99 protein-coding genes, 2 tRNA genes and 1 pseudogene (2 of these 102 running past the window's edge) are annotated in these 115,343 nt (G+C 62.8%); 50 read left to right on the top strand and 52 right to left on the bottom strand.

The features are described 5' to 3' along the window. On the bottom strand, positions 1-175 hold the 5' portion of the coding sequence (locus tag DNK10_RS04765; protein WP_131190732.1) for a class I SAM-dependent methyltransferase. The gene continues 461 nt to the left of window position 1, outside the view; 175 of the gene's 636 nt are visible here — the first part of the coding sequence; its start codon is at positions 173-175; its stop codon lies off the left edge, out of view. Positions 176-573: 398 nt separating this feature from the next. Here DNK10_RS04765 and DNK10_RS04760 point away from each other — a divergent pair, with 398 nt between their 5' ends. The 10 genes from DNK10_RS04760 (at position 574) to DNK10_RS04715 (ending at position 11,291) form a co-directional block, all read left to right on the top strand. After that, positions 574-2,931 carry a DNA polymerase II gene (locus DNK10_RS04760; protein WP_131190731.1) on the top strand — a complete coding sequence of 786 codons (2,358 nt, stop codon included), beginning with the start codon at positions 574-576 and terminating at the stop codon, positions 2,929-2,931. Between the two features lie 481 nt (positions 2,932-3,412). Continuing rightward, the gene (locus DNK10_RS04755) at positions 3,413-4,732 is read left to right on the top strand and encodes an OprD family porin (protein ID WP_131190730.1); all 1,320 of its coding nucleotides are present in this window, start codon (positions 3,413-3,415) and stop codon (positions 4,730-4,732) included. A gap of 321 nt (positions 4,733-5,053) precedes the next feature. Continuing rightward, entirely contained in the window at positions 5,054-5,605 is a 552-nt protein-coding gene (locus tag DNK10_RS04750; protein ID WP_131178118.1) for a sugar O-acetyltransferase, read from the top strand. A 163-nt stretch (positions 5,606-5,768) separates the two neighbouring features. Then, positions 5,769-6,407, top strand: a complete 639-nt coding sequence (locus tag DNK10_RS04745) for a peroxiredoxin (RefSeq protein WP_131178117.1) — start codon at positions 5,769-5,771, stop codon at positions 6,405-6,407. Between the two features lie 9 nt (positions 6,408-6,416). Then, positions 6,417-7,004 carry an NADPH-dependent FMN reductase gene (gene ssuE, locus DNK10_RS04740; RefSeq protein ID WP_131178116.1) on the top strand — a complete coding sequence of 196 codons (588 nt, stop codon included), beginning with the start codon at positions 6,417-6,419 and terminating at the stop codon, positions 7,002-7,004. Between the two features lie 108 nt (positions 7,005-7,112). Then, a complete protein-coding gene (locus DNK10_RS04735; protein WP_131190729.1) occupies positions 7,113-8,102 on the top strand; it encodes a sulfonate ABC transporter substrate-binding protein in 990 nt (329 codons plus the stop codon). Positions 8,103-8,160: 58 nt separating this feature from the next. Beyond that, complete coding sequence (gene ssuD / locus DNK10_RS04730) at positions 8,161-9,309, top strand: FMNH2-dependent alkanesulfonate monooxygenase (protein WP_131190728.1); 1,149 nt, start codon at positions 8,161-8,163, stop codon at positions 9,307-9,309. A 51-nt stretch (positions 9,310-9,360) separates the two neighbouring features. Beyond that, a complete protein-coding gene (gene ssuC, locus DNK10_RS04725; protein ID WP_131178113.1) occupies positions 9,361-10,155 on the top strand; it encodes an aliphatic sulfonate ABC transporter permease SsuC in 795 nt (264 codons plus the stop codon). Further along, positions 10,152-10,952: an aliphatic sulfonates ABC transporter ATP-binding protein gene (gene ssuB / locus DNK10_RS04720; RefSeq protein WP_131190727.1), complete on the top strand. Its 801-nt coding sequence runs from the start codon at positions 10,152-10,154 to the stop codon at positions 10,950-10,952. The genes ssuC and ssuB overlap by 4 nt, the downstream gene beginning before the upstream one ends. A 123-nt stretch (positions 10,953-11,075) precedes the next feature. After that, positions 11,076-11,291, top strand: a complete 216-nt coding sequence (locus tag DNK10_RS04715) for a TOBE domain-containing protein (protein WP_013793202.1) — start codon at positions 11,076-11,078, stop codon at positions 11,289-11,291. Positions 11,292-11,334: 43 nt separating this feature from the next. On the opposite strand, the pseudogene DNK10_RS25980 reads toward DNK10_RS04715, so the two are convergent. From DNK10_RS25980 to DNK10_RS04705, 3 genes and pseudogenes are all read right to left on the bottom strand, one after another. After that, positions 11,335-11,973 (bottom strand): annotated as a pseudogene (locus DNK10_RS25980) (transposase); the annotation flags it as partial. Next, the gene (locus tag DNK10_RS25975; protein WP_208738778.1) at positions 11,961-12,650 is read right to left on the bottom strand and encodes a transposase domain-containing protein; all 690 of its coding nucleotides are present in this window, start codon (positions 12,648-12,650) and stop codon (positions 11,961-11,963) included. The pseudogene DNK10_RS25980 and the gene DNK10_RS25975, both read right to left, overlap by 13 nt. A 301-nt stretch (positions 12,651-12,951) precedes the next feature. Continuing rightward, positions 12,952-14,481 carry an AhpA/YtjB family protein gene (locus DNK10_RS04705; RefSeq protein ID WP_131190726.1) on the bottom strand — a complete coding sequence of 510 codons (1,530 nt, stop codon included), beginning with the start codon at positions 14,479-14,481 and terminating at the stop codon, positions 12,952-12,954. 179 nt (positions 14,482-14,660) lie between these two features. Here DNK10_RS04705 and serB point away from each other — a divergent pair, with 179 nt between their 5' ends. Then, the gene (serB, locus tag DNK10_RS04700; protein ID WP_131178110.1) at positions 14,661-15,875 is read left to right on the top strand and encodes a phosphoserine phosphatase SerB; all 1,215 of its coding nucleotides are present in this window, start codon (positions 14,661-14,663) and stop codon (positions 15,873-15,875) included. 75 nt (positions 15,876-15,950) lie between these two features. On the opposite strand, the gene DNK10_RS04695 is transcribed toward serB, so the two are convergent. The 5 genes from DNK10_RS04695 to DNK10_RS04675 all read right to left on the bottom strand — a co-directional run bounded on the left by DNK10_RS04695 (position 15,951) and on the right by DNK10_RS04675 (position 23,542). After that, the gene (locus DNK10_RS04695) at positions 15,951-18,014 is read right to left on the bottom strand and encodes an EAL domain-containing response regulator (RefSeq protein ID WP_131178109.1); all 2,064 of its coding nucleotides are present in this window, start codon (positions 18,012-18,014) and stop codon (positions 15,951-15,953) included. Positions 18,015-18,077: 63 nt separating this feature from the next. Beyond that, on the bottom strand, positions 18,078-19,880 hold the full coding sequence (locus tag DNK10_RS04690) for a molecular chaperone (RefSeq protein ID WP_131190725.1): 1,803 nt from the start codon (positions 19,878-19,880) through the stop codon (positions 18,078-18,080). A 356-nt stretch (positions 19,881-20,236) separates the two neighbouring features. Then, positions 20,237-21,088, bottom strand: coding sequence for an archaetidylserine decarboxylase (asd, locus tag DNK10_RS04685; protein ID WP_131190724.1), 852 nt, complete (start codon positions 21,086-21,088; stop codon positions 20,237-20,239). 64 nt (positions 21,089-21,152) lie between these two features. After that, positions 21,153-21,968 carry a rhodanese-like domain-containing protein gene (locus DNK10_RS04680; RefSeq protein ID WP_131190723.1) on the bottom strand — a complete coding sequence of 272 codons (816 nt, stop codon included), beginning with the start codon at positions 21,966-21,968 and terminating at the stop codon, positions 21,153-21,155. A gap of 68 nt (positions 21,969-22,036) precedes the next feature. Then, the gene (locus tag DNK10_RS04675) at positions 22,037-23,542 is read right to left on the bottom strand and encodes an HDOD domain-containing protein (RefSeq protein WP_131190722.1); all 1,506 of its coding nucleotides are present in this window, start codon (positions 23,540-23,542) and stop codon (positions 22,037-22,039) included. Positions 23,543-23,664: 122 nt separating this feature from the next. On the opposite strand from DNK10_RS04675, the gene motA reads away from it, so the two are divergent. Beyond that, positions 23,665-24,516, top strand: a complete 852-nt coding sequence (gene motA, locus DNK10_RS04670; RefSeq protein ID WP_131178104.1) for a flagellar motor stator protein MotA — start codon at positions 23,665-23,667, stop codon at positions 24,514-24,516. A gap of 5 nt (positions 24,517-24,521) precedes the next feature. Beyond that, positions 24,522-25,544 carry a flagellar motor protein MotB gene (motB, locus tag DNK10_RS04665; protein WP_131190721.1) on the top strand — a complete coding sequence of 341 codons (1,023 nt, stop codon included), beginning with the start codon at positions 24,522-24,524 and terminating at the stop codon, positions 25,542-25,544. Positions 25,545-25,598: 54 nt separating this feature from the next. Here the strand turns inward: motB and rsgA are convergent, their stop codons facing one another. Further along, the gene (rsgA, locus tag DNK10_RS04660; RefSeq protein ID WP_131190720.1) at positions 25,599-26,630 is read right to left on the bottom strand and encodes a small ribosomal subunit biogenesis GTPase RsgA; all 1,032 of its coding nucleotides are present in this window, start codon (positions 26,628-26,630) and stop codon (positions 25,599-25,601) included. Between the two features lie 119 nt (positions 26,631-26,749). Here rsgA and DNK10_RS04655 point away from each other — a divergent pair, with 119 nt between their 5' ends. Both DNK10_RS04655 and orn read left to right on the top strand, forming a co-directional pair. Continuing rightward, the gene (locus DNK10_RS04655; protein WP_131190719.1) at positions 26,750-27,541 is read left to right on the top strand and encodes a class I SAM-dependent methyltransferase; all 792 of its coding nucleotides are present in this window, start codon (positions 26,750-26,752) and stop codon (positions 27,539-27,541) included. Positions 27,542-27,568: 27 nt separating this feature from the next. After that, a complete protein-coding gene (orn, locus tag DNK10_RS04650; RefSeq protein WP_131190718.1) occupies positions 27,569-28,111 on the top strand; it encodes an oligoribonuclease in 543 nt (180 codons plus the stop codon). A gap of 154 nt (positions 28,112-28,265) precedes the next feature. On the opposite strand, the gene queG is transcribed toward orn, so the two are convergent. Beyond that, the gene (gene queG, locus DNK10_RS04645) at positions 28,266-29,333 is read right to left on the bottom strand and encodes a tRNA epoxyqueuosine(34) reductase QueG (RefSeq protein ID WP_131190717.1); all 1,068 of its coding nucleotides are present in this window, start codon (positions 29,331-29,333) and stop codon (positions 28,266-28,268) included. Between the two features lie 58 nt (positions 29,334-29,391). Between queG and DNK10_RS04640 the strand changes: the two genes are divergently transcribed. From DNK10_RS04640 to DNK10_RS04585, 12 genes are all read left to right on the top strand, one after another. Further along, positions 29,392-30,891: an NAD(P)H-hydrate dehydratase gene (locus tag DNK10_RS04640; RefSeq protein WP_131190716.1), complete on the top strand. Its 1,500-nt coding sequence runs from the start codon at positions 29,392-29,394 to the stop codon at positions 30,889-30,891. Beyond that, a complete protein-coding gene (gene tsaE, locus DNK10_RS04635) occupies positions 30,879-31,346 on the top strand; it encodes a tRNA (adenosine(37)-N6)-threonylcarbamoyltransferase complex ATPase subunit type 1 TsaE (protein WP_131190715.1) in 468 nt (155 codons plus the stop codon). Before DNK10_RS04640 ends, tsaE begins: the two co-directional genes overlap by 13 nt. 20 nt (positions 31,347-31,366) lie before the next feature. After that, positions 31,367-32,785, top strand: a complete 1,419-nt coding sequence (locus DNK10_RS04630; RefSeq protein WP_131178333.1) for an N-acetylmuramoyl-L-alanine amidase — start codon at positions 31,367-31,369, stop codon at positions 32,783-32,785. Further along, positions 32,782-34,656: a DNA mismatch repair endonuclease MutL gene (gene mutL, locus DNK10_RS04625; protein WP_165495941.1), complete on the top strand. Its 1,875-nt coding sequence runs from the start codon at positions 32,782-32,784 to the stop codon at positions 34,654-34,656. Before DNK10_RS04630 ends, mutL begins: the two co-directional genes overlap by 4 nt. A gap of 70 nt (positions 34,657-34,726) precedes the next feature. Further along, positions 34,727-35,683, top strand: a complete 957-nt coding sequence (gene miaA / locus DNK10_RS04620; RefSeq protein WP_131190714.1) for a tRNA (adenosine(37)-N6)-dimethylallyltransferase MiaA — start codon at positions 34,727-34,729, stop codon at positions 35,681-35,683. Positions 35,684-35,795: 112 nt separating this feature from the next. Then, positions 35,796-36,056 (top strand): RNA chaperone Hfq, encoded by a 261-nt coding sequence (hfq, locus tag DNK10_RS04615; protein ID WP_042554464.1) that lies wholly within the window; start codon positions 35,796-35,798, stop codon positions 36,054-36,056. A 20-nt stretch (positions 36,057-36,076) separates the two neighbouring features. Then, a complete protein-coding gene (gene hflX, locus DNK10_RS04610; protein WP_131190713.1) occupies positions 36,077-37,378 on the top strand; it encodes a ribosome rescue GTPase HflX in 1,302 nt (433 codons plus the stop codon). A 97-nt stretch (positions 37,379-37,475) separates the two neighbouring features. Continuing rightward, entirely contained in the window at positions 37,476-38,663 is a 1,188-nt protein-coding gene (gene hflK / locus DNK10_RS04605; protein WP_131190712.1) for an FtsH protease activity modulator HflK, read from the top strand. Next, positions 38,663-39,532, top strand: a complete 870-nt coding sequence (hflC, locus tag DNK10_RS04600) for a protease modulator HflC (RefSeq protein WP_131178094.1) — start codon at positions 38,663-38,665, stop codon at positions 39,530-39,532. Before hflK ends, hflC begins: the two co-directional genes overlap by 1 nt. Before the next feature lie 347 nt (positions 39,533-39,879). Beyond that, positions 39,880-41,064 carry an ATP phosphoribosyltransferase regulatory subunit gene (locus tag DNK10_RS04595; protein WP_131178093.1) on the top strand — a complete coding sequence of 395 codons (1,185 nt, stop codon included), beginning with the start codon at positions 39,880-39,882 and terminating at the stop codon, positions 41,062-41,064. A 79-nt stretch (positions 41,065-41,143) separates the two neighbouring features. Further along, positions 41,144-42,436 carry an adenylosuccinate synthase gene (locus DNK10_RS04590; RefSeq protein WP_131178092.1) on the top strand — a complete coding sequence of 431 codons (1,293 nt, stop codon included), beginning with the start codon at positions 41,144-41,146 and terminating at the stop codon, positions 42,434-42,436. A 189-nt stretch (positions 42,437-42,625) separates the two neighbouring features. Further along, a complete protein-coding gene (locus tag DNK10_RS04585) occupies positions 42,626-44,560 on the top strand; it encodes a methyl-accepting chemotaxis protein (RefSeq protein WP_131178091.1) in 1,935 nt (644 codons plus the stop codon). A 152-nt stretch (positions 44,561-44,712) separates the two neighbouring features. Here DNK10_RS04585 and DNK10_RS04580 read toward each other — a convergent pair. Further along, positions 44,713-44,799: transfer RNA gene (locus tag DNK10_RS04580), tRNA-Leu, on the bottom strand. A gap of 75 nt (positions 44,800-44,874) precedes the next feature. Further along, positions 44,875-44,961 (bottom strand) — tRNA-Leu (locus DNK10_RS04575). A gap of 201 nt (positions 44,962-45,162) precedes the next feature. Here DNK10_RS04575 and rnr point away from each other — a divergent pair. The 8 genes from rnr to DNK10_RS04535 all read left to right on the top strand — a co-directional run bounded on the left by rnr (position 45,163) and on the right by DNK10_RS04535 (position 55,036). After that, positions 45,163-47,655, top strand: a complete 2,493-nt coding sequence (gene rnr, locus DNK10_RS04570) for a ribonuclease R (RefSeq protein ID WP_131190711.1) — start codon at positions 45,163-45,165, stop codon at positions 47,653-47,655. After that, positions 47,652-48,419, top strand: coding sequence for a 23S rRNA (guanosine(2251)-2'-O)-methyltransferase RlmB (rlmB, locus tag DNK10_RS04565; RefSeq protein WP_131190710.1), 768 nt, complete (start codon positions 47,652-47,654; stop codon positions 48,417-48,419). The genes rnr and rlmB overlap by 4 nt, the downstream gene beginning before the upstream one ends. Before the next feature lie 323 nt (positions 48,420-48,742). Beyond that, complete coding sequence (rpsF, locus tag DNK10_RS04560; protein WP_070880841.1) at positions 48,743-49,165, top strand: 30S ribosomal protein S6; 423 nt, start codon at positions 48,743-48,745, stop codon at positions 49,163-49,165. A gap of 28 nt (positions 49,166-49,193) precedes the next feature. After that, complete coding sequence (rpsR, locus tag DNK10_RS04555) at positions 49,194-49,424, top strand: 30S ribosomal protein S18 (RefSeq protein WP_003246847.1); 231 nt, start codon at positions 49,194-49,196, stop codon at positions 49,422-49,424. A 36-nt stretch (positions 49,425-49,460) separates the two neighbouring features. Further along, positions 49,461-50,354: a YybS family protein gene (locus tag DNK10_RS04550; RefSeq protein WP_131178088.1), complete on the top strand. Its 894-nt coding sequence runs from the start codon at positions 49,461-49,463 to the stop codon at positions 50,352-50,354. Between the two features lie 21 nt (positions 50,355-50,375). After that, on the top strand, positions 50,376-50,822 hold the full coding sequence (gene rplI / locus DNK10_RS04545; RefSeq protein ID WP_131178087.1) for a 50S ribosomal protein L9: 447 nt from the start codon (positions 50,376-50,378) through the stop codon (positions 50,820-50,822). A 115-nt stretch (positions 50,823-50,937) separates the two neighbouring features. After that, positions 50,938-52,332, top strand: coding sequence for a replicative DNA helicase (gene dnaB, locus DNK10_RS04540; RefSeq protein ID WP_084308384.1), 1,395 nt, complete (start codon positions 50,938-50,940; stop codon positions 52,330-52,332). Between the two features lie 370 nt (positions 52,333-52,702). Continuing rightward, positions 52,703-55,036 carry a YgiQ family radical SAM protein gene (locus DNK10_RS04535; RefSeq protein ID WP_131190709.1) on the top strand — a complete coding sequence of 778 codons (2,334 nt, stop codon included), beginning with the start codon at positions 52,703-52,705 and terminating at the stop codon, positions 55,034-55,036. A gap of 203 nt (positions 55,037-55,239) precedes the next feature. Here the strand turns inward: DNK10_RS04535 and DNK10_RS04530 are convergent, their stop codons facing one another. From DNK10_RS04530 to DNK10_RS04510, 5 genes are all read right to left on the bottom strand, one after another. Further along, complete coding sequence (locus DNK10_RS04530) at positions 55,240-55,965, bottom strand: class I SAM-dependent methyltransferase (RefSeq protein WP_131190708.1); 726 nt, start codon at positions 55,963-55,965, stop codon at positions 55,240-55,242. 71 nt (positions 55,966-56,036) lie between these two features. Next, a complete protein-coding gene (locus DNK10_RS04525; protein ID WP_131190707.1) occupies positions 56,037-57,302 on the bottom strand; it encodes an Hsp70 family protein in 1,266 nt (421 codons plus the stop codon). Positions 57,303-57,372: 70 nt separating this feature from the next. Then, positions 57,373-58,326, bottom strand: coding sequence for a lysylphosphatidylglycerol synthase transmembrane domain-containing protein (locus DNK10_RS04520; RefSeq protein ID WP_131178083.1), 954 nt, complete (start codon positions 58,324-58,326; stop codon positions 57,373-57,375). A 211-nt stretch (positions 58,327-58,537) separates the two neighbouring features. Beyond that, complete coding sequence (locus tag DNK10_RS04515; protein ID WP_207389978.1) at positions 58,538-58,978, bottom strand: YqaA family protein; 441 nt, start codon at positions 58,976-58,978, stop codon at positions 58,538-58,540. A 12-nt stretch (positions 58,979-58,990) separates the two neighbouring features. Continuing rightward, entirely contained in the window at positions 58,991-59,719 is a 729-nt protein-coding gene (locus tag DNK10_RS04510) for a VC0807 family protein (protein WP_131190706.1), read from the bottom strand. Positions 59,720-60,014: 295 nt separating this feature from the next. Here DNK10_RS04510 and DNK10_RS04505 point away from each other — a divergent pair, with 295 nt between their 5' ends. From DNK10_RS04505 to DNK10_RS04495, 3 genes are all read left to right on the top strand, one after another. Next, on the top strand, positions 60,015-60,770 hold the full coding sequence (locus tag DNK10_RS04505; protein ID WP_131190705.1) for a substrate-binding periplasmic protein: 756 nt from the start codon (positions 60,015-60,017) through the stop codon (positions 60,768-60,770). Between the two features lie 207 nt (positions 60,771-60,977). Then, positions 60,978-61,841: an isocitrate lyase/PEP mutase family protein gene (locus DNK10_RS04500; protein WP_131178330.1), complete on the top strand. Its 864-nt coding sequence runs from the start codon at positions 60,978-60,980 to the stop codon at positions 61,839-61,841. Positions 61,842-61,972: 131 nt separating this feature from the next. Continuing rightward, on the top strand, positions 61,973-62,239 hold the full coding sequence (locus DNK10_RS04495; protein ID WP_131178080.1) for a DksA/TraR family C4-type zinc finger protein: 267 nt from the start codon (positions 61,973-61,975) through the stop codon (positions 62,237-62,239). Between the two features lie 12 nt (positions 62,240-62,251). Here the strand turns inward: DNK10_RS04495 and DNK10_RS04490 are convergent, their stop codons facing one another. Together DNK10_RS04490 and DNK10_RS04485 are read right to left on the bottom strand one after the other, a co-directional pair. Next, positions 62,252-62,782, bottom strand: a complete 531-nt coding sequence (locus DNK10_RS04490; protein ID WP_131178079.1) for a GNAT family N-acetyltransferase — start codon at positions 62,780-62,782, stop codon at positions 62,252-62,254. Next, positions 62,779-63,297 (bottom strand): GNAT family N-acetyltransferase, encoded by a 519-nt coding sequence (locus DNK10_RS04485; protein WP_131178078.1) that lies wholly within the window; start codon positions 63,295-63,297, stop codon positions 62,779-62,781. The genes DNK10_RS04490 and DNK10_RS04485 overlap by 4 nt, the downstream gene beginning before the upstream one ends. A 227-nt stretch (positions 63,298-63,524) precedes the next feature. On the opposite strand from DNK10_RS04485, the gene DNK10_RS04480 reads away from it, so the two are divergent. Then, a complete protein-coding gene (locus DNK10_RS04480; protein WP_131178077.1) occupies positions 63,525-65,519 on the top strand; it encodes a methyl-accepting chemotaxis protein in 1,995 nt (664 codons plus the stop codon). Between the two features lie 91 nt (positions 65,520-65,610). Next, a complete protein-coding gene (locus DNK10_RS04475; protein WP_131178076.1) occupies positions 65,611-66,336 on the top strand; it encodes a sulfite exporter TauE/SafE family protein in 726 nt (241 codons plus the stop codon). Between the two features lie 93 nt (positions 66,337-66,429). On the opposite strand, the gene DNK10_RS04470 is transcribed toward DNK10_RS04475, so the two are convergent. The 5 genes from DNK10_RS04470 to DNK10_RS04450 form a co-directional block, all read right to left on the bottom strand. Further along, positions 66,430-67,191 (bottom strand): SDR family NAD(P)-dependent oxidoreductase, encoded by a 762-nt coding sequence (locus DNK10_RS04470; RefSeq protein ID WP_131178075.1) that lies wholly within the window; start codon positions 67,189-67,191, stop codon positions 66,430-66,432. A 60-nt stretch (positions 67,192-67,251) separates the two neighbouring features. Then, positions 67,252-68,013: an amino acid ABC transporter ATP-binding protein gene (locus DNK10_RS04465; RefSeq protein ID WP_131178074.1), complete on the bottom strand. Its 762-nt coding sequence runs from the start codon at positions 68,011-68,013 to the stop codon at positions 67,252-67,254. Further along, entirely contained in the window at positions 68,006-68,668 is a 663-nt protein-coding gene (locus DNK10_RS04460; RefSeq protein WP_131178073.1) for an amino acid ABC transporter permease, read from the bottom strand. Before DNK10_RS04460 ends, DNK10_RS04465 begins: the two co-directional genes overlap by 8 nt. A gap of 12 nt (positions 68,669-68,680) precedes the next feature. Then, complete coding sequence (locus DNK10_RS04455) at positions 68,681-69,322, bottom strand: amino acid ABC transporter permease (RefSeq protein WP_131190704.1); 642 nt, start codon at positions 69,320-69,322, stop codon at positions 68,681-68,683. 94 nt (positions 69,323-69,416) lie between these two features. Continuing rightward, positions 69,417-70,316 (bottom strand): transporter substrate-binding domain-containing protein, encoded by a 900-nt coding sequence (locus DNK10_RS04450; protein WP_165493605.1) that lies wholly within the window; start codon positions 70,314-70,316, stop codon positions 69,417-69,419. A 191-nt stretch (positions 70,317-70,507) separates the two neighbouring features. Between DNK10_RS04450 and pdxR the strand changes: the two genes are divergently transcribed. After that, positions 70,508-71,995 (top strand): MocR-like pyridoxine biosynthesis transcription factor PdxR, encoded by a 1,488-nt coding sequence (pdxR, locus tag DNK10_RS04445; protein ID WP_131190798.1) that lies wholly within the window; start codon positions 70,508-70,510, stop codon positions 71,993-71,995. Positions 71,996-72,173: 178 nt separating this feature from the next. Here pdxR and DNK10_RS04440 read toward each other — a convergent pair whose 3' ends face one another. Continuing rightward, positions 72,174-73,499: an aspartate aminotransferase family protein gene (locus DNK10_RS04440; protein ID WP_131190703.1), complete on the bottom strand. Its 1,326-nt coding sequence runs from the start codon at positions 73,497-73,499 to the stop codon at positions 72,174-72,176. Between the two features lie 211 nt (positions 73,500-73,710). Between DNK10_RS04440 and DNK10_RS04435 the strand changes: the two genes are divergently transcribed. Then, the gene (locus DNK10_RS04435; protein WP_131190702.1) at positions 73,711-74,502 is read left to right on the top strand and encodes an aldolase; all 792 of its coding nucleotides are present in this window, start codon (positions 73,711-73,713) and stop codon (positions 74,500-74,502) included. Positions 74,503-74,761: 259 nt separating this feature from the next. Here the strand turns inward: DNK10_RS04435 and urtE are convergent, their stop codons facing one another. From urtE to yrfG, 9 genes are all read right to left on the bottom strand, one after another. Beyond that, on the bottom strand, positions 74,762-75,460 hold the full coding sequence (gene urtE, locus DNK10_RS04430) for an urea ABC transporter ATP-binding subunit UrtE (RefSeq protein ID WP_131190701.1): 699 nt from the start codon (positions 75,458-75,460) through the stop codon (positions 74,762-74,764). 109 nt (positions 75,461-75,569) lie between these two features. Then, complete coding sequence (gene urtD / locus DNK10_RS04425) at positions 75,570-76,409, bottom strand: urea ABC transporter ATP-binding protein UrtD (RefSeq protein WP_131178068.1); 840 nt, start codon at positions 76,407-76,409, stop codon at positions 75,570-75,572. Beyond that, complete coding sequence (gene urtC, locus DNK10_RS04420) at positions 76,406-77,494, bottom strand: urea ABC transporter permease subunit UrtC (RefSeq protein WP_131190700.1); 1,089 nt, start codon at positions 77,492-77,494, stop codon at positions 76,406-76,408. Before urtC ends, urtD begins: the two co-directional genes overlap by 4 nt. Positions 77,495-77,621: 127 nt before the next feature. Beyond that, positions 77,622-79,193, bottom strand: coding sequence for an urea ABC transporter permease subunit UrtB (gene urtB / locus DNK10_RS04415; protein ID WP_131190699.1), 1,572 nt, complete (start codon positions 79,191-79,193; stop codon positions 77,622-77,624). A gap of 134 nt (positions 79,194-79,327) precedes the next feature. Then, on the bottom strand, positions 79,328-80,593 hold the full coding sequence (urtA, locus tag DNK10_RS04410; protein WP_131190698.1) for an urea ABC transporter substrate-binding protein: 1,266 nt from the start codon (positions 80,591-80,593) through the stop codon (positions 79,328-79,330). A 72-nt stretch (positions 80,594-80,665) separates the two neighbouring features. Next, positions 80,666-81,388 (bottom strand): GntR family transcriptional regulator, encoded by a 723-nt coding sequence (locus DNK10_RS04405; protein WP_131178064.1) that lies wholly within the window; start codon positions 81,386-81,388, stop codon positions 80,666-80,668. A gap of 1 nt (position 81,389) precedes the next feature. Next, the gene (gene uca, locus DNK10_RS04400) at positions 81,390-85,016 is read right to left on the bottom strand and encodes an urea carboxylase (RefSeq protein WP_131190697.1); all 3,627 of its coding nucleotides are present in this window, start codon (positions 85,014-85,016) and stop codon (positions 81,390-81,392) included. A gap of 195 nt (positions 85,017-85,211) precedes the next feature. Beyond that, positions 85,212-87,008 carry an allophanate hydrolase gene (gene atzF / locus DNK10_RS04395; RefSeq protein ID WP_208738777.1) on the bottom strand — a complete coding sequence of 599 codons (1,797 nt, stop codon included), beginning with the start codon at positions 87,006-87,008 and terminating at the stop codon, positions 85,212-85,214. A gap of 403 nt (positions 87,009-87,411) precedes the next feature. Beyond that, positions 87,412-88,071, bottom strand: a complete 660-nt coding sequence (gene yrfG / locus DNK10_RS04390; RefSeq protein WP_131178061.1) for a GMP/IMP nucleotidase — start codon at positions 88,069-88,071, stop codon at positions 87,412-87,414. 405 nt (positions 88,072-88,476) lie between these two features. Here yrfG and nudE point away from each other — a divergent pair, with 405 nt between their 5' ends. Together nudE and cysQ are read left to right on the top strand one after the other, a co-directional pair. Further along, positions 88,477-89,043 (top strand): ADP compounds hydrolase NudE, encoded by a 567-nt coding sequence (gene nudE, locus DNK10_RS04385; RefSeq protein WP_131178060.1) that lies wholly within the window; start codon positions 88,477-88,479, stop codon positions 89,041-89,043. Then, entirely contained in the window at positions 89,040-89,861 is an 822-nt protein-coding gene (gene cysQ / locus DNK10_RS04380; protein ID WP_131190695.1) for a 3'(2'),5'-bisphosphate nucleotidase CysQ, read from the top strand. The genes nudE and cysQ overlap by 4 nt, the downstream gene beginning before the upstream one ends. A 24-nt stretch (positions 89,862-89,885) precedes the next feature. Here the strand turns inward: cysQ and DNK10_RS04375 are convergent, their stop codons facing one another. The 14 genes from DNK10_RS04375 to pobA form a co-directional block, all read right to left on the bottom strand. Further along, positions 89,886-91,802 carry a beta-ketoacyl synthase gene (locus DNK10_RS04375; RefSeq protein ID WP_131178058.1) on the bottom strand — a complete coding sequence of 639 codons (1,917 nt, stop codon included), beginning with the start codon at positions 91,800-91,802 and terminating at the stop codon, positions 89,886-89,888. Between the two features lie 288 nt (positions 91,803-92,090). Then, positions 92,091-93,371, bottom strand: coding sequence for a C4-dicarboxylate TRAP transporter large permease protein DctM (gene dctM / locus DNK10_RS04370; RefSeq protein ID WP_131178057.1), 1,281 nt, complete (start codon positions 93,369-93,371; stop codon positions 92,091-92,093). Further along, the gene (locus DNK10_RS04365; RefSeq protein ID WP_131178056.1) at positions 93,368-94,000 is read right to left on the bottom strand and encodes a TRAP transporter small permease; all 633 of its coding nucleotides are present in this window, start codon (positions 93,998-94,000) and stop codon (positions 93,368-93,370) included. The genes dctM and DNK10_RS04365 overlap by 4 nt, the downstream gene beginning before the upstream one ends. A 178-nt stretch (positions 94,001-94,178) precedes the next feature. Further along, positions 94,179-95,174, bottom strand: coding sequence for a C4-dicarboxylate TRAP substrate-binding protein DctP (gene dctP, locus DNK10_RS04360; protein WP_131178055.1), 996 nt, complete (start codon positions 95,172-95,174; stop codon positions 94,179-94,181). 347 nt (positions 95,175-95,521) lie between these two features. Continuing rightward, positions 95,522-96,907, bottom strand: a complete 1,386-nt coding sequence (locus DNK10_RS04355; protein ID WP_131190694.1) for a sigma-54-dependent transcriptional regulator — start codon at positions 96,905-96,907, stop codon at positions 95,522-95,524. Then, complete coding sequence (locus DNK10_RS04350) at positions 96,904-98,721, bottom strand: sensor histidine kinase (RefSeq protein WP_208738776.1); 1,818 nt, start codon at positions 98,719-98,721, stop codon at positions 96,904-96,906. The genes DNK10_RS04355 and DNK10_RS04350 overlap by 4 nt, the downstream gene beginning before the upstream one ends. Positions 98,722-98,896: 175 nt before the next feature. Then, on the bottom strand, positions 98,897-99,766 hold the full coding sequence (gene rfbD, locus DNK10_RS04345; RefSeq protein WP_131190693.1) for a dTDP-4-dehydrorhamnose reductase: 870 nt from the start codon (positions 99,764-99,766) through the stop codon (positions 98,897-98,899). Next, positions 99,763-100,308 (bottom strand): dTDP-4-dehydrorhamnose 3,5-epimerase, encoded by a 546-nt coding sequence (gene rfbC, locus DNK10_RS04340; protein ID WP_131190692.1) that lies wholly within the window; start codon positions 100,306-100,308, stop codon positions 99,763-99,765. Before rfbC ends, rfbD begins: the two co-directional genes overlap by 4 nt. Then, the gene (gene rfbA, locus DNK10_RS04335; protein ID WP_131178051.1) at positions 100,308-101,177 is read right to left on the bottom strand and encodes a glucose-1-phosphate thymidylyltransferase RfbA; all 870 of its coding nucleotides are present in this window, start codon (positions 101,175-101,177) and stop codon (positions 100,308-100,310) included. The genes rfbC and rfbA overlap by 1 nt, the downstream gene beginning before the upstream one ends. Further along, on the bottom strand, positions 101,174-102,241 hold the full coding sequence (rfbB, locus tag DNK10_RS04330; RefSeq protein WP_131190691.1) for a dTDP-glucose 4,6-dehydratase: 1,068 nt from the start codon (positions 102,239-102,241) through the stop codon (positions 101,174-101,176). Before rfbB ends, rfbA begins: the two co-directional genes overlap by 4 nt. A 71-nt stretch (positions 102,242-102,312) precedes the next feature. Beyond that, on the bottom strand, positions 102,313-102,870 hold the full coding sequence (locus tag DNK10_RS04325) for a hypothetical protein (RefSeq protein ID WP_131190690.1): 558 nt from the start codon (positions 102,868-102,870) through the stop codon (positions 102,313-102,315). Positions 102,871-102,965: 95 nt separating this feature from the next. Continuing rightward, positions 102,966-103,826, bottom strand: coding sequence for a KPN_02809 family neutral zinc metallopeptidase (gene ypfJ / locus DNK10_RS04320; RefSeq protein WP_131178048.1), 861 nt, complete (start codon positions 103,824-103,826; stop codon positions 102,966-102,968). Positions 103,827-103,842: 16 nt separating this feature from the next. Continuing rightward, positions 103,843-104,277 (bottom strand): DUF411 domain-containing protein, encoded by a 435-nt coding sequence (locus DNK10_RS04315; protein WP_131190689.1) that lies wholly within the window; start codon positions 104,275-104,277, stop codon positions 103,843-103,845. A 55-nt stretch (positions 104,278-104,332) separates the two neighbouring features. Then, positions 104,333-105,517: a 4-hydroxybenzoate 3-monooxygenase gene (gene pobA, locus DNK10_RS04310; RefSeq protein WP_131190688.1), complete on the bottom strand. Its 1,185-nt coding sequence runs from the start codon at positions 105,515-105,517 to the stop codon at positions 104,333-104,335. Positions 105,518-105,659: 142 nt separating this feature from the next. On the opposite strand from pobA, the gene DNK10_RS04305 reads away from it, so the two are divergent. From DNK10_RS04305 to DNK10_RS04285, 4 genes are all read left to right on the top strand, one after another. Next, positions 105,660-106,526, top strand: coding sequence for a helix-turn-helix domain-containing protein (locus DNK10_RS04305; RefSeq protein WP_131190687.1), 867 nt, complete (start codon positions 105,660-105,662; stop codon positions 106,524-106,526). A 36-nt stretch (positions 106,527-106,562) separates the two neighbouring features. Beyond that, the gene (locus DNK10_RS04300) at positions 106,563-106,949 is read left to right on the top strand and encodes a DUF4345 domain-containing protein (protein WP_131178044.1); all 387 of its coding nucleotides are present in this window, start codon (positions 106,563-106,565) and stop codon (positions 106,947-106,949) included. 31 nt (positions 106,950-106,980) lie between these two features. Beyond that, positions 106,981-107,694, top strand: a complete 714-nt coding sequence (locus DNK10_RS04295) for a GntR family transcriptional regulator (protein ID WP_131190686.1) — start codon at positions 106,981-106,983, stop codon at positions 107,692-107,694. 306 nt (positions 107,695-108,000) lie between these two features. Then, positions 108,001-108,423, top strand: a complete 423-nt coding sequence (locus DNK10_RS04285) for a GNAT family N-acetyltransferase (RefSeq protein WP_131190684.1) — start codon at positions 108,001-108,003, stop codon at positions 108,421-108,423. A 184-nt stretch (positions 108,424-108,607) separates the two neighbouring features. Here the strand turns inward: DNK10_RS04285 and DNK10_RS04280 are convergent, their stop codons facing one another. Both DNK10_RS04280 and DNK10_RS04275 read right to left on the bottom strand, forming a co-directional pair. Continuing rightward, positions 108,608-109,555 (bottom strand): PDR/VanB family oxidoreductase, encoded by a 948-nt coding sequence (locus DNK10_RS04280; protein ID WP_131190683.1) that lies wholly within the window; start codon positions 109,553-109,555, stop codon positions 108,608-108,610. Between the two features lie 64 nt (positions 109,556-109,619). Further along, on the bottom strand, positions 109,620-110,684 hold the full coding sequence (locus tag DNK10_RS04275; RefSeq protein WP_131190682.1) for an aromatic ring-hydroxylating dioxygenase subunit alpha: 1,065 nt from the start codon (positions 110,682-110,684) through the stop codon (positions 109,620-109,622). Positions 110,685-111,078: 394 nt separating this feature from the next. Between DNK10_RS04275 and DNK10_RS04270 the strand changes: the two genes are divergently transcribed. Continuing rightward, positions 111,079-112,407, top strand: coding sequence for an MFS transporter (locus DNK10_RS04270; protein ID WP_131190681.1), 1,329 nt, complete (start codon positions 111,079-111,081; stop codon positions 112,405-112,407). 42 nt (positions 112,408-112,449) lie between these two features. Here the strand turns inward: DNK10_RS04270 and DNK10_RS04265 are convergent, their stop codons facing one another. After that, complete coding sequence (locus DNK10_RS04265) at positions 112,450-113,769, bottom strand: OprD family porin (protein WP_131190680.1); 1,320 nt, start codon at positions 113,767-113,769, stop codon at positions 112,450-112,452. Between the two features lie 360 nt (positions 113,770-114,129). Here DNK10_RS04265 and mhpT point away from each other — a divergent pair, with 360 nt between their 5' ends. Next, positions 114,130-115,343, top strand: partial view of a 3-(3-hydroxy-phenyl)propionate transporter MhpT gene (gene mhpT, locus DNK10_RS04260; protein WP_131190679.1) — the 5' portion only. 4 nt of this gene lie beyond the right edge of the window; the window shows 1,214 of its 1,218 coding nt (coding positions 1-1,214); its start codon is at positions 114,130-114,132; the stop codon falls past the right edge of the window.

The raw sequence follows: 115,343 nt of genomic DNA, 5'->3' as shown, positions 1-115,343 counted from the left end.
AGCCGAAATCGAGAATGCTCAGGGGTGCCGTGCCGCGGGTGTGACGCAGCAGCGCTTCGATGTTCTGGCTGACGTCATGGGCGCGGATGCCCTCGCGAAAGCCTTCGGCACTGGCCTGGTAATGAGCCAGGGTGCGGGTGGTGATCTGTTGCAGCTGATCGTGGTCGAGGGACATGACGGGCCTTAGGGTCTGTTGACGTTTCAACGCGAGCCGCGTTGCCGCGAGAAATATCGCCAGGTTAGGCGGAGGACGCAGGGAATGGTAGTTCCCTTGCCAAGTCCTCCAACGACGCATGGCGAGATTTCCCGCGCAACCTAGGCGGCCCCACCCGAAGGGCCGGGCCCGTTTTGCCGCGATGCTGCGTTTCTCGCCGGCTCATTTAGCCCACTAAACTTCGCGGCTCGTGCCTTGCCTCGCGGCAAAACGGGCTCCGGCGCGGCCGTGCGTGAAGCGTCAACAGACCCTAACGCAGAACGTGGGTGACCATTTAACCGCATTGCGCCAGCTTTGCGCGGACGGGGCGTGACGATGCGCGATAACATCGCACCCTGAACAGGATTTGAGGTGACAGGGTGGATCTACAGCGGGGCTTCGTCCTGACCCGGCATTGGCGCGACACGCCGGCCGGTACCCAGGTGGAATTCTGGCTGTCGACCGACGACGGCCCGCGCCTGATCCGCCTGCCGCCGCAAAGGTCGGTGGCCTTCATTCCCGTCGAGCACCGCGCACGTGCCGAGGTCTTGCTGGGCAAGACGCCGGATGTCGAACTGCGCCCGCTGCAGCTGCGTGATTTCCGTCAGCGGCCGGTGCTCGGTCTGTATTGCCGCCAACAACGCCCCTTGATCCAGCTCGAGCAGACCTTGCGCCAGGGCGGTGTGGATGTCTACGAGGCCGATATCCGCCCGCCCGAGCGTTACCTGATGGAGCGTTTCATCACCGCCCCTGTGCTGTTCGGCGGTACGCCGACGGACGAGGGTGTGCTGATCGATGCGCAGTTGAAGCCGGCGCCGGACTATCGCCCGCAGCTCAAGCTGGTCTCCCTGGATATCGAAACCACAGCGCGCGGCGAGCTGTATTCCATCGCCCTGGAAGGTTGTGGCCAGCGTCAGGTGTACATGCTCGGGCCGCCGAACCGCGACACCGAGGTCGACTTCGACCTCGCTTATCTGGATAGCCGTGCCGCGTTGCTGGAAGCCTTGAATGGCTGGCTGGAACGCTTTGATCCGGACGCCATCATCGGCTGGAACCTGGTGCAGTTCGACCTGCGCGTACTGCAGGAGCACGCCCAGCGCCTGCAGGTGCCGCTGCGCCTCGGCCGTGGCGGCGAAGCCCTGGGCTGGCGCGAGCACGGCTCCAAGCAGCATTTCTTCGCCAGTGCGCCGGGCCGTCTGATCATCGATGGCATCGAGGCGCTACGCTCGGCTACCTGGAGTTTTCAGTCCTTCAGCCTGGAAAGCGTCGCTCAGCAACTGCTTGGCGAGGGCAAGGCGATCGACAATCCCTACCAGCGCATGGACGAGATCAATCGCATGTTCGCCGAGGACAAGCCGGCCCTGGCCCGCTACAACCTCAAGGACTGCGAGCTGGTAACGCGCATCTTCGCCAAGACCGAGCTGCTCACCTTCCTCCTCGAACGGGCCACGGTCACCGGCCTGCCGGTGGATCGCAGCGGTGGTTCGGTGGCCGCTTTCAGCCACCTGTACATGCCACTGATGCATCGCCAGGGGTTCGTTGCGCCCAACCAGGGCGAGCGCCCGCCTGAAGCCAGCCCAGGCGGTTTCGTCATGGATTCGCGGCCAGGGCTGTACGAATCGGTGCTGGTACTGGATTACAAAAGCCTCTATCCGTCGCTGATCCGCACCTTTCTGATCGACCCGGTGGGACTGGTCGAAGGTCTGCGCCAACCCGAGGATACCCATTCGGTACCGGGCTTTCGCGGCGCGCGCTTTTCGCGCACCCGGCATTGCCTGCCGGCCATCGTCGAACGTGTGTGGGAGGGCCGGGAAGCCGCGAAACGGGAAGGCAACGCACCCCTGTCCCAGGCACTGAAGATCATCATGAACGCCTTCTATGGTGTGCTGGGTTCCAGTGGTTGCCGCTTCTTCGATACGCGCCTGGCGTCTTCCATCACCCTGCGCGGCCATGAAGTGATGCGCCGTACTCGCGAGTTGATCGAGGCAGAGGGGCATGCGGTGATTTATGGCGATACCGATTCCACTTTCGTGTGGCTGCGCAGCGCTCATTCCGAAAGCGACGCCGAGCAGATCGGCCGGGGGCTGGTGCAGCGGGTCAACGCCTGGTGGCGCGAGCACCTGCAGGCCGAGTTCGGCTTGCAGAGTGCCCTTGAACTGCAGTTCGAAACCCACTTCAGCCGCTTTCTGATGCCGACCATCCGCGGTATGGAAGAGGGCAGCAAGAAGCGCTACGCCGGGCTGATCCAGCATGCCGATGGCCGCGAAGAGATGGTTTTCAAGGGATTGGAAACGGTGCGTAGTGACTGGTCGCCGCTGGCCCGGCAGTTCCAGCAGGAGCTGTATCTGCGCATCTTCAAGCGCCAGCCCTATCAGGATTACGTGCGCGACTATGTGCAGAGCACTCTGAATGGCGAGTTCGACGAGCGCCTGGTGTACCGCAAGCGTCTGCGCCGACGCCTCGGTGATTACCAGCGCAACGTACCACCCCACGTCCGGGCTGCACGTATGGCCGATGCCCATAACGATGAGCAGGGGCGGCCGCGGCAATATCAGAGCGGAGGCTGGATCAGTTACGTGATGAGCGTGGCCGGGCCCGAGCCGCTGGAGCTGCGCCGCGCGCCGATCGATTACGGCCACTACCTGACCAAGCAATTGCAGCCGGTGGCCGATGCCATCCTGCCGTTCGTGGATGACGATTTCACCGCGCTGATCGGTGGGCAGCTAGAGCTGTTCTGAGAGCCGGCTCACGATTTCGCGAGTCAGAATCAAGGGGCGCCTGACAGGACGCTACAAGGCGCAAGTGGACGTAGGGTGGATGACGCTCTTTTCATCCACCAGCCCGTAGGATGGGTGAAACCCATCAATTTCCGATGGGTTTCACCCATCCTACGACCGTCCGCTTACGCCTTCTTGCGATCGAACATGATACGCCCGCAGGCGATACGCAGCAGATCGTGAACAGTTTCTGAGACCTGTATCTTTGCTCTGACGTTCTTCCTTCGCTACGTGACCCGCGTTAGAGCCATGCGTCGAACGGAACGCGCTGCAGACAGAAATGCTGTCAGATTGAGTTGCATATTCAAAAAAGTAATTTGTTAGTAATTATTGATTCTTTTTTGTTTTATCTGCCTTGGCTTAGCCTTGCACCTGCCAATAACTAGCGCCTATCGAGTCTGGCCCGAGCCAGCTCACGATTCATGCCCCTGGAGCATCACACATGAAAAAATCCACCCTGGCCCTGGCCGTCACTATCGCCACTCTGGCTCAACAGGCCGGCGCCGCAGGCTTTATCGAAGACAGCACGGCCAAACTCGACCTGCGCAATTTCTATTACGACCTGAATCAGAAAAACACCGCAAACAGCAACAGTGAGCAAAATGAGTGGGGCCAGGGCTTCATCTTCAATTACCAGTCCGGTTTCACCGAGGGTACCGTGGGTGTGGGCGTTGACGTCATTGGCCTGTACGGCCTGCGCCTGGATTCCGGCGGCAACAGCAGTACTCCTCGTAGCCGTGCCCCGGGCGCGCTGTTTCCCCAGGAAAGCGATGGCAGCGCCGTGAACGACTACAGCAAGGCTGGCGCCACCGCCAAGTTCCGCCTCTCCAAGACCGAGCTGCGCCTGGGCACCCTGCAGCCGAAGCTGCCAGTCGTGACCTTCAACGACGGTCGTCTGCTGCCGCAACTGTTCGACGGTGGCCAGGTCATCTCCAACGAGATCGACGGCCTGACCCTGACTGCTGGTCAGCTGGAACACACCAAAACCCGTTCTTCTACCGATGACATTGGCCTGAAGATCGCTGGTGCCGGTGCGGCTGCCGATACCAACAAGTTCTATTTCGCCGGTGGCGACTACAAAATCACCAAGGATCTGACCGCGCAGTACTACTACGGTAACCTGGAAGACTTCTACAAACAGCACTTCCTGGGCCTGGTACACAACCTGGCGCTGCCGGCTGGTAGCCTGAAGACCGACCTGCGTTATTTCAACAGCGGTTCCGATGGCAAGAATGGCAGCGCTGCTGGCCGCGCCGAAGGCTATTACAGCAGTGGTTACTGGGCTGCTGGCGACTCCAAGGCAGGTGAAGTCGACAACCAGACCTGGAGCGCCCTGTTCACCTACAGCCTCGGCGGCCATGCGCTGAGTGCCGGTTATCAGCAGGTTTCTGGCGACAGCGCCTTCCCGTTCCTCAATCAGGGTGACGGTTCCACCGCCTACCTGATCACTGACCGTCAGATCGGCAAGTTCCTCAGTGCCGGTGAGCGCACCTGGCTGGCCGAGTACGGTTATGATTTCGGTACTGTTGGTGTGCCGGGACTGAAGGCAATCGTCACTTACCTCAAGGGCGACAATATCGACGCAGTTGGTGGCGATCGCAAAGAGTGGGAGCGTGACTTCCGTCTGGATTACACCGTGCAGCAAGGTTCGCTCAAAGGCCTGGGGCTCTCCTGGCGGAATGCATCGCTGCGTGGCAACACCAGCACTGCCGACGCCGACGAGAACCGTCTGATCGTCAGCTACAGCCTGCCACTGCTGTAAGGTTTTTCGGGCGGGGCGAAGCGTTGCTTCCCTCGCCCTTTTTATTCGAGCCTGCCTGCGCCACGTTTGGGTAGGTGCTCAGCGCGACGGCGGCTAGCCGCTTCGATCGCGCGACTCCATTCCTCGTGGTGGAATCTTGCCGGGCATTTGCCCGGTTTTTTTTGCCTGCGTTTTGGCACCCCCAGCGGCCGTCGCACACCAGAGATCTGCTACCTGGTGCCGTACCTGCGAATTGATTTGCAAAGACCATGTGGTCTGATCGCCGGAACCCATGGTTGCCCGAACGTTCTTTACTGAACATTCGCGAAGGGGCAACGAGCCATGGCACTCAGTGAAAAACACAAAATGCTGATCGGTGAACTCTATCTGGCCAGCGATCCCGAACTGCAGGCCGAGAGCGCTGCAACCATTGCCTGGCTGGCGCGCTACAACGGCAACCTCGGCCTGTCACCTGCCGAGCGCACCCAGGTGTTGGCCGAACGCCTGGCTACGATTGGCCGAGGCGTGGTGGTGCGTTCGCCGTTTCACTGCGACTACGGCTTCAATATCAGCCTGGGTGACGAGGTGTTCATCAACTTCAACTGCGTGATTCTCGACGTGGTGGCCGTGAGTATTGGCGACAAGACCCAGATCGGCCCGGGTGTGCAGATCCTCACCGCCGATCACCCGCGCGACCCCGCCGAACGCGAATCCGGTCTGGAATTCGGCCGACCGGTAAAAATCGGCCGCAACGTGTGGATTGGGGCGGGTGCGCTGATCCTGCCGGGCGTGACTGTCGGTGACAACGCATTGATCGGCGCTGGCAGTGTGGTTACCCGCGACATTCCTGCAGGAGCGACGGTAGTGGGTAATCCGGCGCGCGTGCTCGGCTGACAGCCATCAGGCTGGGCAGGCCCGCTGTTGACCATGCGCAATGGGCCTGTCGGTGTGATTGTTTTTTTTTGGTTATAAATAAATCATTATTTATTCTTTTTAATATTTTGTGTTCCTGAGCATAGTGAGCGCCACGCAACGACTCACTGAAGGAGCACACAGCATGAGCATCCGCCTTGGCGACATCGCCCCTGACTTCGAACAGGACTCCAGCGAAGGCCGTATCCGCTTCCACGAGTGGCTGGGCAGCCAGTGGGGCATCCTGTTTTCTCATCCGGCTGACTTCACTCCGGTGTGCACCACCGAGCTGGGCTTCACCGCCAAGCTGAAAGACGAATTCGCCAAGCGCAATCTCAAGGCCATCGCTTTGTCCGTCGACCCGGTGGATTCCCACGTGAAGTGGATCGACGACATCAACGAGACCCAGAACACGGCGGTCAACTTCCCGATCCTGGCCGATGCCGATCGCAAGGTTTCCGAGCTCTACGACCTCATCCACCCGAACGCCAACGATACCCTGACCGTGCGTTCGCTGTTCGTCATCGACCCGAACAAGAAGGTTCGCCTGACCATCACCTACCCGGCGAGCACGGGCCGAAACTTCAACGAAATTTTGCGTGTAGTCGACTCGCTGCAACTCACCGACAGCCACAAGGTGGCCACTCCAGCCAACTGGCAGGACGGCGACGACGTGGTGATCGTGCCCTCGCTGAAAGACGAAGACGAGATCAAGCAGCGTTTCCCAAAAGGTTACCGGGCGGTGAAGCCGTACCTGCGCCTCACCCCGCAACCGAACAAGTAAGGACGTCCCATGTTGGTGGTTTTACTGGGCGGCAGTCCGAGCCGGAAGTCGCGCTCGAACGTGCTGCTCGATAGGGCGCGGCAGTGGCTGCAATCCCATGGCGTCGAGGTGGTGACCTATCAGGTGCGCGACTTCGAGGCTGAGGATCTGCTCTTCGCCCGCTTCGACAGCCCGCGGATTCAGGGGCTGCAGGCCCATGTGGCCGCCGCTGATGGGCTGATCGTGGCGACGCCGGTGTACAAAGCCTCGTTTTCCGGGGCCTTGAAAACCCTGCTCGATGTGCTGCCCGAGCGTGCTCTGCACCACAAGGTGGTGCTGCCAATCGCCACTGGCGGCAGCAGCGCACACATGCTGGCCGTGGATTACGCCCTGAAGCCGGTGCTGTCCGCGCTCAAGGCTCAGGAAGTGCTGCACGGCGTTTTCGCCGATGACAGCCAGATCGCCTACACCGACACCGGGGCCGATCTGCTACCGGTACTGGAACAGCGTCTGGATGACGCCTTGCAACACCTGATTCAGGCGCTCAACCGCCGGCCACAACCGATCGAGCCGGGCTTGTTGAACGAACGCCTGATCAGCGGGCGCTGGAGCGCCTGAGGCAACGATTCACACACATTCCCATGGGTGGTTTTCCATCCTTACCCACCTTACTAGCCCGACAACGAGGCGGCAGGTGGCCAAATACTCAATGCAGAGGAGAGCGCCATGCGCACTATCACTTTGCGTCGGAGTCTGGTCGCCTTGTTTGCCGCGGCCATTTCCTTCGGCGCCATTACTCACGCTCAAGCCGAGACACTGCGTATCGGCTATCAGAAATACGGCACCCTGGTGCTTCTCAAGGCCAAGGGCACGCTGGAGAAGCGTCTTGCCGAAAAGGGCGTGGACGTCAAATGGACGGAGTTTCCGGGTGGTCCGCAACTGCTCGAAGGTCTGAACGTCGGCTCGGTGGACTTCGGCGTAACCGGTGAAACGCCGCCGGTATTCGCCCAGGCGGCCGGTGCCGATCTGCTCTACGTGGCCTACGAGCCACCAGCACCGCACAGCGAAGCGATTCTGGTTCCCAAGGATTCGCCGCTCAAGTCGGTGGCCGAGCTCAAAGGCAAGAAGGTTGCCCTGAATAAAGGCTCCAACGTGCACTACCTGCTGGTACGTGCCCTGGAAGATGCCGGCCTGAAATACAGCGACATTCAGCCCGTTTACCTGCCGCCCGCCGATGCCCGCGCGGCGTTCGAGCGTGGCAGCGTCGACGCCTGGGTCATCTGGGATCCCTTCCAGGCGGCCGCCGAGCAGCAGTTGCAGGCGCGCACCCTGCGCGATGGCGAAGGCCTGGTCGACAACCATCAGTTTTACCTGGCGACCAAGCCCTACGCCGAGAAGAACCCAGCGGTACTCAACGTGCTGATCGAGGAAGTGCGTGCCGTGGGTGAAGACTCCAAGGCCGACCCGGATGCGGTCACCGATCTGGTGGCACCACTGCTTGGTCTGCCCAAGGACATCACCTCGATCGCAGTGAAGCGCCAGGGCTACGGCGCTGCGACGCTTACTCCGGAAGTGGTGGCGGCGCAGCAGAAGATCGCCGACACCTTCACCGAGCTGAAACTGATTCCCAAGAAATTGAGCATCAAGGACGTGATCTGGACTCGGCCAGATGGACCGCCAGCATCGCTCGCGGCTGCTCAGAAAACCCAGCAGTAAGACATCCAGCTGCGTGGCCGGCGGCCACGCAGCGACCCAATCCCAAGGAGACCACTCCATGAGTCTGAACATTTTCTGGTTTCTGCCGACCCACGGCGACGGCCATTATCTCGGTACCTCGCAAGGGGCCCGCGCCGTTGACCACGGTTACCTGCAGCAAATCGCCCAGGCTGCCGACCGCCTCGGTTTCGGCGGCGTACTGATTCCCACCGGTCGTTCCTGCGAGGATTCCTGGCTGGTCGCCGCCTCGCTGATCCCGGTGACCCAGCGTCTGAAGTTCCTCGTTGCCCTGCGTCCGGGCATCATTTCTCCGACCGTGGCTGCGCGCCAGGCCGCGACTCTGGATCGTCTGTCTGGCGGCCGTGCGCTGTTCAATCTGGTTACCGGCGGTGACCCGGACGAACTGGCGGGTGACGGTCTGAACCTGTCCCACGCCGAGCGTTACGAAGCGTCCGTCGAGTTCACCCGCATCTGGCGCCGTGTGCTGGAAGGCGAGGTGGTCGATTACGACGGCAAACACATCCAGGTGAAGGGCGCCAAGCTGCTTTACCCGCCGATCCAGCAACCGCGTCCGCCACTGTATTTCGGCGGTTCCTCGGAAGCGGCGCAGGATCTCGCCGCCGAGCAGGTCGAGCTGTACCTGACCTGGGGCGAGCCACCGGCTGCGGTGGCCGAGAAGATAGCCGCAGTGCGCAAGAAAGCCGCGGCCCAGGGCCGTGAAGTGCGCTTCGGCATTCGTCTGCACGTGATCGTCCGGGAAACCAACGAGGAAGCCTGGCAAGCCGCCGACAAGCTGATCGCTCATGTCGACGACGACACCATCGCCCGTGCCCAGGCCTCCCTGGCGCGCTTCGACTCGGTCGGCCAGCAGCGCATGGCTGCCCTGCACGGCGGCAGCAAGGACAATCTGGAAGTGTCACCCAACCTGTGGGCAGGCGTCGGCCTGGTGCGCGGTGGTGCCGGTACCGCGCTGGTCGGCGATGGCCCTACGGTCGCCGAGCGGGTCAAGGAATACGCCGCGCTGGGCATCGATACTTTCATCTTCTCCGGTTATCCGCACCTCGAAGAATCTTATCGGGTCGCCGAGCTGCTGTTCCCGCACCTGGATGTGAACCGCCCGGCGCTGCCGGAAGGTGCGAACTATGTCAGCCCGTTCGGTGAAATGGTCGCCAACGACATCCTGCCCAAGGCGGCTTCGGCCAGTTGAAACGCTGCCGGGCCTGGACGCCCGGCCATCCCGTGATGATTGAGGTATGCAATGAGCAACACGTCTTTCCATAACCTGGCCCTGCGCCTGGCGCCATGGGCTCTGCCCGTGGCGCTGCTGGTCGCCTGGCAGGGTTCGGTAGCCCTGGGGCTGCTGTCCACGCGTATTCTGCCGGCGCCCAGCGCGGTATTCGAGGCCGGCTGGCAACTGCTGTCCAGTGGCGAAATCTGGACGCACCTGGCGATCAGCGGTTGGCGCGCTGGCGTTGGCTTCGCCATTGGCGGCGGCATCGGCCTGGCGCTGGGGTTCATCACGGGCTTGTCGAAATGGGGTGAGCGCCTGATCGACAGCTCGGTGCAGATGATCCGCAACGTGCCGCACCTGGCACTGATTCCGCTGGTGATCCTGTGGTTCGGTATCGATGAGAGCGCGAAGATTTTCCTGGTCGCCCTCGGCACGCTGTTCCCCATCTACCTGAATACTTACCACGGCATCCGCAACGTCGACCCGGCGCTGGTGGAGATGTCGCGCAGCTATGGTCTGTCCGGATTCGCGCTGTTCCGGCAGGTGATCCTCCCGGGTGCGCTGCCATCGATTCTGGTCGGTGTGCGTTTCGCCCTCGGCCTGATGTGGCTGACCCTGATCGTCGCCGAAACCATTTCCGCCAGCAGCGGCATCGGTTACCTGGCGATGAACGCCCGTGAATTCCTGCAGACCGACGTGGTGGTGCTGGCGATTCTGCTATACGCGGTGCTCGGCAAGCTGGCCGACGTTGCCGCCCGTGGACTTGAACGTGCCTGGTTGCGTTGGCATCCGGCCTATCAGGCCAAGGCAGGTGCGAAATGACCGCTTTGCATAGCCTCAAACGGGGCACGCCGCTGACTATCCGCGGCATTCAGAAATCCTTTGGCGAACGCCAGGTACTCAAGGACATCGACCTGCGCATTCCTTCCGGTCAGTTCGTTGCCGTGGTTGGGCGCAGTGGTTGCGGCAAGAGCACCCTGCTGCGTCTGCTCGCCGGCCTCGATCAGCCCACTGGCGGCGAGCTGCTGGCCGGCAACGGCACCCTGGCCGCGACCCGCGACGACACCCGTCTGATGTTTCAGGAAGCGCGTCTGCTGCCGTGGAAACGCGTGATCGACAACGTCGGCCTCGGCCTCACCGGTGACTGGCGCCCCAAGGCTCAGCAGGTGCTGGAAGCTGTCGGCCTGGGCGAGCGCGCCAACGAATGGCCGGCGGCGCTGTCCGGTGGCCAGAAACAACGCGTGGCCTTGGCCCGTGCGCTGATTCATGAACCACGCCTGTTGCTGCTCGACGAGCCGCTGGGTGCACTGGATGCCCTGACCCGTATCGAAATGCAGCAGTTGATCGAAGGCCTGTGGCAGAAGCACGGTTTTACCGTGCTGCTGGTCACCCACGACGTCAGCGAAGCCGTCGCGACCGCTGACCGGGTAATTCTGATCGAAGACGGTCAGGTCGGCCTGGATCTGGAAGTGAACCTGCCGCGCCCACGCAACAAGGGTTCGGCACGCCTCGCCTCGTTGGAGGCCGAGGTGCTCAACCGCGTTCTGCAACTGCCCGAGCTGCCACCGCAGCCCGATCCCGTTTCGCCGCTCCCGACGCAACTGCGCTGGGCGCTTTAAAAGCAGCGACAAGCTTCAAGGCGGATAGCCGCCCCCCACAAGCTGCAAGTAAAAGCCTGAGCGCTCTCTTGTCGCTTGCAGCTTGAAGCTTGCCGCTAAATTCGACCCCAGGAGAAATTTGACATGACCATTAAAGCCATCAACGTTCGTAACCAGTTCAAAGGCACCATCAAGGAAATCGTCGAAGGCGACGTACTATCGGAAATCGACGTGCAGACCGCTGCAGGCATCGTTACTTCGGTGATCACTACCCGTTCCGTGCGCGAGCTGGAGCTGGGCGTGGGCAGCGAAGTGATCGCCTTCGTGAAGTCGACGGAAGTATCCATCGCCAAGCTCTGATCGCTTGACGTGGGAAAACGGCCGGCCTTGCGCCTAATGCCAGTCAGTTAATCTGACTGGCATTTTTCTTTTTGGGGTACTTGATCGGTTTAGGTTTCACGACGCGGGGATAGTGCCGTTCTCGCCTGGGTGGCAGGACGAAGTGACGGGCCTGGATTCTCAGCTCTGCCAGCCGTTGCGGGATAGTCGCCGGTGTTTGCGTGGGGCAATAACGCAGAGCCCCCGCGATGGCGATGGCCAACCACTGGAAGCTCAGGCGTTGTGGGGGTATTTCCAGCTCCTCGGCCATCAGGTGCATTTCCTGGCGGATCAGGTTGTAGGCCAGCAAGGTTCCCCATAACTCCTGCCGAGCGAGTTCAGGGAGTTTGCTGCGCAGCAATCCGCCATCTTGCAGGCCTTGCTTGATCTCGCGGTAACCCAGTTCGATCTCCCAGCGCTCGCGATAGTGAGCCGCCACCTGATCGGTCGGGTAGCGGTGCGGATCACAGAGCGAACTCAGGTAGCGCCTGGGCTTACCATCGACCCTGCGCTCAATCAAACGGGCCTGCCAGTACTCGGGGAGCTGTGGTTGCTGTCGACGGGCCTTAGGCGAGACCGGCAGACGTACCAGCCAGTCACCCGGCCCAAAGGTCTTTACGATGTCATGGCGCAGTGTTGATTTGGCACGCATCAACCAGTGACGCTCGGCGCCTTGCCTCTGCCAATCAAGAAGGAAGGTGGCCGAGTAGTAGGCACGATCAAAATGGTCAGCGAATGGTCACCCACCGCCTGCGCCAACTCCCGGGCGAAACTGAGTTCCCCCACCGCAAAGCTGCCGAAGCGTGCGGCGCGGATCAGGTGGCTATAGGTGTCCATGAGGCAGACCCCACGGGCCTGGGGCCAGTTACTGACACCGTGCTGGTTCTTTCCGCTGGAGAAGGCCTCGCGATTCTCCGGTGTATCCGGCATCGACCAGACCACGCCATCCACGGCAAAACTGCGTAGCCCATGAAAACGGGCGCAGGCGGGAGGCTCGGTCGCCAGCCAAGCCTGCGCCAATTGCTCGAACAAGGCCTCCAGCGGGGCCTCGCCCAAGCGCTGCCGCGCCTGCACCACTGCACTGGGCGCAGGAGCCAACCCCTGTCCATCGGATAGGCCCAGTTGCTGCACGATCAGCCAGATGGGTTCGTTCTTGAACAAGGCCATCCCCACGACCAGCCACACAATGCGCTCAGCCGGCAGGCGCCGACGGCGAAGCGAAACCGTTCCGGTCAGCCTCAAGGCCTCCTCGATCCATAACGGATCAATCAGTTGCGAGAACCGCTCGAAGGAGGCTGGATTGAGCTCGGCGGTCTGCCGGAGTGCTTGCTGGATGGACATAAAAAAACAGGCTCATGGAAATCCAGGAGCCTGTTTCTATGACCGCAGCCTCGGAGTCAATGCCTTAACTGACTGGCATTAGGCCTTGCGCCGGCCTTTTCGTGGGCGTTGCGTAATGCCTGACAGGACGCTACAAGGCGGTAGCGGACGTAGGGTGGATGACGCTCTTTTCATCCACCATTGCGATTGCAGAGCGGTGGACGGATAAAGCGTCGTCCACCCTACGACAGGCCGCTTCCGCCTTCTTGCGGTCGAACATGATACGTCTGCAGGTGACACGCAGCAGATCGTGAGCAGGTTCTTAGCGCTCTTCGCGCAGCCGGGCCATTTGCCGTTCGAGCAACGCCGGATAGGGATCGAGCAGACGTTCGACGCAGCTGGCGCCCTCGGGGCTGGCGATGGCGCGGATGCGGGCGCGCTGGCGTAGCGTGGCATCTTCGCCCACGCGGCGTTCGACCAGCAGCAGATTACGGCTGTGCTGGGAAAGCGCCAGGGCATCCTGCGCGGTTTCGCTCAGCAGCAGGTCGCCTTGACCGAGATCCTGCAGGTCTTCGCCCAGGGTCAGGCCGAGCTGCAGATGCAGGGTGATACCGCTGTCGGCAACCTCGATCTGCAGGGCGTGGCCCAGGGCACGCAGCAGTTCGCCGCAGCAGATGGCGTGGGTCAGGTAATCGTCCTGGCTGTCCTGATGGTGGAACAGCATCAGGCTGCTGCCATCGTTCAGGGTGTGCAACTCGGCCTTGTACAGGGTCGCGGCTTTATCCAGGCAGTCGCGGTAGCTTTGCAGCAGTTCCATCAGGCGCGTGCGCGGCAGGCGACGCAGCTGTTCCTGGGCGCCCAGCTGGACGGCCAGCACGGCACTTTTCTGTGGCGCTGCAGGTGGCATCGGGGCGATGTGAGCAGGCGTTTCGTCGCTGTCATACAAATCGGCGAACGCATCGTCGTCAGCGTCCTCGTCACGTCCACGGCTCGGTGGATCGTAATCGTCGGCGTCGAAGCGGGTGTCGCGCAGGTCGCGAACCTCGAAGTGCGGCTCGTCGTCGCGATCGTCTTCGTCTTCATCCGCGTCATCCAGGAACTGCTCGTCCAGATCGTCGAGGTCGTCGAGGTCGTCGAACTCAGGCTCCGGTTCCGGCTTTTCCGGCACCAGGCGGGCTTGCAGCTGGCGCGCCAGCTCGCCGATTTCGTCCTGGCGACCGGCACCCGGGGCAGGATCATCCGGGTCGCGCAACCAGACGCGCAGCTGCAGCAGTGGCGTGGAGATCTGTCGGCCCAGGCGCAGGCTCAGGGAGAGCGTCAGTGCCAGCAGGATCAGGCTGAGAATGCCCATGCTCTGCAGGCTGATGGTCATCGGCTGCTGGAATTGCTGCATGTCGAGGCTGATGCGCAATTGTCCGGCCATCACTTCCTGGAAGGTGATGGGGGTGGAGTACAAACCTTCGGTTTCGCCGAGCATGCTCTTGCTCGGGCGCGTGCCGGCTTCGGCGAGGATGCGGTTATCCACGCTGTAGATGGCTGCGTGGGCCACCAGCGGGTTCTTCACCAGGTTGTTGAGCAGCACGTTGAGGCTGAGGATGTCGTTGGACACCAGCAGCTCGGTAGCCGAGGCCGCCGTCTGCGTGATCAGGCTGCTGCCCAGGGCTTCGGCCTGCTGCTGCATGGCCTGCTTGAACTGCATGCCAATCACCCAGGCATAGATCACCAGCGCCATGGCCACCAGCAGCAAACTGTGACTGACGATGCGCAATGCCAGCGGCACGCGACGTTGGCGCAGTGCACGGAAAAGCAGAAGGAAGAAATTATCGGGCTTTACGGGGGCGGGCCGGTTCACAGAGCTCGGCTCATGTCGACTGTAGGTGCCGCGCAGTATAGCGAGCGACCCGCGCAGGGCAAAGCGCCGCGCGTGTTCGGGATGTGTTGAAAGTGGTTAGAATGTGCGCTTTTCACCGGCCCTGCTGCACATCGCCGTTCGGCAGACCGTTCATTGTCCTGCGAGCTCCGGAGTACGCCTTGCGCGAAATCGTCCTGATCAACATTACCGGTGAAGATCGGCCTGGCCTCACGGCTGCCATTACCGGCGTATTGGCCCAAGGTGGCGTGAACATCCTCGACATCGGCCAGGCAGTCATCCACGACACCCTGTCGTTCGGCATCCTGGTGGAAATCCCCGATAACGAGCGCGCATCCTCGGTGCTCAAGGACATCCTCTTCACCGCCTACAAGCTCGACCAGCAGGTGCGTTTCACGCCGGTATCGGAAGACGATTACCAGAGTTGGGTCGCCGGCCAGGGCAAGGCGCGGCATAGCGTGACGCTGTTGACCCGCAAGGTCACCGCCGAGCAGTTGCAGCGCGTCAGCGCGATCACGGCCAAGTACGGCTTGAACATCGATCATATCGACAGGTTGTCCGGGCGCATGCCGCTGGACATGCCGGCGGAGCAGGGCAAGGGCTGCATCGAATTTTCCGTGCGTGGCGAGCCCAGCGATTCGGCTGCCCTGCGTGCCGAATTCCTCAGCGTGGCCCAGGAGCTGAATGTCGATATCGCCTTCCAGGCCGATTCGTTGTTCCGCCGTAACCGCCGCCTGGCGGTGTTCGACATGGATTCCACGCTGATCGAGGCGGAAGTGATCGACGAGCTGGCCAAGGCTGCCGGCGTTGGTGAGCAGGTGTCGGAAATTACCGAGCGGGCGATGCGCGGCGAGCTGGACTTCCGTGCCAGCTTCAAGGAGCGCCTGGCGCTGCTCAAGGGCCTGGATGTCGGCGTGCTGGACGAGATCGGTGCGTCGCTGCGCCTGACCGAAGGTGCCGAGAACCTGTTCGCCGAGCTCAAGCGCCTGGGCTACAAGACGGCCATCCTGTCCGGCGGCTTCACCTATTTCGCCAAGCAGCTGCAGGCCAGGCTGGGCATCGATTACGTATTCGCCAACGAGCTGGAAGTGATCGATGGCAAGGTCACCGGCGTAGCCGTCGAGCCCATCGTCGATGCGCAGCGCAAGGCGGATCTGCTGCGCGAGCTGGCGCATAAAGAGGGGCTGCGTCTGGAGCAGACCATCGCTGTCGGCGATGGCGCCAATGACCTGCCGATGCTGGCCATCGCCGGTTTGGGTGTGGCGTTCCGCGCCAAGCCACTGGTCAAACAGTCGGCCAAGCAGGCGATTTCCACCCTGGGGCTGGATGGCATCCTTTATCTGCTGGGTTTTCGCGACCGCGACGGACAGGAATAAGACGGGTGACGCGGGTCTGTTAACGCTTCGGCATGACCGCGCCGGAGCGCTAACAGACCCTTTCGCTCCGTTCGCTTATTCGTCGGCCGAGAAGTTGTAGTTCATCGACTGACTCGGGCCCTGCAGGTAGTAGCCCTGGATGTAGTTCGTGCCGGCCTGCCACAGCGTGGCGAGCACGCTGGCGGATTCCACGAACGGCACGATGGTCAGCTTGGCCTGGCTGTGCAGGCTGGCCAGCATGGTTTTCAGGGCTTCCTGGTTGGCCGGGTCGGTCAGATCCTTGGAGAAGGAGCCGTCGATTTTGACGAAATCGACGGGCAGGTGCCTGAGCGTGTTGAATGGGTTCAGTGCGCAGCCGAACTGGCTCAGGGCGATATGGCAGTGCAGATCCTTGAGGCCCTGGGCCAGCGCTTTTGCCTGTTTCAGATAGGCGATGGCGTCCGGCTCGCTGAACTGGAATACCAGCGCATCGGATGGCAGGCGCGCGGCTTTCAGGGCAACGCTGAGCCACGGCAGCAGCGTCTGATCCTGCAGGCTGGCATTGGAAAGATGCACGAACAGGCGAGTCGCGTGCCCCTTGGAGCGGTGATCGGCGAGCAGTTTGATCGAGCTGAGGATCACCCAGCGGTCGATCCTTTCGCCCATTCCCGCTTCCCTGGCCACGGCGAGGAATTGTCCGGGCGGGACTTCCTGCCCTGAAGGGCTTAGCAGGCGCAGCAGCACTTCATAGTGTTCGTGTTCATCGCCACGCAGACTGATGACCGGCTGGAACAGCAGGCGGAAGCTGTTCTGCTCAAGGGCTTGCTGCACCATGGCCACCACGCTGCCGCGGCTTGCAGCCGCAGCCAATTCTTCAGCCGGGTCGAACAGCTTGAGGGTGCCGGGCTCGTCGATCTGGTCGGCGCAGCGCTGGGCGCGGTCGATGACTTCTCCGGCCTTGGGCGTGGTTTCGTTGAGACCCGCAACGCCGATCGACAGGGTGGTCTGTGCGGTGCGCCCGTTGATGTCGAACAGATGTCCTTCGGTTTTTTTCAGCAGGGCTTCGAGCTGCGGGCGCTGTTGCTGTGGCGACATGCCCGTCTGCAAAACGGCGAACACATCGTCCCCGAAGCGCGCCAGGTGTGCATCCTGCGGGAAATGCGCGCGGAGCAGGGTGGCCAGGTCGGTAAGCAGCAGATCGATGGCCCCGAGGCCCATTTCAGCGAGCAGGGCGGCATAACGGTCGACACGAATGTAGGCCAGGCTCGCCGATTGCTCGTCGTTGACGGCGCGGTGGGCAGCCGTGTCCATCAGCTCGATGAAGTGGGCGCGGTTATACAGGCCGGTCACCAGATCCTGACTGCTGATTTCCCGTAGCTTCTCTTCCAGCTCGGCGTTGCCACTTTCGGCACGAATCACCACCTGAATGCAGGGTTCGCCGTCGTACGCCGCTGGAGACAGCGTGACGCGCGCCGAGAAGGTGCTGTCGTCGGTGCGCACGCCCGCGCAGGCCAGCTCGGTGTTGTCCAGATGCTGGTGGTTTTTCAGGAAATCCTTGAAGGCACTCTGGTCGGCGCTGCCGATCAGATCGATCATCGGCAGGCCTTCCAGCTCTTCGGCGTCGTCGAAGCCGAACAATTCGAGATAGGCGCGGTTGGCATAGATATGCATGCCGTCATGCACATAGGCGATGGCATCGACCGAACTGTCCAGCAGCAGTTGGCAGCGCTTCTCCGCCTCGCGCAGGGCTACCTCGGCGGCGCGGCGTGCGCGACGTTCCTCGAGGTTGACCAGTTCGCGACGAGCGACCAGCACCAGGCGCTCATCTTCACCCTGGGGCAGGGCATCCTGAGCACCCAGCATGAGCGCTTCGGTAACGCTGTCGGGCTCGTTGTCAGCCAGCAACAGGATGACCGGAATGTCTTTGCCCTGACGGCGAATGGAGGCGAGGGCCTCATGAGGTTCCAGGCATTCGCTGAGCGGTGCGCAGATCAGCAGATCCCAGTTGTTCTCGAGGGCTTCGAGCAGATCCTCGCTGGAGGTCAGGCGGTGTACGCGAGTCGCATTACCGGCGTTGCGGAACAGGCTGACGAGACGCTCGGCCTCGTTCTGCGAGTCTTCGAGAATCAGCAGGCGGATGGTTTTCTTTTCGATGGCCATTAGCGAAGTCGAATCTGCGATAAAACAGCAGAAGAAAGCAGGAAATAAAGGATTTCCCGCAATCTACAGTGACTTCCAGAGTGAGTCAAAGTCTTCCTCCCCGGCCGGCCGCTGGCTTCCGGAGGCTGTGACAGAGGTCGCGTGATCCGCGGTTTTCTGCTCGAGATCGTGGTATTCGAACTGGCTGAAACTGCTGGTGCTGGTCTGCTTTTTGCTCAGCACGGCGCGGTGTTCTTTGCCGTTGGTGTTGATCAGCACCTTGCTACCTTCCTGGAAGGGCAGGCGCGGTGTTATCAGTGTGGCCGGCCGGGAAATGGCGGCGATTTCGGGCAGCAGCAGCGCACGCAGGTACTGGCTGTTCTGCTCGGCCTTGCGCACCAGTTGCAGGCCACAGGACTGTGCGTATGGGGCGATCAGTTCGATGCCCATCTGCGTGCCGCCACCACGTACCTGGCGAATCCAGCGCACCACCGCGACACTCCAACCCTGTTGAGGGGTGTCGCGGATGCCCAGCAGTTCACCGGCCTGCAACTGGTTGGGGACTTCCTTGGGCCAGGACAGGCAATAGCCGCCTGGGCTGTGGTTGACGATCGACAACGCGTAGCTCGGGTAGCTTTCGCTGGCGTCAGACGTCGACAGCTCCTGCTTCTCGGCGGGCTTGTGGTATTCGATTTCTTCGAACGGGAATCCGTTTTCCCAATCGTTGATGCGTTGGGCGTCGTGGGCGCTGGACCAGATGTCCGGTTCACTACTGACCGGCTTGAACGAGGCGGTGGTCTTTAGCGGTTGCTTGAGAATCTCGCTGAATGCCCGGCCGTTGGCCAGGTAGTAGTTCAATGCGCTCATGCCGATGCACAGCGTCATGCTGCCTGTGCCCTGGGTACGCTGAAAGGTACGTTCGGAAATGTCGCCCCAGGCGGTGGCTGCGTGTTGCAGCATGTCGACAGTGAAACCGTCCGGCACCTGCAGGCGGGATCGGGATCGCTCCTCGGGCAGCAACTGCAGATGATCCTTGATGGTGTCGACCAGCAGCGTCGGGTCGATACCCAGCGCGCCCTGCAGTTCGCTCGGCTGGAACAGCGAGGTATAGCGTAGCGGGCCATCCAGTTGCGGCGCCACGGCGAAGATGCTTGATGGATGACCGTCCGCCTGCAGGTTGACCAGCGCGCTCCAGGGCTCCAGTGCCTCGGCCAGGCGGGAGATGGCGCTCTGGCGCATCTGGTTGCAGCGCGAGCAGCCGATCAGCAGGGCCACGATGTAGCTTTGTTCGACACTCAGCCCCTGAGTATGGCGAGCCAGAGGGTCGCGGATTACTACCTTGTGCAGATTCTGCTGACGAGCGATCAGATAGAGTTGGTGCAGCTCCAGCCACAAGCCTTCGGGAACCGGGCAATACAGCTGGCTGGTACGAACCAGTGGGCCATTGAGGCTGTGAACGGCACGTTGCAGTGCGATGCCGAGCAGTTGGTTGCGTTCGCGGTTCGGCTGCGAAGCGAGGCGCGAAACGATCAGCTTGTAACCGATGGCCAGGTGGTTCTGCAGGGCCTGGCACAGGTTGGCCACTTTACGCGGGCGTTCGTCGAGGACGATGGCCTGGTTGAGAAAGTGGCGCTCCAGATGCTGGCAGACGAAATACACCTCGGGGCGCAGCAGCTCGAGCAGTTGCAGGCGGTTATCCGAGGGCGTCAGCAACTGATTGAGCTCGATCAGCGCCTGATACAGCTGGCGTGCGGTTTCGCCAATATTGGCCTTGGGCAGGCCGGCAATCCAGCGTTTCAGGTCGCGTGGCGTGGCGTCGCAGAAAGTCAGGCCCTGCTTGGTCGGCGTCGGAACGCGGAGCAAAAGGTGGGGGCTCTGTTTATCCATCTAACTTCGTTACTCCAGCGCCAGCTTGCGAGCGAATCGTTCGGTTATCGGAGGCAACTCTAGCATCATAACGCCATCATCGCAGTCCTTGCGGCGCTGATGGCAAAGGCTGCACGTCGCGCTCTTGGAGCCCGCCCACGACTTCTCGACGAGACTCCACGTGTAGTGGCGGCACGTGGTGGGAGCGGACGTAGGGTGGACAACGCTCTTTTTGTCCACCATTGCGATCGTGAATCGGTGGACGGATCGGGCCGCGTAGGTGAAGCGTCGTCCACCCTACTGCCTGATTGCCGTCGATCCATAGGAGTACGGTTCCTATTTGCCAAGTACACAAGGATCGTGAACAGGCTCTTGGCTCATTTACCCAGCAACTGGCCCATGCGCACCGGACTGTTGGCACCCAGCTCCTCGGCCCATTGCACCTGCTCGGGGCCGAACAGCACGATGGCAGTGGAGCCGAGCTTGAAGCGGCCCAGCTCCGCACCTTTGTCGAGACTGATCGGTGCCCGCGCGGCCTCGTCGTAGCGTACGGTTTTCAGCTCCCGCTTGGGTGGCGTGATCAGGCCGGCCCAGACAGTTTCGATGGAGGCGACGATCATCGCGCCAACCAGCACCACGGCCATGGGGCCACGCTCGGTATCGAACAGGCAGACCACGCGTTCGTTGCGGGCGAACAGCTCGGGAACGTTTTCGGCCGTGGTCTGGTTCACCGAGAACAGGCGACCAGGTACGTAGATCATTTCCTTCAGTGTACCCGCCAGCGGCATATGGACGCGGTGGTAATCCTTGGGCGACAGATAGACGGTAGCGAAGTCGCCGCCCATGAAAGGCGCCGCGCGCTCGCTGTCACCACCCAGTAGCTCGGTCACGCTGTAGCTGTGGCCCTTGGCCTGGAACACGCGACCATGTTCGATACGGCCGAGCTGGCTGACGGCGCCGTCGGCAGGGCAGAGCACCGCGCCGGGCAGGTTGTCCAGCGGGCGGGCGCCTTCTTTCAGGGCGCGGGTGAAGAACGCGTTGAAGTGTTCGAAGGCGGTCGGGTCTTCGACCTGCGCCTCGCTCATGTCGACCTGATACTGCTTGACGAACCAGGTGATCAGGCGGTTCTTGAACCAGGGCGCCCGGCATTCTGCAGCGCAGCCGATCAGGCGCGACAGCAGGTGATGCGGGGTCAGGTACTGGCTGAGGATAAACAGGCGTTCTTTCATCTTTATTCCTTGGCAGCCCGACGTCTCTTGCCGGGCGAATGACAAGTGGACAGTCAAGTCACACTTACTGTTCGACAGGTGTATCGGGATGATTGCCCCATTCGCTCCAGGAACCGGCGTAGGCCTTGACCCGCGGATAGCCCAGGGCCTTGGCGACCAGGTAGGTGAAGCCGGAGCGGCGATGGGTCTGGCAGTGGGTGATGATTTCCTTGTCGGCGCTCAGGCCCAGCTGGTTCAGCTGCTGGCCGATATCCTCACGGATGCGCAGGGCGCGGGCGGGATCCATGCCGGCCGTCCACTCGAAATGGATGGCGCCGGGAATATGTCCGCCCCTGGCTGCCTGCACCTTCTCGCCGCGATACTCCTCCAGCGAGCGGGCATCCCAGATGGCCAGGTCGTCGGCGCCCAGGCGCGACTTCAGGTAATCCAGGCTGGCGGTCGGCTCATCACTCAGGGACAGGGACACCGAGGTGTTTTTCTCTTCCGGGACATCCTGGCTAAGCGGGCGCTGCTCCGCCTCCCAGGCGCCGAGGCCGCCGTTGAGGAAGTGGTAACGCTGGTGGCCGATCACATCCAGCAGCCAGATGAAGCGCCCGGCCCAGCCGCCGCCCTCGTCGTCATAGACCACGTAGGTGGCATCCGGGTGATGGCCAAGCTCGCTGAACAATTGCTCCAGCGCGTCTCGGCCGGGCTGCAGGCCGGGTGCTGGCGGCTTGCCCAACTGGGTTCGTTTGGCGTCGACGAAGCGGGCACCGGGAATGTGGCCGGCCTGATAACGGGCGCTGCTGCTGAGATCGACCAGAATCAGGCTCGGCTCTTCCAGTCGCGTAGCGAGATCCGCTGGCTCGATGACCAGCGGCAGTTCGTCGAAGGCAGTCATGCAGGCCTCGTTGGCAGAAATAAGAACGGGATTGTAGCGCAGGCAAGGCCGGGGAAAAGAGCCGTCGCTCAGCGGTTGTGTTTGCTGAACGTGTCCAGGGCGCGCTCTATGCATTGCGCGGTCTTGGCGAAGGCTTGCAGGACAGTATCGCTGATCGGTTTTCCGTGCAGGTCGGCGAACAGGATCATCACTACACGATCATTACTGGCCAGGGAGCGAATCAGCAGATGTTCACTGGGCAGCAGGGCTTTCAGGTTGCCTGGGAGCAGGGCGGAAAACTGGGCGATATTGGCCGGCGTCAGGTGCAACTGTGCCGGTGCCTGCAGCAGGCGGCGCAATACCTGGCTTTGCGCCGGGTCGAGAGTCAGGCCGTTGGTGCCAGCATCGACCCCGGCATGCTGCTGTACTTGAAGGCGGCCGTGGTTGCGGTCGGCCAGCAGCATGACCAGGCGCGACAGGCCGGTCGCCTGCAGCGCCTGGCGGGCGCAACGGGTGAGCTGTTGCACGTTGGTGAACGTCGTTGGCTGGGCAAGCAGCTGGGTGCACAGTTGGCGCCAGTCGGTGGCTTGCGGTGCCGGTTCGGGCGTCTGCAAGTGCCGCGTATCCCAGGGCCACAGCAGCGCCTCGGCGGGGTGCCAGAGGCCGGTGGTGTCCAGTTGCCGCGCACTTTGCGCGGCATTCTGGTGAATGTGCTGGTGCAGCTCCGGCAATGGCATCTGCAGGTACAGGCTGTTGAGTCGTTGCCAACGTCGGGTGTGGCTACCGCTCCAGGCGTTGTGCGCCGAGACCGCCAGTCCATTGGCCAGCAGAATGCTGTTGGCCGGCTGGGTAAGCCAGCGCTGCAGCGTCGGGTCGGCGTCCAGTTCCTGCTGCTGGCGCAGCGGATCATCGTGTCGGCGTGCCAGGCGCAGTGCCTTGGCCAGCAGGCGCCGGTCGTTGAGCAGCAACTGATAGCCCTTGATGATCCAGACAGGCAGGCGCCAGTGCTTGGCCAGCGCCAGGCACAATTCGAACAGGGAAATACCCAGCAGGTCGTGCTCGACCCGTGCAGGCGACTCGCCCTTGATCAGTACCCGTTGCTCCCATGCCTCGAACAGTTGCGGATGAGCCGCCAGCAATGCCCATACCGGGGAGAGGAACAGCAGGCTGCCCCAGTGGATTTCCTGCCATAGACGAGCGAGGCGTGCAGCGAACAGACCATTGGCCTGCTGTGCGGCGTGCTGGCTGATCAGCTGGATCTGCCGCAGTGGCTGGGGAATATCGGCAACGGCCCTGGCCGGTATGCGTACCAGCAGTTCTTCGGCCCGTTTGAGGCCCAGGCGATTGAGTGCGGTTTCCAGGCTTTCCGCCGCTTCACCGAGGCTGCTGTCTTTACGATTGGCTTCGCGCAGTACGCTTAGCACCAGCGCCGGGCTGTCCTGCATCAGCTCGGCGATCTCGCGCAACGAACGACGGCTATCGCCCAGCGCCTGGCGTACCTGCTGGTGATATTGGGTCGGGATGGGCAGCACCTGACCATCCAGCTGCTTGAGCCAGGCATCGAGTGTGCGCGGTAACGGTGTGCTTGCGACCATGGGGATATGCGAAAATGGCTTTTTTTAGACTTAACTGACTATAGTCTCGCGCATCTCTTCCGATAAGTAGAAGGGGTGTTTCGCACGTCTTCCCTTTCTTTTCACTTTCGTAAGTTTTTTCTATGGCCAAAATCATCGGCATCCTCGTTGTCATCGCCAGTGTGTTCGGCGGTTTCGTTCTATCTGGCGGTCAGCTAATGGCGCTGGCGCATCCTTTCGAGGTGCTGATCATCGGCGGTGCCGCGCTGGGCGCGTTCCTGCAGGCCAACCCTGGCAGCATGTTCATGACCGTCCTCAAGAAATCTCTGAAGATGTTCAAGTCGCGCTACACCCATGACTATTATCTGGAGGTGCTGCGTCTGCTCTACGAGATTCTCAACAAGGCGCGACGCGAGGGGATGATGGCCATCGAGGCCGACCTCGAGGAGCCCGCCGCCAGTCCGATCTTCAGCAAGTACCCGGCGGTACTGGGTGATGAGCGCATGGTCGCCTTCATCTGCGATTACCTGCGCATCATGTCCTCGGGCAACATGGCACCGCACGAACTGGAAGGCCTGTTCGACATGGAGCTGACCAGCCTCAAGGACGAGCTCGAGCACCCGTCCCATGCCATCTCGAAGGTTGCCGACGCTCTGCCGGCCATGGGTATCGTCGCAGCGGTATTGGGTATCGTGCTCACCATGTCGATCCTCGCCGAGGCGGACAACGCGCAGATCGGCGAGAAAGTGGGTACCGCGCTGGTCGGTACATTCCTCGGCATTCTTGGCGCCTACGGTTTCTTCGGCCCGCTGGCCGCGGCGCTGGAGCACGATGCCAAGGAAGAACTGAACGTCTACGAGGCCATCAAGGCCGGCCTGGTGGCTTCGGCCTCCGGTATGCCGCCGTCGCTGGCGGTGGAGTTCTCGCGCAAGACTCTTTACCCGGCGCACCGCCCGAGCTTTAGCGAGCTTGAACAGGCCATGCGCGGGAACTAGGCACCATGGAAAACAACCAGCCAATCATCGTCAAGCGAGTCAAGAAGGTCGTTGGCGGCCACCACGGTGGTGCCTGGAAGATTGCCTTCGCCGACTTCGCCACGGCGATGATGGCCTTCTTCATGGTGATGTGGCTGATGTCGTCGGCTACGCCTGAGCAGAAGAAGCTGATCTCCGGTTACTTCAAGGATCCCGTCGGCTTTTCCGAAAGTGCCAGCCCCTATGTGATTGACCTCGGCGGTTCACCCACGCCTTCGCCGGATCGCACCTTAAACGATCAGCCGCAGGTATCGCCGGGGGAGCAGGCTGATGTCGATCCCAAGGATCCGGCCGAGCTGGATGCCGAGAAAGCCGAGGCCATGGCCGAAGAATTGGAGCGCGAACGCCTCGAACTGTTGCTGCAGGAACTGCAGAACAAGGTCGAGCAGGATCCGCAATTGCAGCGTTTCAAGGATCAGATTCTTTTCGAAATCACCCAGGATGGTCTGCGCATCCAGATCGTCGACGCTGAGAACCGGCCGATGTTTGCCTTGGGTAGCGCCCGGTTGCAGCCGTATTTCGAGGACATCCTGTTTGCGCTGACCGACACCATCAAGGCGGTGCCGAACAAGATCAGCATCAGCGGCCACACCGATGCCAAGCCCTTTGCCGGTGCCGGTGGTTTTGGCAACTGGGAGTTGTCGGCCAACCGCGCCAACGCCGCGCGCCGTGTGTTGATCGCCGCCGGCTATGACGATGCGCAGGTCGCGCGGGTGGTCGGCTACGCGTCCTCGGCACTCTTCGACCGTGACGACCCCTTCAATCCGGTAAACCGGCGCATCGATATCGTGGTGCTGACCAAGAAGGCCCAGCGCACCATCGAAGGCGAGCAGGGCGGTGGCGAGGTAGCGCCCGAGCAGGCGCCGGACGCTCCTGCTGGCGGCACCGGCGGCGCGTCGGTTGTCGAGCCGTTATCCAATGAGCAGGTGCGTGAGCGGTTGAATATCTTCGATGACGGCGCGTTGCAAATGGATCAGCCGGAGGAGTGATCAGGCGCGTAGTTGGCGTCCTTTCATGCTCCTGAAGGTGATCCCGTTGGTTGCTCAGTACTCCGACTCCGGCAGGCTGGCCAGAATATGCCGGTAGCTGTTCATCCGCTGCGGTTGAATGCGCCCATCCTCCAGCGCCTTGAGCAGCGCGCAGCCTGGCTCGCGGTCATGCTTGCAGTCACGGAAACGGCAATGCCCGAGCAACTCGGCGAATTCTATGAAGCCCGCCTCCACGTCGTCACGGCTGACATGCACCAGGCCGAATTCACGGATACCCGGTGAGTCGATCAGCTGGCCGCCGCCGGGGAAATGGAACAGCCGCGCCGTGGTGGTGGTGTGCGTGCCCTTGCCGGTCAGTTCGGACAACGGGCCAACCCGGGTGTCGACGCCCGGTAGCAGGCTGTTGACCAGCGAGGATTTGCCCACGCCGGACTGGCCGACGAATACGCTGATATTGCCGTCGAGTTGCTGCTTGAGCTGTTCCATGCCATCGCCCTCCAGGGCGGACACTTCTAGCAGCGGGTAGCCCAACTGGCGATACACGCCGAGCAGGGCATTCAGCGCTGTTTCGTTCTGCGCATCGATCAGGTCGGCCTTGTTGAGCAGCAGCAGCGGACGGATACCGGCATGTTCGGCAGCGACCAGGTAGCGGTCGATCAGGTTGGCGTGAGGTTCGGGCAGTGGCGCAAAGACGATGACGATCAGGTCGACGTTGGCGGCCACCGGCTTCAGTTGGCCACGGGTGTCCGGTCGGCACAGTTCGGTATCACGTGGCAGTTGCGCGACGATCACGCCAATGCCCTGATTGCCAGGGCGCCACACTACGCGGTCACCGGTGACCAGTGTCGGCAGGTTGGCGCGCAGATGGCAGCGAAATACCTGTCCCGACAGCTCGCCGTCCGTGGCCTCGACTTCCACCTGTACGCCGAAGTGAGCGATCACCAGGCCGGTCTGTTCCGGGCCCAGGTCGCCGCCTTCCAGGGTCTCCACCACGCGCGATTCGCGTTTGGCCGCACGTGCGGCGCGTTCACCCTGGATCTTTTCGATGCGCCAGTTTTGCCGGCGGTTGAGTTGGCGTTTGGCCATGGGGCTTCCGAGTTTGTGATGCGCTGAAAATGGCTGCGAGTCTAGCATGCCCGCAGCAGCGGCAATTTCCTGTTCCCCGCGCTAGACTGGCCGTCCGTCTCCCTATGAGCCTCCTGGGCATGGCTGTTTTTCATCGCGCGCTATGCCGTCTGGGTGAGCGCTACCCGGCGTTGCTGGCCTTGCTGATCCAGCTGGTTGTCACTTTGTGCATAGGGCTGGCGATCATTGCTGCGGCCCATCTGTCCAGTTGGCGGCCCAGCCCGCTGGTGGCCGGCCTGCTGCACGGTTTGTTGGCAGCAAGCCTGGCGCGCAGGTTGGGGTTGTCGCGCTGGTGGTGGTGGCTGAACCTCGCGTTCGTGCCGTGCCTGCTGTTGGCCAGTGGCGCACCGCTGCCGTCCTGGTTGTTCCTGGTTGGTTTCGTACTGCTACTGCTGCTCAACTGGAACAGTTTTGCTGAACGGGTACCGCTGTACCTTACCGGCGCCGGCAGCCGACGCGAGCTGGCGCGGTTGCTCGAGGAGCGTGGCGAGCATTTCGCTTTCGTCGACCTCGGCTGTGGCCCGGCGGGCACTCTACTGTGGCTGGCGCGGCGTTTTCCCCAGGCACAGTTCACCGGGGTGGAGACCGCGCCGTTGTCTTATGCCATCGCGCGCCTGCGCAGTATCGGTCAGCGCAATTGCCGGATTCGTTACGAGAACCTCTGGCGCAGCGATCTCGCAGTGGTTGATGTCGCCTACTGCTTTTTGTCGCCTGCGCCCATGTCCGCGCTGTGGGGCAAGGCCCGTGCCGAGCTGCCAGCAGGCGCCTGGCTTATCAGTAATACCTTCGAGATTCCTGGCGTGGCGGCGCAGCGGGTGGTCGAGCTGAAAGACTGGCGCGATTCGCGCCTGCTCCTTTGGGAGATTGGCTAGAATGGCGGTTCTACAGAGGAGCGCAGCATGCAGAATCCACAGAACCTGATCTGGATCGACCTGGAGATGACCGGGCTTGACCCCGAGACGGACGTCATCATCGAAATGGCCACCATCGTTACCGACACCGAGCTCAACGTGCTGGCCGAAGGTCCGGTGATCGCCGTGCACCAGAGCGACGAGCGCCTGGCGGCCATGGACGAGTGGAACACGCGCACCCACGGCGAAAGTGGTCTGACCCAGCGCGTGCGCGCGAGCCGTATCAGCCAGGCTGAAGCTGAAGAGCAGACCATCGCGTTTCTGGAAAAATGGGTGCCGAAGGGCAAGTCGCCGATCTGCGGCAACAGCATCGGCCAGGATCGACGCTTCCTCTACAAGTACATGCCGGCGCTGGAAGCCTACTTCCATTACCGTTACCTGGATGTCTCGACCCTGAAGATCCTCGCCGAGCGTTGGGCGCCCGAGATCAAGGATGGCTTCCTGAAGAAGGGCAGCCACCTGGCGCTGGACGACATCCGCGAGTCGATTGCCGAGCTCAAGTATTATCGCCAGCACCTGCTCAAGGTCTGAGGGCCGCAGCGTCAAGCTGCAAGCCACAAGCTTCAAACATCAGTTGCAGTGGCTAGCCCGTAGCCTGGGTTAGCCGAAGGCGTAACCCGGGGATTCCGGGGCTGGTAACGTCCTGGGTATCGCTGCGCTCAACCCAGGCTAAGGGAGAGTGGTGCTAGGCACGCCTCGCATGTTGTTCCAGCGCCCATTGCACATGCTCGCGCACCAGCTCCGATGGGTACTCACGACGGGCTTCCAGCGCCTCCAGCACCGGAATGCTCGAGGGTGCGTTGCCCAGGCCGACGGCCAGGTTGCGCAACCAGCGCTCGTAACCGGCGCGGCGCAACGGTGAGCCTTCGGTACGGCTGAGAAATTCTTCCTCGCTCCAGCGAAACAGCTCGGCCAGCTCGGCGTTGTCCAGGCTGTGCCGTGGCTGGAAGTCACTCTGCTCGGTGGCTTTGGCGAAGCGATTCCACGGGCAGACCATCTGGCAGTCGTCACAGCCGAACACGCGATTGCCGATGGGCGCGCGCAGTTCCTCGGGAATCGGGCCTTTCAGCTCGATGGTCAGGTAGGAAATGCAGCGCCGCGCATCCAGCACGTAAGGGCCGACGAAAGCGGCCGTCGGGCAGACATCCAGACAGGCGCTGCAGCGGCCGCAATGTTCGCTGGTGTGGGGCGCGTCCTCGGGCAGCGGGATATCGACGAACAGCTCACCGAGGAAGAAGTAACTGCCGGCCTTGCGGTTGAGCACCAGCGTGTTCTTGCCGATCCAGCCCAGGCCCGATTGTTCGGCGATGGCCTTTTCCAGCACCGGCGCGCTGTCGACGAAGGCTCGGTAGCCGAATGGCCCGATGGCCTGCTGAATGCGCTCGGCCAATTGTTGCAGGCGTTTGCGGATCAGCTTGTGGTAGTCGCGGCCCAGGGCGTAACGCGACACATAGGCCTTTTCCGGCTCCTGCAGGCGCTGCGCCATCTGTGTGTCGCCAGGCAGGTAATCCATGCGCAGCGAGACCACTCGCAGGGTGCCGGGCACCAGTTCGTCCGGATGTGAACGTTTGCGGCCATGCGCGGCCATATAGTCCATCTCGCCCTGATAGCCGGCATCCAGCCAGCGCTGCAGGTGCGCCTCGTGTTCGCCCAGCTCCAGGCCGCTGATGCCAACCTGCTGGAAGCCCAGTTCGCGCCCCCAGTCCTTTATGGACTGGGCGAGGCTGGTGAGGTCGGGGGTGGCATCAGTCATGCTGGGCGGAAATCTGGGATAGTCGACGTATAATTCTGCCAGACATCGGAGCACAGGCATGCGGCATTCATCAGATGATCTTCCCATCGCGCTTTACAGCGCCGCCCAGGTGCGTGGGCTGGACGCCCGGCTGATCGCCGCTGGCACGCCAGGTTTCGTGCTGATGCAGCGCGCCGCACACGCCATCTGGCGCGCCTTGCGCCGCAACTGGCCTGACGCAGGCGCGATCACCGTGCTGGCCGGGCACGGTAATAATGCCGGCGATGGTTACCTGGTGGCTGCACTGGCACTCCGTGCCGGGTGGCAGGTTAGGCTATTGGCGGTGGCCGAACCGCAGCGCCTGCAGGGCGACGCCGCCCTGGCGCGCGATGAGGCCCTGGCCGCCGGAGTCGAAGTTCTGGTCTGGGAGAAAGAGCTCGAGCCACAAGGCGTGCTGGTCGATGCGTTGCTCGGTACTGGTCTGGCGGGCACCGTGCGTGAGCCCTATGCCGACGCGATTCGCTGGATCAATGGCAGTGACTGCCCCGTGCTGGCGGTGGATATCCCCTCGGGCATCTGCGCCGATACCGGCCAGGTGCTGGGCGTGGCGGTAAAGGCCCGGCTCACCGTGACCCTGATTGGCCTGAAGATCGGCCTGTTCGTCGGCCAGGCGCTCGATCATGTCGGCCGTCTGGCGTTCGACGACTTGCAGGCCGACGCGGCGACCGTCGCCGATCAGCAATCCGTTGCGCAGCGTCTGGCAGGCCATGTTCTGCCGCGGGTACCCGCTCGGCAACCGACCACCCACAAGGGCCGGCTTGGTCATGTGCTGGTGGTGGGTGGCGATCATGGCACTGGCGGTGCCGCGCTGCTGTCAGCGCAGAGCGCGCTGCGTGGCGGTGCCGGCATGGTGTCGTTGGCGACTCGCGCCGAGCATGTCGGCGCTGCACAGACCCGACTGCCGGAAGTGATGAGCCTGGCGGTCGCCTCGGCCAATCAATTGCATGATATTGGTAGCAAAATCACGGTGTGGGTGGTTGGGCCGGGCCTCGGCCAGAATGCCTGGGCTCGCAGTCTGTTGTCGGCCGCATCGGCGTCGTCCGCCGCCCAGGTATGGGACGCCGATGCCCTCAATCTGCTCGCCGCGGGTGTCGTGAGCATCGAGCCGGGTAACGTGATCACTCCGCATCCCGGCGAGGCGGCGCGCCTGCTGGGCATCTCGACCCAGGCGTTGCAGGCCGATCGCCCGGCCGCGGCCAGGGCGCTGGCCCAACGCTACCGAGTGATTTGCGTGCTGAAAGGTGCTGGTACGCTGATCGCCGACCCGGCTGGCCACCTGCTGGTCTGTGATCGTGGTGACCCAGTAATGGCCGGCGCCGGCCTGGGGGATGTGCTGGCCGGGCTGATCGGTGCGCTGATCGCCCAGGGCTGTACCCCATGGGAGGCCGCCAGCCTGGGTGTCTGGCTGCATGCCGGAGCAGGTGAGTACCTGGCAGGTAAAGGAAATGGTCTGGCGGCGAGCGATCTGTGCGACGCTATCCGCCATTTGTTGCAGGAGCGAGCCGCTTGTCCGAAATAGAACTGTTCGCCGCCGATGAGGACGCCATGCTGGCGCTCGGTGCGCGTATCGCCAACGTCACCGAAGGGCGCGGGGTGATTTACCTCGAAGGCGACCTGGGTGCGGGCAAAACCACGCTTTCACGCGGCATGCTGCAAGGGTTGGGGCACAAGGGCGCGGTCAAGAGCCCGACGTTCACCCTGGTGGAACCCTACGAAATCGGCTCGATTCGCGCCTTTCATTTCGACCTCTATCGGCTGGTCGATCCGGAGGAGCTGGAGTTTCTGGGGATTCGCGATTACTTCGAGGGCGATGCCTTGTGCCTGATCGAGTGGCCGCAGCGCGGTACCGGCGTTTTGCCAAAGGCCGACCTGGACATTACCATTACCCCGCGAGCGGGTGGCCGTTCGCTGCTACTTCGCAGTCATGGTGCGAAGGGTGATAGCTGGTGTGCCGTGTTGGCTGCCGGGGCATGAACAAGAAAGTGGGGGCGGGTATGCGCATAGGCGCGCGATTGATCGCGGTCGGACTGATGTTGGCGGTCATGGCAGCCGACGTGTGGGCCGCATCGGATGTGCGCAGCGTTCGCCTCTGGCGCGCGCCGGACAACACGCGCCTGGTCTTCGACCTCTCCGGGCCGGTGCAGCACAGTGTGTTCACCCTGTCTGCCCCGGATCGCATCGTCATCGATATCAGCGGCGCCAAACTGGTGACCCCGTTGGATCAACTCGCGCTGAGCAATACGCCGATCACCGCGTTGCGTTCGGCGCAGCGCAGCGCCGACGACTTGCGCGTGGTCATCGATCTGTCGTCTCAGGTCACGCCGAAGAGTTTCACCCTGGCACCGAATCAGCAGTACGGTCATCGCCTGGTAGTCGATCTGTTCGATCAGGCTGCGGACGCCGCGCCAAGCCTGCCTTCGACGACAACGGCCAGCGCACCACCGGTGCCGGTCACGCCGACCCAGGCGCCGCCCAGGCTGGCACCCGTGCCAGGCGGCAAGCGCGACATCGTGATTGCCATCGATGCCGGTCACGGCGGCGAGGATCCGGGCGCCCTCGGCCCAACCAAGGGGCAATTCGAGAAGCACGTGACCCTGGCCATCGCCAAGGAACTGCAACGGCAGATCAACGCCGAGAAAGGCTTCCGTGGTGAGCTGGTGCGTACCGGCGACTATTTCATCCCGCTGCGCAAACGCACCGAGATCGCTCGCAAGAAAGGCGCCGACCTGTTCGTTTCCATCCATGCCGATGCCGCCCCCCGCGCTGCGGCGTTCGGTGCTTCGGTGTATGCCTTGTCGGATCGTGGTGCGACCTCGGAGACCGCACGTTGGCTGGCCGATACCGAAAACCAGTCCGACCTGATCGGTGGTGCCGGCAACGTCAGCCTCGAAGACAAGGATCGGATGCTTGCCGGCGTGCTGCTCGATCTGTCGATGACGGCATCGCTGTCATCCAGCCTGAACGTCGGCCAGAAAGTGCTGGGGCAGATGGGGCAGATCACTCCGCTGCACAAGCGCCGTGTCGAACAGGCCGGCTTTATGGTGCTGAAGTCCCCGGATATTCCGTCGATCCTGGTGGAAACCGGGTTCATTTCCAATCCGACCGAAGCGCGCAAGCTGTTTAGCGCGGCTCATCAGCGCACGCTGTCGCGCTCGATCGTCACAGGCGTCAAGCAATTCTTCGAGCAGAATCCGCCGCCAGGTACTTACATTGCCTGGCTGCGTGACAATGGCAAGATCGTTCAGGGGCCTCGCGAGCACGTGGTCAGCTCGGGTGAGAGCCTGGCGCTGATCGCCCAGCGTTACCAGATCAGCCTGGCGACGCTGCGTTCCGCCAATTCGCTGAAAACCGATGTGATCAAGGTCGGCCAGACGCTGCACATCCCCGCGACCTCGCTGGCAGGCCAGCCATGACCGAAGTGATGCGCATCCAGCTGCTGAGTCCGCGGCTGGCGAACCAGATTGCCGCGGGTGAGGTGGTCGAACGGCCGGCTTCGGTCATCAAGGAGCTGCTGGAAAACAGCCTGGATTCCGGTGCCAAACGTATCGAGGTGGATGTCGAGCAAGGCGGTGTGAAGCTGCTGCGCGTTCGCGACGATGGCCGCGGCATCGCGGCGGACGACCTGCCCCTGGCCCTGGCCCGTCACGCCACCAGCAAGATCCGCGAGCTGGAGGATCTCGAACAGGTCATGAGCATGGGCTTTCGTGGGGAGGCCCTGGCGTCGATCAGTTCGGTGGCTCGCCTGACCCTCACGTCGCGTACCGCCGATGCCGATCAGGCCTGGCAGGTGGAGACCGAAGGTCGTGACATGCAGCCGCGTGTTCAGCCGGCCGCGCACCCGGTCGGTACCTCGGTGGAAGTGCGCGACCTGTTCTTCAACACGCCGGCCCGCCGCAAGTTCCTGAAGGCCGAGAAGACTGAATTCGATCATCTGCAGGAAGTGATCAAACGCCTGGCGCTGGCCCGTTTCGACGTGGCCTTTCACCTGCGCCACAACGGCAAGAATGTGCTCTCGCTGCATGAGGCCAACGATGACATCAGTCGTGCTCGACGGGTCGCGGCGGTCTGTAGCTCGGGTTTTCTGGAGCAGGCGCTGCCCATCGATATCGAGCGCAATGGCTTGCACCTGTGGGGCTGGGTCGGTTTGCCGACGTTTTCCCGTAGCCAGGCGGATCTGCAATATTTCTACGTCAACGGCCGCATGGTGCGCGACAAACTGGTCGCCCATGCGGTACGTCAGGCCTATCGCGACGTGCTGTTCAACGGCCGTCATCCGACCTTCGTGCTGTTTCTGGAAATCGACCCGACTGCGGTGGATGTGAACGTGCATCCGACCAAGCACGAAGTACGTTTCCGCGAAGGCCGTACGGTTCATGATTTCCTCTACGGCACCTTGCATCGGGCTCTGGGTGAAGTGCGGCCGGAAGATCAGCTGGCGACGCCGGCTGCTGTCGAAACCATGCTGCGACCCACTGGCCAGGCCGCGGGCGAGTTTGGCCCGCAGGGCGAAATGGGTTTGGCGGCCAGCGTGCTGGAACGGCCTGTCGAGTCCGTTTGGCGCTCGCCGGGCTCCGGTTATCAGGGGCAGCGCAGCGAGTCGTCGTTGCCAGCGGCGGAAGCTCAGGGCATCTATCGGGAGTTCTTTGCGCCAATGCCTGCGGGCAGTGCCCCGGCCTCGTTGCCGGAAGCACAGGGCGATATTCCGCCTCTGGGCTACGCCATCGCTCAGCTCAAAGGCATTTACATCCTCGCCGAAAGCGCCCATGGCCTCGTCGTCGTGGACATGCATGCGGCCCATGAGCGCATCACTTACGAGCGTCTCAAGGTGGCCATGGCCAGTGAGGGGCTGCGCGGCCAGCCATTGCTGGTGCCCGAATCCATCGCCGTGAGCCAACGCGAAGCGGATTGTGCCGAGGAGCATGGGCTGTGGTTCCAGAAACTGGGCTTCGAACTGCAGAGGCTCGGCCCGGAAACCCTGGCGATCCGGCAGATTCCGGCGTTGCTCAAGCAGGCCGAGGCGACGCGCCTGGTCGGTGACGTGCTTTCCGATCTGCTCGAATATGGCACCAGCGATCGCATTCAGGCTCATCTCAATGAGCTGCTTGGCACCATGGCCTGCCATGGTGCGGTGCGCGCCAATCGCCGCCTCACGCTGCCGGAGATGAATGGCCTGCTGCGCGACATGGAGCAGACCGAACGCAGCGGCCAGTGCAACCACGGTCGACCGACCTGGACGCAAATGAGCATGGATCAATTGGACAAATTGTTCATGCGCGGCCAGTAACGAGCGGGCCGCGCTTGCGAGTGGCGGCCCATACCCTGAAAATGGGCGGCCGTTTATCCGAGCCTTGCCGATGTCCTCCCTTCCTCCCGCCATCTTTCTGATGGGGCCGACCGCAGCCGGCAAGACCGATCTGGCGCTGGCGCTGGCTCGTGTTCTGCCGTGCGAACTGGTCAGTGTGGACTCCGCGCTGGTCTATCGGGGCATGGATATCGGCACGGCCAAGCCGGACAAGGCCACTCTGGACGCGTTTCCCCATCATCTGGTGGATATCCGCGACCCCGCTGAAGCCTATTCGGCCGCCGAGTTTCGCCGCGATGCCCTGAACCTCATGGCCGATATCACCGCCCGTGGACGTATTCCGCTGCTGGTGGGCGGTACCATGCTCTACTTCAAGGCCTTGCTCGATGGCCTGGCCGATATGCCGGGAGCCGATGCCGAGGTGCGGGCCGAACTCGAGGCGCGTGGACAGCGCGAGGGTTGGGGCGTGTTGCATGAGGAGCTGCATGCGGTGGATCCGCAGTCGGCGGCACGCATTCACCGCAATGATCCTCAGCGGCTGGTGCGTGCTCTGGAGGTATTCCGGGTCAGCGGCATGACCATGACCGAATTGCGCCTGCGGCAGAGTGAAGTCGGCTCGGAAGAGGGCCGTTTCCCCTATACTGTGGCGCAATTGGCGATAGCGCCTGCCCAGCGGCAAATTCTCCACGAACGAATCGCGCAACGATTTGATCTGATGCTGGAACAGGGCTTCGTTGCCGAGGTCGAACGCCTGCATCGAAGAGGTGACCTGCACGCGGAATTGCCGTCTATAAGGGCAGTGGGCTACCGGCAGGTATGGGAACATCTGGAGGGGCGTCTGAGTACGTCGTTGATGCGTGAGCGGGGTATCATCGCCACTCGTCAGCTGGCCAAGCGACAGTTCACCTGGTTGCGTAGTTGGGAAAATGTGCACTGGCTGAACAGTCTCGATTGCGACAATCTGCCGCGTGCCTTGAAATACTTGGCGGCGGTCTCCATATTGACCTGAGATCTTGCCGCGGGCCGTCTATCCTTGGGGGAAGGCGTGCCAAAGCCGTTTGCTGGTTAACCAAAATCGTTCAAAAACTATTCTATTATCGATCCATTAAGGAGTGCGGCACATGTCAAAAGGGCATTCGCTACAAGACCCTTACCTCAACACTTTGCGTAAGGAACGCGTCCCGGTTTCCATCTATCTGGTCAACGGTATCAAACTGCAGGGCCAGATCGAGTCCTTCGATCAGTTCGTCATCCTGTTGAAGAACACCGTCAGCCAGATGGTTTACAAGCACGCTATTTCCACTGTGGTACCGAGCCGCCCGGTTCGTCTGCCAAGTGCTTCCGAGTCCGAACAGGCTGAGTCCGAGCCTGGCAACGCTTAACCTTAACCCAGGGGGCTGCATTGTTCTTCGAGCGCCATGAAGGGGGTGAACGGGCCATCCTGGTTCATCTGGATAGCCAAAACACCGAGGCGAGCGAGGATCCCCAGGAGTTTCAAGAGCTGGCTCTTTCCGCTGGTGCCGATGCAGTGGCTTTTTTCAGTGTGCCGAACAGTCGGCCCACTGCGAAATTCCTTATCGGTAGCGGCAAGGTGGAAGAGCTGCGTGATCAGGTCAAGGCCCACGAAGCCGACCTGGTCATTTTCAATCATGTCCTTACGCCCAGTCAGGAACGTAACCTCGAGCGTGTGTTCGAGTGCCGTGTCCTGGATCGTACGGGGCTGATTCTCGATATCTTCGCCCAGCGCGCACGTACTCACGAAGGCAAGCTGCAGGTCGAGCTGGCTCAGCTCGACCACATGAGCACGCGTCTGGTGCGTGGCTGGACTCACCTTGAGCGGCAGAAAGGCGGTATCGGTCTGCGCGGCCCGGGTGAAACCCAGCTGGAAACCGACCGGCGCCTGCTGCGCGTGCGCATTCGCCAGATCAAACAGAGACTGGAGAAGGTACGCAGCCAGCGCGAACAGGCACGCCGTGGGCGCAGACGTGCGGACATTCCCTCCGTATCTCTGGTCGGCTATACCAACGCTGGCAAGTCCACGCTGTTCAATGCGCTGACCGAGTCGGACGTGTACGCTGCCGACCAACTGTTCGCCACCCTGGATCCAACCCTGCGTCGTTTGCAGCTCGACGATCTTGGGCCGGTGGTGCTGGCTGATACCGTAGGTTTCATTCGTCATCTGCCGCACAAGCTGGTTGAAGCCTTCCGCGCCACGCTCGAAGAGTCGAGCAATTCCGATCTGCTGCTGCACGTGATCGATGCTCACGAGCCCGAGCGTACGGCGCAGATCGAACAGGTGCTGGCGGTTCTGGGGGAAATCGGCGCGCAGGATCTGCCGGTGCTCGAGGTTTACAATAAGCTTGATCTGCTGGAAGGTGTCGAGCCGCAGATTCAGCGTAATGCCGACGGTCGGCCGGAGCGGGTTTGGTTGTCTGCCCGTGATGGGCGTGGTTTGCCGTTGCTCAGGCAGGCCGTAGCCGAGCTGCTGGGCGATGATCTGTTCGTTGCTACTTTGCAGTTGCCGCAGCAACTGGCCCGGTTGCGGGCACAGTTCTTCGAGTTGGGTGCGGTGCAGCAAGAGTCTTACGCCGATGACGGCAGCAGTCTTTTGCAGGTGCGCATTCCACGAGTCGAATTGAACCGATTGGTCAGCCGAGAAGGTCTGCAACCGCTAGAATTCATCGAGCAACACACTTTGCAATAAAGCCTGCAGCGGTGATTTTGCCGCTGGAAGCGGGCATTCTGTAGCATTGGTGGGCGCGCCGTTGGCGCGTCTTTGCTTTATCAGTATGGAGAGCGCTATGGCTTGGAATGAGCCGGGTGGCAATTCGAACAATCAGGATCCCTGGGGTGGCGGCGGCCGTCGTGGTAACGGCGGCGGTGGCGGCGGTGACCGCAAGGGACCACCGGATCTCGACGAAGCCTTCCGCAAGCTGCAGGACAGCCTCAATGGTTTGTTCGGTGGCGGCAAGAAACGCGGCAGTGACAACAATGGTTCCAGAGGCAAGGGGGGCGGTTTCGGCCTGCTGTTCGTTGCGCTGGCCGTAGTGGGCGCCTTTTGGCTGTACAACGCTATCTATGTGGTCGATGAGCAGGAACAGGCCGTCGTGCTGCGTTTCGGTAAATACCACGAGACGGTCGGTCCGGGTCTGAACATCTATTTCCCGCCGATCGATCGCAAGTTCCAGGAAAGCGTCACCCGTGAGCGTGCTTACAGCAAGCAAGGGCAGATGTTGACCGAGGACGAAAACATCATCGAAGTACCGCTGACGGTGCAGTACAAGATCAGCAACCTGCAGGACTTCGTACTCAACGTCGACATGCCGGAAACCAGCCTGCAGCACGCGACCGACAGTGCCGTGCGCCACGTGGTGGGTTCCACCGAGATGGATCAGGTGCTGACCGAAGGCCGTGAGCAGATGGCTGGTGATGTGCGCGAGCGTCTGCAGCGTTTCCTCGACACTTATCGCACCGGTATCACCGTGACTCAGGTGAACCTGCAGAGCGCTGCGGCGCCGCGTGAAGTGCAGGAAGCCTTCGATGACGTGATTCGTGCCCGTGAAGACGAGCAGCGCGAGAAGAACCAGGCGGAAACCTATGCCAATGGCGTGGTGCCGGAAGCCCGTGGTCAGGCTCAGCGCCTGATCGAGGATGCCAGTGGTTACCGCGATGAAGTGATCTCCCGCGCCCAGGGTGAGGCGGATCGTTTCACTGCGCTGGTGGCCGAGTACCGCAAGGCGCCCGAGGTGACGCGTGAGCGTCTGTATCTGGATACCATGCAGCAGATGATGAGCAACACCAGCAAGGTGCTGGTGACTGGCGACAAGGGGCAGAACAACCTGCTTTACCTGCCGTTGGACAAGATGATCGATAGTCGTGGTGGCAGCAGCTCGTCCAGTAGCGTTTCTGGCGCTGGCGCGGCTGATCTCGGCGCGCGCGTAGGTAACAATCTGGGGCAGACCGACCTGCGCACAAGGGAGAGCCGTTGATGAGCAATAAATCACTGGTGACCCTGATCGTAGGGGTGGTGCTGGCGCTGATCGCCTGGAGCAGCTTCTATATCGTGGCGCAAACCGAGCGTGCAGTGCTGCTGCAGTTCGGTCGGATTGTCGAGCCGGACGTGCAGCCTGGTCTGCACATGAAGATTCCGTACGTCAACCAGGTGCGCAAGTTCGATGCCCGTCTGCTGACGCTCGATACCGTCAACTCGCGCTTTCTGACGCTTGAGAAGAAAGCGCTGATGGTCGATGCCTACGCCAAATGGCGTGTGCTGGATGCCGAGCGTTACTACACCGCGACGTCGGGTATGAAGCAGATCGCCGATGAGCGCCTGTCGCGTCGTCTCGAGGCATCGCTGCGTGACCAGTTCGGTAAACGCACCTTGCACGAGTCGGTATCCGGCGAGCGTGATGCGCTGATGGCTGACGTGACGGCATCGCTCAACCGTGCGGCGCAGCGTGAGCTGGGCATCGAAGTGGTGGACGTTCGCGTCAAGGCCATCGACCTGCCCAAGGAAGTCAACCGCAGCGTATTCGATCGTATGAGTTCGGAGCGTGAGCGCGAGGCTCGTGAGCATCGCGCCAAGGGTAAGGAACTGGCAGAAGGTATTCGCGCAGACGCTGATCGTCAGCAGCGTGTACTGCTCGCTGAAGCCTATCGGCAGGCCGAGGAGCTGCGTGGTGAGGGTGATGCCCAAGCCGCTGCTATCTACTCCAGGGCCTACGGTCAGGATCAGGAGTTCTACTCCTTCTATCGCAGTCTGAACGCCTATCGCGAGAGCTTCTCCGACAAGCGTGACGTGCTGGTGCTGGATCCGAGCAGCGACTTCTTCCGTTACCTGGAAAAATCGCGGCCCTGACAAGACGGCCGCGGGCCACAGGCAACAGGCGACAAACAGGGCGGGTGACCGCTTGTAGCCTGAAGCTTGTGGCCTGTGGCCTCAGCCGTGGTATGATGCAGCAGCCGGGAAAATCCCGGCTTTTTTGCGCCTGTGGGAATCATGCGGCACGAACTGAGCGTTACGTTCTGTCTTTCAAGGTTCATGACCTTGCCTCTTTCCGCGCCCCTGGCGTGGGGGCTTCGTGCAATCAATTCACTGATCGTCTCGATGCCCGTTCCTGGAGCTGACTGGCCTGTTGCCGGGTTCGGCTTTCCATCCGCTTCACTGAAGGCTTGTGCCGCCCGAATCAAGAGGGAAATGGCGAAATGGCAACGGTAGACCGCTGGCTGCTGCCAGATGGGATCGAAGAAGTATTGCCTCCGGAGGCGGCGCGCATCGAAGTCGCGCGTCGTCAGGTGCTGGATCTGTTCCAGCGCTGGGGCTATGAATTCGTGGTAACCCCCCATATCGAGTACCTGGAGTCGCTGCTGACCGGTGCTGGCCAGGATCTGGATCTGCGCACCTTCAAGGTGACCGATCCACTGTCCGGCCGGCAGATGGGCTTTCGCGCCGACATCACCCCGCAAGTGGCACGCATCGATGCGCATACGCTGCGTCGTGAAGGCCCGAGCAGGCTGTGTTATGCCGGCAGCGTGCTGCATGCGCAGCCGCGTGCGCTGACCACTTCGCGCAGTCCGATCCAGCTTGGCGCCGAGTTGTATGGCGACGCCAGCCCGGCCAGCGATGTCGAGGTGATCAGCCTGCTGGTCGATACGCTGGAGCTGGCCGAGGTGCCGGATGTGCACATGGATCTTGGCCATGTCGGTATCTACCGTGGCCTGGCGCGTGCCGCCGAGCTATCTGGCGAGGTCGAGCAGCAGCTGTTCGATGCGCTGCAGCGCAAGGCCATGGACGAGATCGATGCGCTGACCGAGGCCCTGCCCGACGCACTGCGCCGCATGCTGCGTTCGCTTGGCGAGTTGTGTGGCGGTCGTGAAGTGCTGGATCTGGCTCAGGCCTGTCTGGTCGAGGCGCCGGATGACGTGCATGAAGCGCTGGATGACCTGCTGGCCATCGCCGATGCGCTGAGCGTGCGTTATCCGGAGCTGCCGCTGTACTTCGATCTCGGTGAGCTGCGTGGTTATCACTACCACACCGGCGTGGTGTTCGCCGCGTTCGTACCGGCCGTCGGGCAGGCGATTGCCCAGGGCGGCCGCTATGACGACATCGGCGCCGATTTTGGGCGGGCGCGTCCGGCCACCGGTTTTTCCACTGATCTGAAAACCTTGGTGAGTCTCGGCCGTATGCCGCTCGGCGAAGAGCCAGCAGGCATCTGGGCGCCGGACAGCCATGACGTTTACCTGTGGCAGGCGGTTCGCCGTCTGCGTGCCGAAGGTGAGCGAGTGGTGCAGGCATTGCCGGGGCAGGCGCTGGCCGAGGCTGCAGACGCTCGCTGTGATCGCCAGTTGTTATTGCGTGACGGTCGCTGGCAAGTGCTGGCGCTGGACTGATCGACCGCTGTGGTCGTCTATTCTGAATTACTTTCGCCGGCCGTGACCGGCTCAAGCTTGCGCGAAGAGGACAAGTGTTATGGGTAAGAATGTCGTCGTCCTGGGCACCCAGTGGGGTGATGAGGGCAAAGGCAAGATCGTCGATCTGCTGACCGAGCATGCTGCCGCCGTAGTGCGTTACCAGGGCGGCCACAATGCTGGTCACACCCTGGTGATCGACGGTGAGAAGACCGTGCTGCACCTGATCCCGTCGGGCGTGCTGCGTGAAGGCGTGCAATGCCTGATCGGCAACGGCGTGGTGGTTGCGCCCGATGCGCTGCTGCGCGAGATCAACAAGCTGGAAGAAAAAGGCGTGCCGGTGCGCGAGCGTCTGCGTATCAGCCCGTCCTGCCCGCTGATCCTGTCCTATCACGTCGCTCTGGATCAGGCGCGCGAGAAAGCCCGTGGCGAACTGAAGATCGGTACTACCGGTCGTGGCATCGGCCCGGCCTACGAAGACAAGGTCGCACGTCGTGGCCTGCGCATCGGTGATCTGTTCCACCGCGAGCGTTTCGCCGCCAAGCTGGGCGAGCTGCTGGACTACCACAACTTCCAGCTGGTGAATTACTACAAAGAGCCGGCCATCGACTTCCAGACCACTCTCGACGAGTGCATGGAATACGCCGAACTGCTCAAGCCGATGATGCTCGACGTCACCGCCGAGCTGCACAACCTGCGTCGCGCCGGCAAGGACATCATGTTCGAAGGTGCCCAGGGTTCGCTGCTGGACATCGACCACGGTACCTACCCGTACGTCACCAGTTCGAACACCACTGCGGGCGGCATTGCTACCGGTTCTGGCGTTGGCCCGATGTACCTGGATTACATTCTGGGTATCACCAAGGCCTACACCACCCGCGTCGGTTCGGGTCCGTTCCCGACCGAGTTGTTCGATGATATCGGTGTCTTTCTGGCCAAGCGTGGTCACGAGTTCGGTGCCACCACTGGCCGCGCCCGTCGTTGCGGCTGGTTCGATGCCGTGATCCTGCGTCGCGCCATCGACGTCAACAGCATCTCGGGCCTGTGCCTGACCAAGCTGGACGTGCTCGACGGTCTGGAAACCATCCGCATCTGCGTGGGTTACAAGAACGAGAACGGCGCGGTCATCGATGCGCCGACCGATGCCGACAGCTACATCGGCCTCGAGCCGGTCTACGAAGAGATGCCGGGCTGGAGCGAGTCGACCCTGGGTGCCAAGACTCTGGAAGAGTTGCCAGCCAACGCTCGTGCCTATATCAAGCGTGTGGAAGAGCTGGTCGGTGCGCCGATCGATATCATCTCCACTGGGCCGGATCGCAACGAGACCATCGTACTGCGTCATCCTTTTGCCTGAGCAATGGCGGCTCCCCATGGAGCCGTGAGTGGGTAACGAAAACGGGTCGCCTTTGTGCGGCCCGTTTTCATTTGACGGGCACTCTTGCTCGGGCGCAATCTGGCAATGTGCCGTCATTCGGCACGCGCCTTGCTTTGTCTTGATCCTACCTTGAAGTTGCCGCTCCCCTGGCGGTCGGAGGATTTGCCCGTGGTTGCTGTTCTGTCGCTATTTCGTAGTCGTCTGTTGCTGCCAGTGTTCATTGCGCTGGGTATTGCGCTGTTCGTTCAGGTGCTGCTGGTGCTGGCGCTGACCCGCAGTACGGTAGACGGCCTGGTGACCGATCTGGAGCGGCAGTTGGGCAACGATGCCGGGCGCCTTTCCAGCGAGCTGGAGCAAGCCAATCAGGAAGTTTCCGCCAGCCTGGGTGGTCTTTCGGTGCGCACCCGTGAAAGCCTCTCCGCGGGCCTGTCGAGCCGATTGGGTGAAGAGCGCGTGCAGATGCGCGCCAGTCTGGAGAAGAGCCTGAAGGATTCCGCCAATGATCTGGCGCAGTTGCTCGCGGCTGTCGCGCCACGGGCCATGTGGGATTCCGATACTCCGGCGCTGTCCGAATTCGCCCGACGTGCGCAGCGTAATCCCAATGTGTTGTTCGTCGTCTACGACGATGCCGAAGGTAACCATCTGACCCGCTACCTCAACCGACAGAACGAGCAGATCAAGACCATGCTCGAGAAGGGTGCGGGTGAGCGCGCGCTGGACAAGGTCATCGACGCTGCCAAAAGCGATCCCACCGTGTACTTCGTCGAGGCCGGTATCAGCCCCAACGGCGTGGAAATCGGCAAGGTGCTGATGGGCGTGTCCACCTCAGCCATCGATGCAGAACTGGCGGCCATCGATTCGCGCTTCGAGGCGCTGCTGGCCAGTGGCGGGCAACTGGTCGCCGATAGTCTGGCGGGTGCGTCCACCGAAAGTGCCGCGGCGTTGTCGGCACGCCTGGCGGCGGCGCAACAGGCGGCGCAAGGTATGTCGGCCAATACCGGGGCGGCGGTCGATGCGGCGGCCTCGAACCTGCGCTGGCGTATTGGCCTGGGGTTGGCGGTGGTCGGTTTCGGTGTGCTGCTGGCGTTGGCTATCGTGCTCGGTCGCAGCGTGGTGGTGCGCCTGCGCACCTTGATCGCGGCCCTCGACGATCTGGCGGCGGGTGAGGGTGACCTGACCCGGCGTATCGAGATCGACAGTCGCGACGAAATCGGTGAAATGGCCTCGGCGGTCAATCGTTTCGTCGCCAAATTGCAACCCATCGTGCGTGAGGCTGGCGAAGTGGCGGTGCGTACCGGCCAGGAAATCAGTGCGTTGACGACACGTAGTGCTGCGGCGGAATCGGCGGCCAAGAGGCAGCGTGATGAAGTGGCCGCCAGCCTGCAGGCGCTGGCGGCGATGGCGGACGAGGCGCAAGCCGAGAGTCGCGCCATGCAGGAGGCCTTGCAGCGGGTCGAGGCGATCCGCCAGGCGACCCAGGAAAATGCCACCATCGCCAATCGTGTGGGCAGCTCCATTGAAGAGCTGGTGCAGCGTGTCGATGCCGGTTCAGCCGTGATCGAGCGATTGGCCAAGCAGAGTGAGCAGATCGAGGTGGTGCTGACCGTTATCCGCTCGATTGCCGAGCAGACCAATCTGCTGGCGCTGAATGCCGCCATCGAGGCGGCGCGGGCAGGGGAGAGCGGCCGCGGTTTCGCCGTGGTCGCTGACGAGGTGCGGGCGTTGGCCAGCAAGACCCAGCAGTCGACCGGCGATATCCAGTCGCACATCGTTGCCCTGCAGCAGGGGGCTCGTGAGGCGGTCGGCGCGATTGGTCAGGCTGGTCAGCAGGCTGATCAGGGCCTGGCGGCGCTGCGTGAGAGTGCGCGCCTCCAGCAGGCGGTGCAGCGTTCGGTGGAGGATGTACACGGTGCGATCAATGCAGCGACTCAGGCGGCGGCTCATCAGGCCGAAGGCGCCGATGCGGTGCGCGGGCGGGTCGAGGTGATTCATTCCGAAGCTCAGCGCGCGGCCGAGGCGGTGGCGGCAACGGCGAACAGTGGTCGTGTGCTCGACGGTCTGGCGGGGCAACTGAAGGCCAGCCTGGGGCAGTTCAAGGTCTGAAAGGGCAGCGGCAAGCTACAAGCCATAAGCTTCAAGTGAAAGCAGAGGCTTGACTGACGGGCTGCGGGGCGCTGCATGCTAGCTTGCAGCTTGCAGCTTGCAGCTTTATTGCAGGCAATAAAAAACCGAGCCATTGGCTCGGTTTTTTGAATTGGTGCCCAGGAGAAGACTCGAACTTCCACGACCGTAAGGTCACCAGCACCTGAAGCTGGCGTGTCTACCAATTTCACCACCTGGGCGTGCAATCTTCGTCGTTTCCGACACGGAGCATTGCGTCCGTTATCCGAAGCACGATCAGATCATGCTTCTAAATTTGGTGCCCAGGAGAAGACTCGAACTTCCACGATCTTGCGATCACTGATACCTGAAACCAGCGCGTCTACCAATTCCGCCACCTGGGCACTGAAACGGATGATTGCTCATCTGTTCCGTGTTACAACGTCTGCTCGACGCTGTGGGCGCGAACTATACGGTCGTGCTTTTACCTTGTAAACCCCCGTCAGCGAAAAATTATTCGCGTCGAAAGCTGACCCGAAGGGCGCTTTCGCGCTTCAATAGACACATGGCAAAACCGACTCTATAGATAAGGTGAACAGGTTCTAATGGCCGATTGGCAATCCCTCGATCCCGAGGCCGCTCGTGAAGCGGAAAAGTATGACAACCCCATTCCTAGCCGCGAGCTGATTCTTCAGCACTTGGCCGAGCGCGGCTCGCCCGCCAACCGTGAGGAGCTGCTCGACGAGTTCGGACTGACTACCGAAGATCAGGCCGAGGCGCTGCGCCGCCGACTGCGCGCCATGGAGCGCGATGGCCAGTTGATCTACACCCGTCGTGGCACGTACGCGCCGGTGGATAAGCTCGATCTGATCCTCGGTCGCGTCAGCGGTCACCGCGATGGCTTCGGCTTCCTGGTGCCGGATGACGGCAGTGACGATCTGTTTCTCAGCCCGGCGCAGATGCGTCTGGTGTTCGATGGCGACCGGGCGCTGGCCCGGGTTTCCGGTCTCGACCGTCGTGGTCGCCGTGAGGGCGCTATCGTAGAAGTGATCTCCCGTGGTCACGAGACCATCATCGGTCGTTATTACGAAGAGAGCGGTATCGGCTTCGTGATTCCCGACAACCCGAAGATCCAGCAGGAAGTGCTGGTCACGGCGGGACGCAACGGTGGCGCCAAGCAGGGGCAGTTCGTCGAAGTGGCTATCACTCACTGGCCGACGCCGCGCTTCCAGCCCCAGGGCGACGTGACCGAAGTGGTTGGCAACTACATGGCGCCGGGCATGGAAATCGACGTGGCGCTGCGCAGCTACGATATTCCTCACGTCTGGCCCGAGGCCGTGGTCAAGGAAGCGCGCAAGCTCAAGCCGGAAGTCGAAGAGAAGGACAAGGAGCATCGCGTCGACATGCGCCATATCCCCTTCGTCACCATCGACGGTGAAGATGCGCGGGATTTCGACGACGCGGTGTACTGCGAGAAAAACGGCAGCAACTGGCGGCTGTTCTCCGGCGGCTGGAAGCTTTATGTCGCCATCGCTGACGTTTCTCATTACGTGAAAGTCGGTTCGGCGCTGGATGCCGAGGCGCAGGTGCGTGGCAACTCGGTATACTTCCCGGAGCGGGTCATCCCCATGCTGCCGGAAGAGCTGTCCAACGGCCTGTGCTCGCTGAATCCGAAAGTCGACCGTCTGGCCATGGTCTGTGAGATCACCATCTCCAAGACCGGCAAAATGACCGACTATCAGTTCTATGAGGCGGTGATCCACTCCCATGCACGGCTGACCTACAACAAGGTCAGCGCCATGCTCAAGCAGCCGAAGAGCAGCGAAGGCAAGGCCCTGCGTAGCGAATACAAGGAAGTGCTGCCGCACCTCAATCAACTGTACTCGCTGTATCAGGTACTGCTCGCTGCACGTCATGAGCGTGGCGCGATCGATTTCGAGACCCAGGAAACCCGCATCATCTTCGGTTCCGGCCGCAAGATCGCGGAGATCCGCCCGACTCAGCGCAACGATGCCCACAAGCTGATCGAGGAATGCATGCTGGCGGCCAACGTGGCCACCGCGGCGTTCATGCAGAAGCACGGCATTCCTGCGCTGTATCGCGTGCACGACGGCCCGCCGCCGGAGCGCCTGGAAAAACTCAAGGCCTTCCTCACCGAGCTGGGCTTGTCCCTGCACCGCGGCAAATCCAAGGACGGCCCGTCGCCCAAGGATTACCAGGCCCTGCTGGAAAGCATTCGTGAGCGCCCGGACTATCACCTGATCCAGACCGTGATGCTGCGTTCGCTCAGCCAGGCCGTCTACAGCGCCGACAATCAGGGTCACTTCGGTCTGAATTACGAGGCGTACGCGCATTTCACTTCGCCGATCCGCCGTTACCCGGATCTGCTGATCCACCGTGCCATTCGCAGTGTGATCCGCTCCAAGCAGGATACGCCTCACGTTCAGCGTGCCGGTGCCGTCAGCATGCCCAAGGCGCGTATCTATCCGTACGACGAGCCGACCCTCGAGCAGCTCGGCGAACAGTGCTCGATGTCCGAACGGCGTGCCGATGAAGCCACCCGTGACGTGGTGAACTGGCTCAAGTGCGAGTTCATGAAGGATCGCGTCGGCGAAACCTTCCCGGGCGTGATCACCGCAGTGACCGGCTTCGGTCTGTTCGTCGAACTCAAGGACATCTATGTCGAAGGTCTGGTGCACGTCACTGCGCTGCCGGGCGATTATTACCACTTCGACCCTGTGCATCACCGCCTCGCCGGTGAGCGCAGCGGCCGCAGCTTCCGCCTCGGCGACAGCGTCTCGGTGAAGGTGATGCGCGTCGATCTGGACGAGCGCAAGATCGATTTCGAGATGGCTCAGGGCGTTGAGGAAGCACCGGCGACACGCAAGCGTCGCGACTCCGGCAGCGACAGTCGTAGCGGCAAGGGTTCGCGCGGCGGTGCAGCCAGCAACACCGATGTGCAGAAAAGCCGTGATGTCAAGAAGGCGCTGCTCGCCGAGTCCAAGTCGTCTGGCAAGGGCGCCAGCAAGACAGCGGACAAGGGCGGCAAGCCGAGCCGGCATCGCAAGGGGCCATCGAAGAGCAAGGCCAAGTCATGAGTCAACTGGAAAAGATCTACGGCTTGCATGCCGTGGAAGCGCTGCTGCGTCATCACCCCAAGCGGGTGAAGCAGATCTGGCTGGCCGACGGCCGCAGTGATCCTCGCGTTCAGCCGCTGCTCGAACTGGCTGGGCAGGCGCGTGTTGCCGTCGGCCAATGCGAGCGTCGCGAGATGGATGCCTGGGTCGAGGGCGTGCACCAGGGCGTGGTTGCCGAAGTCAGCCCCAGTCAGGTGTGGGGCGAAGCGATGCTCGAAGAGCTGCTCGACCGTTGCGAAGGCCCGCCTCTGTTGCTGGTGCTCGATGGCGTGACCGATCCGCATAACCTTGGCGCCTGCCTGCGCACCGCCGATGCGGCGGGCGCGCTGGCGGTGATCGTGCCGAAAGACAAATCCGCGACGCTGACGCCGGTGGTGCGCAAGGTGGCTTGTGGTGCTGCCGAAGTCATCCCGCTGGTGGCGGTGACCAACCTCGCGCGCAGCCTGGAAAAGCTTCAGCAGCGCGGTCTGTGGGTCGTCGGTACGGCGGGTGAGGCCGAGCAGGAGCTGTTCCAGCAGGACATGACCGGCCCGACCGTGCTGATCATGGGCGCCGAGGGCAAAGGCATGCGTCGCCTGACCCGCGAGCACTGTGATTACCTGGTGAAGCTGCCCATGGCCGGCAGCGTCAGCAGCCTCAACGTGTCGGTGGCCACCGGTATCTGCCTGTTCGAAGCGCTGCGCCAGCGGAGCAGCCGCAAGCGGCAAGCTACAAGCCTCAAGTAAGAGCAAAAGCTTGACGCTTGCACCCAGGTAGCTCGGGTCGAGCGAGGCGGCACCCGGGAAGGTGCGGGTATCGCTGCGTTCAACCCAGGCTACGAGGCTGCGGTGCTTGACCGCGATGGTGAGGCGTCAGCCACTGGAGCTTGGAGCTTCTTGCTCAAATTTTCACCAGTTCACCTTGCGTGCGGTGGGGGGCTTCTCTAGAATGTCGCCCCTTGCCGTTATGGCAGGCGCCTGTGCGCCTCCTCGTTTCAGCAAGTCAATAGTGTCATTCACTCCTTGCCTGACCGCATTTCGCGGCAGGCTACAACCCGTAAGGAGCATTCATGCGTCATTACGAAATCATCTTTCTGGTTCACCCGGATCAGAGCGAGCAAGTCGGCGGCATGGTCGAGCGTTACACCAAGCTGATCGAAGAAGACGGTGGCAAAATCCACCGTCTGGAAGATTGGGGCCGTCGTCAACTGGCCTACGCCATCAACAACGTTCACAAGGCTCACTACGTGATGCTGAACGTTGAGTGCAGCGGCAAGGCCCTGGCCGAGCTGGAAGACAACTTCCGCTACAACGATGCCGTGATCCGTAACCTTGTCGTCCGTCGTGAAGAAGCCGTTACCGGCCAATCCGAGATGCTCAAGGCCGAAGAAAACCGCAGTGAGCGCCGTGAGCGTCGTGAGCGTCCTGAAAATGCCGAGTCCAATGACGGCGATGACAGTGACAACAACGACAGCGACAACGCTGACGAGTAATCCACGGATCTTTTGAGGAGCCAATCCCATGGCACGTTTCTTCCGTCGTCGTAAATTCTGCCGTTTCACCGCTGAAGACGTGAAAGAGATCGATTTCAAAGATCTCAACACTCTGAAAGCCTACATCTCGGAAACCGGCAAAATCGTTCCTAGCCGTATCACCGGTACCAAGGCTCGTTATCAGCGTCAGCTGGCTACCGCTATCAAGCGTGCCCGCTTCCTGGCCCTGCTGCCCTACACCGACAGCCACGGCCGATAAGATCGGACGATCGACAAGTAGTAAGGGATAAATCGCATGCGCGCCTTGGCAGAATTCATTATGCGCGGCCGTATGCAGGCCACCCTCGTGGTGGTCGGTTCTGCGGCATTGCCGCTGCTGTTCTGGTTGAGTGCTGCCGCGGGATGCCTGGTGCTTCTGCGGCGTGGTCTGAGTGATGCCATTGGCATCCTCGCCTGGGCTTTGCTGCCGGCCATTGGCTGGTGGTACTTCGGCGAGCCGCGCACCTTGTTGGTGCTGTTGGGCGCGTTGGGGCTGGCGTGTGTGTTGCGCGCCAATCAGTCCTGGAGACGGGTGCTGTTGTTCAGCATCGCACTGGGCCTGGTGTATGGACTGGTATTGGGGGCGACGTTCCGCGAGCCCATCGAAGCCATGGCGCAGGAGCTGAGTAAGCTGCTGCCGCAGATGTTCGATGGCGTTCACCAACAGATGTCGGTGGATGATCAGGCGCGTCTCCAGAGTCTTATTGCACCGGTTCTGACCGGATTGCTGGCAGCTTTGCTGCAGGTGGTCAGCTTGCTGAGCCTGATGCTTGGGCGGTTCTGGCAGGCGGCGTTGTACAACCCAGGAGGTTTCGGTTCCGAATTCCGCGAACTGAGATTTCCGCCGATGCTGGCGATGTTACTGCTGGTCGGTATGCTGCTCGGGCCCAGTCTGGGTGTCGAGATGGCAATGCTGACGCCGTTGTGCAGTGTTCCGCTGGCGTTCGCGGCCATCGCCCTGTTGCATGGGTTGGTGGCCAAGGGCCGACTGTCGAAGTTCTGGCTGGTCGGGCTGTACATCACGCTGCTGCTGTTCATGCAACTGATCTTTCCCTTGCTGGTGGTATTAGCCATCGTCGACAGTCTGTTTGATTTTCGTGGTCGTCTGGCGGACAAACCCGGTTCGGGCCCCGCCAACGGTGAAGGTTAAAAGTTAAGAGGTAACACCCAAATGGAAGTCATCCTGCTGGAAAAAATCGCCAACCTGGGCAACCTGGGCGATAAAGTGAACGTTAAAGCCGGTTACGGCCGTAACTTCCTGCTGCCGCAAGGCAAAGCTACCGCTGCCACCGAAGCCAACGTCGCTGCTTTCGAAGCTCGTCGCGCTGACCTGGAAAAAGCCGCTGCCGACAAGAAAGCTTCGGCCGAGTCGCGTGCTGCTCAGCTGGCCGAGCTGGAAGTCACCATCACCGCTACCGCGGGCGATGAAGGCAAGCTGTTCGGTTCCATCGGTACTCACGACATCGCTGATGCCCTGACCGCCTCCGGCGTTGAAGTGGCCAAAGCTGAAGTTCGTCTGCCGAACGGTACCATTCGCCAGGTTGGCGAATACGACGTAGCCGTGCACCTGCACAGCGATGTCGAAGCTACCGTAAAGGTAATCGTAGTAGCCGCTTAATCGCGCTGCTCAGCGGGTTTGCACTCCGGTGCGTTCCCGCTAACATCGGGCACGGCATTGCGAAAGCGATGCCGTGCCTTTTGTTTTTCAACGCAAGCATTCTTTCCAGGCTCCCATGAACGACATCAGCATCACTGAACAGTACGACCTGCAAACCTCTGCCCTGAAAGTGCCGCCGCACTCGATCGAGGCCGAGCAGGCGGTGCTCGGTGGTCTGATGCTCGATAACAATGCGTGGGAGCGGGTACTCGACCAGGTTTCCGATGGCGATTTTTACCGCCACGATCACCGCCTGGTGTTTCGCGCCATTCACAAGCTTGCTGAGCGCAATCAACCGTTCGACGTGGTGACCCTGTCCGAGCAACTGGACAAGGAAGGGCAACTGCCTCAGGTTGGTGGCCTGGCCTACCTGGGCGAACTGGCGAAGAACACGCCGTCGGTGGCCAACATCAAGGCCTACGCGCAGATCATTCGCGAGCGCGCCACGCTGCGCAAACTGATCGGTATCAGCAACGAGATCGCTGACAGCGCCTATGCGCCGGAAGGCCGTACGGGCGAGGAAATTCTCGACGAAGCCGAACGACTGATCTTTCAGATCGCCGAGGCGCGACCGAAGACCGGTGGTCCGGTGGGCATCAACGATATTCTGGTCAAGGCCATCGACCGTATCGACGAGCTGTTCAATAACGGCGATGCGATTACCGGCTTGTCCACCGGATTCTCCGATCTGGATGATCTGACCAGTGGCCTGCAGCCAGCCGACCTGATTATCGTCGCCGGTCGTCCGTCGATGGGTAAGACCACGTTCGCCATGAACCTGGTGGAAAACGCGCTGATGCGCAGCGACAAGTCGATCCTGGTGTATTCCCTGGAGATGCCCTCCGAATCCATCGTGATTCGTATGCTGGCGTCCCTTGGTCGTATCGATCAGACCAAGGTGCGTGCCGGTCGCCTGGATGACGACGATTGGCCGCGGCTGACCTCGGCGGTCAACTTGCTCAACGACCGCAAGCTGTTCATCGACGATACCGCTGGTATCTCGCCTTCGGAGATGCGCGCACGTTCCCGGCGCCTGGCGCGTGAACATGGCGAGATCGGCCTGATCATGGTCGACTACCTGCAACTTATGCAGATTCCCGGCTCCAGTGGCGACAGCCGGGTGAACGAGATTTCCGAGATATCACGCTCGCTCAAGGCGCTGGCCAAAGAGTTCAACTGCCCGGTGATCGCGCTGTCCCAGCTCAACCGGGGGCTCGAGCAACGCCCGAACAAGCGCCCGATCAACTCCGACTTGCGCGAGTCCGGTGCGATCGAGCAGGACGCCGACATCATCATGTTCGTGTACCGGGACGAGGTCTATCACCCCGAGACCGAATACAAGGGCGTGGCCGAGATCATTATCGGCAAGCAGCGTAACGGCCCACTGGGTACGGCACGTCTGGCGTTCCTCGGCAAATACTCGCGCTTCGAGAACCTGGCGCCGGGCAGCTACCAGTTTGAGGACGAATAACCCTCACCGTGGTTTTTAGGGTTTCAGCACGCTCGCGCCGGGGTTCGTTCTGCCGCTAGACAAGGCACAAGCTGCGAACTCCAGCTTGTACGGTTGGAACTCTGACCGGTGTTTGCCTGGAACGAATGTTGCCGTTTGAGATGCGAGTTGAGCTCCAGTTCAGTGCTACTGGCTCAAGAGTGATGACTTCGGCCCAGGCGCCAATGCTCAGGTCTGGGCGCATCAATAGCGAGGTCAGAAAATGGCTGGGCCAGCATGCCGTCAGATAGACCGCCAAGCGACGTTTTACCCCAGCGGTACAGTCGGGTTTGGTTAAAATTTGTGCTATATTCCGCGCCCCGTGAAATTCCTGATTAAATCGGTTATCGCCATGCAAGCCGCCAAGCCGCTGTTCGACTATCCAAAATACTGGGCCGAGTGCTTCGGCCCGGCGCCTTTCCTGCCGATGAGCAGGGAGGAGATGGATCAGCTTGGCTGGGATTCCTGCGACATCATCATCGTTACCGGTGATGCCTACGTCGACCACCCGTCGTTCGGGATGGCGATCATTGGCCGGTTGCTGGAGTCCCAGGGCTTTCGCGTCGGGATCATTGCCCAGCCCAACTGGCAGTCCAAAGACGACTTCATGAAGCTGGGCGAGCCGAACCTGTTCTTCGGCGTCGCAGCCGGCAACATGGACTCGATGATCAACCGCTACACCGCGGACAAGAAAATCCGCTCCGACGACGCCTACACGCCTGGCGGTCTGGCGGGCAAGCGCCCGGATCGCGCCAGCCTGGTCTACAGCCAGCGCTGCAAGGAGGCCTACAAGCACGTACCGATCGTGCTCGGTGGCATCGAAGCCTCGCTGCGCCGCATCGCCCACTACGACTACTGGCAGGATCGGGTGCGTAACTCGATCCTGATCGATGCCAGCGCCGACATCTTGCTCTACGGCAACGCCGAGCGTGCCATCGTCGAGGTCGCCCAGCGCCTGTCCTATGGCGAGAATATCGAAACCATCACCGATATCCGCGGTACCGCCTTCATTCGCCGCGACACGCCGAAAGACTGGTACGAAGTCGACTCCACGCGCATCGACCGTCCGGGCAAGATCGACAAGATCATCAATCCGTACGTCAACACCCAGGACACCCAGGCCTGTGCCATCGAGCAGGACAAGGGTGCGGCCGGCTCCGGTACGGTCGAGGATCCGAACGAAGCGAAAGTCGTGCAGATCCTCGCCAGCCCGAAAATGACCCGCGACAAGACGGTGATTCGCCTGCCGTCCATGGAGAAGGTGCGCAACGACCCGGTGCTCTACGCCCACGCCAACCGTGTGCTGCACCTGGAGACCAACCCGGGCAACGCACGTGCCCTGGTGCAGAAGCACGGCGAAATCGACGTGTGGTTCAACCCGCCACCCATTCCGATGACCACCGAAGAAATGGACTATGTGTTCGGCATGCCGTACATGCGTGTCCCGCATCCGGCGTACGGCAAGGAGAAGATCCCGGCCTACGAGATGATCCGTTTCTCGGTGAACATCATGCGCGGCTGCTTCGGCGGCTGTACCTTCTGCTCGATCACCGAGCATGAAGGCCGCATCATCCAGAACCGTTCGGAAGAATCGATCATTCGTGAGATCGAGGAAATTCGCGACAAGGTGCCGGGCTTTACCGGTGTCATTTCCGACCTCGGCGGCCCGACCGCGAACATGTACCGCATTGCCTGCAAGAGCCCGGAAATCGAATCCGCGTGTCGCAAGCCGTCTTGCGTGTTCCCCGGCATCTGCCCGAACCTGAATACCGATCACTCCTCCTTGATCCAGTTGTATCGCAGCGCCCGCGCCTTGCCGGGGGTGAAGAAGATCCTCATCGCTTCCGGCTTGCGCTACGACCTTGCTGTCGAGTCGCCGGAGTACGTCAAGGAGCTGGTCACCCACCACGTTGGTGGCTACCTGAAGATCGCCCCGGAGCATACCGAGGAAGGCCCGCTCAACCAGATGATGAAACCGGGCATTGGCAGCTATGACAAGTTCAAGCGCATGTTCGAGAAGTATTCCAAGGAAGCGGGCAAGGAGCAGTACCTGATCCCTTACTTCATCGCCGCCCACCCCGGTACCACCGATGAAGACATGATGAACCTGGCCCTGTGGCTCAAGGGCAACGGCTTCCGCGCCGACCAGGTACAGGCGTTCTACCCGTCGCCGATGGCGACCGCCACGGCCATGTACCACTCGGGCAAGAACCCACTGCGCAAGGTCACCTACAAGAGTGACGGGGTGACCATCGTCAAGAGCGAGGAACAGCGTCGTCTGCACAAGGCGTTCCTGCGTTACCACGATCCGAAGGGCTGGCCGATGCTGCGTGAGGCGCTGCAGCGCATGGGGCGTGCCGACCTGATCGGTGACGGCAAGCAGCATTTGATCCCGACTTATCAGCCGAAGGCCGATGAGTACCAGAGTGCCCGCCGCAAGAACTCCACGCCTGCCGGCAGCAAGAAGGTTGCGGGTAATTCCGGCAGCAAGCCTGCTGGTGGGCGCATCCTCACCCAGCACACCGGTCTGCCGCCGCGTGGCAGCGACGGCAGCAAGCCCTGGGACAAGCGTGAGCAGGCCAAGGCGGCTGCCGAAGCGCGCAACCAGCAGGCCGCCCGCGAGCGCGCGGGGGCCGGCAAGGGCAAAGGCAAGAAGCCGGCGAAGAAGCCCGCCGTTCCGCGTTGATCGCGCTGCCTGGCGCTTTCCTGCCAGGCAATCACCGTTTGTGATCTCTATGGTGGGCCTCGGCCCACCCAATCGCGATATCCCCTTTGCAATCGGCCATGAGTTGTAGGGTGGACAACGCTCTTTTTGTCCACCATTGCGATCGCAAGGTGGTGGACGGTAAAGCGTCGTCTACCCTACGAGCGACCGCTTACGTTGCACGCTCAGTCGACGCTGAAACGGCAGGTCAGATAGCGGTTGCTGGCGCCATAGCGCAGGATCGAGAAAAGCCGTTTGAACAAGTACAGCGGGTGGCTGCGGTAGTACGCCAGCACGGCGTTGCCGACGCCTTCCGAGCGGTGCTGACGGGCGGCTTTTCTGGGCTTCTTGAACAACCCGGAAAACTCCCAGCGCTGGATCTGCTCGAAACGTTCCTGAGGTTCAAGGCCGTGGTGGCGGAACAGCGCGAAGAAGCTGCGCGGGCTGAAATCGTGAAGGTGATGGGGGTTGCCATCCAGGGTCGGCGTGGTCGGCACCGAGGCGATGATGCGGCCACCCTTGGCCAGCAGGCTGGCGTAGTTCTCCACCAGGCGAACCGGGTCGGGCAGATGCTCGATGGTTTCCAGGCTGACGATACTGTCGAAGCCCTCGCTGTCGGTGAAGGTTTCTGCGTTCGCGCACAGGTAGCGCAGATTGGCTTTCTGGTAGTTTGCCTGGGCATAGGCAATCGCTTCGGGATCGATGTCGATGCCGGTGATCTGCTTGTCAGGGTGCTGTTCGGCCAACAGCGCACTGCCGTAGCCGCAGCCGCAGGCCATGTCGAGCACGCGTTGGCCATGCAGTGAGCGGCTGGCGAACGCGTAGCGCTGCATATGCAGGTCGAGAGTTGCCTGGTCGGCCGCCAGCCTTTCGTCCATCTGCAGCGGGTAGATACGTTCGAGTGTGTGCACGGCTGACCTTCCATGGAGAAATATCGCGAAATATAAAGCAGCCGCGACCCCTTGTCCCCATTCGTTCAGCGTCAGCCGTAACGTTTCTTCGCCTCGATGGCCAGCCCGCTGCCGATGCTGCCGAACGTATTGCCTTCCACGTGTCGGGCATTGGGCAGCAGGGCGGCCACACTCTGGCGCAAGGCCGGCACGCCGCTGGAGCCACCGGTGAAGAATACCGTGTCGACCTGCTCCAGCCCCACGCCTGCATCGGCGAGCAACCCGGTAACACTGGCGCGGACGCGCTCGAGCAGCGGGGCGATACTGCCTTCGAACAGCTCTCGAGTCAGCTCGGCGACCAGACCGGCCTCAATGCGCTGCAGGTCGATGGGATGTTGAAGATGCTCGGTCAGAGCGATCTTGCTGTCTTCCACCTGCATCGCCAGCCAGTGGCCGGCGCGCTGCTCGATCAGGCGGAATAGTCGATCGATGCCGGTCGGGTCGACGATGTCGTAACGCATGTTCTGCAGCGCCCGCTGCGAGGCGGCCGAATAGACCACGTTGATGGTGTGCCAGGTCGCCAGGTTGAGGTGGAAGCTGGTGGGCATCAGCGCGTCGCTCTTCATCCGGCTGCCGTAGCCGAACAGCGGCATTACGCCCTGCAGGCTGAGCTGCTTGTCGAAGTCGGTACCACCGATATGCACACCGCCAGTGGCCAGGATGTCGTTCTGCCGCTCGGCCTGCTGCCGGCGTTCCGGTGCCAGGCGCACCAGGGAAAAGTCCGAGGTACCACCGCCTATATCGACGATCAGCACCAGCTCTTCACGCTCGATGGTGGATTCGTAGTCGAAGGCCGCGGCAATCGGCTCGTACTGGAAGGATACGTCCTTGAAACCCAGCTTCTGGGCCACGGCGATCAGGGTGTTTTCGGCTTCCTGATCGGCTTGCGGATCGTCATCCACGAAGAACACCGGGCGGCCCAGTACCACGGCGTCGAACGGGCGCTCGGCAACCGTTTCGGCGCGTTTCTTCAGCTCACCGATGAAGAAACCGAGCAGATCCTTGAACGGCAGGGCGCTGCCCATCACCGCGGTTTCGCTCTTCAGCAGTTTGGAGCCGAGCAGGCTCTTCAGCGAGCGCATCAGGCGGCCTTCGTAGCCTTCCAGGTACTCGTGCAGGGCCAGGCGGCCATAGACCGGGCGGCGCTCTTCGAGGTTGAAGAACACCACCGAGGGCAGGGTGATCTTGCCGTCTTCCAGCGGGATCAGCGTTTCGCCGCCCGGGCGCAACCAGCCAACGGTGGAGTTGGAGGTGCCGAAGTCGATACCGCAGGCGCGGGCAGGTGTGGAAAAGGACATTGACGCGCGGCTCCTGAAAAAAAACGGCCGCGCATTCTAGGCGAAATGCAGCTGGAGTGCTGCCGCTTCGTCAGGGTAATGGAGGATTTTGTGCTTCGCTACGCTTGAGGCGCCATTGGCCCCATTCAAAGCCCAGCACCACGATCAGCGACAGGGCGAAGGGCAGTAGCAGGTAGAAGCCGCGGAACACGATCAGCGCGGCCAGCACGTCCGAAGGGGGGATCTCTGGCAGCGCGGCGAGAAAGCTGACCTCCAGCACGCCCAGGCCGCCCGGAGCGTGGGACAGCAGGGCAAGCGAGAAGGACGCGAGGAACACGCCGAGAACGACCAGGTAGCCGGGATTGTAGGCTTCCGGCAGCGCGAAATAGATGATCGCCGCGGCGCAGGCCAGCTCCAGCGGGCCTGCCAGCAACTGGCGACCAACAATGCGCAGGCGTGGGTATTCGACGTGCAGCTTGCCGAAGTTCCAGGGTTTGAACTGCAGCCACGAGCCCAGCACGTACAGGCCGACCAGCAGCAACAGGAACGAGCCGACGGCGATGGAAACCAGTGGGGTGACGTCCAGCACGCGGTGGATCAGATTCGGCTGAAGTACCAGTACGCAGCCGCTGGCCAGCAAGGTGCCGAGGGCGAAGGTGAACGAGCAGAAGACGATCAGAATGCCGATTTCGTGGGGCGTCAGGCCCTTGGTGCGATAGGCGCGGTAGCGAACCACTGCACCGGAGAACACCGACGCGCCGATATTGTGGGCAAGGGCGTAGGTGGTGAAGGAGCACAGGGTGATGAAGCGCCAGGAGATCTTCTTGCCCAGGTGGGCGATGGCGATGCGGTCGTACCAGGCCAGGGCGCAATAGGCGCCGAAGGTGGCGGCACCCGCGAGCATCCAGTTGAGGTGCGGAATGGCCCTGAGGCTTTCAGCGATCTCGTCTAGGGAGATGTTGCGTACTTCGCGGTAGAGCAAGAAGCAGGACGCCACCACGGCACACAACCCGATCAGCGTCCAGATCAGGTCACTGCGTTTCATCGTGGGTTTGGTACCTTGCAACTGCGATCCCCTGTTTCACGTCTCTACGGACAGTTGGCTCTGCATTCGATGAGCTGTCGCAGCCATCGTTCATACCTTATCCCGAGGGTATATCCCGTCGCGATGTAGGTGTACAGGGTGCGCAGTATCCCGGAGGCGGGCCGGTTGCTCAACTGGCACCGCTTTACAGGCCGTTACCGAGTGTGTCCTTTCAACTGCTCAAACCCAGTGTCAGCGCGGCCAGCACGGCATAACGGGTAGTTTTTGCGAGGCTTACGATCAGCACGAAACGCCACAGTGGTTCGCGCATGATGCCCGCCACCAGCGTCAGCGGGTCGCCGATCACCGGTAACCAGCTGAGCAGCAATGACCAGCGCCCGTAACGGCCGTACCAGGCCTGGGCCTGCTGCAGGCGTTTGTCGCTGACCGGAAACCAGCGACGCCCGCGAAAGCGTTCCAGATAGCGGCCGAGCCACCAATTGACCAGCGAACCGAGCACGTTGCCCGCGCTGGCGGCCAGCAGCAGTGCCCAGACCGGCTGGGCGGCACCGAGCAGCAGCGCCACCAGCAACGCCTCTGACTGCAAAGGGAGCAGCGTCGCCGCGCCGAACGCGGCGACGAACAGCCCCAGGTAGGCGTAGATATCCAGCAAGACGAGGCGGCGTCAGGACTTCTTGTCCTGCTCGGTGTTGGCCATGATCTCTTCCAGTTTGAGGCCGGTGAGACCATGAATGGTGCGCCACAGGTAGTAGAAGATGGTCATTAGCATGATCATCGACGGAATGGCGATCATCGGATAGCTGAGCAGCGTCATGCGCCCCAGCTCGTCGTTGAAGGCTTCGCTGCCGGCCGGGCTGGTGACGATCCACTTGGCCAGTATGTAGTTCATTGCCGACGAGAAGAAGAAGGTACCGCTGAGCCAGTAGGTGGCGAGCATCAGGCGCGATTCGAAGCGCTCGGTATGGCCGCTCTGTTCCAGGCGATCATGGATCTTGTCGACGTTGAGTACCGTCTTGTTGAACAGCAGCGTGCGGATCAACGGGTAACGGGTACGCGTCGACGCCAGCACGGCGATGCCGATCAGGCCGGGGATGGCCGCTTCCTTGATCGCCAGCCACTGGTTGTCCAGGTGCAGCAGGCCGATGCCGCCGGTGAGCATTACGCTGACCAGGCCGAGCAGGGCGACGAAGTTGAATTTGCGGTACTTGAGCAGCTCGAACGCGCCCCAGCCCAGTGGGAAGGCCAGAGCCAGCACCAGTGCGCCATCCGGGCCCAGTCGGGCTTCGCCGCTGAGCTTCATGAGGATCAGCGAAGGAATCAGGATACTGATCAGCAGATCGATGAATGGGCGAGGTTTGTGTGTAGCGGGGGGCGTCTGCGTGGTGTCGGTCATGTCATTGCGCGTAGGTGGACGAGCCCCGATGATCGCCTGCCTGACGCTCGGGCGCCAGCCCGATTGTCGGCGCAATCACCACAAAGTCCTTCGGCGTCGCCACTGCCTGGCTCAACGGTGCCGTGAGCGACAATTTGTCCGCTTGTAGAAGCTTTAATACGGTGCTAGCTGAAATTAGCCAGGCACTGCGGTAAAATTGACGGTCATCGCCGTCAGGTTTGCGTCGACAAAACCGAGGTGCCGAGCTTCGGTACAGGGTTCACTGATCTCGTTGCAGTATTTATGGGGATGGCCAATGGGCCTGTTGCGTCGCTACGGTGTGCTGTTTCTCGCGTTGCTGTCCTGTGCACGTGCGGACGCTGAGCTGCGCATCCTTACCGAGCCGGGGCCACCCACGGCCTTCATGAAGGACGCCGAGCTGCAGGGTTTTGGTGTCGACGTGGTGCGCGAGCTGATCACCCGCACCGGGTCGCAGGCGCAGATCGAGATGATGCCCTGGACGCGGGCCTACACCATCGCCCAACGTGAGCCGGATGTAGGGCTGTTCGCCATGGTGCGTACACCTGACCGGGAGAAGCGCTTTCAGTGGGTGGGGCCGATCCTGCATGGCAAGGTGCGGTTCTACTCGCTGAAGTCGAGCAACCTGCAGATAGAGAGCATCGAAGATGTCGCGGCCAGTGGCCCGCTGGCGGTGCCCAAGCAATGGTACAGCTACGAAGTGCTGAAAGGTCAGGGCCTGCAGAACCTCTATGGCGTACCGACGCCGGAGACCATGGTCACCATGTTTGGCCATGGGCGGGTCAGTCTGATCATGCTGGAAGACATCCTGCTGCGCGACATGCTCGCCCCGGCAGGGCTGACGCCGGCGGATGTACAGCCGCAGATGGTGTTCATGGAATCGTCGTATTACATCGCCTTTTCCCTGGATACCGACCCGGCGATCGTTGCCGCCTGGCAGAACGAGTTGGCGGAAATGCGCCGCGACGGCAGCTTTTCGGCGATTTTCCGCCAGTGGCTGCCTGATGTAGAGCTGCCTGACGCTCTGCGCTGAGTTGGCGGGATAATTGCTGCTGGGTGCGAGGATCCGTCGCTGGCCGGCGGCATGAAACCTCCCGAATGGCGCGCAGGCAGCCCAAGCGACTGCCCGCCCGTGTTCGTGCCGGTAGCTGCAAGACACGAGAATTCGCTCGAGGTGGCCGGCACAAGGCCGCTGAGCACCCGATTCATCTGACGTTCTGGACAATGCCTTATGCCGAACATGCAACGTGCTTCCCATCATGAACTGCGGCGTGCCTTCCGTGCCCTGCTGGCCTCGGATTCCTGCTACCACACCGCATCGGTCTTCGACCCGATGTCCGCCCGGATCGCCGGCGACCTCGGCTTCGAGGTCGGCATCCTCGGCGGCTCGGTGGCCTCGCTGCAGGTGCTTGCCGCACCTGATTTCGCACTGATCACCCTCAGCGAATTCGTCGAGCAGGCCACCCGCATCGGTCGTGTTTCCAACCTGCCGGTAATCGCCGATGCAGACCATGGCTACGGCAATGCCTTGAACGTGATGCGCACCGTGGTCGAGCTGGAACGCGCCGGTATCTCCGCGCTGACCATCGAAGACACCCTGCTGCCCGCACAATTCAACCGCAAGTCGACGGATCTGATCAGTGTCGCCGAAGGCGTCGGCAAGGTACGTGCAGCCCTCGAGGCGCGGGTCGACCCGGACTTGGCGATCATCGCCCGTACCAACGCCGGCGTGCTCAGCGTCGATGAAGTGATCAAGCGTACCGTCGCCTACCAGAAGGCCGGTGCCGATGGCATCTGCATGGTTGGCGTCGAAGACTTCGACCATCTTGAGAAGATCGCCGAGCACCTCAGCGTGCCGCTGATGCTGGTGACCTACGGCAACCCACAACTACGTGACAACGCGCGTCTGGCCAAGCTGGGCGTACGCATCGTGGTCAACGGGCATGCCGCCTATTTCGCCGCGATCAAGGCCACCTACGATTGCCTGCGCGAGCAGCGCAGTGCGATCGCCAGCGACCTCAGCGCCTCCGAGCTGGCGCACAAATATACCCAGCCCGAAGACTACGTGGCCTGGGCCGACGAGTTCATGAACGTCAAGGAATAGCCCCCGCTTCACCCGCCACGCCGGACAGCGGCCGCGCAACGTGAGCCGATTCGTCCGCCGTCGGCCACTGCTTGCCAATCGCGCCCGAGTGCTCCTATCTTCCAGTCAGCACCACTAATTGGGAGAGCGATATGGCTACCGGTTGGGCGCAAGACGGCGCCGTGCAGGAACAGATCGACAGTACCATCGAGGATGCGGTGCAGCGCGCGCGCAGCCAGATGCCCAAGGGCGAGAGCCTGAGCCACTGCGAAGAGTGCGATGCGCCGATTCCCGAAGCGCGACGCAAGGCCGTTCCCGGTGTGCGGCTGTGCGTGAACTGCCAGGCGCAGGAAGACAAGGAACAGGCCAAGGCCGGCGGTTTCAATCGCCGCGGCAGCAAGGACAGCCAGCTGCGCTGATGAGCGCGCCGGTTAGCTCGGGCGAAACAGCGTCTTGTAGTAGATGGCGTTGGCGCGATACTGGCCGTCCGGCCCGCAGGCATAGTCGGGCAAGCCGCCGATGCAGGTGTAGCCAAGGTGGCGATAGAGGTTTTCCGCTTCGCTGCCGGCTTCGGTGTCCAGGTACAGCAGGCCGCGTTGCAGCGTATCGGCATGGGCTTCGAGGTGCTGCATCAGCAGGCGGGCGATGCCCCGGCGCCGGGCGCTGTTCAGTACCAGCAGCTTCTGCACTTCACCGCGATTCAGCCCGTTGGGTTTCAGGCACAGGCTGAGCTGCACCGAACCCAGTAGCTGCCCCTCGTCCTCGGCGATCCAGATCGCCAACGCGCCGCTGCTCAGATTATGGCGAACCTCGCCGAAGTAGCGGTCAGCCTCCGCCGCGTCGATATCGGCGAGAAAGCCTACCGATGCGCCGTTCGCCACGGCATCGAGCAGCAGTGCGATCAGCCCTTGTCGGTGTTCGCTGAAGTCAGCTTCCTCGAGCTGGCGGATCTGCAGGGTCATGGTGTGCTGCGCTGTGGCGTCAGCAGCAATTGCATGAAGGTCAGATCCAGCCAGCGGCCGAACTTGCAGCCGACCTGGGGCATCTGCCCGGTGATGGCGAAGCCCAGGCGCTCATGCAGACGGATCGAGGCGCTGTTGCCGCTTTCGATGGCGGCTACCATCACGTGTTTGCCGGTGCCTCTCGCCCGTTCGATCAGCGCCTGCATCAGCAGCGGGCCGAGGCCCTGGCCGCGCTGATCGCTGCGGATGTACACGGAGTGCTCGACCGTATTGCAGAAACCCTCGAACGGGCGCCAGTCGCCGAAGGAGGCATAGCCCAGCACCTCCTCCCGTTCGTTCACCGCCAACAGAATCGGATAGCCCTGGCGCGCGCGCGCATCGAACCACTCCTGGCGATTAGCCAGGTCTACCGGTTGCTCGTTCCAGATCGCGGTGGTGTTGAGTACGGCATCGTTGTAGATGGCGAGGATGCCGGGCAGGTCGGCGGGCGTGGCGTTGCGGATGGTGGTGGGCATGGACGGTCTCGGTTGGCGGGTGTGGTCTGGAGCAACTGAAGTATCACGCGGCGGGGCATCCCGGGACAACGTTCGGATCGATCCGCCCGTGCCTGCGTTGGTCGAGGTATACCGCTGATCGCCGAAGGCTCTATGGCGGGCGCCGCCCGTACGAAACCGTTTGCGATGCCGCTTGCCCGGCTATGATGGTTGGAAGGTGTTACCCATCAACCGAGCGAGGGCCTGTCATGGCATTACTACCTGTGAGCGTGGCCAAACGGATGACATGGGGAGTCTTGCTGCTGTTGATCCTGACCAGCCTGGCGGTGTATTCGGTGATGACCTTGCGCGGCAAGCCGCAATTGATGGCGGTGGGGGTCACCGCCGCCGAGCAGGCGGCTGCTGCGCTGGCGCGCCAGCTCGCCTTGCAGCTGAGCGAGATACAGGGCACCACTGCGGCCCTGGCGCATCTGGCCGAAGCGTTGCCGCGTGACGAGCAACTGGTGCGTGATAGCCTGCCTGGCGTTATCGACAGCCAGGGAGACCAGGCCATCGCAGGGGGCGGGCTTTGGCCGGAGCCGGGGGCATTCGAGCCAGACGTGCAGCGGCGCAGTTTCTTCTGGGCGCGTAACGCAGGTGGCCGCCTCGATTACAGCGATGATTACAACGCGGCCGAAGCCGCTGCCTATCAGGATGAATCCTGGTACAGCGACGCCCGCTCGGCCGCTCCAGGGCGCTGCGTCTGGTCCGAAGGCTATCTCGACAGCGTGACTGGCGTGGCCATGACCACCTGCAGCGTGCCGTACCGGATCGCCGGGCAGTTCGCCGGTGTGGCGACGCTCGATTTGCGCCTCGATGGCCTTGCGCAGTTCCTGCAGCGCGAAGGTAACGTCACTGGTGGTTATGCCTTCGTCGTCGACCAGGCGGGTAACCTGCTGTTCTTCCCTGGTGTCGAGGCGAGCAGCGAATTGCCGACCCTGGCGGGCCTGATCGCCCGGCAGCCGGCCATCGGGCCGTTGCAGGTGGCATTGCAGGCTGCTCGCTCCGGGCAGCAGACCACCATGCTGGAGCATGACGGGCAGTTGCAGGGGCCCGCCTACGTCAGTTTCCAGGCCCTTGGCGATACCGGCTGGCAGCTCGGCCTGGTCACGCCGGAGCGTCAGGTGACCGGCCTGGCCCAGCGCCTGACCGGCGAGATCCTGCTGTTCCTGCTGCCGTTGCTGGCACTGTTGCTGGGCCTGGCCTGGCTGGCGGGCCGTCGCCTGCTCACCCAGATCGAGGAAACCACCGGGCAGATCGAGCAGCTCGGTCAGGGTGGTGGCAGCGCCCAGTTGCAGGTGCAGCGGGCCGACGAGATTGGCGCCCTACGCGGCGCGGTGAACCGCTATGCCGGTTCCCTGCGGGCCATGTTGCTCGATATCGCCGGGGAGTCGCGGGTACTGGAACGCCAGGCATCGGAGCTGGCTCACCTGTCGGTGATGATCGCCGAGCGTGCCGAGACCCAGCGTGAGGACAATGCCCTGCTGGCCACTGCGATTACCGAGATGTCGGCCAGCGCGCAGGAAGTGGCGGGTAATACCACCGATTGTTCGGACACCGCGGATCGCTCGCTGGCATCGGCGCGCCAGGGCCAGGGCAACGTGCGCGGCAACAGCGAGTCGATCCAGACACTGGCCCAGGAGATCGGCCAGGCCGAGTCGGCCATCAGCCGGCTGGGCTCGGATATCGAGCGCGTCGGTAGTGTGCTCGCCGTGATCACCTCGATTTCCCAGCAGACCAACCTGCTCGCGCTGAATGCCGCCATCGAGGCGGCTCGTGCCGGAGAACAGGGTCGTGGCTTCGCCGTGGTGGCGGACGAGGTGCGCACGCTGGCCGGGCGAACCCAGGCCTCGGCCAACGAGATCCAGGTGATGATCGGCCAGTTGCGCGATGCCTCCGTACAGGCGGTCGCGACCATGCAGGCCGGTGTCAGGCGAACCCAGGAGGCGGTCGAGCAGGCCAACGGCGTTGCGGTCACCCTGGAGGGGACGGTGAGCGGTTTCGAGGATATCGTCCAGCGCGCCCAACAGATCGCGGTGGCCGCTCAGCAACAGAGCCACGTGACCCACGAGATCAGCGAACTGGCGGTACGCATTCATGGCGCCAGCGAGGAAGGCGCGCGCGACTCCGGGGTTCTGCGTGAGCTGGGGCGCACTATCGAGGAACTGTCCCAGCGCCTGGCGCGGATGAGCCGCCACGGCTGATTCGCCGTGGCCCGGATGCTTGCGGCATCTGGCCCTGCCGTGATTGAAAGGTGCTGGATAGAGTGGCGGCAGTTTTCCTGGAGAGGCCGCCATGTTCATGCTTCTGGCCGCGTTCGCCGGCCTGGTTCGCGGCTATAGCGGTTTCGGTTTCGCCATGATCCTGGCCCTGGGCCTGCTCATCACCAAGCCTCCGGCCGAGGTGCTTCCCGTGGTGCTGCTGCTCGACCTGCTGTGCAGTGCCAGTCTGTGGCCGCGTGCGCTGCGCGATGTGCAGCGGCCGCTGGCGGCGCGCCTGATAGCCGGCATGTGGCTGGCGGTGCCCATCGGCGTGCTGGCGTTGTCCTGGGTGCCGGCGGCCTGGCTGGCGCCGGTGATTGCCTTGCTGTGCCTGATCGGCGGTGTGCTGGTGCTGCGCCAGCCGCAGGCACGGTTGGCTGCGCGCATGCCGGCTTTGCGCCCGGCGTTCTGGGCGGGCCTGGGCTCTGGCCTGGCGACTACCCTGGCATCTGCCGGCGGGCCGCCGCTGATGCTCTATCTGCTGAGGTGCGGGCTTGCACCGCTGGCCTTGCGCGCCACGGCGATCCTGTTCTTCGCCGCCAGCAGTGCCACGGCATTGCTTGGCATGTGGGCGTTTGGCCTGGTCGGCACGGCTCATCTGCACCTGGCCGCGACCCTGTTGCTACCGGCGCTGGTCGGCAACCTGCTGGGGCAGTGGCTGCAGCCGCGCTGGCAGCCGTTCGCCTTGCACCGCGCGGTTGGCGTGTTGCTGGTGGTTTTGTCGGCAGTGTCGTTATGCGCCAGCCTGCTCAAGCCATGACCGCGAGAGGCCGGGCGCAGGGTGCGCCCGGCCTAGGAGCTGTTGACGTTTCGGCAACTCGGCTTGCGCTGAAACGTCAACAGGCCCTAACCATCACTTGTCGCGGTCGACGGCGAAGGCCGACCAGGCCTGGCGGCTGGGCATGATTTCCAGGCGGTTGATGTTGATATGGTCGGGCAGAGTGGCGACGTAGAAAATCTGCTCGGCGATATCCTCGGCGGTCAGCGGCGTGGTGCTGCCGTACAGCGCGTCGGAAGCGGCCTGGTTGCCCTTGGTGCGCACCAGGGTGAACTCGGTTTCCGCCATGCCTGGGGCGATGTCGGTGACGCGCACGCCGGTGGACACCAGGTCGCAGCGCAGGTTGAAGCTGAACTGTTTGACGAACGCCTTGCTGGCGCCATACACGTGGCCGCCCGGGTACGGCCATTCACCGGCCACCGAGCCGATGTTGACGATGCTGGCGCCCTTGCCGGTTTCCAGCAGTTTGGGCAGCACGGCATGGGTGACGTTGACCAGGCCAGTGATGTTGGTGTCGATCATGGTGTGCCAGTCTTCCAGCGCCACTTTCTGCGCCGGTTCCGGGGCCAGGGCCAGGCCGGCGTTGTTGATCAGCGCGTGAATCTTGTCGAATGGTGCAGGCAGGCTGTCGACCAGGGCCTGGACGGCGCTGGAATCACGCACGTCGAGGGTGGCGATGTGCACCGGCACCTTGCCTTCGAGCTCGGACTTGAGCGCCTCCAGGCGCTCCAGGCGCCGGCCGCTGAGTACCAGTGCCCAGCCTGCTTCGGCGAAACGGCGGGCGGTGGCGCGGCCGAAACCGGAGGTTGCACCGGTGATGAAAACTACCTTGGTCATGTTCTGCCTCTTTTCAGAATGTCAGTAACGGCCGCTGCGTCAGGCAGCTGACCTGGTTCGTCAGGCTTCGAGCTCGAGGAACTTGCGTACCCGCTCGGTCTCCGGGTTGCTGAAGAATTTCTCCGGGGCGGATTTTTCGATGATCTTACCTTTTTCCAGGAACACCACCTGATCCGATACCGCTCGGGCGAACTCCATTTCGTGGGTGACCACGATCATGGTGTAGCCCTCGGCGGAGAGGTTCTTCATCACCGTCAGCACTTCGCCGACGCGCTCCGGATCGAGTGCCGAGGTAGGCTCGTCGAACAGGATCACCTCCGGACTCATGGCCAGTACGCGGGCAATCGCCACACGCTGCTTCTGGCCGCCGGAGAGGGTATAAGGATAACTGTCCCGCTTGTCGCCCATGCCGACTTTTTCCAGTAATTCGATGGCAATGGTACGGGCCTGTTCCTTGGCCATGCCCTTGACCTGTACCGGCGCCTCCATGACGTTCTGCAGCACGCTGAGATGTGGCCACAGGTTGAAGCCCTGGAACACCATGCCGGTCTTGGCGCGGATCGCCGCCAGTTCTCGGTTGGTCATCCTGCGCCCGGCCTCTTCGTTGACCCCGATGCGTTGGCCGGCGATGTAGATGCTGCCGCGATCCGGCTCCTCCAGCCAGTTGATGCAGCGCAGCATGGTCGACTTGCCCGAGCCGGAGGAGCCCAGCACGCTGACCACCTCGCCCTTGTTCACGGTCAGTTCGATATCGCGCAGTACCTCGATGTCGGAGAAGCTCTTGGACAGGTTGTGAATGCGTACCGCCGGGATGTCAGCCATGTTCGAATCCTCGTTTCGCGCCGAAGCGTGCGGCCCATTTGAGCGCCAGTTCCAGGCAGATGCTGATGAGCCAGTACAGAACGATCACCACCACGAAGGCTTCGGTGGGAATGAAATAGGTGGCCTGCACCGAGTTGGCGGCGGCGGTCAGCTCCTGCACGGTGATGATGGTCAGAAAGGCGGTGTCCTTGAGGGCGATGATCAACTGGTTGCCCAGCAGCGGCCGGGTCTTGATCACCAGTTGCGGCAGGATGATGCGCATGAACAGCTTGAACGGCGTGAAGCCATGGGCCTTGGCCGCCTCGACATAGCCCGCCGGCAGTACCAGGCGGCTACCGCGCAGAATCTCGGCGAAGTAGGCGCCATGGTAGACGATCAGCGCGATCAGGCCGGCCGTCCAGGCGTCCAGGCGCAAACCCAGGCGCGGCAGGCCGTAGTACAGCAGGTACGCCAGGATCAGGAACGGCAGCATGCGCATGCCGTTGACCAGCCAGCGCACCAGGATCGACAGCGGTGTACGTTCTTCCAGGCTGTAGAGCATCGCGCAGCCAAGCACGAAGGCGAAGACGATGGATAGGGCGAATAGCGCCAGGGTGTTGAGGAAGCCGTTGAAGAAGGCTTCGCGGGCGTCCCAGATAATGCTCCATTCGGTCATGCTGAAATTTCCTTACATGGCCAGCCGGTTGGCTTTCTTCTCGGCAATCGCTTGCAGCTTGAGCAGTACGCCGATGATCAGCATGTACAGCAGCGCGGCAGCGAGAATCGGCGGCAGTGGGTCGTAGGTGACGGCGGCGATGCGGTTGGTCACCCGCGTCAGGTCGACGATGCCGATGATGGCGATGGCCGGGCTGCCCTTGATCAGGAAGGACATTTCGTTGACCAGGCCGGGCAGGCTGCTGGTGAGCATCTGCGGCAGCATGATGCGGCGGAAGAACACGCCCTGGGTCATGCCGCAGGCCAGTGCCGCTTCCTTCTGGTCGCGGGAGAAACTGATGAATGCCGAGCGCCAGATCTCCGCGTTGAAGGCGGTGGTATTGAGCGTCAGGGCGAGGATGGCTGCGGTGTTGCGATCGAGGTTGACGCCGAACATCGGTGCGGAAAGGAAGATGAACAGCACCAGGGTCACCAGCGGTGTGGCGCGGGCCAGGCTGGTGTAGAGGATCAGCAGCTGTTCCAGGAAGGGGGTGCGTGCCATGCGCAGCAAGGCGATGCCGAGCCCGGTGAGCACGCCGATGGCAATGGCGATGCCGGATATCCACAGGGTCGTCCAGGCGCCCTCTAGCAGCAATAGCCAGGCTTGTCCGTTCATGGCGGCTCCTTTGGGGCGAGATAAATGAGGCGAGCGAGTCAGGCGGGGTTGGCAATCCCCGCGCCTGCTCGTTGTCTGCCGTGACGCGCCGGGATTACTTCATGCCGGCCAGGGTGTGGAACTGCTCGACATCGGTAATCGGTTCCTTGGGCATGGCCGGGAAGGACTCGCCGAACCACTTGGTCTGCAGCTCGGCCAGACGGCCGCTGTCGCGGATCTGATCCATGAAGCCGGTGACCAGCTTCAACAGTTCGGGGCTCTTCTTCGGCACCGGCCAGGCGGCGAAACCGTCGCCGGATACCGCGATGCCCTTGGCGAAGGTATCGCCGCGGGTCTTGACCAGGTCGTTGACCGAGATCAGCGCGTTGATCACGTAGTCCAGGCGGCCGTTGGCGAGATCCGCATAGGCTTCCGGATAGGACTGGTACTCGACCACTTCGCCGATCTTGCAGTCGGCATCGGCCATCATTTTCTTCAGCTCCGGCAGGCGTGCGAGCAGGGCGCTGCCGGCCTGCAGACCGGCGGTCTTGCCACACAGGCTGGCGATGTCGCCCAGGCGGTCGTCCCCGGCACGCTTGACGTAGAAGTGTTGGGCCGAAGCGAATGGCGGGGCGAAGTTGAATACGCGCAGGCGGTCATCGGTGACCAGCGCGCCGGTGAAGGCCATGTCGTACTGACCGGAAGATACCGAGGCGAGCAGACCTGTCCAGGGCAGGATTTCCTGGCGTACGTCGAAGCCTTTTTCCTTGGCGTAGGCCTTGAGGTCTTCCAGCAGCTCCTTGTGGAAACCCTCGGGCTTGCCGTCGACGATGTAATTGAACGGCGCGTAGTCGTCCTCGGTGGCCACGCTCAGGTAGCCGCGCTTTTCCACGTCGGCGATATCGGCGTGGACGATCATGCTATTGGCCAGCAGGCAACCTGCCAGACCTGCGAGCGCCAGTTTGCGCAATTGGGCGAATCCGTTCGTTGGGGTTGGGTTGCCGGTGTGGGTCATGGTGAGCGCTCCAGAGGTCGACATATCGATTGGCTTGCGATGGGCGTGCCAGGTGGCTGTTTTTCACCATAGAGAGCGCAATGCCTCGGGCAATAGGTGCAGTTTGGCGCATTCGCCTGGCCAGCCTGGAACGGGGGCCATGGCTCACTAATTGCTTCGTGGTGAGCACATCGCATGGAGCGGCAGTGACCATGATCGACCACTTCTTCCATCTGGATTTCGACCAGCAGCGCGGATTGCAGGAGCAGCTGCGTGAGTCACTGGTGTCCGCCATCCTCGCGGGCGGCTTCCCCCAGGACGAGGCCTTGCCGTCCTGCCGACGTCTGTCCCAGCAACTGTCGATTTCCCGCAACACCGTGGCGCTGGTCTACGAAAGCCTGCTCGACAACGGCTATCTGGTCAGCCGACCGCGCAGCGGCTATTACCTGCACCCTGACTACTGCGGCAGCCAGCGCGAAGTCGCCCTGGCACGTCTGGCGCCGGCCCATAGCGATGCCAATCCGCACGCCGTCGGCGCACCAGGATGGAGCGGTCGCTTCAAGATGCAGCCGAGTTTGAGGCATGGCGTGCTGCGCCCTAGCAACTGGCGGCGTTTCACCTACCCCTTCATTTACGGCCAGCCGATTGCCGACCTGTTTCCCCTGGAGCGCTGGCGCGAGGTGTCGCGTAGCAGCATGCGCAACGAGCGCAACCCGGAGTGGCTGCGTGACAGCCACGACCAGGACGACGCCATGCTGATCGAGCAACTGCGTACCCGGGTGCTGCCCAAGCGCGGCATCTGGGCTGGCGCCGATGAAATCCTCATCACCCTCGGTTCGCAGAACGCTCTCTACCTGCTGGCGACCCTGCTGATGAGCAAGGGCACCCGCGTGGCGCTGGAAAATCCGGGATTCGGCGATGCCTGGAACGTTTTCGACCTGCAGGGTGCGGACATCCATTTACAGGATGTCGACGAGCAGGGCATGCGCGTCGACGAGCGCCTCAACGACTGCGAATATCTCTATGTCACACCTGGCCACCAAGTGCCCACTGGCGTGAGCATGAGCGCAGCGCGGCGCAGCCAGTTGCTGCAGCAAATCCGCCAGCACGATCAGATCGTCATCGAGGATGACTACGACGCCGAGCTGAATTTCGACAGCCACGCGCAGCCGGCTCTCAAGGCCAGCGACAGCAGCGGTCGGGTGGTGTACATGAGTAGCCTGTCCAAGGCGTTTTCACCGGGGTTGCGGCTGGGCTATCTGGTCGCCGATGCCGAGCTGGTGGAGGAATTGCGTGCCTTGCGCCGGCTGATGTATCGCCATCCGCCGCTGAACAATCAGCGCATGCTCGCCCAGTTTCTTGCCCAGGGGCATTACGATGCGCACCTGCGGCGTTTTCGCGAGGAGTACGGGCGCCGTCGCGAGGCGCTGCATGGCGCGCTGGATAGCGTTCTGGATGGCTGTCGGCATGTCAGCAGCGCTGGTGCAGGCGCCTTCTGGCTTAGCGCGCCAGCAGGCGTCGACAGCCAGAGGCTGGCCTGGGCAGCCGCTCAGCAGAGTGTGCTGATCGAGCCGGGCGCGCAGTTCTTCTTCAACGAAGAGCCTCCGCAGCGCTATTTCCGAATGGGCTTTCACGCCATCGACGTGCCGCTGATCGAGCCGGGCATCCGTATCCTCAATGAGGTGCTGCAGGGGCAGTGATGCCGCTGCAATCTGTGATAACCCACGATCTGCACCGCCACGGATATCGCTCGGTGGGTTACGCGGCGCTCCATCACCGTGTTGCCAGGGCTTACAGAGCCCTGCGCCGCTAACCCACCCTACGGGATCTGTGCTCGGCGCCTAAGCTGCGCAGTCCGGCCCATCCGGTTTTCGTCTGTTACAGGTACTTGGCGCTGAACTCGCCGATCACTTCGTCGAAGATCGCCAGGGCCTGCTGCACCTGGGCCGCGTTGACCATGCACGGCGGCACCACGTGGATGCGGTTTTCCACCACGAAGGCCAGCAGCCCGTGATCCAGCAGCGCGGCCTTCATCTGCGCCATGATTGGCGCCGCCAGTGGCGTTTTCTTCACCGGGTCGGCGACGAATTCCAGCGCCTGGAACAGGCCGATGCCGCGTGCCTCGCCGATCAGCGGGTATTTGCCGGCAAGTGCCTTGAGGCCCGGGCCGAGCAGTTCCTGGCCTATCTGCCGGGCGTTGTCGACCATGCCTTCCTCGGCCATGGTGTCGAGGGTGGCGACGATCGCCGCCATGGCCAGGGGGTGACCGGAGTAGGTCAGGCCGCCGGGGAAGAAGTGGCTGTCGAAGTACTCGGCGATGGGCTGGGAGATCATCACCCCGCCAGCCGGTACATAGCCGGAATTGACGCCCTTGGCGAAGGTGATCAGATCCGGCACCACCTCGAAGTTGTCCAGTGCCAGCCAGCTGCCGGTGCGGCCGAAACCGGCCATCACTTCATCGAGAATCACCAGAATGCCGAACTCGTCGGCCAGGGCGCGTACGCCCTGCATGTAGCCTTTCGGCGGCACCAGAATGCCGGCAGTACCGGGAATGGTTTCCAGCAGAATCGCGGCGATCGAGGCCGGGCCTTCACATTCGATGACTCGGCGCAGGTGCTGCAGCGCGCGGGCACATTCCTCTTCCTCGCTGGTTGCATTGAATTCGCTGCGAAACAGGTACGGATTGAAGAAATGCACATGGCCGCGGGCGAATTCGTTGGGCACCCGGCGCGGATCGCCGGTGGCGACGATCGCCGAGCCGGTGCTGCCGTGGTAGGAGCGATAGGCCGAGAGGATCTTGTCGCGACCGCTGTAGGTACGCGCCATGCGCATGGCGTTTTCGTTGGCGTCGGCACCGGCGTTGGTGAAGAACACCTTGCTGAAGTTGGCCGGTGCGTGGGAAAGGATGCGCTTGGCCGCCTCGCCGCGCATCAGGTTGGCGGTAGCCGGGGCGATGGTCACCAACTGCTCGGCCTGGGCCTTGATCGCGGCAATCACCCGGGGATGCTGGTGGCCGATATTGGTGTTGACCAACTGGCTGCTGAAGTCCAGGTACTCGCGCCCATCGTAGTCCCACAAGGTGCACCCGGCGCCACCGGCGATCACCAGCGGGTTGAGCGCGCCCTGGGTCGACCAGGAGTGGAAAACGTACTGGCGATCCAGGGCGTGGACATAGTCGTTGCTGATCTGCGTTGGGCTGCTCATGGCGACCTCGTGAGTGCGAAGTGGGGCCGGCCGTGCGGTCGGCGTGGTATGACAGGTCACTCACCATAGGAATAAAGCGATGTGCTTCCGTAGTGCCAGATGCCTGGAGTCGCTGAGTCAGCATCTGGCCCGTCGACCGCCGGTAACTGTCCCTGGCGCCGTTGGGGCAACTTGCTAGGGTGATGTGATCTACGTACTTGGAGATCCCACCATGGCACATGCATTCGAGGTCAACGCCACGCCACTTGACCGGCGTCTCGCCGACAGCCTGGACAGCCCGTCGATCCGTCAGGCGCGTATCGACCTGGCGGCCTGTTTTCGTATGGCCGCGCGGCTCGGTATGGGCGAGGGGATCTGCAATCACTTTTCCTTCGTGGTGCCCGGCCATGACGACCTGTTCCTGGTCAATCCCTATGGGCTGGCCTTCGCCGAGGTGACCGCCTCGTCGCTGCTGATCTGCGATTTCCACGGCCGTGTGGTGGCTGGGGAGGGCACACCGGAAGCCACGGCGTTCTTCATCCACGCGCAGCTGCATCGCCTGCACCCGCGGGCCAAGGCGGCGTTCCACACCCATATGCCCAACGCCACGGCGCTGTGCATGCTCGAAGGCGACCCGTTTATCTGGGCGGGGCAGACGGCTCTGAAATTCTATGACCGCATGCGGGTGGACGAGCATTACAACGGCCTGGCACTGAACAATGCCGAGGGCGAGCGTATTGCCGGCGCGGTGGGCGAGGCGGATGTGCTGATGCTGAAGAATCACGGCCCGCTGGTGCTGGGTGCCTCCATCGCCGAAGCCTGGGACGATCTCTACTACCTGGAGCGTGCCGCCGAGGTGCAGCTCAAGGCCATGGCCAGCGGCCGGCCCCTGAAAGCCGTGCCCCATGAACAGGCGCGCAAGGCCTGTCGGATCATGCTCGAAGGCAATGCCGAGAGCGCCCATCTGCATCTGCAAAGCATCAAGCGCCAGATCGCCCGGCTGGAGCCGGATTTCACCGATTGAAGGGCTGCTGTAAGGCGCAAGCAGACGTAGGGTGGATGACGCTCTTTTCATCCACCATCGCGATTGCAGAGCGGTGGACGGGTCGGGCCGCGTAGGTGAAGCGTCGTCCACCCTACGAACGGCCGTTTGCGCCTTTAAGACCGTAGAACGTAGCCTGGATTAGCCGCAGGCGTAATCCGGGGCCGAAGGCCGTGATCCATGGTTCAACGCGGGTCACCGACCGGCTTCTTTCGCCTTTACGCCGACATGATGGCGGGGCTTAGATCGCCACCAACCCGCGCACGCCATCCGCCTCCATGGTCTCGCCACGGCCCTGCTGGACGATCTCGCCGCGGCTCATCACCAGGTACTGGTCGGCCAGCTCGGCGGCGAAGTCGTAGAATTGCTCGACCAGCAGGATGGCCATATCGCCACGGGCGGCGAGCTTCTTGATCACCACGCCGATTTCCTTGATCACCGAAGGCTGGATGCCTTCGGTGGGTTCGTCGAGGATCAGCAGGCGTGGCTGGCTGGCCAGGGCGCGGCCGATGGCCAGCTGTTGCTGCTGGCCGCCGGAGAGGTCGCCACCGCGGCGGTGTTTCATCTCCAGCAGCACCGGGAACAGCTCGTAGATGAAGGCCGGCACTTCCTTGGCCTGGCTGGCGGGGAAGCGCGACAGGCCCATCAGCAGATTTTCCTCCACCGTAAGGCGGCCGAAGATCTCGCGGCCCTGGGGCACGTAGGCGATGCCGGCGTGTACCCGCTGGTGCGGCTTGAAGCCGGTGATCGGTTTGCCTTCCCAACTGACTTGGCCTTCCTTGGATGGAAGCAGGCCCATCAGGCATTTGAGCAGGGTGGTCTTGCCTACGCCGTTGCGCCCGAGCAGGCAGGTGACTTCACCCACCCTGGCCTCGAACGACAGGCCGCGCAGGATATGGCTGCCGCCGTAGTACTGGTGTAGCTGTTGGACTTGGAGCATGTCGATGTCCTTTGCGTAGGGTGGATCGGGGCGCGTAGCTCACGCTCTATCGATCCACCGTGCGATGCCATTGGTGGATGAAAAAAGCGTCATCCACCCTACGAATCCCTTACCGGCCTAGGTAAACCTCGATCACCCGTTCGTTGGCCTGCACGCTGTCCAGCGAGCCTTCGGCCAATACCCGGCCCTGGTGCAGCACGGTGACGTGGTCGGCGATGGTGCCGACGAAGCCCATATCGTGCTCGACCACCATCAGCGAGTGCTTGCGCGCCAGGGACTTGAACAGCTCGGCGGTGAATTCGGTTTCCGCGTCGGTCATCCCGGCGACCGGCTCGTCGAGCAGCAGCAACTGCGGATCCTGCATCAGCAGCATGCCGATCTCGAGGAACTGCTTCTGGCCGTGGGACAGCAGGCCTGCCGGGCGCTGGCGTGAAGCGTCGAGACGGATGGTGGCGAGTACCTCGTCGATGCGGTCGCGCTGCTCGCCGCTGAGTCTGGCGCGCAGGCTGGCCCACACGGACTTGTTGGTCTTCTGCGCCAGCTCCAGGTTTTCGAACACGCTCAGTGCCTCGAATACCGTTGGCTTCTGGAACTTGCGACCGATGCCTGCCTGGGCGATCTCGACTTCGCTCATCTGGGTCAGGTCGAAGGTTTCGCCGAAGTAGGCGACGCCACTGTTCGGCCGGGTCTTGCCGGTGATCACGTCCATCAGGGTGGTCTTGCCGGCGCCGTTGGGGCCGATGATGCAGCGCAGTTCGCCGACGCCGATGTACAGCGTCAGGTCGGTCAGCGCCTTGAACCCGTCGAAGGCGACGTTGATGTCCTCCAGGGTCAGGATGGTGCCATGGCGAACGTTCAGGCCACTGCCCGCACTCTGGCCCAGGCCGATGGCATCGCGGCTGCTGCCGGCTGGATCGATCATCGCTTCCGGGATGGGGGCGATTCTCATGATTTATCCCCTCGCTTGATGAGGCCGATTACGCCCTTGGGCAGGAACAGGGTGACCACGATGAACAGCGCGCCGAGGGCGAACAGCCAATACTCGGGGAAGGCCACGGTGAACCAGCTCTTCATGCCGTTGACCAGACCGGCACCGAGCAGCGGGCCGATCAGCGTGCCGCGCCCACCGAGCGCCACCCACACGGCGGCCTCGATGGATTGGGTCGGCGCCATCTCGCTGGGGTTGATGATGCCGACCTGAGGCACGTACAGCGCACCGGCCAGGCCGCAGAGCACTGCCGAAAGCACCCAGATGAACAGCTTGTAGCCGCGCGGATCGTAGCCGCAGAACATCAGTCGGTTCTCGGCGTCGCGCAGGGCGGTCAGCACCCGGCCGAACTTGCTGCGCGCCAGGCGCCAACCCAGGTACAGGCTGCCTACCAACAGCACCACGGTGGCCAGGAACAGGGTGGCGCGGGTGCTCGCCGCGGTGATCTCGAAACCGAGGATGCTGCGGAAGTTGGTGAAGCCGTTGTTGCCGCCGAAGCCGGTCTCGTTGCGGAAGAACAGCAGCATGCCGGCGAAGGTCAGCGCCTGGGTCATGATCGAGAAATACACGCCCTTGATCCGCGAGCGGAAGGCGAAGAAGCCGAACACCAATGCCAGTAGCCCTGGCGCCAGCACCACCAGGCACATGGCCCAGAGGAAATTGTCGGTGCCGTACCAGTACCAGGGCAGCTCCGTCCAGGCGAGGAAGCTCATGAACGCTGGCAGGCCGTCGCCGGCGGCTTCGCGCATCAGGTACATGCCCATGGCATAGCCGCCGAGGGCGAAGAACAGCCCGTGGCCGAGGGACAGCAGACCGGCGTAACCCCAGACCAGATCGAGCGCCAGGGCGACGATGCAGTAGCAGAGGATCTTGCCGACCAGGGTCAGCGTGTAAGCCGAAACGTGCAGGGCGTGGTCGCCGGGCAGCAGGTGCAGCAGCGGCATGGCGATCAGCACGGCGAGCACCAGCAGGCCGATGACGATGCAGACCTGCGGGCCGAGCTTGGCGCTGGCGCGGGCCAGCAGGGTTTGGTTGGCGGCGTTCATCAGTCGATCACCCGTCCAGTTGAGGCCGCTATGCAGGCCTGTGGGAGCGCGCCATGCGCGCGAACGATGGCGGCGATGCAGTCGCTGACGTGGCCAGCTCCCACGGTGTTGCGGTCGATGATCCGGTTCAATCGATCACCCTCCCTTTCAGGGCGAACAAGCCTTGCGGACGCTTCTGGATGAACAGAATGATCAGCGCGAGGATGAGGATCTTGCCGAGCACGGCGCCGATCTGCGGCTCCAGGATCTTGTTGGCGATGCCCAGGCCGAAGGCCGCCATGACGCTACCGGCCAGTTGGCCGACGCCGCCGAGCACCACCACCAGGAACGAATCGATGATGTAGCTCTGGCCGAGATCCGGGCCGACGTTGCCGATCTGGCTGAGGGCCACGCCGCCAAGGCCGGCGATACCCGAGCCGAGGCCGAAGGCGAGCATGTCGACGCGGCCGGTGGGTACGCCGCAGCAGGCGGCCATGTTGCGGTTCTGCGTCACCGCCCTGACGTTCAGCCCGAGGCGGGTCTTGTTCAGCAGCAGCCAGGTGAGCACGACGACGAACAGGGCGAAGCCGATGATGACGATGCGGTTGTATGGCAGCACCAGGTTGGGCAACACCTGGATACCGCCGGACAGCCAGTAGGGATTGGCCACTTCGACGTTCTGCGCGCCGAACAGCACGCGCACCAGCTGGATCAGGATCAGGCTGATGCCCCAGGTGGCGAGCAGGGTTTCCAGCGGGCGGCCGTAGAGGTGACGAATCACCGTGCGCTCCAGCGCCATGCCGATAACGGCGGTAACGCCAAAGGCCACCGGCAGTGCCACCAGCGGGTACAGCGCCAGTGCCTCGGGGGCGAAGCGCTGGAAGAGGATCTGCACCATGTAGGTGGAGTAGGCGCCGAGCATCAGCATCTCGCCGTGGGCCATGTTGATCACCCCGAGCAGGCCGAAGGTGATGGCCAGGCCAAGGGCGGCGAGCAGCAGGATCGAGCCCAGGCTCATGCCACTGAAAGCCTGGCCGAGCAGCTCGCCGATCAGCAGCTTGCGCTTGACCTGGGCCAGGCTGGTTTCCGCAGCTGTGCGCACCCCAGCGTCACTCTCCACGCCGGGCTCCAGCAGGTTCTCCAGGCGGGTACGCGCCAGTGGCTCGCCGGTTTCACCGAGCAGGCGCACGGCAGCCAGGCGTACCGCGGGGTTGGGGTCGACCAGTTGCAGGTTGGCCAGGGCCAGGGTCAGGGCGTCGCGTACGCTGCTTTCCTCTTCGGCGGCGAGCACCTGGGACAGCAGCGGCAGTTGCGCTGGCTGGGCGCTCCTCTGCAGTTGCCGCGCGGCGCTCAGGCGCAGCGCCGGCTCTTCGGCAAGCAACTGGTGGCTGGCCTGGGCGTTGGCGACCAGGCCACGCAGGCGATTGTTCAGGCGCAATTTGCGCGGAGTGTCGGTTGGCGTTGCTTCGCCTTCGGCGGCTTGGTAACCGTCCTCGGTTTCGATAAAGGCGGTCTTGTCGCTATCCGCGGCCACGCGGCCCTGCTGCAGGGCGTCGATCAGTGGCTGACGCGCCGGGTCGGGTGCGGCGGCCCAGCTTTCCAGCAGTTTGGCTTGCTGCGCCGGGCTGGCGGCAACGAAGTCGTTGGCGTCGCCGGCCTGAGCGGCGAACGGCAGCAGGAGCAGCAGGCTGAGAAAGAGTCGGACAAAGGTGTTGTGCATGGGGATGTCCTAGGTTGCCTGGCAGAACCGGGGAACTGTAGGAGCTGGCTTGCCGGCGATCAGTCTTGAATAGCGAGTTGCTCTGAAGATCGATCGCCCGCAAGCGGGCTCCTACCGATAGGTAGCGCTGTGGATCAGTTCGACTTCACCGGGGTGTCGCCTTTCTTGTCGTTGCCTTCGATGTACGGGCTCCACGGCTGGGCGCGAACCGGGCCGTCGGTTTCCCAGACCACCGAGAACTGACCGTCGTCCTGGACTTCGCCGATCATCACCGGCTTGTGCAGGTGGTGGTTCTTCTCGTCCATCTTCAGGGTGAAGCCGCTCGGTGCGGCGAACTCCTGACCGGCCATGGCTTCACGCACTTTGTCGACGTCGGTGGTGCCGGCTTTCTCGACTGCCTGGGCCCACATGTGCAGGCCCACGTAGGTGGCTTCCATCGGGTCGTTGGTGACCACGGTGTCGGCGTTCGGCAGCTTCTTGGCCTTGGCGTAGGCTTTCCAGTTGGCAACGAACTGCTCGTTGACCGGATTCTCCACCGACTGGAAATAGTTCCACGCGGCCAGGTGGCCGACCAGCGGCTTGGTGTCGATGCCGCGCAGTTCTTCTTCGCCCACCGAGAAGGCCACCACCGGGACGTCGGTGGCTTCGATGCCCTGGTTGGCCAGTTCCTTGTAGAACGGCACGTTGGAGTCGCCGTTGACGGTGGAAACCACCGCGGTCTTGCCGCCGGCGGAGAACTTCTTGATGTTGGCGACGATGGTCTGGTAATCGCTGTGGCCGAACGGCGTGTAGACCTCTTCGATGTCCTTGTCCTGTACGCCCTTGCTGTGCAGGAAGGCGCGCAGGATCTTGTTGGTGGTGCGCGGGTAGACGTAGTCGGTGCCGAGCAGGAAGAAACGCTTGGCGGCGCCGCCGTCTTCGCTGAGCAGGTATTCCACCGCCGGGATCGCCTGCTGGTTCGGCGCGGCGCCGGTGTAGAACACGTTCGGCGACATTTCCTCGCCCTCGTACTGCACCGGGTAGAACAGCAGGCCGTTGAGTTCCTCGTAGACCGGCAGTACCGATTTACGCGATACCGAGGTCCAGCAGCCGAAGGTCACCGCGACCTTGTCCTGGGTCAGTAACTGGCGGCCACGCTCGGCGAACAGCGGCCAGTTGGAGGCCGGGTCGACCACCACCGGCTCGAGCTGCTTGCCGAGCACCCCGCCCTTGGCGTTGATCTCGTCGATGGTCATCAGCGCCATGTCTTTGAGCGATGTTTCTGAAATGGCCATGGTGCCGGACAGCGAGTGCAGGATGCCGACCTTGATGGTCTCGGCTGCCTGGATGCTCCAGCTCAGGCCCATGGCGGCGATGGATGCGGAGAGGGTGAAGGCCTTGATCAGGCTGCGACGTTGCATAGGGCGATCTCCATTCACTAACGGGTTAAGTGACAGCGTTTTTTGTTGGGCAGTTGGTCAAGGGACATCGGATCAGCCCTGTGCCTGCACGGCCCGCTGGCGGGCGCTGTGCAGCATGTGCAGGGTGATCTTGCGCACTTCCGCCTTGCTGACCTCGATATGGGTCTTCAGCAACAGCTGTGCTTCTTCGCAACGGCGCGACAGGATCGCGCCGAGAATGCGTGCGTGCTCTTCGTAGGTGGCTTCCACCCGCGGCGTCTTGGTGAAGTCGAGGCGGCGGATGATGCGGATCTTCTCGCTGACTTCGCCGTGCAGGCGGGCCATCTCGCGGTTGCCGGTGGCTTCCACCAACTGGCAGTGGAAGCGTTCGTCCAGCCGCGAAACCTCGCGGCCGTCGTCCAGGCGCTGCTCGGGCTGCACCATCCAGATGCGCTGCAGCTCCTCCAGCGGTTCGGGGGTCTCGCCGGCGCTGCGATCACAAAGGCGCTTGACCGCCGCCAGTTCGAGGACGATGCGCACGTCGTAAAGCTCCTCGAAATGGTGGAAGTCGAATGGCTTGACCTGCCAGCCGCTGCGGAAATACACCTCCAGGTACCCCTCGCGCTCCAGGCGATACAGCGCCTGGCGCACCGGCGTGCGGCTGGCGGCCATGCGCTCGGCCACTTCGCCCTCGCTGAAACGGTCGCCCGGCAGCAGACGAAACTCGAAGATGTCGTCCTTGAGCTGTTGGTAGATGCGCTCGGCGAGGTTCTCCGGGCGCTCCTTGCCACGCTTGATCGGGTCGACCAGCTGCATGTCAGGCCGCCTCGTTCGGGTCGAGGATCAGCAGCACATCGCCCGGGGTGACCGCCTTGCCCGGCTGGCAGCGCACCGCCTTGACCGTACCCGCCAGCGGTGCGAGCACGGCCAGCTCCATCTTCATCGCCTCGACCACCAGCAACGGCATGCCGGCCTCGACGTACTGGCCGGGCTCGACCAGCACCTTCCACACGCTGCCGCACATGTCGGCACTGACCACCTGGCCGTCAACGGCTTCATCGTCCTCGGTGCTGGCGGCTGGCGCGGTGTGGCTGTCGGCATCATCGTCGCGCCACAGTTGCACTTCGGAATCGAAGGCCTGTTTCTGGCGCTGCTGGAAGTCGTTGATGCTGCTGGCATTATCCGCCAGAAAGGTCTGGTATTCGGCGAAGTCGAAGGTGCTCTGCTCGATGCGGATCTGCGCACGGCCTTCGCGGAAGGCATCGCGGAACTCGTCCAGTTCGGCCTCGCTGACCGGGTAGAACTTCACCTGGTCGAAGAAGTGCAGCAGCCAGGGCTGACCGTTGGCGAACTGGGCGTTCTTCACGAACTTGTTCCAGATCGGCAGGGTGCGGCCGACCAACTGATAGCCGCCGGGCGAATCCATGCCGTAGATGCACATGTACATGCCGCCGATGCCCACGGTGCCTTCTGCAGTGTAGGTACGTGCCGGGTTGTACTTGGAGCTGAGCAGGCGGTGGCGCGGGTCGAGCGGCACGGCGCAGGGCGCATCGAGGTAGACGTCGCCGAGGCCGAGGATCAGGTAGCTGGCCGCGAAGAGGATGTCGCGTACTTCCTCGCGGCTGGCCAGGCCATTGGTGCGCTGAATGAAATCGACGTTGTTCGGCAGCCAGGGCGCCTGGCTGCGCACGGTCTCGCTGTAACGGGTGACGGCAGCGAGCGTGGCACTGTCTTCGAAGGCCATGGGCAGGTGGACGATACGGGTCGGCACCTTGAGCGTGCTGACGTCGCCCAGCTCGCGCTCAAGACGCAGCAGATGATCGAGCAGCGCCTGCTGGTGCAGTACGCGGCTGTCGTAACGCAACTGCAGCGAGCGGACACCCGGCGCCAGTTCTTCCAGGCCGGCGAGTGGTGTCGCCTTGAGCGCTTCCATCAGCAGATGCACGCGCAGGCGCAGCGCCAGGTCGAGCACGTTGTCGCCGTACTCCAGCAGGATGTAGGCATCGCCGGCCTGCCGGTAGACCGCGCGCGGGCGGCTACCATCGGCCGGCAGCTCCGCCAGTACGCTGGCCGACACGGTGTCGCCCGGCTGCAGACTGGGCACCGGCAGCTGTACGGCGCTGACCGCGCTCAGCCGTTCGAGGCTGCCCAGTTGCGCCTGTTCCAGCGCCTGAGCCTGCTCGAAGCTGATCGGGTGAAAGCGCAAGGTGTCGCCCGGCTTGACCTGGCCGACCTTCCACAACTCGGCCTTGGCGATGGTCACCGGGCAGACGAAGCCGCCCAGGCTCGGACCGTCCTTGGTGAGGATCACCGGGAAGTCGCCGGTGAAGTTGATGGCGCCGATGGCGTATTCGCAATCATGCACGTTGGACGGATGCAGGCCGGCTTCGCCGCCGTCGGCGCGTGTCCAGCTCGGCTTCGGCCCGCTCAGGCGCACGCCCAGGCGGTTGGAGTTGTAGTGCACCTGCCAGTCGGCGGCGAAGAACTGCTCGATCGCATCAAAGGTGAAGAAATCCGGCGCACCGTGAGGACCATAGAGCACACCGATGTTCCAGGTCGTGCCGTACTCGGGAACCAGGCCGGCATCCAGCGCCTGGGGCTCGCTGACCGGCGCTGGCGTGGTGCAGGCGGGCAGATCCTGGGAGATGGCGAGCATGTCTGCGGTGCGCAGGGTACGCCCGGCGTGGCCGCCGAATTGGCCGAGTGCGAAGGTCGAGCGGCTGCCTAGGTACACGGGCACATCGAAGCCGCCACGCACCGCCAGATAGGTGCGGCAGCCGCTGGTTGCGCGGCCGAGTTTGAGCACCTGGCCGGCCTTGATGGCGATTGGCGCCCAGTAGGGCACGCTTTCACCGTCCAGCTCGGCAGGGCAGTCAGCACCGGCAAGGGCGACCAGCGCATCACTGTGGAAGCGCAGGCTCGGGCCCTGCAGGGTGAATTCCAGCCCGGCGGCGCTCTCGTGGTTACCGACGATGCGGTTGGCCAGACGGAACGCGTAATCGTCCATCGGCCCGGACGGCGGCACGCCGATGTCCCAGTAACCGAGGCGGCCGGGGAAATCCTGCACGCTGCTGTAGGTACCGGGCTCCAGTACTTCGACCACCTGGGCCGCATAGCTGAAGGTGTCGAGCAGGCGTGTCCAGATCTGCGCGTCGTGGAAGCGCGGCTCGGCGACCACCTGGCGCAGGTAATCGAGGTTGCTGGCGATACCGTGCAGACGGGTTTCGCCCAACGCTTTCTGCAGCTTGACGATGGCCTCGTCGCGAGTGGCGGCGTGGACGATCAGCTTGGCGATCATCGGGTCGTAGAAGGCCGACACGATGCTGCCGGTACTGACCCAGCCGTCGACACGTACATCGTCCGGGAAGTGCACGTCGGTCAGCACGCCCGGGCTGGGTTGGAAGTTCTTCAGCGGGTCTTCGGCATAGATGCGCACTTCGATGGCGGCGCCCTGCGGGGCGCGGCTCAGGGCGACCCAGTCCAGCTCGTCGCCTGCGGCCACGCGCAGCATGCATTCGATCAGATCCAGGCCGGTGACCATCTCGGTCACCGGGTGCTCGACCTGCAGGCGGGTGTTCACTTCGAGAAAGTAGAAGTCGTCGCGGGCGGCGTCGTAGATGAACTCCACGGTGCCGGCGCTGCGGTAGCTCACCGACTCGCCCAGCTCGACGGCGGCGGCATGCAGGCGTTCGCGGGTCGCCTGTGGCAGGTTCGGTGCCGGGGTCTCCTCGACCACCTTCTGGTTGCGCCGCTGCAGCGAGCAGTCGCGTTCTCCCAGGGCGGCCACGCGGCCTTTGCCATCGCCGAATATCTGCACTTCGACGTGGCGCGCCTGATCGACGAAGCGTTCGAGGAACACGCCCGCATCGCTGAAGAACTGCTCGCCCATGCGCTTGACGCCGTCATAGGCGCTGGCCAGGGCTACGGCGTCGGCGCAGCGGGTCAGGCCGATACCGCCACCGCCCGCGGTGGTCTTGAGCATCACCGGGTAACCGATGCCTTCGGCCGCGGCCAGGGCTTCGTCGAGATCCTGCAGCAGGCCGGTACCGGGCGCCATCGGCACCTGCGCTTCGCCGGCCAGCTCGCGAGCCCGGTGCTTGAGGCCGAACTCGCGGATCTGCGTGGGCGTCGGACCGACGAAGGCGATCCCGGCGCTTTCGCAGGCCTCGGCGAATTCGGCGCTTTCCGAGAGGAAGCCATAACCGGGATAGATCGCCTGAGCGCCGGTTTCCCTGGCCGCCGCGAGAATCTTGTCGATACGCAGGTAGCTGTCGGCGGCCTTGTCACCGCCCAGGGCCACGGCCACATCGGCATCACTTACATGTTGGGCATTGCGGTCGGCGTCGGAATACACCGCCACGCTCTTCACGCCTAGGCGCTTGAGGGTGCGGATGGCGCGGACGGCGATCTCCCCGCGGTTGGCGATCAGGACTGTTTCAAACATGGTGGTTCTCCGTGGCGAGATCGCCGTGACGGGCTACGCCCGCCCGGCACTTTGACTTCGTCGCTGCGCCGCTGCGCGGCTGGTCACCGCGATTGGCGATCAGTACGGTCTGGAACATGTTCGTTGCCTCGTCGTAGGGTGGAAAACCGCGAAGCGTTTTCCACCGGCGTGTTCATTGGCGGCAGGAAAAAGGCTTCAGGCCTTGGTGCTGGCGATAAAGGCGCGCCAGCCACCGAAAGAGGTGATGTCACGGGCATCACTCAGCGCCCAGGGCTCGCAGATGAAGCCCTTCACGCTGCGCCCGTCGGCCAGGGTCAGGTTGCCGATACCCAGAGGCGCGGGGATCTCGGCGACGAACTCGCCGAAACGCGCCAGGGGGATGTCCCACAGCTCGACGATGATCGAGGTGCCGTCCGCACTGCGCGCCAGCCCCGGTTTGGGCGGCACGGTGCCGGCCAGGGCGTAGAGGCGATAGTCCGGAGAGGTCAGGGTCTGCTCGACCAGCACCGCGTTGCGGGTGGTCAGCTGGAAGTTCAGCGGCATACCGGTCAGGTGCGCGCCCACTACCGCTACCCGCACGCTGCCGGCAGGTACCGTTTTTGAAGGCGTCTGCGTCGGCAGGGCACGGCCGGTGGCGCCGAGCGGCAGCTCCAGGCTGGCTTGCCAGCGTTTGCCGAAGGCCGCCAGAGCCAGGTCATGCCAGGCTGGCGCGAGCAGGGTGATGCCGGCGGGCAGGCCGTCGTCGCGCAGGCCAGCCGGTACGGCCAGGGCGCAGAGATCGGCGAGATTGGTGAAGTTGGTGTAGATGCCGAACTGGCTGTTGAACAGCACCGGCTCCTGGCGCATCTCGGCGAGGCTGCGGATGGTTGGCGAGGTGGGCACCACCAGCGCATCGAAGCCCGCCAGGGCATCGTTGATCCTGCGGCTCAGTTCAGCGCGCAGGTACTCGGCCTTGTAGGCGTCGCAGGCGCTGTACCTGTGGCCGTTGTCGACGATGCCACGCACCACCGGGTCGAGATGCTCCGGCGCCACGCCCTCCACCGCGACGGTGCGCTCGGCGACCCAGGGGCCGTAATACAGCTGCTCGGCCAGTTCACGGAACGGGCTGAAATCGATGGGCTGCAGGGTGACGCCCAGGGCACGCAGTTTTTCCAGCGCCTGCTCGAATACCGCCTGGGTCTGCGTATCGCCGAAAAACTCCAGGCTGTCCGGCACGGCGAAAGTCGGTGCGGACTTCATGCCGACGGGAGCGCTGTTGGGGTTGATGCGTGAGTAGGCGTCCTTTGTGTCGTACCCGCCAGCGAGACGGGCGACGGTTTCGGCGTCGCTGACCGTGAGGGCGAACACCGAGATGCAATCGACCGTACGGCACGCCGGCACCAGGCCGGTGTTCGGTAACCAGCCCTTGGTCGGCTTGAGCCCGACGATGTTGTTGAAGCCCGCCGGTACCCGACCCGAGCCGGCCGTGTCGGTACCCAGAGAGAACGGCACCAGGCCGCGCGCGACCACGCTGGCCGAGCCGGAGCTGGAGCCGCCGCTGACGTAATCGGGGTTGAAGCTGTTGCTGACGGCGCCATGGGGCGAGCGGGTACCGACCAGGCCGGTGGCGAACTGATCGAGATTGGTCTTGCCGATCAGGATGGCACCAGCGGCCCGCAGACGCGCGACCACAGTGGCATCGGCCTCGGCGCTGTAGGCGAACTGCGGGCAGGCGGCGGTGGTCGGCCAGCCCGCGGCGTCGATATTGTCCTTGATGGCGAATGGCACGCCGTACAGCGGCAGCTTGTCCCGTTGGCCTTCGGCCTGATCGAGCAGGGCCTGCAGGTGGTTCAACTGGGCGTCGAGTTGTACAGCGCTGGCCAGGCTGATCCAGGCGTTGTCGTCGTGGCTCAGTTGCGCGAGCAGGCTATGCAACAGATCTGCTGGCTGCGTGGCGTCACGGTAAGCCTGTTGCCAGTCGGCGAGGGTGAAGGCGATGGGGGCGTTGGACATGCTCTGAGATTCCATCTTGTATCCAAGTTGGAATTGCTAGAGCAAGAGCGGTGCCAGTTTTTAAGTAATTGATTTTTATGTATTTAATTTATTTTTGAAGGATTTTTGAGCGGTTCTTGCACCGTGTCGGGGCCGAGGTGAAGCCTTTTGGTGCGGAGGCGTGAGATGGGATAAGGGGCAGGAATAAGGCGGAAGCGGCCGGTCGGTGGCCCGCGTTGAACCATGGATCACGGCCTTCGGCCCCGGATTACGCCTGCGGCTAATCCAGGCTACATTCGTGCCATGGATCCCGTAGGTTGGATCGGGGCGCGTAGCCTAGCGAAGCGTAATCCGACATTTGGCCGGCACATCCAATACAGTTTTTGAGCGGCCGCTATCGCCTTTGAGCAGCTGCTCTTGCTACCTACAGCCCGTTCAACAGCGCTCGATAATCCCGCACTGCCTCGAATTCTTCGGTGTCCTTCACGCCTTTGCGGCTATCCGGCTCATGCACCGCCAGCAAGTGTTTCACGCCGAACCGCTGGGCGCTGCGCAGGATCGGCACGTTATCGTCGATGAACAGGCTGCGCGCCGGGTCGAAGGGCAGATCCTGCTGCAGGGCGAACCAGAACTGCGCGTCTTCCTTGGGGAAACCGTAGTCGTGGGAGCTGATCAGGCGGTCGAAGTAGGGCGCCAGTTCGATGCGCTCCATTTTCAGCGACAGCGAGTCGCGGTGGGCGTTGGTGATCATCACCACCTGCTTGCCGGCCTTACGGATGGCGGCGAGGAAGGTGTCGGCGTCCGGGCGCAGGGCGATCAGGTCGGCGACCTCGCGCTTGAGGTCACGGATCGACAGGTTCAGCTCACGGCTCCAGAAGTCCGTGCAATACCAGTTCAGCTGGCCGGCATGCTTGATGAACAACGGCTGCAGTTCCGCATCGGCCAGGGCGCGACTGACGCCATGGTGTTCGGCATAGCGCTGCGGCAGGTGTTCGAGCCAGAAGTGGTTGTCGAAATGCAGGTCGAGCAGGGTGCCGTCCATGTCCAGCAGTACGGTATCGATCTCGGGCCAGGGCAGGTTCATGGCTGGGCAGCTTCCTGAGCAGGGGAGGTTGAGTCTTGCAGCGTATGCTGGTCGTCAAATGCGCACTTTAGGGCGCAGACAGCTAGGGTCTGTTGACGTTTCAGCGCAAGCCGCGTTGCCGCGAGAAATCTCGCCAGGCTAGGCGGAGGACGCAGGGAATGGTTGTTCCCTTGCCAAGTCCTCCAACGACGCATGGCGAGATTTCCCGCGCAACCCGAAGGGCCGGGCCCGTTTTGCCGCGATGCTGCGTTTCTCGCTGACTCATTTAGCCAGCTAAACTTCGCAGCTCGTGCCTTGCCTCGCGGCAAAACGGGCTCCGGCGCGGCCGTGCGTGAAACGTCAACAGACCCTAGGCAGCCGCGGTATGATAACCGTTCCGGTCAGCCCAGCAGCAGGACTTGCCCCATGCGTCAGAAGCCCACCGTCATCGCCCGAGAGATCGTCGCCAGTAGCCGCCTGTTCCGCGTCGAGGAGCTCCAGCTGCGCTTCGCCAATGGCGCCGAGCGCACCTACGAGCGTCTGGTGGGGCGCGGCACCGGGTATGGCGCGGTGATGATCGTGGCGCTGGCCGACGAGGAGCACGTGCTGCTGGTCGAGGAGTATTGCGGTGGCACCGGCGAATACGAATTGTCCCTGCCCAAGGGGCTGATCGAGCCGGACGAGGATGTGCTCGCAGCGGCCAACCGAGAACTGCAGGAAGAGGCCGGTTTCGGCGCTCGCAAGCTTGAGCACCTGACTGAGCTGAGCCTGTCGCCTGGCTACATGAGCCAGAAGATCCAGGTGGTACTGGCCCGCGATCTGTATCCGCAGAGCCTGCCTGGCGACGAGCCGGAGCCGCTGCGGGTCGACAAGATCAGTCTTCGCGAGCTGTCCAGCCTGATTCAGCACCCGCAGTTCAGCGAGGGGCGCGCCCTGGCCGCGCTGTATCTGGTGCGCGACCTGCTGGAGCAACGTGGGGAGCTGAGCCGATGAGCCACCCGTTACTGCCAGCCGTGCTGGCGCTGGTGCAGCAGGCGGGCACGGCGATCCTGCCCTACTGGCGCACGGGCGTGCGGGTTATCGAGAAGGCCGATGCTTCGCCAGTGACTGCTGCCGACCTGGCCGCGCATCATGTGCTGAATGAAGGCCTGCAGGCACTCGATGCGAACATTCCGGTGCTGTCCGAGGAAGCGGCGGACATTTCTCTGGCGGAGCGCGCCGGCTGGACACGCTGGTGGCTGGTCGACCCGCTCGACGGCACCAAGGAGTTCATCGCCGACAGCGAAGAGTTCACGGTCAACGTGGCGTTGATCGAGCGTGGTCAGGTGGTCTTCGGCGTGGTCGGCATTCCCGCGACCGGGGCCTGCTACTACGGCGGCGCCGGGCTGGGGGCCCAGCGTGTCGACGCGAATGGCGAATCCCAGTCGATTTTCGTGCGTGAAACGCCGGCCTGCGGCCTGACCGTGGTCGCCAGCCGCCGCCATGGCAGCGTCGAGCAGGAGCAACTGCTTACGGCTCTGGCTGCACGTTTCGGTGAGCTGGAGCGGATCAGCGTTGGCAGTTCGCTGAAGTTTTGCCAGCTAGCCGAAGGCAGTGCAGATTGCTATCCACGCCTGGCACCGACCTCGCAGTGGGACACTGCCGCTGCCCAGGGTGTACTCGAGGGCGCTGGTGGTGTGGTGCTGACCTTGCAAGGCGAGCCGCTGCGCTATGACGCCCGCGAATCGCTGCTCAATCCCTTCTTTCTGGCGCTGCCAGCCGATGCCGAATGGCGCGAGCTGCTGGTCGAGCAGGCGAAGCGCTTGCTCTAAACGCTTCGCCTCCGGACGTTGCTGTCAGTCGAGCATGTCGCGGTAGCGGTCATCCTGCTTGAACACCAGCGGCTGGGCGAAGCCCGGTACCTTGATCTGCTCGCTGTCGATATCGATCTGCGTGTCGTCGATCAGGTCGTTGCCGAAGTTGTAGATGATATCCAGCTGACCTTTCAGGGCCTGCTCGTCATAGGCACGTGCAGTGGCGCGGGTCTGTTCACGGCGCTGCTGGTAGGCGCTGAACGCGGCCTCGCCATGGCGCTTGCGCAGCATGCGTTCGACCACGTGGGGAGCGAGGATCACGCCGCTGGCGTTGTTGCCGCCGAAGCCCTTGGAGTTGATGAAGCACACATCCATGCGCTGATCCGGACGATCGACTTTGCTGATGCTCAGGTGCTGCTGGTGTACGTCCGGCGCCACCGCATCGATGGTCTTGATGCCGGGAATGATGCCGTACTTGAAGGTGCCCAGGGCCGAAATCACCTGGTCGCCGCTGGCGGTGGCCAGGGAATGACCGACATAGGCCTTGACCGCGGCCACCGGCCAGCTGTCTATGGCGAAGGCGCTAGCCACGCGATTGAGCAGCTCGGACTCGGTCACCCGGTTGGCCGGGGTGCTGGAGCCGTGGGCATGCACGAAGCTGCGCTGGCGCACGGCGTCGATGCCGAGTAGTTGCGCGGCGCTGGCCACGGCTTTGGCGACGGTCAGGTAGTTGCCTGGGCCAGGCGCGGAAATGGATTTCTTGAAGCCGTCGGCGTTGATGAACACGTCGGTGGCGGCGCCGTGGATGTCGGCACCCAGTTGCAGGGCCAGTTCATCGTCCATCAGCACCACGAACTGGCAGGCTTCCGACAGGGTGAAGCCGCAGTTGTCGCCGAATGGGCGGCTGGCGCGACGGAAATCCACTTCAGCCTGGGCCGGCTCGGTCTTGCCTTCGATCAGGCGCAGACCGTCTTCGGTGGCCAGTGCGCCCATGGCGCCATAGCCCTCGATGCATTCGGCATTGATCGGCGCCTCGCTGTTGCCAACGATCACCACCCGCGCGTTGCCGGCATTGATCTGTTCGATGCCTTTCTGCAGGTTGTAGAGGAAAGTGGCGCAGGCGCCGGTGACGCTGCCGGTGGTGCCAACGCTGCCCAGTACGTAGGCGTTGATGAAGTCCGCCGGCATGGTGTTCAGGCCCAGGGCCAACTGCTTGGAGCTGACGCGGTGGCCCTTGAGGCGTGACTGCATCAGGCCGCCAAAACCGTTCTCGTCGAGCTGGCTCATGATGCTGCCGGCGAATACCGCGATTTCGTCCGGCGCTACCTGATCAACGATGGTCTGCCACGGCACGCCGGTGGCGCGCAGGGCATCGGTGACACCGACCACGGCCATCTGCAGGCCGCGCGGATGGAAGCGCGAGTTATACAGCTCTCCGGGCTCGAAGCCGGTCGGCAGCTGGCCGGCGGATTTCACCGGCAGGGCACGGTAGCTGTCGACCTTGAATTCGCAGCTGTCATGCAGGGTGACGCGCACTTCGTTGCCATCCAGTTCCTCGACGAACCAGTTGGCCGGCAGCGGCTCCGGCAGCTGCTTGCGGTTGCTGACGAACGTCAGGCTGCCGCCTTCGCCATTCAGGGCGATGCTCTTGTGCCAGTGTGCAGCGTCGGGGTCGAGGTGCTGTTTCTCGATGCGGCGTACCAGGGTTGAAGCGAGTACCTTCTCGCCGTAGCGATGCTCGATGTCGGCGGCAGACAACGGCTCGCCATCGTGGCTCTGATAGGCGCCGTCGACCACGCGCACCAGCTTGGTCATCACGGCCAGGCCGATGAGGGTTTCGCGGCGTGCCTGGTCGTCCAGCGATTCGATCACCGTGCGGCGGAAACCGTGATGGAAGGAGCTGCGGCCAGCGGCATTGTAGCCACCGAAACCGACGATCACAGGCAAACGAGACTTCACGCGGACACTCCTTCAACTAATTAGATCGACACGCGCCATTATCGAGCGGGTGCCGGGTCAGCGGATCGAGGCGAGGCGCGCAATTCTGACGAAGAAAGGCGCCATGACGGCTATTCGGATGCCTATGTTGACGCGATCCATGACCCACAAGTCACGACTTGATACAAGGTTACCCGTTATCGACGATCGCGGCACGACCCGGATGGCTATCGCCAGTGACCCTATGGGTAGAAATGAAGAAGCCCGGCACTGAGGCCGGGCTTCTTCGTTTACGCAACGAACGTCAGATCACATGCCCAGCCAGTTCGGCAGGCCCAGCGAAATGAACGGCACGTAGGTCACCAGGATCAGGAACGCCAGCATCACCAGCAGCCATGGCGACACCGCGCGCACCACGCGGGTCAGCGGCATGCCGGTGACCGCCGAGGTGACGAACAGGTTGAGCCCGGTCGGCGGCGTGATCAGGCCGATCTCCATGTTCACCACCATGATGATGCCCAAGTGGATCGGGTCGATGCCCAACTGCATGGCGATCGGGAACAGGATCGGCGCGAGGATCAGGATGATCGCCGACGGCTCCATGAAGGTACCGGCGACCAGCAGCACGATGTTCACCACGATCAGGAACTCGATCGGGCTGAAGCCCTGCTCCACCACCCAGGCGGTGATCGACTGCGGGATCTGCTCGGTGGTCAGCACGTGGGCGAAGAGCATGGCGTTGGCGATGATGAACATCAGCACCACGCTCAGCTTGCCGGCCTCGATGAACACCTTCGGGCATTCGCGAACGGTCATGTCCTTGTAGATGAAGATCGCCACGAAGGCCGCGTACACCGCGGCTACTGCAGCGGCTTCGGTCGGCGTGAACATGCCCGAGTAGATGCCGCCGAGGATGATCACGATCAGCGCCAGGCCCCAGCCAGCCTTGCGCCCGGCCACCATGATCTCGGCGAAGGAGGCACGCGGCAGCGACGGCATGTTCTTCACGCGGGCGATGATGTAGATGGTGACCATCAGGAACACGCCCAGCAGCAGGCCCGGCACCACACCGGCCATGAACAGCTTGCCTACGGACGTTTCAGTTGCCGTTGCGTACACCACCATGACGATCGACGGTGGAATCAGGATGCCCAGGGTACCGGCGTTACAGACGATGCCGGCAGCGAACTCCTTCTTGTAACCCGAGCGCACCATGCCGGCGATGACGATCGAACCGACCGCCGCCACCGTGGCCGGCGACGAGCCGCTCAGGGCGGCGAACAGCATGCACGCCAGGATCGCGGCAATGGCCAGGCCACCCTTGATGTGACCGACGCAGGCGTTGGCGAAATCGATCAGCCGGCGGGCCACGCCGCCACTGGTCATGAAGGCGCCGGAGAGCAGGAAGAACGGAATCGCCAGCAGCGTGTAGTGCTCGCTGGTCTCGAACAGCTTGATCGCCAGCGAACGCACCGAGTCGTTGCTGAAGAGCAGGATGGTCATGGCCCCGGACAAACCCAGGGAAATCGCCACCGGAATGCCGATGAACATCAGCGCGAACAGGGCGACGAACAGAAATGCGATGGTCATCGTTTAGCCTCCGTTTCTTCGGCAAGTTTGATGGCGTCTTCGACTTCGCCGTGGCCACCAAAACCCAGTTGCTTGTTCTGAATCACACGCACCAGCACCTGGGCGAAACGCAGGAACATCAGGGTGAAACCGATCGGCACGATGATCACGATGTGCCACTGCTGGACGCCGAAACGATCCAGATCCTCGGCGCCGATACCGGCGCGCATCAGGGTGGCGACCCATTGCTCGCTGGAGTAGGCCATCAGCACGCAGTAGGCCAGGCAGATGACCAGCGCGAGGATCGCCACGGCCTTTTGCAGGGAGGGCTTGAACAGGCGCACCAGCAGATCGACGCCGATGTGCGCGCCGATACGTACGCCCCAGGCCAGGCCGACGAAGATCAGCCAGCCGAACATGGCCTTGGTCAGGGCCACGCTCCAGGTCATTTCCTGGGCGACATAGAGGATGCCGTCGCCGATGCTGAACATGGCATCGTTGGCGAAGGGCAGCGCATCGCCCAGGGAATAGAAAATTCCGTAGAGATTGTTGAATATCACGTACGAGAAGGTGACCAGGGTCATGCCTGCAAGCAGGAATGCCACCATTACTTCCTCGAGCTGGTTCCAGACACGAGCGACAGCGTGCATGGGATTATCTCCGTCAATAGAGCGGTCGCGAAGCGACGTAAGGGACAGCGACACCCAGGGCTCGGCAGCGAAGCTGCAGCCATGCGATGAATGTCGTTATCGGTAAAGCGGGCGGCGACTCCGCTCTGGAGTCGCCGCCAGATAGGCGCGGCCGGATGATCAGGCCGTTGGCCCGGCCTTAGTTGGCCTGGTTGGAGTTCTCTGCAGCCTTGATCAGATCAGCACCGATCTCGCCTTCGAACTTCTTCCACACCGGACGCATGGCTTCGCGCCACAGTTCACGCTGCTCGGGAGTCAGGGTGACGATTTCGGTGGTGCCGGCATCGATGATGCGCTGCTTGTCTTTCTGGTTCAGGGCTTCAGCCTGCTTGTTCACCTCGACGGTGACCTCGGCGAGGATCTCGGTCAGTTCGGTGCGGATATCTTCCGGCAGACCTTCCCAGAACTTGGTGTTGGTGATCACCATGTAGTCCAGCACGCCGTGGTCGGACTCGGTGATGAACTTCTGCACTTCGTGCATCTTCTGGCTGTAGATGTTCGAGTAGGGGTTTTCGGCACCGTTGACCACACCGGTCTGCAGGCCTTGATACACCTCGGCGAAGCTCATTTTGCGCGGCGCGGCGCGCAGGGCTTTGAACTGCTCATCGAGCACGGCGGAGGCCTGTACGCGGAATTTCAGGCCACGGGCGTCTTTCGGCTCAACCAGTTTCTTGTTGGCCGACAGCTGCTTCATGCCGTTGTGCCAGTAACCCAGGCCGGTGATGCCTTTGCTTTCCATGCTGGTGAGCAGGGACTTGCCTTCCGGGCTCTGCTGGAAGCGATCCACAGCGCTGATGTCGTTGAACAGGAACGGCAGATCGTAGATCTGGATCTGCTTGGTGTAATGCTCGAACTTGGCCAGGGACGGGGCGATGATCTGTACGTCGCCGAGCAGCAGCGCTTCCATTTCCTTGCCGTCGCCGAACAGCGAGGAGTTCGGGTAGACCTGCACGGTCACTTTGCCGTCCATACGCTCGTCGACGAGCTTCTTGAACAGCAGTGCGCCTTGACCTTTCGGAGTGTGCTCGGCAACCACGTGGGAGAACTTGATGGAGATCGGGTCGGCAGCCTGGGCCAGGCCGGCGATGCTCAGCGACAGAGCGCAGACCAGCGCTTTGGCAGTGAAATTGAACATGGGGATGCTTCCTCTTGTTTGTTGCCTATCTTGTTGTTGGACGGCGCACCCCTTTGGTGGGGCGCTGAAACGAGCGAACAAGAGCGAGTCGAGGATTGCCGCAGAAACGGCAGGATCGGTTGGCCGCGATTTAGACCTGGACTTGTACTTGTTTTTCGCTGATGGGGACTAGAGCAAGCACTGTGCCAGCCTGCGACGAAAACGCGCAGGGCAGTTTTGCGTCAAGCGCAAAGCCTTATCAGGTATGGCTTGCTGGATTTCCCGACAGGCGCCGGCAACCCTTGCGGCTGCCGGCTTTTACAAGAGGTCTGCAGGGTAGATGAAATAGTCGGCAATAATCCGCTCATTTATTCGATGTCATCTGGCGAAATACCGCCAGCGTCGGCAAAGTTCAATCCATGCTTGCGTAATTTGTCGTGCAAGGTCTTGCGCGGCACGCCCAAAGCTTCGGCCAGACTGCGCAACGAGCCGTGAGAGCGGGTCAGTTCGGCGGCGATCAATGCGCGTTCGAAGGCCTCGACCTGCTCGCTGAGGCTGCCGGCCAGCGGCGCGCTGTGCAACTGGCTGTCGAGCGACAGCTCCAGGCCGAGATCCAGCCCCAGGGCGAAGCGCTCGCCGGCGTTCTGCAGTTCCCGCACGTTGCCCGGCCAGGGATGGCGCAACAGCATGGCCCGCTGGCCGGGCTGCAGCTCGCGCTGGGTCAGGCCGTGGCGGGTGCTGGCGTTATTGGCGAAGTGCTGGAACAGCACCAGGATGTCTTCACCGCGCTCGCGCAGCGGTGGAATGCGTAGCGGAGCGACGTTCAGACGGTAGTAAAGGTCGGCACGGAAGCGGCCCTGGTCGGCAGCGGTGCGCAGGTCTTCCTTGGTCGCGGCGATCACGCGGATATCCAGAGGGATCAGTTGGTTGCCGCCGAGGCGTTCGACCATCCGCTCCTGCAGCAGACGCAGCAACTTGACCTGCACCTCCAGGCTCATGCTCTCGATCTCGTCGAGAAACAGCGTGCCGCCATTGGCGAATTCGAATTTGCCGATACGGCGCTTCTGCGCACCGGTGAAGGCACCGGGCTCGTGCCCGAACAGCTCGCTTTCGACCACGGATTCGGCCAGGGCACCAGCGTTGATCGCCACGAAAGGACCGTCGCGGCGGCCTGACAGGTCGTGCAGGGCGCGGGCCACCACTTCCTTGCCGGCGCCTGTCTCGCCGAGTATCAGCACATCGGTGCTGATACTCGCCAGGGAACCGATCTGTTCGCGCAGACGCTGGATGGCAGGCGAGTTGCCAACCAGCCGCCCGGAGAGTTGCTGGCGGTCGGCCAGGGCCAGACGCAGGCTGCGGTTGTCCAGCACCAGGCGGCGCAGGGCCAGGGCACGGCGGACGCTTTCCAGCAGATCCTCGCTGGCGAAGGGTTTCTCCAGGAAGTCGTAGGCGCCAGCGCGCATGGCCTGCACGGCCAGGGGCACGTCGCCATGGCCGGTGATCAGCAGCACTGGCAGCTCCGGATCCTGTTCGTGCAGTTGCTGCAGCAGTTGCAGGCCGTCGACGCCGGGCATGCGGATATCGCTGACCACCACGCCGGGCCAGTCGCGGTCGATGCGCTCGGCCAGGCCTTGGGCATCGACCAGTGTGGTGACCTTGAGACCCGCGAGGTCGAGGGTCTGGCTGAGGGCCTGGCGCAGGTGCGGGTCGTCGTCGATCAGCAGAACCTGGGTACGGGCGTCGATGGTGGTCATACGGCGAAGTCCTCGGGCGGCTGGATGTTCACGCCATTTTCAGCGGTGCGCAGGCGCAGGATCAGATGAGCGCCCCCTTCGGGATGGTTACTGAACAGCAACTCGCCACCCAGGGCGCGCATCAGGGTGTCGCAGATCGCCAGGCCGAGGCCGAGGCCCTGAGCACTGGTCTTGGTGGTGAAGAAGGGCTCACGGGCGTGGGCCAGGGCTGACTCGGAGAAGCCCGGGCCATTGTCGCGCAGGTGCAATTCCAGCAGATTGTCGTGCAGTTCGGTGCTGATCCAGATGCGCCGCGGCTGCGGACGTTCGCCGAGGGCATCGAGGGCGTTGGCCAGCAGGTTGCTGAGCACCTGGCGCAGGCGCGTCTCGCCGGCCTGTACCCAGAGGGTGGCGTCGGGCAGGTCGCGGATCAGCTCCACATCCATGGCGCGACGGCGCTTGGCCAGCAACGCCAGGGCGTCGTCGAGGGCCGGCTGCAGGGCCACGCTTTCCGGGGCATGCCGGTCGCGGCGGGCGAAGGCGCGCAGGTGGGCGATGATCGAGGCCATGCGTTCAGTCAGCTGGCTGATCAGCCTGAGGTTGCCGCGGGCATCTTCAGTGCGCTCGTGGTCGAGCAGCACGCCGGCGTTCTCGGCATAGCTGCGGATGGCCGCCAGCGGCTGATTGAGTTCGTGGCTGATGCTGGCACTCATTGTACCCAGGGCAGTCAGTTTGCCGGCCTGTACCAGTTCGTCCTGAGCCTGAACCAGTTCCTGCTGGGCCTGCTCGCGTTCCAGTACTTCCTGCTTCAGGCGGCTGTTGAGGCGCTCCAGATCCTGGGTACGCTCCTGTACGCGCTGCTCCAACTCCTGGCGGGCGCGGGTGTTGAGGGCGATGCGGTCGAGGTAGTGGCGGCGCCGCTGCATCATCAGGCCGAGCAGCAGAATCAGCACCAGCAGGGTGGCGCCGCCGATGGCCACCACGGTACGTACCGAGCGGTCGAGCATCACCCGTGGGGCGAGGATGCTGACGCTCCAGCCGGTTTCGTCGAGCACCCGACTTTGCGTCAGCCAGACATCGGCATCGAGCTGCAGGGGCGGTGGCGACTGGGTCGGATACGGCTGGATGGCGGCGATGGAGGCGCGCTCGGCCTTGTCCAGCGGGCGACTGGCGTGAAACCGCCAGTCCGGGCGCGAGGTAAGAATCACCACGCCATTGGCATCGGTTACCAGCAGTTGTTCCGGGGTATTGCCCCACAGGCTTTCGGTGTGGTCGAGGTCGACCTTGATCACCATGACGCCGATCTTCCGGGTGCCGTCGTAAACGGCGGAGGCGAAGTAGTAACCGCGCTTGCCGGAGGTGGTGCCGAGGCCGAAGAAGCGTCCCAGACGGCCGGCCAGGGCCTCTTGGAAGTAAGGGCGGAACGCGAAGTTGCCGCGTACGAAGGAGTCCTGCTGATCCCAGTTGGAGGCCGCCAGGGTTTCGCCGGAGGGATTCATCAGGTAGATCACGTCGGCACCGGTCTGCTGACGCACGCGCTTGAGCAGATGATTGGCCGCTGCCTGAGCGCTGGCATCACCTGGCGTCGCCAGCACGGTGCGCAGACCCGGCAGGTCGCCGAGAATCGGCGGCAGCACTTCGTAGCGCCGCAGGGTACCCAGCAGGTTGGCCACGTACAGGTCGAGGGTCTGACGATTCTGCTCGGTCAGTTCGGCACGGTAGTAACGCTCGGCGAGGTGTTGCAACGGCCATAGCAGCGGCGCCAGCAGTAGCGCCAGCAGGGCCAGACTGCGCCAGCGTGGGCGTTTGGGCATGGTGGTGGGAATCGTGTTCATGAAATGGACGCCAGAGAGACCTGCGCATTATGACGGCAAAAGTCTGAGGCCGATAAGCCCAACCCGGATTACGCCTGCGGCTAATCCAGGCTACGGTTGGCGTTGTGCCGTGATCCGGGCGTAGGGCGGATCGGGGCGCGTAGTCTGGCGAAGCGTAATCCGCCGTTGCATTTTGCTAGCGTGGGTTGTTCAGGCACTGTTCCAGGCCATCCTGCCAATCCGGCAGACGTACGCCCCAGTCACGCTCCAGGCGGGTTCCGTCGAGACGCGAGTTGAGTGGGCGCTGTGCCGGCGTCGGGTAGTCCGTGGTGGCAATGGGCGTCAGTTGCGCGACGGATTTACCTTGCGCCTGCAACTGCACGGCGATGGCCTCGGCGAAGCCGAACCAGGAGGTTTCACCACGCGCGGTGAAGTGATAGAGGCCCCAGGCCGCGACCTGCTCCGTCTGCCAGCGCTGGATCAGCTGCTGGGTGGCGGCGGCGATGCTGCCGGCCCAGGTCGGTGCGCCGATCTGGTCGGCGACCACGCTGAGCTGCTCGCGCTCCTGCAGCAGGCGCTGCATGGTCAGCAGGAAGTTGCGTCCGTGCAGCGAATACACCCAACTGGTGCGCAGGACCAGATGCTTGCCGCCAACCGCGGCGATGGCCTGCTCGCCGGCCAGCTTGCTACGGCCATAGACGCTCAGCGGATTGGGAGCGTCATCCTCGTTGTAGGCCGCGGATTTGCTGCCATCGAACACGTAATCGGTGGAGTAGTGGATCAGCGGCGCGTCGAGGTCGGCAGCTTCTTCGGCGAGCACGCCGGGCGCGATTGCATTGATGGCGAAAGCGGCATCCGGCTCGCTTTGCGCTGCATCGACCGCGGTGTGCGCGGCAGCGTTGACAATCAGCTGTGGGCGTACCTGACGTACGCACTCGCGAATGCGCTGCGGGTTGCCTAGGTCAAGCTGTTCGCGGCCCAGAACTGTGAGTTCGTCCTGCTTGCCGAGCAGCAGTTGCAGTTCACGGCTGACTTGGCCGTGCTGGCCGAGCAGAAGGATTTTCATGGGAACAGCTCGGCCTCGTCGAAGCCCCGGCCCTGCTGATCCTTGGCCGACAATTGCGGTTGTTCCTGCAGCGGCCAGTCGATGGCCAGCTTGGCGTCATCCCAGCGAATGCAGCGCTCATGGGCGGGCGCGTAGTAGTCGGTGGTCTTGTAGAGGAACTCGGCGTATTCACTGAGCACCAGAAAACCATGGGCGAAGCCTTCCGGCACCCACATCTGCCGCTTGTTGTCGGCAGAGAGGTGCGCGCCGACCCACTGGCCGAACGTCGGTGACTGACGACGCAGATCCACGGCGACGTCATACACCTCGCCAGCCGTGACCCGCACCAGCTTGCCCTGGGCCTGTTGCACCTGATAGTGCAGGCCGCGCAACACTCCGCGCTGCGAGCGCGAATGGTTGTCCTGAACGAACTGGCGTTGCAGGCCGGTCGCGTCAGTGAAGGCCTGGGCATTGAAACTTTCGAAGAAGAAGCCGCGCTCATCGCCGAACACCTTGGGTTCGAGAATGAGTACATCGGGGATAGTGGTTTGGATGACTTGCATCAATTGTCCTCGGCCAGGCTGAACAGGTACTGGCCATAGCCGGTCTTGCCGAACGCCTTGGCCTGGCGCAGCAGGCATTCGCGGTCGATCCAGTCCTGTCCGTAGGCGATCTCTTCCAGACAGGCGACTTTCAGACCCTGGCGGTGCTCGATGGTTTGCACGTACTGCGAGGCTTCCAGCAGGCTGTCGTGGGTGCCGGTGTCGAGCCAGGCAAAGCCACGGCCGAAGCGCTCCACGCGCAGGTCGCCACGCTGCAGATAGGCATTGTTGATGTCGGTGATTTCCAGCTCGCCGCGGGGCGAGGGTTTGACTGCCTTGGCGATCTCGATGACGTCGTTGTCGTAGAAATACAACCCGGTTACCGCATAGTGGGAGCGTGGCTGGGCCGGCTTTTCCTCGATGGAAATGGCCTGGCCCTGGTCGTCGAACTCGACCACGCCGAAGCGTTCGGGATCCTTGACCCAGTAGCCGAACACGGTGGCACCTTTTTCCGCCTGGGCGGCGCGCAGCAGTTTTTCGGTGAAGTGCTGGCCATGGAAGATGTTGTCGCCGAGGATCAGGCACACCGGGTCAGTGCCGATGAACTGCTCGCCGATGATAAAGGCACGCGCCAGACCATCCGGTTCGGGCTGCTCGGCGTAGCTCAACTGCAGGCCGAACTGGCTGCCGTCGCCCAGCATCTTCTGGAACTGCGGCAGGTCGTGGGGTGTGGAAATGATCAGGATCTCGCGGATGCCGGCAAGCATCAGCACCGACAGCGGGTAGTAGATCATCGGCTTGTCGTAGATCGGCAGCAGTTGCTTGGACACGCCCAGGGTGATCGGGTGCAGGCGGGTGCCGGAGCCTCCGGCGAGGATGATGCCTTTCATTGTTGTTGCTCCATGGGGGCGCCGAGCCGCTCACGCTGATAGCTGCCGTCCTGGACGCGGCGGCACCAGTCGAGGTTGTCCAGGTACCAGCGCACAGTCTTGCGCAGGCCGCTGGGGAAGGTTTCCTGCGGCGTCCAGCCCAGTTCGCGCTCGATCTTGCCAGCATCGATGGCATAGCGCAGGTCGTGGCCGGGGCGGTCGGTGACGAAGGTGATCTGGGCGCGATAAGAGCCTGCTGCACGCGGCTGCAGCTCGTCGAGCAGGTCGCAGATGGCGTGCACCACATCGAGGTTCTTCTGCTCGTTGTGGCCGCCGATATTGTAGGTCTCGCCAACCTCGCCGCGGGTGACCACCTGCAGCAGGGCGCGGGCGTGATCCTCGACGAACAGCCAGTCGCGCACCTGCTGGCCGTTGCCATACACCGGCAGCGATTTGCCATCCAGCGCATTGAGGATGACCAGCGGGATCAACTTTTCCGGGAAGTGATACGGGCCGTAGTTGTTCGAGCAGTTGGTCAGCAGCACCGGCAGGCTGTAGGTGCGCTGCCAGGCGCGTACCAGATGATCCGAGGCGGCCTTGCTGGCCGAATAGGGCGAGCTGGGCGCGTAGGGCGTCTGCTCGGTGAACAGGTCGTCGACGCCGTGCAGGTCGCCATACACCTCGTCGGTGGAGATGTGATGGAAGCGGAACGCCTGACGACGCTGATCGTCCAGGCCCAGCCAGTAGGCACGGGTGGCTTCGAGCAGGGCGTAGGTGCCGACGATGTTGGTCTGGATGAACGCTGCCGGGCCGTCGATGGAGCGGTCGACGTGGGATTCGGCGGCCAGATGCATGATGGCGTCGGGCTGAAAACGCTGCAGCGCATCGGCCACCGCGGGCTGATCGCCGATATCAGCCTGCAGGAAGCTGTATCGAGGATTTTCCGCGACCTGCTTCAGGGATTCCAGGTTGCCGGCGTAGGTCAGCTTGTCGAGGTTGAGCACCTCGTGATCGGTGTCGTTCATCAGGTGACGAATCAGCGCGGAGCCGATGAAGCCCGCACCGCCGGTGACAAGAATGCGCATTTCAGAAAGCCCGACGTTGGAAAAACGCAAAGTATGCCTGTCCACAGGGTTTTGCGTACAGCCGGCCAGCCCTAGCCGATACTCGGTGCGGTAGCCGTATCGCGCTCCAGCAGGGTTTCGAATCGATTCAGATCGAGCAGGAAGGATGAGCGGGCGTTGCCCTGAGTGTCTTGGAGGCGATGCCTGTAGTGGTGCTCTGGTGCGGGTGCTTCGATCAGTTTGACGAGTTCGGCAAAGGGCAGGCGATAGATGCCTGCCAGGTAGTCGACACGGCCAAAGCGCGATTCGGTCTGCGTCCAGTCGACCCAGTAATAAATGTCGATCTGTGGATAAAGCCGCGAATAGCGTTCGTAGTCCTTGCGGTTGAAGGTCACCGTACGTCGTGGATCCAGGCCATAGCGGGCGCTGACGAAGAAGGGGGTGTTCTGCACCTTGAGATCGGCCAGCCGACCCTCGACCAGAAGATCCGGAGCGTAGGGGTTGTGCGTCTTTTCCGGGTTTTCCATGGCGTGTAGCCGCAGATGACGGCTACACAGCTCGACGAAGCTGCGCTCCAGATGCAGGCCGTGATGGCACCACCAGCCCTTGTCTTCGGTGTCGTGGAGAACGCTGTCATTGCGAATGGGCATCGGTACATTCCTTGTCCGTGGGGTGGGCGGTTGCCGACCCTGGCTACCGTGGTTGGGCATGCGCCTGTACCCGCATGCCCACTCAGTCTAGACGCTCACAGCCGTGCGCTTGAAAAGGTGTCGCAGGCGTTGACCTGGCCGCCTTCGAAGCCTGTGGTGAACCAGCGCACGCGCTGCGCCGAGGTGCCGTGGGTGAAGGAGTCCGGCACCACCTGACCACGGGCCTGCTGCTGCAGACGGTCGTCGCCGATGGCGTTGGCGGCGTTCAGGGCTTCCTCCAGATCACCGGGTTCCAGCCAGTCCAGGCGCCGTTGCGCGTGATGCGCCCAGATGCCGGCCAGGCAGTCGGCCTGCAGCTCCTGACGCACCAGCAGCCCATTGGCACCCTCCAGATTTTCGCCCCGCTGGCGTGCCGCATTGACCTTGGCGGAGACGCCCAGCAGGGTTTGCACGTGATGACCGACCTCGTGGGCGATCACATAGGCCTGGGCGAAGTCGCCAGCCGCGCCGTAGCGCTGTTCCAGATCGCGGAAGAAGCTCAGATCCAGGTAGACCTGCTTGTCGCCCGGACAATAGAAGGGGCCGACCGCCGAACTGGCGAAGCCGCATGCGGAATTCACGCCGCCATCGAACAGTACCAGGGTTGGATCCTGATACTGGCGATTGGCGGACTGGAATATCTCGCGCCAGGTGTCTTCGGTGTCGCCAAGAACCGCTCGCACGAACTCCGACTGCTCGTCGTTGGTGGCGGGGCGATCCGTCTGGCTGGTGGAGTAGGAGTCTGATTGGCCCGCCAACTGACCGAGGATCTGCAGCGGATCCTGGCCCATCAGCAAGCCGACCACCACGACAATGGCGATACCGCCCAGGCTCAGGCCGCGGCCACCACCAAAACGCGATCCGCCGCCGCGGGCATCCACCACATTGTCACTGCGTCGTGCTCGTTTCCAGCGCATGCTTTAGTCCTTTCAATCAGTTGCCCGGGTAGCTACTGACCACGCTTTCGCCGCCTTGTGCGTCCAGGCCGATGACCTGATAGGCATCGCGGATGTCGCCGCGCTCCATGCCCGGCGAGCCGGTGGGCATTCCAGGGGCGGCGATGCCAAGCAGATCCGGACGTTGGCGCAGGGCGAGAATGTCCGCCGCCGGTACATGACCTTCGACGAATTTGCCGTCGATCACGCCGGTGTGGCAGGAGCCCAGGTGCTCGGGCACGCCGAGGCGCTGCTTGACGGCGTGCATATCGGTTTCAACGTGATCGTTGACCTGAAAGCCGTTGGCCTCCAGGTGGCTGATCCAGCCCTTGCAACAGCCGCAATTGGCATCGCGGTGCACGTCGATGGTGAGTGGCTCGGCGGCCTGGACGATGCCGGCGAACAAGCCGGCGAGCAGAAGCAGTGGGCGCATGCTGGGATCCTCGATGAACGTTGAGCGAGCATAGCGCTGCGAGAGAGCATTTACCTCATTCGATGGCTTCGTAGGGCAGACCCACGTAGTTTTCGGCGATGCTGGTGCGCCCCGCCTCGGAGCCCACGAAGTAATCCAGTTCGGTCTGACGCATGCGCGCGGTGAAGGCGTCGGTATCCGGGAAGTTGTGCAGCAAGCCGGTCATCCACCAGGAGAAGCGCTCGGCTTTCCACACGCGACGCAGGCAGATCGACGAGTAGCGTTCGAGCAAGTCGGTACGGCCTTCGCGGTAGACCTTGAGCAGGATGCGGTACAGGGTATTGACGTCGCTGGCGGCCAGGTTGAGGCCCTTGGCACCGGTCGGCGGGACGATATGGGCGGCATCGCCGAGCAGAAACAGGCGGCCGTACTGCATGGGCTCGACGACGAAGCTGCGCAGCGGCGCGATGCTCTTCTCGATGGATGGGCCGGTCACCAGGCTGGCCGCGGTGTCGGCTGGCAGGCGCGACCTGAGTTCGTCCCAGAAGCGTTCGTCGGGCCAATCCTCTACCTGCTCTTCGAGTCCTACCTGCACGTAATAGCGGGTGCGTGTTGGCGAACGCATGCTGCACAGGGCGAAGCCGCGTGGGTGGCTGGCGTAGATCAGCTCCTCAGCCACTGGCGGGGTGTCGGCCAGCACGCCGAGCCAGCCGAATGGATAGATCCGCTCGAAAACCTGCAGAGCTTCGGCTGGAATCGATTGCCGCGACACACCATGGAAACCGTCGCAGCCAGCGATGTAGTCGCAGTCGAGGCGATGTTCCTTGCCGTTCTTTCGATAGGTGACGTGGGGAGTGCCGTCCTTCAGGTCGTGCAATTGCACGTCGCTGACTTCGTAGTGAATCGGTGCGCCATTGGCCGTGCGGGCTTCCATCAGGTCGCGGGTGACCTCGGTCTGCCCGTAGATCATCACCGTCTTGCCGCCGCTCAACCCCTTGAGGTCGATGCGCTCGCGACGGCCGTCGAAGGCCAGCTCGAAGCCATCGTGTACCAATCCTTCACGCTCCATCCGTGCGCCTACGCCGGCCTCGCGCAGCAGATCGACCATCCCCTGTTCGAGCACCCCGGCACGGATTCGGCCGAGCACGTAGTCGGGGCTTTGTCGCTCGAGAATGACGTTGTCGATACCGGCCTTGTGCAGCAACTGGCCGAGCAGCAGGCCGGACGGGCCGGCCCCGATAATGGCGACGGAGGTTTTCATGGATTGTCCTCTGCTTGTTGTAATGGACGCTTGTGTTTGTATTTTTGATTGGACTTGTCCGGCGGATAAGGCAAATTCACGTCGTTTACTTGGACTTTTATAAACTCCGTTCGCCTATCGGCCATTTCTTGAAGGAGGCGCCATGACCCAGCAGCAAATCGCCGTGCCGGTGTTCAAGCTGTATGGCGACGCCCTGGAGTGGCCGACGCCCGACCTGCTGCACTGCGAGTCGATTCCCAAGCGCAGCCGCCTGCACGACTGGGTGATCGAACCCCATCGCCATCCGGATCTGCTGCAGTTGCTTTATCTACGTCGCGGCTGGGCGCTGATCGAAGTGGAAGGTGTACAGACGCGCATCGAAGAAGCGGCGCTGCAGGTACTGCCGGCGTTGTGTGTGCACGGCTTCCAGTTTTCCGACGATGTGGATGGCTACGTGCTGACCCTGGCCGCGCCGTTGGTGGCGCAACTGGAGGCGCATCTGGGCGCTCAGCACCCGGTGTTCAGCGCGCCGGCGCTGTATCCGGTGGGTGCCGACCAGGGGTATCTGGACACCCTGTTCGACGCTATCGACCAGGAGTACGGGCAAAGTGCGCCGGCACGTAATCTGCTGCTGCAGTCGCTGGTCGGCGTGCTGGCCGTCTGGCTCGGGCGTCAGGTGCTGGTGCGTCAGGCCGCTGATCGGCCGGCGCGCGGCGAGCAACATCTGGCCGCCTTTACCCGCCTGGTGGAACAACATTTCCGCGAGCAGCTGTCGATCGAGTGTTACGCGAAGCGGCTCGGCATCACCACCGCGCACCTCAACGGCATGACCCGCCGTTACGCCGGTCAAAGCGCCCAGGCGCTGGTGCACCAGCGGCAATTGCTCGAAGCCAAACGCTTGCTGGTGTATTCGTCGATGACCCTCAGCCAGATCGCCGACGCCCTGCAGTTCTCCGAACCGGCGTATTTTTCGCGCTTCTTCAAGCGCCTGACCGGCCAGACGCCGAGCGCCTTCCGGCTGCAGCGTTGAGTGACCTATGCTCAACCTATTTGGAGGACTACGCCCATGCTGTTTGCCCGTGTGTTTCTCGCTGTGCAGATTCTGGTACTCGCCGGCTTTGGCCTCGCCTATTTCCTGCGCCCTCACGAGATGGGCGCCGTCAGCGGCATGTTGCTGATGGAGGCGGCCGCGGTGACGGATGTGCGTGCCTATTACGGCACCCTGCAGGTCGGTATGGCGGTGTTTCTCGGGCTGGGGTTGTGGTCGCGTGATCTGACCCGCCCGGCGTTGATCCTGCTGCTGGTGCTCTATGTCAGCCTGGTGCTGGGGCGTATCGCCGGCCTGTGGCTCGATGGCGGCGCGCAGCAGACCTTCAATCTCTGGGCTGCGCTGTTCGAAGTGGTGTCGGCCGGTCTTGCTGGCTGGGCGCTGCAGCGCTGGCGGGCGGTATGATGCGACTTCCGATGGTGGCGACGAGGGCATGATGTACAAATCCGGACAGCGGGTACTGGCAGCATTGCGACAGATGATTGCCTCCGGCGAGCTGGTGGCCGGCGAACGTATCGCCGAGATTCCCACGGCCGAGCGTCTGCAGGTTTCGCGCACGCCAATACGCATTGCCTTTCGCACGCTCGAGCAGGAGGGGCTGCTGTGCAAGGCCCCCGGCCGCGGTTACACGGTGCGTGCGGTGACCGACGACGATATTGCGGGCGCCGTCGAGGTGCGGGGTGTGCTGGAAGGGTTGGCGGCGCGCCAGGCTGCCGAGCGCGGCTTGTCCGAAGCTATTCGCAACCGGCTGCACGATTGCCTGGTGGAGGGCGATCGTCTGTTCGAAAAAGGCCATGTGGTGATGGAGGAGCTGGAAATCTATCACGACCTCAACAAGCGCTTTCACCAGGCGATCATCGAGGCCAGTGGTAACAGCGCCATCGCCGTGGCCCTGGCGCGCAACGATCACTTGCCGTTCGCCTCGGTCAGCTCCCTGGCGGTGGATGGCAACGACATGCCCCGTGAATACCGCCGTTTCAGCTTCGCCCATATGCAGCATCACGCCGTTTACGATGCGTTGATCAACGGCCAGGGCGCTCGCGCCGAAGGGATCATGCGCGAGCACGCCAACGCCACCCTGCGTTACGCGCGCACGGCGCAGTTGGGCGATTCGGCCGAGACGGCGATGACGGTATTGCGGCATGGCTGAGAACGGGGCGGGTTGGTCGATCCGCCGCGCGTTGGAGAGCGACGCCGAGGCGATCAGTCAGATCATCGTGCAGACCTTGCGGCGCAGGGTCTGTTCCCGTTTCAGCACGACCGCGCCGGAGCCCGTTTTATCGCGAGGCAAGGCACGAGCCGCGAAGTTTGGCTGGCCAAATGAGCCGGCGAGAAACGCAGCATCGCGATAAAACGAGCCCGGCCCTGCGGGTTGCGCGGGAAATCTCGCCATGCGTTGTTGGAGGACTTGGCAAGGGAACAGCCATTCCCTGCGTCCTCCGCCTAGCCTGGCGAGATTTTTCGCGGCAACGCGGCTTGCGCTGAAGCGGGAGCAGACCCTGGCAATGCCCAGGATTATCCGCCCGAGGTGATCGAGCGGGTGGCGAGTAATTTCGATGCAGCCGGCGTGCGTCAGCTCATGGCCTCGCGTCAGGTGTTCGTGCTGCTCGATAAGGCGCGGGTGGTGGCCACCGCGAGCCTGACGGGTGATGTGATGAGGTCGGTGTTCGTCCTCCCTGTCGTACAGGGGCGTGGCTTGGGTAAAGCGCTGATGAGGCATGTCGAAAGCGTGGCGCGTGATGCCGGCGTTCAGCGACTGCTGGTGCCGGCCTCGTTGACCGCGGTGAGCTTCTACGCGGCACTGGGCTATAGCGTGATACGTGAGGTCGTCGAAGGCGACGAGCGAACTCAGGTGATGGCTCGCGTGCTCAGTGGCTGATTTCAGCTGCTGTTGGCAGCGTCAAGGCGATAGTGGACGCTCACCTCGTAGGGTGGATCGGGGCGCGTAGCTGACGCTCTTTTCATCCACCATCGCGGTTGCAGAGCGGTGGACGGGTGAAGCGTCGTCCACCCTACGAAAGGCCGCTTGCGCTACTTTGCAGCCACGGAAGACCCGCAGCAGGTCAGATATCGAGCACCAGTCGCGCGCTTTTCGAGCGCGAGCAGCAGGGCGTGAACTGGTCGTTGGCGGCCTGTTCGTCCTCGGTGAGAAACAGATCGCGATGATCCGGTTCGCCTTCCAGCACGCGGGTCAGGCAGGTACCGCAGATGCCTTGCTCACAGGACACCGGAATCTCCACGCCGATACCGCGCAGCACCTCCACCACGCTGACTCCTTCCGGTACCTGCAGCACATCGCCGCTGCTGGCCAGCTGAATCTCGAAGCCTTCCTGGGGCTGGTCATCCGCTTCAGCGCTGAAGTATTCGCGGTGCAGGTTGTCGCCCCCCCATCCCAGGTTACGGGCTCTGTCGAGCACATGCTCCATGAAGCCGCCGGGGCCGCAGACGTAGAGGTGCGCCCGGGCCTGGGGTGAGCCGATCAGGGCGGCAGTATCCGGGCGTTTGCTCGGGTCGCCTTCATCGAAATGCAGGTGCACGCGGTCGGCGAACGGCGATTGCTGCAAGCGTTCGACGAACGCCGCCTGCTGCGCCGAGCGGGCGAAGTAGTGCAGTGTGAAATCGCCGCCGGTATGGCTCAATCGCTCGGCCATGCAGAGGATCGGGGTAATGCCGATTCCACCGGCCATCAGCAGATGGCGCTTGGCGTCGTGCTGCAGCGGGAACAGGTTGCGGGGTTCGCTGATGCTCAGCCTGACGCCTTGCTGCAGCCCGTGCATGGCTCTGGAGCCGCCGCGGGAATCGGCGTTCTGCAGCACGGCGATCTGGTAGCGGTGGCGCTCTTCCGGGTGGTTGCACAGCGAGTACTGGCGAATAAGCCCGTCTGGCAGGTGTACGTCGATATGGGCACCGGCGCTGAAGGCCGGCAGGGGTGCATCATCTTCACGGGCCAGGTCGAAACTGAGAATGTCCTGGGCCTGCTGCTCGATGGTTTTGACGACAACGTCGATCATGATGGTGTTCTCACGAAAAGGCGATCCGCTCGCCGCACTGGCGGCGAGCACGGCGGACGATGGTTCAGCCGACCTGGCGGACGTCGATCTTCTGGGCGTCTGCGGCCTGTTCTTCGGCGATCAGGCGTTCGATGATGCGTCGTGACTGCACGCCGCCGGCGTCGATATTGAGCTTGAGCAACTGCCGTTCGGGTTGCCACAGCAGGTTGCGCTGCTGCAGCTCGAGCATCTCCAGGTCTTCGCTGAAGATCTTGCCCTGGCCTTCGCGAATGCTGTCGGTGAGTGCCTGATCCTCGGGCTTGAAGCTGCGCGCCATGCCCCAGAAGTACCAGATCGAGGTGTCGCTCTCGGGGGTGATGAAATCCACCACCACGCTGGCTGCCTTGACGTTCTCCGGCGCCTCGTAGCCGCCATGGCCTGCATGGGCCACGCCCACTTCGATCATCACGTGGCTGGGTGGGCTGAAGCGGCAGATCTGCCAGCGATCCACCGGCACGTCGTCGGCCAGGCCGTTACCGCGCAGGGCCATACGCCAGAAGGGCGGTGCCATGATGTTTTCCATATGGCGGCTGGTGATCACTTCATCGCCTTCCACCTTGGTGACGGGCGGCGCTTCGTCGATCTCCTTCTGGCCGATGCTCGACGCGTGCACGTAGGTCTCGTGGGTCAGATCCATCAGGTTGTCGATCATCAGGCGGTAGTCGCAGTTGATGTGAAACAGTCCGCCGCCGTACGCCCACTCAGGGTTTTCCGCCCACTCCAGATGGTGGATGGTGGCCGGATCGGCCAGCTCCTGATCCCCCGTCCACACCCAGACAAAGCCATAGCGCTCCACCGCCGTAAAGCGGCGGATGCCTGGAAAGCCTCGCACGCGCTGGCCGGGCATGGCCACGGTCTTGCCTTCGCAGCCCATCTCCAGGCCGTGATAGCCGCAGATCAGGTTGCCATTCTCGACATAGCCGAGAGACAGGGGCGCGCCGCGGTGCGGACAGAAATCTTCCAGCGCCACGACCTGCTGGTCGGCGCCGCGATAGAAGACGATTTTCTCCCCGCAGATCTGCCGGCCCAAAGGTTTGTCGGCGATTTCGTCGGGGGTGCAGGCGACATACCAGGCATTTTTCGGGTACATGAGTGACCTCTGTTATTGTTGGTGTTATTGGATCCAATGGTTGATTTTTAAACAGACAATTGTCAATGACTGGTCGGGAAAATAATTAACAAAACAAACTGTCCGATCAGCGAACGTAATATTTAGGCGCGCCATACGCGCTGCGGCGCCTGTTTTCGGGCGTTGTCTCCATCCGAATGGATCGGTAGGGGCTTTTCAGGTGATTTTCGTGGATTGAGAGTTGGATCCATTTCTGCGAGCGTGGCTCAGCTGTTTCCCATAAAAACAATCAAGGGTTTGCGCTGATGAACCACTTTCTTCCCGTTCAGGACGTCGCCCCCGTAGGCCGCTTCCTGTTGCAAGCAACTGCGCCTCACGACCGCGCGTTCTCCCTCGCTGATGCGGGAGGTATGCGATGAGCGATCTTCGACATATCGTCGATCAGGGGCCGATGCGCGGCTTTCAGTGGGTCGCCGTCGGGGTGTGCATCGTCCTCAACATGATCGATGGCTTCGACGTGCTGGTGATGGCCTTCACGGCATCGTCGGTCGCTGCGGAGTGGAACCTCAGCGGTGCCGAAATCGGCCTGCTGCTCAGCGCCGGGCTGCTCGGCATGGCGGCCGGGTCGCTGTTCATCGCGCCCTGGGCGGATCGTATTGGCCGGCGCCCGCTGATTCTGCTGTGTCTGGTGCTGTCCGGTACGGGCATGCTGCTCTCGGCGCTGAGCCAGTCGCCCACCCAATTGGCATTGCTGCGTGGGCTCACCGGCCTGGGTATTGGCGGCATTCTGGCCAGCAGCAACGTGATCGCCAGTGAGTACGCGTGCAAGCGCTGGCGCGGCCTGGCGGTCAGCCTGCAGTCCACCGGTTATGCGTTGGGGGCGACCCTCGGCGGCTTGCTGGCGGTGTGGCTGTTGTCGCAATGGGGCTGGCGTTCGGTGTTTTTCGCAGGCGGACTGATGACCTTCGCGGCCATTCCGCTGGTGCTGATGTGGCTACCAGAGTCTCTGGATTTCCTGCTGTCCAAACAACCTGCCAAGGCGCTGCTCAGGGTCAATAGCCTGGCAGCCAAGCTGGGTCAGCCGGATCTTGCGGTGCTGCCTGCACTGGCCGTGGGCGAGCAGAGCAAGGGCGGAACCTTCGCGCGCCTGTTCGACCCGGATCTGCGTCGCAGCACGCTACTGATCTGGCTGCTGTTCTTTCTGGTGATGTTCGGCTTCTACTTCATCATGAGCTGGACGCCCAAACTGCTCACCTCATCCGGTCTGTCGGTGCAACAGGGCGTGACTGGCGGCGTGCTGCTGAGCATTGGTGGGATCTTCGGTGCGGCATTGCTCGGCCTGCTTTCGGCACGTTTTTCCCTGGCCCGTGTGCTGGCGGCATTCATGCTGATCACCGCAGTGCTGCTGGTGGTGTTCACCAGTATCGGTTCGTCCTTCACCGCTGCTTTGGGCATGGGGCTGCTGATCGGCCTGTTCTCCAATGGTTGCGTGGCGGGTTTGTACGCCTTGTCACCGATGATCTACGGCGCTTCGGTGCGCGCCACGGGTGTAGGCTGGGCCATTGGTATCGGTCGCGGCGGTGCGATCCTGTCGCCGACCGTGGCGGGCTTCATGCTCGATGGCGGTTGGGAACCGCTGCAGTTGTATACATGGTTCGCCCTGGTATTCGTTGCCGCCGCGTTGCTGTTGCTGACCTTGCTGCCGGCGCAGAAAGCCCGTGAGTTGAAGCCTGCTCAGGCGTGACTCGATGCGGAGAGCAGGGTATACCCTGCGCTCCGTTGAGCGTTACCAGAGTGCCAGGGTGTAGTCGATGTGCAGGCGGGTCTGGTTTTCGTCGCGAAACGATGCGGCGGCGGGGAAGTCGTTGCGGTAGATCGAGTGCCGCGCCTTCAGGCCCACCCCCTTGAACGTACCGCTCTGGATGACGTAACCCACTTCCATCTGCAGTTCGCGTTCCTTGAGGTCGTTGCCGCCCAGGGCGACCAGCTCGATATTGTCGCCACGCAAATAGCGCAGGCGAGTCTTCAGGCCGGGAACGCCCGCAGCGGCGAAGTCGTAATCGTAGATCGCCTGCCAGGTACGCTCCTTCGGATTGACGAAATCCGAGCTCATCGCCATTTCACTGATCACCATGGATTCGGTGCCGGAAATGTAGGGCTTGGCGCTGTCGCCGCTCTGGTGCATGTAACCGAGGGTGAAACGATGACCGTCGATGGCATAGGCGAACTGCGCCGCCAGGTTGCGGTTGTCCACTTTTCCAGCCTTGGCGCTGCCATCCTCGCCGCTGTCGAACGCGCGCAGGTCGGTGCTCAGCACGCCGGGGCCCACAGGCTGTTCGTGCAGCAGGCCGAGGTATTCCTGGCGATACAGGTCGGCGACTTCAGTGTGGTAGGCGCGCAATTTCAGGCTCTGACTGACTTGATAGTCGCCCCCGAAAAATACCATGTGCGAACTTTCCGCTGTCGGGTCGAAGCGCCGGTTCGGCGAGGCGACGGTCATGGCCTGGTAGTCGGTGGAGTCGCGGCGGTTGATGCGGTCGATATAGCCGGCGTGCAGTGTCAGGTCGTCGATATCCATGGACTGCAGATGGGCACCGCGGAACGTCTGTGGCAGCAGGCGTGCCGGACTGGCAACGACGGAGGGCAGGAACAGCGACAGGTCGCCGGCCTTCAGTACGGTTTTGCCGGCGCGCATCTTCGCGGTAGGCGCCAGGCGTGAATATTCGTCCGCCGCCCGGCCAGTGCTGGCCGATACCGGCAGCAGCTCCGTGCCGCTGCGACCTGGCGACGAATCCAGTTTCACGCCCAGCAGGCCGGTAACGTCCAGCCCGAAGCCGATGTCGCCGGGCGTGTAGCCCGACTCCATTTTCAGGATGAAACCCTGGGCCCATTCGCGGGCCGCGGATTTGCCGCCGTCATCCTTGTAGTCCCGATCCATGTAGTAGTTGCGCGTGGTCAGCTTGGCCGTGCTGTCCTCGATGAAGCCTTCCGCCAGCGCATTACCGGCCAGCACCCAGGGCGCCAGCAGGAGTCCCAGCAGGGGGGCGCTGTAGCGGCAATGGCTGATAGAGGGAATTGTGGCGGTGTTCACCCGGTGGGTCTGCATGTCATTGTCCTTTTGTTCTTGTTGTTGGCGCGTTGCGATAGCGCTCCCGGAGGGGCCGCTGGTGCAGGATTGCTTGCCTGCTGCGTGGCGAGAATGGAAAGGCAATGAGGAGTGGTCAATCCAGATTGTTCGATAATCGAACGTTAAAAACATTAATTATTTTTGATGTTAATGGTTTCGGCAGAGTAAGCCGCTGATTCGTATCGGATAATTTGCGAAATCCGCCTTTGATAAAGATTACTTTCGTTATTCATTATCTTTGTTAATCTTTTCCAAGGTCGTCAGACGGCCGACAGTCCCGGGCGGTTATCGGCCGTTTTGCCGGGAGCGAAGACAACAACAATAAAATCGAGGTTACCCATGGACACGCCATCGCGTCGCTCGACGCTGACCGTCACGCTGTGTTTTATCGTCGCGCTCATCGAGGGGCTGGATCTGCAATCGGCAGGCATCGCCGCCGCCGGGATTCGCCAGGCCTTCGAACTCGATCAGAAAATGATGGGCTGGATGTTCAGTGCCAGCATCATCGGCCTGCTGCCCGGCGCCTTCTTCGGTGGCTGGCTGGCCGACCGTATCGGCCGCAAGCGGGTGCTGATCGGCGCGGTGATCATCTTCGGAATCTTCTCGCTGTGGACGGCCTACGTCGGTAGCGTCAACGCACTGTTGCTGGCGCGTTTCATGACCGGCCTGGGGCTCGGCGCTGCATTGCCGAACCTGATCGCGCTGTGCGCCGAAGCGGTCGACGAGCGTCGCCGCGGTACCGCCATCAGCATCATGTACTGCGGTGTGCCGCTGGGTGGTGCCATCGCGGCGGTGGTGGGCATGCTCGGTGGTGAAAGCTGGCAGACGGTGTTCATCGTTGGTGGCGTGGCGCCGTTGCTGGTGACGCCGCTGCTGATGATCCTGCTGCCCGAGTCGCGGGATTTCCGCGAACAGCATCAGAGCGCTGCGCCGGTTCGCGAGTCCACCGTGCATGCGCTGTTTGGCGAAAACCGCGCAGGTGCGACGTTGGCCCTGTGGATCAGCTATTTCTTCACCCTCACGGTGATGTACATGCTGCTCAACTGGCTGCCTTCTCTGCTGCTCGAACAGGGCTTCAGCAAGTCCCAGGCCGGCACCATCCAGATGCTGTTCAACATCGGCGGCGCCATCGGCTCGCTGCTTGGCGGGGTGTTGCTGGATCGTCGTGGCCGTACAGGCGTGGTCTTGTTCGTTTATGGCGGCGTGCTGGCATCCCTGGCAGGCCTGGGGTTGGCCTCGGGCATGCTGGCCATGGCGGTAGCCGGGTTTGCGGCTGGTCTGTTCGTCATCGCTGCGCAACTGGTGCTCTATGCGTTGGCTCCACCGACCTACCCGACCTCGGTGCGCGCTACCGGTGTCGGCGCTGCGGTGGCGGTAGGCCGCCTGGGTTCGGTTTCCGGCCCCTTGGCGGCTGGGCAGATTCTTGCCGCAGGAGCGGGTACCGCTGGCGTGTTGTTGGCAGCGTCGCCCGGTTTGGTGATCGCCGCGCTGGTGGTCCTGGGCATGAGCCGTCGGCGGCCTGCCAATGCGCCCGTGGTTTCGACGACTTCCCG

Source organism: Phytopseudomonas daroniae (assembly GCF_004327275.1).
Lineage (GTDB): Bacteria > Pseudomonadota > Gammaproteobacteria > Pseudomonadales > Pseudomonadaceae > Aquipseudomonas > Aquipseudomonas daroniae.
This window is presented reverse-complemented; position numbering and strand designations above follow the sequence as displayed.

Coding starts and splice junctions, on each gene's coding strand:
- uca (WP_131190697.1), bottom strand. CDS start 85,016: ATGTTTGAAACAGTCCTGATCGCCAACCGCGGGGAGATCGCCGTCCGC.
- DNK10_RS04590 (WP_131178092.1), top strand. CDS start 41,144: ATGGGTAAGAATGTCGTCGTCCTGGGCACCCAGTGGGGTGATGAGGGC.
- DNK10_RS04745 (WP_131178117.1), top strand. CDS start 5,769: ATGAGCATCCGCCTTGGCGACATCGCCCCTGACTTCGAACAGGACTCC.
- rnr (WP_131190711.1), top strand. CDS start 45,163: ATGGCCGATTGGCAATCCCTCGATCCCGAGGCCGCTCGTGAAGCGGAA.
- DNK10_RS04640 (WP_131190716.1), top strand. CDS start 29,392: ATGCGGCATTCATCAGATGATCTTCCCATCGCGCTTTACAGCGCCGCC.
- cysQ (WP_131190695.1), top strand. CDS start 89,040: ATGAGCCACCCGTTACTGCCAGCCGTGCTGGCGCTGGTGCAGCAGGCG.
- DNK10_RS04500 (WP_131178330.1), top strand. CDS start 60,978: ATGCAACGTGCTTCCCATCATGAACTGCGGCGTGCCTTCCGTGCCCTG.
- dnaB (WP_084308384.1), top strand. CDS start 50,938: ATGAACGACATCAGCATCACTGAACAGTACGACCTGCAAACCTCTGCC.
- orn (WP_131190718.1), top strand. CDS start 27,569: ATGCAGAATCCACAGAACCTGATCTGGATCGACCTGGAGATGACCGGG.
- DNK10_RS04365 (WP_131178056.1), bottom strand. CDS start 94,000: ATGCACGCTGTCGCTCGTGTCTGGAACCAGCTCGAGGAAGTAATGGTG.
- DNK10_RS04525 (WP_131190707.1), bottom strand. CDS start 57,302: ATGTCCTTTTCCACACCTGCCCGCGCCTGCGGTATCGACTTCGGCACC.
- DNK10_RS04270 (WP_131190681.1), top strand. CDS start 111,079: ATGAGCGATCTTCGACATATCGTCGATCAGGGGCCGATGCGCGGCTTT.
- rplI (WP_131178087.1), top strand. CDS start 50,376: ATGGAAGTCATCCTGCTGGAAAAAATCGCCAACCTGGGCAACCTGGGC.
- ssuC (WP_131178113.1), top strand. CDS start 9,361: ATGAGCAACACGTCTTTCCATAACCTGGCCCTGCGCCTGGCGCCATGG.
- DNK10_RS04690 (WP_131190725.1), bottom strand. CDS start 19,880: ATGGATAAACAGAGCCCCCACCTTTTGCTCCGCGTTCCGACGCCGACC.
- DNK10_RS04405 (WP_131178064.1), bottom strand. CDS start 81,388: ATGCAGCTGGTCGACCCGATCAAGCGTGGCAAGGAGCGCCCGGAGAAC.
- DNK10_RS04275 (WP_131190682.1), bottom strand. CDS start 110,684: ATGTACCCGAAAAATGCCTGGTATGTCGCCTGCACCCCCGACGAAATC.
- ssuD (WP_131190728.1), top strand. CDS start 8,161: ATGAGTCTGAACATTTTCTGGTTTCTGCCGACCCACGGCGACGGCCAT.
- DNK10_RS25975 (WP_208738778.1), bottom strand. CDS start 12,650: ATGTCCATCCAGCAAGCACTCCGGCAGACCGCCGAGCTCAATCCAGCC.
- queG (WP_131190717.1), bottom strand. CDS start 29,333: ATGACTGATGCCACCCCCGACCTCACCAGCCTCGCCCAGTCCATAAAG.
- rpsF (WP_070880841.1), top strand. CDS start 48,743: ATGCGTCATTACGAAATCATCTTTCTGGTTCACCCGGATCAGAGCGAG.
- DNK10_RS04755 (WP_131190730.1), top strand. CDS start 3,413: ATGAAAAAATCCACCCTGGCCCTGGCCGTCACTATCGCCACTCTGGCT.
- DNK10_RS04300 (WP_131178044.1), top strand. CDS start 106,563: ATGCTGTTTGCCCGTGTGTTTCTCGCTGTGCAGATTCTGGTACTCGCC.
- DNK10_RS04750 (WP_131178118.1), top strand. CDS start 5,054: ATGGCACTCAGTGAAAAACACAAAATGCTGATCGGTGAACTCTATCTG.
- DNK10_RS04435 (WP_131190702.1), top strand. CDS start 73,711: ATGGCACATGCATTCGAGGTCAACGCCACGCCACTTGACCGGCGTCTC.
- ypfJ (WP_131178048.1), bottom strand. CDS start 103,826: ATGCGCTGGAAACGAGCACGACGCAGTGACAATGTGGTGGATGCCCGC.
- urtE (WP_131190701.1), bottom strand. CDS start 75,460: ATGCTCCAAGTCCAACAGCTACACCAGTACTACGGCGGCAGCCATATC.
- DNK10_RS04520 (WP_131178083.1), bottom strand. CDS start 58,326: ATGAAACGCAGTGACCTGATCTGGACGCTGATCGGGTTGTGTGCCGTG.
- rfbD (WP_131190693.1), bottom strand. CDS start 99,766: ATGAAAATCCTTCTGCTCGGCCAGCACGGCCAAGTCAGCCGTGAACTG.
- DNK10_RS04355 (WP_131190694.1), bottom strand. CDS start 96,907: ATGACCACCATCGACGCCCGTACCCAGGTTCTGCTGATCGACGACGAC.
- miaA (WP_131190714.1), top strand. CDS start 34,727: ATGTCCTCCCTTCCTCCCGCCATCTTTCTGATGGGGCCGACCGCAGCC.
- rfbC (WP_131190692.1), bottom strand. CDS start 100,308: ATGCAAGTCATCCAAACCACTATCCCCGATGTACTCATTCTCGAACCC.
- DNK10_RS04675 (WP_131190722.1), bottom strand. CDS start 23,542: ATGGTCGCAAGCACACCGTTACCGCGCACACTCGATGCCTGGCTCAAG.
- pobA (WP_131190688.1), bottom strand. CDS start 105,517: ATGAAAACCTCCGTCGCCATTATCGGGGCCGGCCCGTCCGGCCTGCTG.
- rsgA (WP_131190720.1), bottom strand. CDS start 26,630: ATGGCCAAACGCCAACTCAACCGCCGGCAAAACTGGCGCATCGAAAAG.
- rlmB (WP_131190710.1), top strand. CDS start 47,652: ATGAGTCAACTGGAAAAGATCTACGGCTTGCATGCCGTGGAAGCGCTG.
- hflC (WP_131178094.1), top strand. CDS start 38,663: ATGAGCAATAAATCACTGGTGACCCTGATCGTAGGGGTGGTGCTGGCG.
- DNK10_RS04480 (WP_131178077.1), top strand. CDS start 63,525: ATGGCATTACTACCTGTGAGCGTGGCCAAACGGATGACATGGGGAGTC.
- rpsR (WP_003246847.1), top strand. CDS start 49,194: ATGGCACGTTTCTTCCGTCGTCGTAAATTCTGCCGTTTCACCGCTGAA.
- motB (WP_131190721.1), top strand. CDS start 24,522: ATGGAAAACAACCAGCCAATCATCGTCAAGCGAGTCAAGAAGGTCGTT.
- DNK10_RS04350 (WP_208738776.1), bottom strand. CDS start 98,721: ATGAACACGATTCCCACCACCATGCCCAAACGCCCACGCTGGCGCAGT.
- mutL (WP_165495941.1), top strand. CDS start 32,782: ATGACCGAAGTGATGCGCATCCAGCTGCTGAGTCCGCGGCTGGCGAAC.
- DNK10_RS04475 (WP_131178076.1), top strand. CDS start 65,611: ATGTTCATGCTTCTGGCCGCGTTCGCCGGCCTGGTTCGCGGCTATAGC.
- DNK10_RS04595 (WP_131178093.1), top strand. CDS start 39,880: ATGGCAACGGTAGACCGCTGGCTGCTGCCAGATGGGATCGAAGAAGTA.
- nudE (WP_131178060.1), top strand. CDS start 88,477: ATGCGTCAGAAGCCCACCGTCATCGCCCGAGAGATCGTCGCCAGTAGC.
- yrfG (WP_131178061.1), bottom strand. CDS start 88,071: ATGAACCTGCCCTGGCCCGAGATCGATACCGTACTGCTGGACATGGAC.
- DNK10_RS04655 (WP_131190719.1), top strand. CDS start 26,750: ATGGCTGTTTTTCATCGCGCGCTATGCCGTCTGGGTGAGCGCTACCCG.
- ssuB (WP_131190727.1), top strand. CDS start 10,152: ATGACCGCTTTGCATAGCCTCAAACGGGGCACGCCGCTGACTATCCGC.
- DNK10_RS04695 (WP_131178109.1), bottom strand. CDS start 18,014: ATGGCCATCGAAAAGAAAACCATCCGCCTGCTGATTCTCGAAGACTCG.
- rfbB (WP_131190691.1), bottom strand. CDS start 102,241: ATGCGCATTCTTGTCACCGGCGGTGCGGGCTTCATCGGCTCCGCGCTG.
- dctM (WP_131178057.1), bottom strand. CDS start 93,371: ATGACCATCGCATTTCTGTTCGTCGCCCTGTTCGCGCTGATGTTCATC.
- DNK10_RS04495 (WP_131178080.1), top strand. CDS start 61,973: ATGGCTACCGGTTGGGCGCAAGACGGCGCCGTGCAGGAACAGATCGAC.
- DNK10_RS04505 (WP_131190705.1), top strand. CDS start 60,015: ATGGGCCTGTTGCGTCGCTACGGTGTGCTGTTTCTCGCGTTGCTGTCC.
- asd (WP_131190724.1), bottom strand. CDS start 21,088: ATGAAAGAACGCCTGTTTATCCTCAGCCAGTACCTGACCCCGCATCAC.
- DNK10_RS04485 (WP_131178078.1), bottom strand. CDS start 63,297: ATGCCCACCACCATCCGCAACGCCACGCCCGCCGACCTGCCCGGCATC.
- urtD (WP_131178068.1), bottom strand. CDS start 76,409: ATGAGAATCGCCCCCATCCCGGAAGCGATGATCGATCCAGCCGGCAGC.
- DNK10_RS04460 (WP_131178073.1), bottom strand. CDS start 68,668: ATGACCGAATGGAGCATTATCTGGGACGCCCGCGAAGCCTTCTTCAAC.
- DNK10_RS04325 (WP_131190690.1), bottom strand. CDS start 102,870: ATGCCCATTCGCAATGACAGCGTTCTCCACGACACCGAAGACAAGGGC.
- DNK10_RS04305 (WP_131190687.1), top strand. CDS start 105,660: ATGACCCAGCAGCAAATCGCCGTGCCGGTGTTCAAGCTGTATGGCGAC.
- ssuE (WP_131178116.1), top strand. CDS start 6,417: ATGTTGGTGGTTTTACTGGGCGGCAGTCCGAGCCGGAAGTCGCGCTCG.
- atzF (WP_208738777.1), bottom strand. CDS start 87,008: ATGTCCAACGCCCCCATCGCCTTCACCCTCGCCGACTGGCAACAGGCT.
- DNK10_RS04455 (WP_131190704.1), bottom strand. CDS start 69,322: ATGAACGGACAAGCCTGGCTATTGCTGCTAGAGGGCGCCTGGACGACC.
- motA (WP_131178104.1), top strand. CDS start 23,665: ATGGCCAAAATCATCGGCATCCTCGTTGTCATCGCCAGTGTGTTCGGC.
- hfq (WP_042554464.1), top strand. CDS start 35,796: ATGTCAAAAGGGCATTCGCTACAAGACCCTTACCTCAACACTTTGCGT.
- urtC (WP_131190700.1), bottom strand. CDS start 77,494: ATGAACGCCGCCAACCAAACCCTGCTGGCCCGCGCCAGCGCCAAGCTC.
- DNK10_RS04680 (WP_131190723.1), bottom strand. CDS start 21,968: ATGACTGCCTTCGACGAACTGCCGCTGGTCATCGAGCCAGCGGATCTC.
- rfbA (WP_131178051.1), bottom strand. CDS start 101,177: ATGAAAGGCATCATCCTCGCCGGAGGCTCCGGCACCCGCCTGCACCCG.
- DNK10_RS04535 (WP_131190709.1), top strand. CDS start 52,703: ATGCAAGCCGCCAAGCCGCTGTTCGACTATCCAAAATACTGGGCCGAG.
- DNK10_RS04470 (WP_131178075.1), bottom strand. CDS start 67,191: ATGACCAAGGTAGTTTTCATCACCGGTGCAACCTCCGGTTTCGGCCGC.
- DNK10_RS04280 (WP_131190683.1), bottom strand. CDS start 109,555: ATGATCGACGTTGTCGTCAAAACCATCGAGCAGCAGGCCCAGGACATT.
- DNK10_RS04315 (WP_131190689.1), bottom strand. CDS start 104,277: ATGCGCCCACTGCTTCTGCTCGCCGGCTTGTTCGCCGGCATCGTCCAG.
- DNK10_RS04295 (WP_131190686.1), top strand. CDS start 106,981: ATGTACAAATCCGGACAGCGGGTACTGGCAGCATTGCGACAGATGATT.
- dctP (WP_131178055.1), bottom strand. CDS start 95,174: ATGTTCAATTTCACTGCCAAAGCGCTGGTCTGCGCTCTGTCGCTGAGC.
- DNK10_RS04465 (WP_131178074.1), bottom strand. CDS start 68,013: ATGGCTGACATCCCGGCGGTACGCATTCACAACCTGTCCAAGAGCTTC.
- DNK10_RS04440 (WP_131190703.1), bottom strand. CDS start 73,499: ATGAGCAGCCCAACGCAGATCAGCAACGACTATGTCCACGCCCTGGAT.
- DNK10_RS04265 (WP_131190680.1), bottom strand. CDS start 113,769: ATGCAGACCCACCGGGTGAACACCGCCACAATTCCCTCTATCAGCCAT.
- DNK10_RS04630 (WP_131178333.1), top strand. CDS start 31,367: ATGCGCATAGGCGCGCGATTGATCGCGGTCGGACTGATGTTGGCGGTC.
- urtA (WP_131190698.1), bottom strand. CDS start 80,593: ATGCAACGTCGCAGCCTGATCAAGGCCTTCACCCTCTCCGCATCCATC.
- DNK10_RS04510 (WP_131190706.1), bottom strand. CDS start 59,719: ATGACCGACACCACGCAGACGCCCCCCGCTACACACAAACCTCGCCCA.
- urtB (WP_131190699.1), bottom strand. CDS start 79,193: ATGCACAACACCTTTGTCCGACTCTTTCTCAGCCTGCTGCTCCTGCTG.
- hflK (WP_131190712.1), top strand. CDS start 37,476: ATGGCTTGGAATGAGCCGGGTGGCAATTCGAACAATCAGGATCCCTGG.
- DNK10_RS04735 (WP_131190729.1), top strand. CDS start 7,113: ATGCGCACTATCACTTTGCGTCGGAGTCTGGTCGCCTTGTTTGCCGCG.
- DNK10_RS04490 (WP_131178079.1), bottom strand. CDS start 62,782: ATGACCCTGCAGATCCGCCAGCTCGAGGAAGCTGACTTCAGCGAACAC.
- DNK10_RS04715 (WP_013793202.1), top strand. CDS start 11,076: ATGACCATTAAAGCCATCAACGTTCGTAACCAGTTCAAAGGCACCATC.
- pdxR (WP_131190798.1), top strand. CDS start 70,508: ATGATCGACCACTTCTTCCATCTGGATTTCGACCAGCAGCGCGGATTG.
- DNK10_RS04550 (WP_131178088.1), top strand. CDS start 49,461: ATGCGCGCCTTGGCAGAATTCATTATGCGCGGCCGTATGCAGGCCACC.
- DNK10_RS04450 (WP_165493605.1), bottom strand. CDS start 70,316: ATGACCCACACCGGCAACCCAACCCCAACGAACGGATTCGCCCAATTG.